This is a genomic window from Streptomyces sp. NBC_01306 (genome assembly GCF_026340465.1).
Taxonomy (GTDB): Bacteria; Actinomycetota; Actinomycetes; order Streptomycetales; family Streptomycetaceae; genus Streptomyces.
In genome coordinates, this window is the sequence record NZ_JAPEPC010000001.1 from 4,712,672 (window position 1) to 4,827,082 (window position 114,411).

Annotated in this window: 102 protein-coding genes, 2 tRNA genes, 3 pseudogenes and 1 riboswitch (1 of these 108 running past the window's edge); of the genes and pseudogenes, 68 read left to right on the forward strand and 39 right to left on the reverse strand. The window is 69.5% G+C overall.

The features are described from left to right. The first annotated feature begins 141 nt into the window (after nt 1-141). A complete protein-coding gene (locus OG385_RS20775; RefSeq protein WP_266856490.1) occupies nt 142-1,167 on the forward strand; it encodes a phosphotransferase family protein in 1,026 nt (341 codons plus the stop codon). Nucleotides 1,168-1,233: 66 nt separating this feature from the next. Here the strand turns inward: OG385_RS20775 and OG385_RS20780 are convergent, their stop codons facing one another. Then, nucleotides 1,234-2,367 (reverse strand): NAD(P)/FAD-dependent oxidoreductase, encoded by a 1,134-nt coding sequence (locus OG385_RS20780; RefSeq protein WP_266856491.1) that lies wholly within the window; start codon nt 2,365-2,367, stop codon nt 1,234-1,236. Nucleotides 2,368-2,589: 222 nt separating this feature from the next. Then, the gene (locus OG385_RS20785; RefSeq protein WP_266856493.1) at nt 2,590-3,966 is read right to left on the reverse strand and encodes an MFS transporter; all 1,377 of its coding nucleotides are present in this window, start codon (nt 3,964-3,966) and stop codon (nt 2,590-2,592) included. An 84-nt stretch (nt 3,967-4,050) separates the two neighbouring features. Between OG385_RS20785 and OG385_RS20790 the strand changes: the two genes are divergently transcribed. From OG385_RS20790 to OG385_RS20835, 10 genes are all read left to right on the forward strand, one after another. Beyond that, a complete protein-coding gene (locus tag OG385_RS20790) occupies nt 4,051-5,043 on the forward strand; it encodes a LysR family transcriptional regulator (protein WP_266856495.1) in 993 nt (330 codons plus the stop codon). Nucleotides 5,044-5,452: 409 nt separating this feature from the next. Continuing rightward, the gene (locus tag OG385_RS20795; protein WP_266861036.1) at nt 5,453-6,115 is read left to right on the forward strand and encodes a hypothetical protein; all 663 of its coding nucleotides are present in this window, start codon (nt 5,453-5,455) and stop codon (nt 6,113-6,115) included. Between the two features lie 147 nt (nt 6,116-6,262). After that, a complete protein-coding gene (locus tag OG385_RS20800) occupies nt 6,263-8,455 on the forward strand; it encodes a glycosyltransferase (protein ID WP_266856497.1) in 2,193 nt (730 codons plus the stop codon). Further along, nucleotides 8,452-9,729, forward strand: a complete 1,278-nt coding sequence (locus OG385_RS20805; protein ID WP_266856499.1) for an acyltransferase — start codon at nt 8,452-8,454, stop codon at nt 9,727-9,729. Before OG385_RS20800 ends, OG385_RS20805 begins: the two co-directional genes overlap by 4 nt. A gap of 174 nt (nt 9,730-9,903) precedes the next feature. Next, on the forward strand, nt 9,904-11,061 hold the full coding sequence (locus OG385_RS20810) for a uroporphyrinogen-III synthase (protein ID WP_266856501.1): 1,158 nt from the start codon (nt 9,904-9,906) through the stop codon (nt 11,059-11,061). A gap of 90 nt (nt 11,062-11,151) precedes the next feature. Further along, nucleotides 11,152-11,691: a GNAT family N-acetyltransferase gene (locus OG385_RS20815; protein ID WP_266856503.1), complete on the forward strand. Its 540-nt coding sequence runs from the start codon at nt 11,152-11,154 to the stop codon at nt 11,689-11,691. Nucleotides 11,692-11,789: 98 nt separating this feature from the next. After that, nucleotides 11,790-12,371, forward strand: coding sequence for a CGNR zinc finger domain-containing protein (locus OG385_RS20820; RefSeq protein WP_266856505.1), 582 nt, complete (start codon nt 11,790-11,792; stop codon nt 12,369-12,371). A 108-nt stretch (nt 12,372-12,479) separates the two neighbouring features. Then, the gene (locus tag OG385_RS20825) at nt 12,480-14,912 is read left to right on the forward strand and encodes a UvrD-helicase domain-containing protein (RefSeq protein WP_266856507.1); all 2,433 of its coding nucleotides are present in this window, start codon (nt 12,480-12,482) and stop codon (nt 14,910-14,912) included. A gap of 505 nt (nt 14,913-15,417) precedes the next feature. After that, complete coding sequence (locus OG385_RS20830) at nt 15,418-16,851, forward strand: NAD-dependent malic enzyme (RefSeq protein ID WP_266856509.1); 1,434 nt, start codon at nt 15,418-15,420, stop codon at nt 16,849-16,851. A gap of 301 nt (nt 16,852-17,152) precedes the next feature. Beyond that, nucleotides 17,153-17,434, forward strand: coding sequence for an HU family DNA-binding protein (locus tag OG385_RS20835; RefSeq protein WP_003968811.1), 282 nt, complete (start codon nt 17,153-17,155; stop codon nt 17,432-17,434). Between the two features lie 118 nt (nt 17,435-17,552). On the opposite strand, the gene OG385_RS20840 is transcribed toward OG385_RS20835, so the two are convergent. Together OG385_RS20840 and OG385_RS20845 are read right to left on the reverse strand one after the other, a co-directional pair. After that, entirely contained in the window at nt 17,553-18,212 is a 660-nt protein-coding gene (locus tag OG385_RS20840) for an HAD family phosphatase (RefSeq protein ID WP_266856511.1), read from the reverse strand. After that, complete coding sequence (locus OG385_RS20845) at nt 18,209-18,967, reverse strand: GntR family transcriptional regulator (RefSeq protein ID WP_266856513.1); 759 nt, start codon at nt 18,965-18,967, stop codon at nt 18,209-18,211. Before OG385_RS20845 ends, OG385_RS20840 begins: the two co-directional genes overlap by 4 nt. 302 nt (nt 18,968-19,269) lie before the next feature. Here OG385_RS20845 and OG385_RS20850 point away from each other — a divergent pair, with 302 nt between their 5' ends. From OG385_RS20850 to OG385_RS20865, 4 genes are read left to right on the forward strand one after another with little or no spacing between them, the layout of a single operon-like run. Next, nucleotides 19,270-20,388, forward strand: coding sequence for an ABC transporter substrate-binding protein (locus OG385_RS20850; RefSeq protein WP_266861037.1), 1,119 nt, complete (start codon nt 19,270-19,272; stop codon nt 20,386-20,388). A gap of 2 nt (nt 20,389-20,390) precedes the next feature. Continuing rightward, the gene (locus OG385_RS20855; RefSeq protein ID WP_266856515.1) at nt 20,391-21,287 is read left to right on the forward strand and encodes an ABC transporter permease subunit; all 897 of its coding nucleotides are present in this window, start codon (nt 20,391-20,393) and stop codon (nt 21,285-21,287) included. Beyond that, a complete protein-coding gene (locus tag OG385_RS20860) occupies nt 21,284-22,102 on the forward strand; it encodes an ABC transporter permease (RefSeq protein ID WP_266856517.1) in 819 nt (272 codons plus the stop codon). The genes OG385_RS20855 and OG385_RS20860 overlap by 4 nt, the downstream gene beginning before the upstream one ends. Continuing rightward, on the forward strand, nt 22,099-23,148 hold the full coding sequence (locus OG385_RS20865; protein ID WP_266856519.1) for an ABC transporter ATP-binding protein: 1,050 nt from the start codon (nt 22,099-22,101) through the stop codon (nt 23,146-23,148). The genes OG385_RS20860 and OG385_RS20865 overlap by 4 nt, the downstream gene beginning before the upstream one ends. Nucleotides 23,149-23,268: 120 nt before the next feature. Here OG385_RS20865 and murA read toward each other — a convergent pair whose 3' ends face one another. After that, nucleotides 23,269-24,615, reverse strand: a complete 1,347-nt coding sequence (gene murA, locus OG385_RS20870) for a UDP-N-acetylglucosamine 1-carboxyvinyltransferase (protein WP_164266016.1) — start codon at nt 24,613-24,615, stop codon at nt 23,269-23,271. A 273-nt stretch (nt 24,616-24,888) separates the two neighbouring features. Between murA and OG385_RS20875 the strand changes: the two genes are divergently transcribed. From OG385_RS20875 to OG385_RS20910, 8 genes are all read left to right on the forward strand, one after another. Next, nucleotides 24,889-25,566, forward strand: coding sequence for a YqgE/AlgH family protein (locus tag OG385_RS20875; protein WP_266856523.1), 678 nt, complete (start codon nt 24,889-24,891; stop codon nt 25,564-25,566). A 30-nt stretch (nt 25,567-25,596) separates the two neighbouring features. Then, nucleotides 25,597-25,890 (forward strand): DUF3039 domain-containing protein, encoded by a 294-nt coding sequence (locus OG385_RS20880; RefSeq protein ID WP_164266014.1) that lies wholly within the window; start codon nt 25,597-25,599, stop codon nt 25,888-25,890. Nucleotides 25,891-26,052: 162 nt separating this feature from the next. Then, a complete protein-coding gene (locus OG385_RS20885; RefSeq protein WP_266856526.1) occupies nt 26,053-27,783 on the forward strand; it encodes a beta-N-acetylhexosaminidase in 1,731 nt (576 codons plus the stop codon). A 288-nt stretch (nt 27,784-28,071) separates the two neighbouring features. After that, entirely contained in the window at nt 28,072-28,968 is an 897-nt protein-coding gene (locus tag OG385_RS20890) for a xanthine dehydrogenase family protein subunit M (RefSeq protein ID WP_266856528.1), read from the forward strand. Then, entirely contained in the window at nt 28,965-30,773 is a 1,809-nt protein-coding gene (locus OG385_RS20895; protein WP_266856530.1) for a 2Fe-2S iron-sulfur cluster-binding protein, read from the forward strand. The genes OG385_RS20890 and OG385_RS20895 overlap by 4 nt, the downstream gene beginning before the upstream one ends. Continuing rightward, nucleotides 30,770-33,085 (forward strand): xanthine dehydrogenase family protein molybdopterin-binding subunit, encoded by a 2,316-nt coding sequence (locus OG385_RS20900; RefSeq protein WP_266856532.1) that lies wholly within the window; start codon nt 30,770-30,772, stop codon nt 33,083-33,085. Before OG385_RS20895 ends, OG385_RS20900 begins: the two co-directional genes overlap by 4 nt. Nucleotides 33,086-33,368: 283 nt before the next feature. After that, complete coding sequence (locus OG385_RS20905) at nt 33,369-35,573, forward strand: terpene synthase family protein (protein ID WP_266856534.1); 2,205 nt, start codon at nt 33,369-33,371, stop codon at nt 35,571-35,573. A 203-nt stretch (nt 35,574-35,776) separates the two neighbouring features. Then, nucleotides 35,777-36,361 carry a DUF1269 domain-containing protein gene (locus tag OG385_RS20910; RefSeq protein WP_266856536.1) on the forward strand — a complete coding sequence of 195 codons (585 nt, stop codon included), beginning with the start codon at nt 35,777-35,779 and terminating at the stop codon, nt 36,359-36,361. Between the two features lie 99 nt (nt 36,362-36,460). Here OG385_RS20910 and OG385_RS20915 read toward each other — a convergent pair. Continuing rightward, nucleotides 36,461-36,532, reverse strand: a tRNA-Cys gene (locus OG385_RS20915). A gap of 201 nt (nt 36,533-36,733) precedes the next feature. Here OG385_RS20915 and OG385_RS20920 point away from each other — a divergent pair. The 4 genes from OG385_RS20920 to OG385_RS20935 all read left to right on the forward strand — a co-directional run bounded on the left by OG385_RS20920 (nt 36,734) and on the right by OG385_RS20935 (nt 40,658). Next, nucleotides 36,734-38,191, forward strand: a complete 1,458-nt coding sequence (locus tag OG385_RS20920) for an MFS transporter (RefSeq protein ID WP_266856538.1) — start codon at nt 36,734-36,736, stop codon at nt 38,189-38,191. Between the two features lie 35 nt (nt 38,192-38,226). Beyond that, nucleotides 38,227-38,424: a hypothetical protein gene (locus OG385_RS20925; protein WP_266856540.1), complete on the forward strand. Its 198-nt coding sequence runs from the start codon at nt 38,227-38,229 to the stop codon at nt 38,422-38,424. After that, nucleotides 38,424-38,795 carry a type II toxin-antitoxin system death-on-curing family toxin gene (locus OG385_RS20930; protein ID WP_266856541.1) on the forward strand — a complete coding sequence of 124 codons (372 nt, stop codon included), beginning with the start codon at nt 38,424-38,426 and terminating at the stop codon, nt 38,793-38,795. Before OG385_RS20925 ends, OG385_RS20930 begins: the two co-directional genes overlap by 1 nt. 81 nt (nt 38,796-38,876) lie before the next feature. Beyond that, nucleotides 38,877-40,658, forward strand: a complete 1,782-nt coding sequence (locus OG385_RS20935) for a DEAD/DEAH box helicase (protein ID WP_266856543.1) — start codon at nt 38,877-38,879, stop codon at nt 40,656-40,658. A gap of 47 nt (nt 40,659-40,705) precedes the next feature. Here the strand turns inward: OG385_RS20935 and OG385_RS20940 are convergent, their stop codons facing one another. The 5 genes from OG385_RS20940 to OG385_RS20960 form a co-directional block, all read right to left on the reverse strand. Then, on the reverse strand, nt 40,706-41,467 hold the full coding sequence (locus OG385_RS20940) for a contact-dependent growth inhibition system immunity protein (RefSeq protein WP_266856545.1): 762 nt from the start codon (nt 41,465-41,467) through the stop codon (nt 40,706-40,708). A 43-nt stretch (nt 41,468-41,510) separates the two neighbouring features. Beyond that, entirely contained in the window at nt 41,511-42,674 is a 1,164-nt protein-coding gene (locus OG385_RS20945; protein ID WP_266856547.1) for an RNase A-like domain-containing protein, read from the reverse strand. Then, nucleotides 42,674-42,997, reverse strand: coding sequence for a hypothetical protein (locus OG385_RS20950; RefSeq protein WP_266856548.1), 324 nt, complete (start codon nt 42,995-42,997; stop codon nt 42,674-42,676). Before OG385_RS20950 ends, OG385_RS20945 begins: the two co-directional genes overlap by 1 nt. Nucleotides 42,998-43,152: 155 nt before the next feature. Next, nucleotides 43,153-43,287: a DUF397 domain-containing protein gene (locus OG385_RS20955; protein ID WP_266856550.1), complete on the reverse strand. Its 135-nt coding sequence runs from the start codon at nt 43,285-43,287 to the stop codon at nt 43,153-43,155. Then, on the reverse strand, nt 43,244-44,161 hold the full coding sequence (locus tag OG385_RS20960; protein WP_266856552.1) for a helix-turn-helix transcriptional regulator: 918 nt from the start codon (nt 44,159-44,161) through the stop codon (nt 43,244-43,246). The genes OG385_RS20955 and OG385_RS20960 overlap by 44 nt, the downstream gene beginning before the upstream one ends. 291 nt (nt 44,162-44,452) lie before the next feature. Between OG385_RS20960 and OG385_RS20965 the strand changes: the two genes are divergently transcribed. The 3 genes from OG385_RS20965 to OG385_RS20975 all read left to right on the forward strand — a co-directional run bounded on the left by OG385_RS20965 (nt 44,453) and on the right by OG385_RS20975 (nt 46,701). Then, nucleotides 44,453-44,848, forward strand: coding sequence for an ATP-binding protein (locus OG385_RS20965; RefSeq protein ID WP_323183942.1), 396 nt, complete (start codon nt 44,453-44,455; stop codon nt 44,846-44,848). 302 nt (nt 44,849-45,150) lie between these two features. Then, nucleotides 45,151-45,792 carry an IclR family transcriptional regulator gene (locus OG385_RS20970; protein ID WP_266856555.1) on the forward strand — a complete coding sequence of 214 codons (642 nt, stop codon included), beginning with the start codon at nt 45,151-45,153 and terminating at the stop codon, nt 45,790-45,792. 120 nt (nt 45,793-45,912) lie between these two features. After that, complete coding sequence (locus tag OG385_RS20975; RefSeq protein ID WP_266856557.1) at nt 45,913-46,701, forward strand: S16 family serine protease; 789 nt, start codon at nt 45,913-45,915, stop codon at nt 46,699-46,701. 69 nt (nt 46,702-46,770) lie between these two features. On the opposite strand, the pseudogene OG385_RS20980 reads toward OG385_RS20975, so the two are convergent. Further along, nucleotides 46,771-46,938 (reverse strand): annotated as a pseudogene (locus OG385_RS20980) (glycine betaine ABC transporter substrate-binding protein); the annotation flags it as partial. 68 nt (nt 46,939-47,006) lie between these two features. Beyond that, complete coding sequence (locus OG385_RS20985) at nt 47,007-47,489, reverse strand: Lrp/AsnC family transcriptional regulator (protein ID WP_266856559.1); 483 nt, start codon at nt 47,487-47,489, stop codon at nt 47,007-47,009. A 214-nt stretch (nt 47,490-47,703) separates the two neighbouring features. Between OG385_RS20985 and hppD the strand changes: the two genes are divergently transcribed. Then, the gene (gene hppD, locus OG385_RS20990; RefSeq protein WP_266856561.1) at nt 47,704-48,849 is read left to right on the forward strand and encodes a 4-hydroxyphenylpyruvate dioxygenase; all 1,146 of its coding nucleotides are present in this window, start codon (nt 47,704-47,706) and stop codon (nt 48,847-48,849) included. 83 nt (nt 48,850-48,932) lie between these two features. Here hppD and OG385_RS20995 read toward each other — a convergent pair whose 3' ends face one another. The 3 genes from OG385_RS20995 to OG385_RS21005 form a co-directional block, all read right to left on the reverse strand. Continuing rightward, nucleotides 48,933-49,916, reverse strand: a complete 984-nt coding sequence (locus tag OG385_RS20995) for an SRPBCC family protein (protein WP_266856562.1) — start codon at nt 49,914-49,916, stop codon at nt 48,933-48,935. Nucleotides 49,917-49,921: 5 nt separating this feature from the next. Next, complete coding sequence (locus tag OG385_RS21000; protein WP_266856564.1) at nt 49,922-50,527, reverse strand: hypothetical protein; 606 nt, start codon at nt 50,525-50,527, stop codon at nt 49,922-49,924. A gap of 160 nt (nt 50,528-50,687) precedes the next feature. After that, on the reverse strand, nt 50,688-51,143 hold the full coding sequence (locus tag OG385_RS21005) for an Asp23/Gls24 family envelope stress response protein (protein ID WP_266856566.1): 456 nt from the start codon (nt 51,141-51,143) through the stop codon (nt 50,688-50,690). A gap of 241 nt (nt 51,144-51,384) precedes the next feature. Between OG385_RS21005 and OG385_RS21010 the strand changes: the two genes are divergently transcribed. The 9 genes and pseudogenes from OG385_RS21010 (at nt 51,385) to OG385_RS21050 (ending at nt 56,529) form a co-directional block, all read left to right on the forward strand. Next, a complete protein-coding gene (locus OG385_RS21010) occupies nt 51,385-51,708 on the forward strand; it encodes a gas vesicle protein (protein ID WP_266856567.1) in 324 nt (107 codons plus the stop codon). A gap of 46 nt (nt 51,709-51,754) precedes the next feature. After that, nucleotides 51,755-52,207 (forward strand): gas vesicle protein GvpJ, encoded by a 453-nt coding sequence (gene gvpJ / locus OG385_RS21015; protein WP_266856569.1) that lies wholly within the window; start codon nt 51,755-51,757, stop codon nt 52,205-52,207. 3 nt (nt 52,208-52,210) lie between these two features. Further along, nucleotides 52,211-52,951: a GvpL/GvpF family gas vesicle protein gene (locus OG385_RS21020; protein ID WP_266856570.1), complete on the forward strand. Its 741-nt coding sequence runs from the start codon at nt 52,211-52,213 to the stop codon at nt 52,949-52,951. Nucleotide 52,952: 1 nt separating this feature from the next. Beyond that, nucleotides 52,953-53,165, forward strand: a pseudogene (locus OG385_RS21025) (gas vesicle protein GvpG); the annotation flags it as partial. A 179-nt stretch (nt 53,166-53,344) separates the two neighbouring features. After that, nucleotides 53,345-53,701, forward strand: coding sequence for a gas vesicle protein (locus OG385_RS21030; RefSeq protein ID WP_266856572.1), 357 nt, complete (start codon nt 53,345-53,347; stop codon nt 53,699-53,701). Next, nucleotides 53,698-54,582, forward strand: a complete 885-nt coding sequence (locus tag OG385_RS21035; protein ID WP_266856574.1) for a GvpL/GvpF family gas vesicle protein — start codon at nt 53,698-53,700, stop codon at nt 54,580-54,582. The genes OG385_RS21030 and OG385_RS21035 overlap by 4 nt, the downstream gene beginning before the upstream one ends. Next, nucleotides 54,566-54,796 (forward strand): gas vesicle protein, encoded by a 231-nt coding sequence (locus OG385_RS21040; protein WP_266856576.1) that lies wholly within the window; start codon nt 54,566-54,568, stop codon nt 54,794-54,796. The genes OG385_RS21035 and OG385_RS21040 overlap by 17 nt, the downstream gene beginning before the upstream one ends. Then, nucleotides 54,793-55,077: a gas vesicle protein K gene (locus OG385_RS21045; RefSeq protein ID WP_266856578.1), complete on the forward strand. Its 285-nt coding sequence runs from the start codon at nt 54,793-54,795 to the stop codon at nt 55,075-55,077. Before OG385_RS21040 ends, OG385_RS21045 begins: the two co-directional genes overlap by 4 nt. 84 nt (nt 55,078-55,161) lie before the next feature. Continuing rightward, on the forward strand, nt 55,162-56,529 hold the full coding sequence (locus OG385_RS21050) for an FAD-binding oxidoreductase (RefSeq protein WP_266856580.1): 1,368 nt from the start codon (nt 55,162-55,164) through the stop codon (nt 56,527-56,529). Between the two features lie 43 nt (nt 56,530-56,572). On the opposite strand, the gene OG385_RS21055 is transcribed toward OG385_RS21050, so the two are convergent. Continuing rightward, nucleotides 56,573-57,049, reverse strand: a complete 477-nt coding sequence (locus OG385_RS21055; RefSeq protein WP_266856582.1) for an SsgA family sporulation/cell division regulator — start codon at nt 57,047-57,049, stop codon at nt 56,573-56,575. A 210-nt stretch (nt 57,050-57,259) separates the two neighbouring features. Here OG385_RS21055 and OG385_RS21060 point away from each other — a divergent pair, with 210 nt between their 5' ends. Both OG385_RS21060 and OG385_RS21065 read left to right on the forward strand, forming a co-directional pair. Beyond that, entirely contained in the window at nt 57,260-58,789 is a 1,530-nt protein-coding gene (locus OG385_RS21060) for an RDD family protein (RefSeq protein ID WP_266856584.1), read from the forward strand. A 64-nt stretch (nt 58,790-58,853) separates the two neighbouring features. Next, nucleotides 58,854-59,549, forward strand: coding sequence for an RDD family protein (locus OG385_RS21065; protein ID WP_266856586.1), 696 nt, complete (start codon nt 58,854-58,856; stop codon nt 59,547-59,549). Between the two features lie 23 nt (nt 59,550-59,572). Here OG385_RS21065 and OG385_RS21070 read toward each other — a convergent pair whose 3' ends face one another. Beyond that, nucleotides 59,573-59,902, reverse strand: a complete 330-nt coding sequence (locus OG385_RS21070) for a hypothetical protein (RefSeq protein WP_266856588.1) — start codon at nt 59,900-59,902, stop codon at nt 59,573-59,575. Nucleotides 59,903-60,328: 426 nt separating this feature from the next. Here OG385_RS21070 and OG385_RS21075 point away from each other — a divergent pair, with 426 nt between their 5' ends. Together OG385_RS21075 and OG385_RS21080 are read left to right on the forward strand one after the other, a co-directional pair. Further along, entirely contained in the window at nt 60,329-62,743 is a 2,415-nt protein-coding gene (locus OG385_RS21075) for an immune inhibitor A domain-containing protein (protein ID WP_266856590.1), read from the forward strand. A 123-nt stretch (nt 62,744-62,866) separates the two neighbouring features. Further along, the gene (locus OG385_RS21080; protein WP_266856592.1) at nt 62,867-63,172 is read left to right on the forward strand and encodes a hypothetical protein; all 306 of its coding nucleotides are present in this window, start codon (nt 62,867-62,869) and stop codon (nt 63,170-63,172) included. Nucleotides 63,173-63,227: 55 nt separating this feature from the next. Here OG385_RS21080 and OG385_RS21085 read toward each other — a convergent pair whose 3' ends face one another. Continuing rightward, nucleotides 63,228-63,812 carry an isochorismatase family protein gene (locus tag OG385_RS21085; RefSeq protein WP_266856594.1) on the reverse strand — a complete coding sequence of 195 codons (585 nt, stop codon included), beginning with the start codon at nt 63,810-63,812 and terminating at the stop codon, nt 63,228-63,230. Nucleotides 63,813-64,021: 209 nt separating this feature from the next. Continuing rightward, complete coding sequence (locus tag OG385_RS21090) at nt 64,022-65,350, reverse strand: nicotinate phosphoribosyltransferase (protein ID WP_266856595.1); 1,329 nt, start codon at nt 65,348-65,350, stop codon at nt 64,022-64,024. Between the two features lie 165 nt (nt 65,351-65,515). On the opposite strand from OG385_RS21090, the gene clpS reads away from it, so the two are divergent. The 6 genes from clpS to OG385_RS21120 all read left to right on the forward strand — a co-directional run bounded on the left by clpS (nt 65,516) and on the right by OG385_RS21120 (nt 70,411). Next, on the forward strand, nt 65,516-65,830 hold the full coding sequence (gene clpS / locus OG385_RS21095) for an ATP-dependent Clp protease adapter ClpS (protein WP_266856596.1): 315 nt from the start codon (nt 65,516-65,518) through the stop codon (nt 65,828-65,830). Further along, a complete protein-coding gene (locus OG385_RS21100; RefSeq protein ID WP_266856598.1) occupies nt 65,830-66,507 on the forward strand; it encodes a DUF2017 domain-containing protein in 678 nt (225 codons plus the stop codon). The genes clpS and OG385_RS21100 overlap by 1 nt, the downstream gene beginning before the upstream one ends. A 332-nt stretch (nt 66,508-66,839) precedes the next feature. Then, nucleotides 66,840-68,276, forward strand: a complete 1,437-nt coding sequence (locus tag OG385_RS21105) for an amino acid permease (RefSeq protein ID WP_266856599.1) — start codon at nt 66,840-66,842, stop codon at nt 68,274-68,276. A gap of 123 nt (nt 68,277-68,399) precedes the next feature. Continuing rightward, nucleotides 68,400-68,816: a M67 family metallopeptidase gene (locus OG385_RS21110; RefSeq protein ID WP_266856600.1), complete on the forward strand. Its 417-nt coding sequence runs from the start codon at nt 68,400-68,402 to the stop codon at nt 68,814-68,816. Between the two features lie 357 nt (nt 68,817-69,173). Beyond that, nucleotides 69,174-69,452, forward strand: coding sequence for a MoaD/ThiS family protein (locus tag OG385_RS21115; RefSeq protein ID WP_266856602.1), 279 nt, complete (start codon nt 69,174-69,176; stop codon nt 69,450-69,452). Nucleotides 69,453-69,460: 8 nt separating this feature from the next. Next, nucleotides 69,461-70,411, forward strand: coding sequence for a PLP-dependent cysteine synthase family protein (locus tag OG385_RS21120; RefSeq protein WP_266856604.1), 951 nt, complete (start codon nt 69,461-69,463; stop codon nt 70,409-70,411). A 116-nt stretch (nt 70,412-70,527) separates the two neighbouring features. Here OG385_RS21120 and OG385_RS21125 read toward each other — a convergent pair whose 3' ends face one another. Continuing rightward, nucleotides 70,528-71,025, reverse strand: coding sequence for a type II toxin-antitoxin system PemK/MazF family toxin (locus OG385_RS21125; protein WP_266856606.1), 498 nt, complete (start codon nt 71,023-71,025; stop codon nt 70,528-70,530). A 222-nt stretch (nt 71,026-71,247) separates the two neighbouring features. Between OG385_RS21125 and OG385_RS21130 the strand changes: the two genes are divergently transcribed. Then, nucleotides 71,248-72,000, forward strand: coding sequence for an MBL fold metallo-hydrolase (locus OG385_RS21130; protein WP_266856608.1), 753 nt, complete (start codon nt 71,248-71,250; stop codon nt 71,998-72,000). Between the two features lie 86 nt (nt 72,001-72,086). Here OG385_RS21130 and OG385_RS21135 read toward each other — a convergent pair whose 3' ends face one another. Further along, complete coding sequence (locus OG385_RS21135) at nt 72,087-73,349, reverse strand: PTS transporter subunit EIIC (RefSeq protein WP_266856609.1); 1,263 nt, start codon at nt 73,347-73,349, stop codon at nt 72,087-72,089. Between the two features lie 187 nt (nt 73,350-73,536). On the opposite strand from OG385_RS21135, the pseudogene OG385_RS21140 reads away from it, so the two are divergent. From OG385_RS21140 to rdgB, 3 genes and pseudogenes are all read left to right on the forward strand, one after another. Next, a pseudogene (locus OG385_RS21140) lies at nt 73,537-73,812 on the forward strand (glucose PTS transporter subunit EIIB); the annotation flags it as partial. A gap of 304 nt (nt 73,813-74,116) precedes the next feature. Continuing rightward, nucleotides 74,117-74,842: a ribonuclease PH gene (gene rph / locus OG385_RS21145; protein WP_266856610.1), complete on the forward strand. Its 726-nt coding sequence runs from the start codon at nt 74,117-74,119 to the stop codon at nt 74,840-74,842. A gap of 92 nt (nt 74,843-74,934) precedes the next feature. Next, complete coding sequence (gene rdgB, locus OG385_RS21150; protein ID WP_266856611.1) at nt 74,935-75,537, forward strand: RdgB/HAM1 family non-canonical purine NTP pyrophosphatase; 603 nt, start codon at nt 74,935-74,937, stop codon at nt 75,535-75,537. Nucleotides 75,538-75,605: 68 nt separating this feature from the next. Here the strand turns inward: rdgB and OG385_RS21155 are convergent. From OG385_RS21155 to bcp, 4 genes are all read right to left on the reverse strand, one after another. Then, nucleotides 75,606-75,691: transfer RNA gene (locus OG385_RS21155), tRNA-Leu, on the reverse strand. Nucleotides 75,692-75,750: 59 nt separating this feature from the next. After that, nucleotides 75,751-76,755 carry an HNH endonuclease gene (locus tag OG385_RS21160; RefSeq protein ID WP_266856613.1) on the reverse strand — a complete coding sequence of 335 codons (1,005 nt, stop codon included), beginning with the start codon at nt 76,753-76,755 and terminating at the stop codon, nt 75,751-75,753. Nucleotides 76,756-76,911: 156 nt separating this feature from the next. Next, nucleotides 76,912-78,408: a glycine betaine/L-proline transporter ProP gene (gene proP / locus OG385_RS21165; protein ID WP_266856615.1), complete on the reverse strand. Its 1,497-nt coding sequence runs from the start codon at nt 78,406-78,408 to the stop codon at nt 76,912-76,914. 159 nt (nt 78,409-78,567) lie between these two features. After that, complete coding sequence (gene bcp, locus OG385_RS21170; protein ID WP_266856617.1) at nt 78,568-79,035, reverse strand: thioredoxin-dependent thiol peroxidase; 468 nt, start codon at nt 79,033-79,035, stop codon at nt 78,568-78,570. 138 nt (nt 79,036-79,173) lie between these two features. Here bcp and OG385_RS21175 point away from each other — a divergent pair, with 138 nt between their 5' ends. The 3 genes from OG385_RS21175 to OG385_RS21185 all read left to right on the forward strand — a co-directional run bounded on the left by OG385_RS21175 (nt 79,174) and on the right by OG385_RS21185 (nt 80,403). Beyond that, nucleotides 79,174-79,503, forward strand: a complete 330-nt coding sequence (locus tag OG385_RS21175; RefSeq protein WP_266856619.1) for a DUF3618 domain-containing protein — start codon at nt 79,174-79,176, stop codon at nt 79,501-79,503. Between the two features lie 89 nt (nt 79,504-79,592). Then, a complete protein-coding gene (locus OG385_RS21180; RefSeq protein ID WP_266856621.1) occupies nt 79,593-79,928 on the forward strand; it encodes a co-chaperone GroES in 336 nt (111 codons plus the stop codon). 57 nt (nt 79,929-79,985) lie between these two features. Then, nucleotides 79,986-80,053: riboswitch (guanidine-III (ykkC-III) riboswitch) on the forward strand. 29 nt (nt 80,054-80,082) lie between these two features. Continuing rightward, nucleotides 80,083-80,403 carry a multidrug efflux SMR transporter gene (locus OG385_RS21185; RefSeq protein WP_266856623.1) on the forward strand — a complete coding sequence of 107 codons (321 nt, stop codon included), beginning with the start codon at nt 80,083-80,085 and terminating at the stop codon, nt 80,401-80,403. An 87-nt stretch (nt 80,404-80,490) separates the two neighbouring features. On the opposite strand, the gene OG385_RS21190 is transcribed toward OG385_RS21185, so the two are convergent. Then, nucleotides 80,491-81,699 carry a GDSL-type esterase/lipase family protein gene (locus OG385_RS21190; protein WP_266856625.1) on the reverse strand — a complete coding sequence of 403 codons (1,209 nt, stop codon included), beginning with the start codon at nt 81,697-81,699 and terminating at the stop codon, nt 80,491-80,493. Between the two features lie 111 nt (nt 81,700-81,810). Further along, nucleotides 81,811-84,075, reverse strand: a complete 2,265-nt coding sequence (locus tag OG385_RS21195; protein WP_266856626.1) for a transglycosylase domain-containing protein — start codon at nt 84,073-84,075, stop codon at nt 81,811-81,813. A gap of 231 nt (nt 84,076-84,306) precedes the next feature. Here OG385_RS21195 and OG385_RS21200 point away from each other — a divergent pair, with 231 nt between their 5' ends. Further along, nucleotides 84,307-85,107 carry an ABC-2 family transporter protein gene (locus tag OG385_RS21200; protein ID WP_266856627.1) on the forward strand — a complete coding sequence of 267 codons (801 nt, stop codon included), beginning with the start codon at nt 84,307-84,309 and terminating at the stop codon, nt 85,105-85,107. After that, entirely contained in the window at nt 85,100-85,903 is an 804-nt protein-coding gene (locus OG385_RS21205) for an ABC transporter permease (protein ID WP_266856629.1), read from the forward strand. The genes OG385_RS21200 and OG385_RS21205 overlap by 8 nt, the downstream gene beginning before the upstream one ends. A 144-nt stretch (nt 85,904-86,047) precedes the next feature. Here the strand turns inward: OG385_RS21205 and OG385_RS21210 are convergent, their stop codons facing one another. Together OG385_RS21210 and OG385_RS21215 are read right to left on the reverse strand one after the other, a co-directional pair. Next, nucleotides 86,048-87,649, reverse strand: a complete 1,602-nt coding sequence (locus OG385_RS21210) for a hypothetical protein (protein WP_266856631.1) — start codon at nt 87,647-87,649, stop codon at nt 86,048-86,050. A gap of 232 nt (nt 87,650-87,881) precedes the next feature. Beyond that, on the reverse strand, nt 87,882-88,622 hold the full coding sequence (locus OG385_RS21215; protein WP_266856633.1) for a class I SAM-dependent methyltransferase: 741 nt from the start codon (nt 88,620-88,622) through the stop codon (nt 87,882-87,884). A gap of 238 nt (nt 88,623-88,860) precedes the next feature. On the opposite strand from OG385_RS21215, the gene OG385_RS21220 reads away from it, so the two are divergent. Further along, the gene (locus tag OG385_RS21220; protein ID WP_266856635.1) at nt 88,861-89,622 is read left to right on the forward strand and encodes a hypothetical protein; all 762 of its coding nucleotides are present in this window, start codon (nt 88,861-88,863) and stop codon (nt 89,620-89,622) included. A 149-nt stretch (nt 89,623-89,771) separates the two neighbouring features. Next, a complete protein-coding gene (locus OG385_RS21225; RefSeq protein WP_266856637.1) occupies nt 89,772-90,737 on the forward strand; it encodes an ATP-binding cassette domain-containing protein in 966 nt (321 codons plus the stop codon). A 68-nt stretch (nt 90,738-90,805) separates the two neighbouring features. Here OG385_RS21225 and OG385_RS21230 read toward each other — a convergent pair whose 3' ends face one another. Next, nucleotides 90,806-92,023: an SGNH/GDSL hydrolase family protein gene (locus tag OG385_RS21230; protein WP_266856639.1), complete on the reverse strand. Its 1,218-nt coding sequence runs from the start codon at nt 92,021-92,023 to the stop codon at nt 90,806-90,808. A gap of 125 nt (nt 92,024-92,148) precedes the next feature. On the opposite strand from OG385_RS21230, the gene OG385_RS21235 reads away from it, so the two are divergent. Further along, a complete protein-coding gene (locus tag OG385_RS21235) occupies nt 92,149-93,489 on the forward strand; it encodes a DUF445 domain-containing protein (protein ID WP_266856640.1) in 1,341 nt (446 codons plus the stop codon). Nucleotides 93,490-93,517: 28 nt separating this feature from the next. Here the strand turns inward: OG385_RS21235 and OG385_RS21240 are convergent, their stop codons facing one another. Next, nucleotides 93,518-93,817, reverse strand: a complete 300-nt coding sequence (locus OG385_RS21240) for a hypothetical protein (RefSeq protein WP_266856642.1) — start codon at nt 93,815-93,817, stop codon at nt 93,518-93,520. Nucleotides 93,818-94,121: 304 nt separating this feature from the next. Between OG385_RS21240 and OG385_RS21245 the strand changes: the two genes are divergently transcribed. Next, nucleotides 94,122-94,826: a DUF4232 domain-containing protein gene (locus OG385_RS21245; protein ID WP_266856643.1), complete on the forward strand. Its 705-nt coding sequence runs from the start codon at nt 94,122-94,124 to the stop codon at nt 94,824-94,826. On the opposite strand, the gene OG385_RS21250 is transcribed toward OG385_RS21245, so the two are convergent. Beyond that, nucleotides 94,804-95,364, reverse strand: a complete 561-nt coding sequence (locus OG385_RS21250; RefSeq protein WP_323183819.1) for a nuclear transport factor 2 family protein — start codon at nt 95,362-95,364, stop codon at nt 94,804-94,806. The two genes, OG385_RS21245 and OG385_RS21250, sit on opposite strands and share 23 nt — an antisense overlap. Nucleotides 95,365-95,522: 158 nt before the next feature. Here OG385_RS21250 and OG385_RS21255 point away from each other — a divergent pair, with 158 nt between their 5' ends. Beyond that, nucleotides 95,523-95,687, forward strand: a complete 165-nt coding sequence (locus tag OG385_RS21255) for a hypothetical protein (protein ID WP_266856644.1) — start codon at nt 95,523-95,525, stop codon at nt 95,685-95,687. Between the two features lie 42 nt (nt 95,688-95,729). Here the strand turns inward: OG385_RS21255 and OG385_RS21260 are convergent, their stop codons facing one another. Then, nucleotides 95,730-96,356 carry a GNAT family N-acetyltransferase gene (locus OG385_RS21260; protein WP_266856645.1) on the reverse strand — a complete coding sequence of 209 codons (627 nt, stop codon included), beginning with the start codon at nt 96,354-96,356 and terminating at the stop codon, nt 95,730-95,732. A gap of 542 nt (nt 96,357-96,898) precedes the next feature. On the opposite strand from OG385_RS21260, the gene OG385_RS21265 reads away from it, so the two are divergent. Beyond that, complete coding sequence (locus OG385_RS21265; protein WP_266856646.1) at nt 96,899-98,191, forward strand: lanthionine synthetase LanC family protein; 1,293 nt, start codon at nt 96,899-96,901, stop codon at nt 98,189-98,191. A gap of 217 nt (nt 98,192-98,408) precedes the next feature. Here the strand turns inward: OG385_RS21265 and drmB are convergent, their stop codons facing one another. The 5 genes from drmB to OG385_RS21290 form a co-directional block, all read right to left on the reverse strand. Further along, entirely contained in the window at nt 98,409-100,241 is a 1,833-nt protein-coding gene (gene drmB, locus OG385_RS21270) for a DUF1998 domain-containing protein (protein WP_266856647.1), read from the reverse strand. Beyond that, complete coding sequence (locus OG385_RS21275) at nt 100,238-103,465, reverse strand: helicase-related protein (protein WP_266856649.1); 3,228 nt, start codon at nt 103,463-103,465, stop codon at nt 100,238-100,240. Before OG385_RS21275 ends, drmB begins: the two co-directional genes overlap by 4 nt. Next, nucleotides 103,462-105,375 carry a UvrD-helicase domain-containing protein gene (locus OG385_RS21280; protein WP_266856650.1) on the reverse strand — a complete coding sequence of 638 codons (1,914 nt, stop codon included), beginning with the start codon at nt 105,373-105,375 and terminating at the stop codon, nt 103,462-103,464. Before OG385_RS21280 ends, OG385_RS21275 begins: the two co-directional genes overlap by 4 nt. Next, nucleotides 105,372-110,144 carry a DEAD/DEAH box helicase gene (locus tag OG385_RS21285; RefSeq protein WP_266856652.1) on the reverse strand — a complete coding sequence of 1,591 codons (4,773 nt, stop codon included), beginning with the start codon at nt 110,142-110,144 and terminating at the stop codon, nt 105,372-105,374. The genes OG385_RS21280 and OG385_RS21285 overlap by 4 nt, the downstream gene beginning before the upstream one ends. A gap of 115 nt (nt 110,145-110,259) precedes the next feature. Beyond that, nucleotides 110,260-110,607 carry a hypothetical protein gene (locus OG385_RS21290; protein ID WP_266856653.1) on the reverse strand — a complete coding sequence of 116 codons (348 nt, stop codon included), beginning with the start codon at nt 110,605-110,607 and terminating at the stop codon, nt 110,260-110,262. 621 nt (nt 110,608-111,228) lie between these two features. Here OG385_RS21290 and OG385_RS21295 point away from each other — a divergent pair. The 3 genes in view from OG385_RS21295 to OG385_RS21305 are tightly spaced (each overlapping or abutting the next) and all read left to right on the forward strand, a layout consistent with a single transcriptional unit that may run on beyond the window. After that, a complete protein-coding gene (locus OG385_RS21295) occupies nt 111,229-113,340 on the forward strand; it encodes a helix-turn-helix domain-containing protein (protein WP_266861038.1) in 2,112 nt (703 codons plus the stop codon). Next, on the forward strand, nt 113,337-114,329 hold the full coding sequence (locus tag OG385_RS21300) for a hypothetical protein (RefSeq protein WP_266856654.1): 993 nt from the start codon (nt 113,337-113,339) through the stop codon (nt 114,327-114,329). The genes OG385_RS21295 and OG385_RS21300 overlap by 4 nt, the downstream gene beginning before the upstream one ends. Continuing rightward, nucleotides 114,326-114,411: the 5' portion of a DUF6339 family protein gene (locus OG385_RS21305; RefSeq protein WP_266856656.1), read on the forward strand. It continues 814 nt past the right edge of the window; the window shows 86 of its 900 coding nt (coding positions 1-86); its start codon is at nt 114,326-114,328; the stop codon falls past the right edge of the window. The genes OG385_RS21300 and OG385_RS21305 overlap by 4 nt, the downstream gene beginning before the upstream one ends.

The window sequence follows — 114,411 nt, forward strand, 5'->3', positions numbered from 1 at the left end:
ATCGATCATCCGAGCCCTGACCGCCTGCGACCACCAAGCCCCTTGAATCGATCATCCAGAGACCGGTTCCAAGAACACGCGGGCGAGCCGGGCACGCTGTCAGAGTGGGTCTGTGCGGGCGAAGAGAGGGGTACGCAGGTCGTGGACGTAACACGCAAGGTGGTCACCCGTGATCACCTGGAAGGTGTCGCGCGCGCGGCTCTGGGGGACGGACGCCGCCTCGCCGGCGTGGCACGGCTCCGCGGTGGCAGCAAGAAGGGCGTGTACCGCCTCACCTTCGACGACGACTTCACTGCGATCGTCTATATCTGGGACGACGCCGAGAACTTCTGGCCCACCACGGATCCCGGTGACGCCGACAGCCACACTGCCGACGACCATACGGACCCGTTTTCGCACGCCTCCGGCATCGATCTGTTCCAGGCTGCCAACAGGCGTCTCGACGCCCTCGGGATCCGCACGCCCCGGATTCTTCTGGCGGATCGGAGCAGGAGCCACTATCCGGCGGACATCGCGGTCGTCGAGGACGTTCCCGGTGAGAACCTTGAGGCGCTCCTCCACCGCGAACCGCACCGTATGGAGGCGACCTTGGCGGCGCTCGCCGAGACGCTCGGCGTGATGCGGCGGCACACAGGGCCGGGGTTCGGCAAGGTCGCCCTGATCGACGGCGGCGGCGTTTCCCGGGGCCGGTCGTGTGAGCAGGGCGTCCTCGACCGCGCGCTCGACGACCTCGCCGAGGCCGCCTCGCGCGACAGCCGGATCGGACGCGTCCGCCGGCACCTGGAGGAAGAGGTTCGCGGGCTGGCCGCCGCCGTGCGTCCACGCTCGGAGTACGGGCTCATCCATGGCGAACTCGGACCTGACCACGTGCTCGTGGACCGGCTCGGGCAGCCCGTCCTCATTGACATCGAGGGCCTGATGTTCTTCGACGTCGAATGGGAGCACGCGTTCCTGCGCATCCGTTTCCGGGAGCACTACCGATGGTTCGACAGCCGGGGTCTCGATGAACAGCGGCTTGCCTTCTACACCTTGGCGATGCGACTGTCACTCGTCGCCGGACCTCTGCGGCTCCTGGACGGGGACTTCCCCGACCGCGACGCGATGATGGGCATCGCCGAGCACAATCTCCAGCAGGCGCTTGCCTTCCTGCCCTCGGGTGACTGCTGAACTTTGCTGTCTGGATGCCTTGTTGCCTGCGAGTCGAGTCCGGGGACGTACGACGGCGGAGTCTGCTCAGTGGTCCTGCTGGTGTTCGGGGTCCAGAGCGAGAAGGCTTTCAGCGACGCCGTCGCCGAACATTTCCTCAAGGTGCAGGGACGTCTCCTCGCCGGCCTGGCTCATGCGGGTGAACATGGCCTGCTCGTATTCGGCGAGGCCGGCCTCTACGTCGTCCGGGTTGGCGGCGAGCGCATTGGCGAGTTCGGCGCCGTCGTACATGGCCCTGTTGGCCCCTTCGCCGTCGGGAGCCAGCAGGTGGGCGGCGTCGCCGACCAGAGTCACTCCGGGCGTCCGGTCCCACTGGTGCCTGTCGGGCAGGGCGTAGTGCGGGCGCAGGACCGGCGGGGTGTCCGTGTCGGTGATCAGTGCGGTGAGCTGGGGCGCCCAGCCGTCGAACTCCGCCGCGACGCGGGTGGCGGCCGCGGCCGGATCGGCGAAGTCGATGCCGTCGAACCACTCCAGCGGCCTGGTGAGCTCCACATAGGCGTGCAGGGTGTCGCCGCGTTCGCGGTGGGCGTGGATCACCTTCCCCGGGGCGGGGGCGAACATCGCGCCGCCGCCGACCGCCTCCGCGACGGCCGGGTGCCGCCTGTCGGCGTCGTACAGGTAGGTCTCGACGAACGACGTGCCGGCGTACTCGGGCATCGACTCCGACAGCAGCGGGCGGACCCGCGACCAGGCGCCGTCCGCGCCGACCAGCAGACTCGTGGTGACGGTGCTCCCGTCGGCGAAGGTCACCTCGTGGCGGCCGCCGCCGAGGTTCCGCGCGCCGGTGACCTTGCGGCCCCACCGGACGGTGCCTTCCGGGAGCGCGTCGAGCAGCATCCGCCGCAGGTCCGCGCGCTGGGCTTCCGGTCGGCCGCCCGTGCCGTCGTCGGCCTTCTCGAACAGGACGGCGCCGTCCTGGCCCAGAGCACGTATCGCCTGGCGGCCCTCCAGGACGATGGCGCGGAACTCCTCCATCAGACCGGCCGCTTCGAGGGCGAGCTGCCCGTTGTAGTCGTGGATGTCGAGCATCCCGCCCTGCGCCCGTGCCTCCGGCGAGGCCTCTGCCTCGTAGACTTCGACCGGGATGTCGTGGGTGTGCAGGACGCGGGCCAGCGTGAGGCCGCCAAGTCCGGCGCCGATGATCGTGACGGGGGTGCGCATGGTGGCTCCTTCGGATCGGGCCGCCCGGTGACTTCCGGCCGGCTGTCTCTGGAACAGTGCCGGACCCCACCGACACGCTTCCGACATCCGGCCGACAGCCCTCGATGCCGCCTGACAGATGGCCGACAGGCCTCGACAGCCCTCGACAGCCCTCGACAGGCCCGGCATGTTCCGACAGCGCAGGTCAGTGCCGGTTCCCGGCGCCCGGGTCGCCTTCTTCAGCTACTCGCCCCCGGATTCCGCGGTCCGGGGCCCGCCCCGGTGCGTGGCCGCGCACAGCAGCAGGGCGATGGCTGCCGCCGATGTGGGGATCGTGTAGCCGGTGGTGGGGCTCAGGCGTTCCACTACCCAGCCCGCCGTTGCCGAGCCCGTTGCTATGCCGCCCAGCAGTGCCGTGACAGTCAGGGTCATTCCTTCGTTCAACTGGCCCTGCGGGGTGATGCGTTGCACCACCGCCATACCGGTGACCATCGTCGGTGCGGTGGCCGCGCCCGCCAGGAGCAGGGCGGCCGACAGGGCGAGCAGCGAGCCGGTCGCCGATGCCGCGATGAGTGGGCCCGTCATCAGTACGGTCATGGCGGCCAGGCAGCCGAGCAGGCGCCGCCTTACGTTGCGTGCCGGGCGCGCCGATCCGTACAGCAGGCCCGTGATGCATGAGCCGGCTGCCTGGAGTGCGAGGACCGCGCCCGCCGCCGAACGGTGGCCCTGCGCGTCGGCGAAGGCGATCGTGGTCACCTCCATCGCGCCGAAGACCACGCCGGCCGCGAGGAAGACCGCGATCAGGGACGGGAATCCGGGGGCACGGAGCGGTGAGCGCGTCGTGGTCGTACGGGGTGCCGGGGGCGGTTCCGTGGCACGTTGGGCGGCGAAGATCAGTACGCCGGTGACCAGGAGTACCGCTCCCACCAGGGTGCCCGCCTCCGGGAAGAGCGACGAGCAGAGGAACGCCGCCACCACCGGGCCGAGCATGAAGCAGAGCTCGTCCACCGCCTGTTCGAAGGAGTTGGCGGTGTGCAGGGTGTCCGGGTCGCCGCGGTGCAGATGCGACCAGCGCGCCCGGGACATCCCGCCGGTGTTGGGGGTGGTGGCGGTGGCCGCGTAGGCGGCGAACAGCGTCCAGTCGGGGGCCTCGTACCGTACGCAGAGCAGCAGGGCCAGCGAGCCGAGCGCCGCGAGCAGCGTGGCGGGTACGGCGATCCTGGCCTGGCCGTAACGGTCGACCAGGCGCGCCGTCCACGGGCCGACGACCGCTGTGGCGGCGAGACCGGTGGCGGTGACGGACCCGGCGAGCCCGTACGAGCCGCGCGACCCGGCGATCATGATCACGGCGCTGACGCTGAACATCCCCATGGGGAGCCGGGCGAGCAGATTGCCCGCGGTGAAGGCGCGGGCGCCGGGGGTGGCCAGCAGCCGGCGGTACGGGGCGAGGGCTCCGCCGCCCGCGGTGCGGGGGGTGGGGGGAGGCTCCGTGGTGGTGGGGCTGGGGCTGTTGCTCATAGTGCTGGTGGTGCTCGTGGTGCTCGTGGTGCTCGTGGTGCTGCTGGTGGTGGGGTTGGGGTTGGCCGTTCGGGGGTCTGCGCGGGTGTGTTCCGGCTCCATGCGTGTCAGGTTCTCGGGCTCGCCCTGATGTGGTCCAACACCTGTTCGGGGCCGATTGACGCAGTTCCGTTGTAAGTTCGGCGGATGCCTCAGCGCCTCCCGGATATCGACCCCCGTCTGCTGCGTGCCTTTGTCGCCGTCGCGGAGGATCTGCATTTCACCCGCGCTGCCGCCCGTCTCTATGTGGCGCAGCAGGCGCTGAGCCGGGATGTGCGGCGGGTGGAGCGGGAGTTGGGGGCCGAGCTGTTCGTACGGACCACCCGGCAGGTCTCGCTCACGGCTGACGGCGTGCGGCTGCTGCCGTACGCCCGGCGGGTGCTCGCCGCGTACGACGAGCTGGCGGCGGCCTGGACGCATGACGAGCGCCCCCTGCTGGTGGATGTGGGATCCCCGGTCAGCACGGCCTCGCGGTTGCTGGCGCGGGCCCGGGAGATCGCGCCCGATGTCGAGTTCGTGGCGCGGTTCCACAGTGGTCTGACGGGGGGAGCGGCGGAGATCGTGGCGGGCCGCCTCGATGTCTCGGCCGGCCGGATCGCCGGGCTCGCTCCCGAGGTGCTCGATCTGCTCGGCCATCGACCGGTCCGGTTCGAACGGATGGCCGTCCTGCTGCCCGAAGAGCACCGTCTCGCCGGCCTCGACGAGGTTCCGCTGGACGCGCTGGCGGGGGAGACGCTCTATGCCGCGGCGGGAAATCCAGCCACCGCGGAGTGGACCGATCTGGCAGCACGGTTGTTCGCCGGGCGGGGGATCGCGCTGGCGGAGTCCTTCCCGGAGATCGACGGGGAGGAGGAGTTCGCGCGTGTGATTCGCAAACGCCGCTGGTCGGTGCTGGCGAGCACGGTGTTCATCGGGGTTCCCGGCATGGTGCTGCGTCCTCTGGTCGAGCCCGTACCGCTGTCACCGATCTCGCTCGTATGGCGAAAATCCTTGCGACACCCGGGACTCAGTGCACTTCATCAGGCGATCGACGAGGGTGTGGCCTCTCATGGCTGGCTGGACATGCCTGCTGGGGCCTGGCTCCCTGCCGTGGACATGGCGATGTGCGGGCAGATCAGGGGCCGATATGAGCAACTGTGAACAAGCGTCCTGAAGTGGCTTGAAGCTGCGCTAGATTCGCCCACCGGACGAGCAGCGTAGGGGGCGCTCGGGCCTGGGTGGGGACTCGGCCCGGCGGTATCCGTCCGGTCAATGACGCGCAGTGAATCGACCTTGGGGGGATGTGTGGACAGCGGTGGAAAAATGGCGAGAAGGCGCCCGTTTCGGGCGGATGCATGAACCGCATGATGTGACGGTTCAACTCGATGGGCTGGGGCGGGAGTTGCCCGGACCCGGACCCGGACCCGGACCCGGCGCCGGTCCCGGGCCCGGCGCCGGTGACCGCAGCTCGGGCTCCGGGCCCGGCGCCGACCTCGTCCCCGTCCCCGTCCCCGTTCCTGGTCCGCCGACCCGCGTCGGTCAGGGGCGTGAGGTGCGTGAGGTGCGCCAGGTGCCTGAGACGGGTGGAGTGTCTGAAGCGGGCGAGGTGCGTGCGGTGCCGGACGGTGGGGACGTGCCCTCGGTCACCGACAGTCCCGTCTTCGTGGACGCCAGTGGCCGCCGGGGCCGTAAGTACCGCCGTATCGGCTGGTTTCTCGCCTTCGCCTGTGCCTCCTACGCGGTGCTGCTGGTGTTCGCCGTCGTCGGCGGGGATTCCGCCGCCCCCTGGCTGCTGATCCCCGGGCCCTCCGCCGGGAAGAAGGCGGACACCGTCAGGATCCCGGCCGGATCTGTGGCATCCCCGGCGCCGGGGCAGGGCGGTCCGGGCGTGACGCCCGCACCCGTACCGGTGGACGTGGCGTCCACCGGGGCGCCAAAACCGGTCACCGTCGTCGCCCACGGGGTACGGGTCACGCCCACGCCCCCCGGTGCCCGAAGCGCCCCGCCCAACAAGGGCGCCAAGTCAGGAAAGTCGGGTAAGTCAGGCAAGTCCGGCAAGCCTGCGCCACCCGTCCGGGGCCCCGGGGGCGGCTCCACGGATCCGGCGCCCGTGGTGTCCGGTCCGCCGTCCGGTGGCGGTCACACGTCGTCGCCGTCCGCACCGGCCCCTTCGGGCAGCGCGACCGCGCCGACCGGATCCGAGCAGTCCGCATCCCCAGAGAGCGCACCGTAAGCAATGAGAACAGCCCGAGGACCGAGGGCCGTACAAGCCAAGAGGCCCACCCGGCCGACGAAGCCAGCCCCCGCCTCCGTCTCCACCTCCGCCCCCGCCTCCGTCTCCACGCCCGCCAAGCGGACCGTCCGCCGGCGCAGGCCGCCCATGCGGTACCTCCTGCCGCTGCTCCTGCTCGTCGCGCTCTTCGGGATGCTGGTGATGCGCGGCTACGTCCACAGCGAGATCGTCGCCGACCACCGGGTCCGGCCACCGGCGCCGACCGGCGACGTCCCCGACCACATCCTCAACGGCGGCCCGGTCATCGACGCCCGGGGCAAGGGCGAGCCCACCAGCCTGCGCATCCCCGACCACCGGATCGTCCTGACCTTCGACGACGGGCCCGACCCGGAGTGGACCCCGAAGGTCCTCGACGAGCTGAAGAAGTACCACGCGCACGCCGTCTTCTTCGTCACCGGCACCATGGCCTCCCGCTACCCCGCCCTGGTCAGGCGCATGGTCGACGAGGGTCACGAGGTCGGCGTGCACACCTTCAACCACCCCGACCTCTCGTACCAGTCGAAGAGCCGTATCGACCGGGAACTCTCACAGACCCAGCTGGCCCTCGCCGGCGCCGCCGGTATCCGGTCCTCGCTCTTCCGGCCGCCCTACTCGTCGTTCGCCGACGCGCTGGACGACAAGAACTGGCCGGTCGTGAAGTACATCGGCAGCCGCGGCTACATCACCGTGCTCGACTCCATCGACAGCGAGGACTGGCAGCGCCCCGGCGTCCCCACCATCCTGCGCAACGCCACCCCCCAGGGCGGCCGGGGCGCGATCGTCCTCATGCACGACTCGGGCGGCAACCGGGCCCAGACCGTCGCCGCGCTCGGCCGCTATCTTCCCGAACTCCAGCGCGAGGGCTACCAGTTCGCCAGCCTCACCGACGCGCTGGGCGCGCCTTCCGCGCAGACCCCGGTGAGCGGGGCCGAACTGTGGCGCGGCAAGGCGTTCGTCTTCGCGGTCGGGCTCTCCGACGATGTCTCCGGCGTACTGATCGGCTGCCTCGCCGTCGTCGGCGTGCTGGTGTTCGCCCGCTTCGGACTGATGCTGGTGCTCTCCTTCGTCCACGCCCGCAAGGTCCGCGCACCGGACTTCCGCTGGGGGCCACCGGTCACCGAACCCGTATCGGTGCTGGTCCCCGCGTACAACGAACGTGCCTGCATCGTCAGTACGGTCCGCTCGCTCGCCGAGAGCGACCACCCCGTCGAGGTCGTCGTCATCGACGACGGCTCGTCGGACGGTACGGCGGACCTCGTGGAAGCGCTGCGGCTGCCCGGCGTCCGGGTCGTGCGCCAGCGCAACGCGGGCAAGGCCACAGCCCTCAACAACGGCATCGCGCACGCCCGGCACGACCTCGTCGTGATGATGGACGGCGACACCGTCTTCGAAGCGGCCACCGTGCGCGAACTGGTGCAGCCCTTCGGCGACCCGGCGGTCGGCGCGGTCGCCGGGAACGCCAAGGTCGGCAACAGGGACAGCCTCATCGGCGCCTGGCAGCACATCGAGTACGTGATGGGCTTCAACCTGGACCGCCGGATGTACGACGTCCTGGGCTGTATGCCCACCATCCCCGGAGCCGTCGGCGCCTTCCGCCGCACCGCCCTGGACCGCGTCGGCGGGTTGAGCGAGGACACCCTCGCCGAGGACACCGACATCACCATGGCCCTGCACCGCGACGGCTGGCGCGTGGTCTACGCGGAGAACGCCCGCGCCTGGACCGAGGCCCCCGAGAGCGTCCAGCAGCTCTGGTCGCAGCGCTACCGCTGGTCGTACGGCACCATGCAGGCGATCTGGAAGCACCGCCGCGCCCTGGTCGAGCGCGGGACTTCCGGGCGGTTCGGCCGGGTCGGCCTGCCGCTGGTCGCGCTCTTCATGGTGCTGGCACCGCTGCTGGCCCCGCTCATCGACGTCTTCCTGCTGTACGGGCTGATCTTCGGCCCGACGGAGAAGACGGTGCTCGCGTGGCTCGCCGTGCTCTCCATCCAGGCCGTGTGCGCCGCGTACGCGTTCCGGCTCGACCGCGAACGGATGCGCCATCTCGTCTCGCTGCCGCTCCAGCAGATCCTGTACCGGCAGTTGATGTACGTGGTGCTGCTCCAGTCATGGATCACTGCTCTCACCGGCGGCCGGCTGCGGTGGCAGAAGCTGCGCCGTACGGGAGTGGTCGCGGCGAGCACCAGCAGTGACAGCCGCCCGAGTGACAGCCGCTCCAGCGAGAACCACCCAAGTGAGCACCGTCCCAGCGAGAACCACCTCAGCGGGAACCACCCCAGCGAGAACCCGAGGCCTGTCGTATGAGCGCCACCACACCGGCGTCCGTCCCCGCTGCTGCCGACCCTGGTCCCGCCCCCGCTGCTGCCGGCCCCGCTGCTGCCGGCCCCGTACGGGCTTTTCAGCCGACCAGTCCGGCCCCTGAATCCGCACCCGCCTCCGGCTCCGGCCCTCACCCCGGCCTTCCCTCGGGCCGCGACCGCTACCTCGATCTGCTCCGGACCACCGCCCTGGTCCGTGTCGTCTTCTACCACCTGTTCGGCTGGGCCTGGCTGTCGATCGTCTTCCCCTCCATGGGCGTCATGTTCGCCCTCGCGGGCTCCCTGATGGCACGCTCCCTGAGCCGTCCCGCCCTGGGAGTGATCCGCGGCCGGGTCCGCCGGCTGCTGCCGCCGATGTGGGCGTTCGGCGCGCTGATGGTCGGGATGATGGCGTACGCCGGGTGGCGGCCCTCCGTCACGAAGGTGCTGCTCTACCTCGTGCCGGTCGGCGCCCCGCCCTACCCCGACTCGCTCGGCTCCGCGTCCGGCTGGCTGGACCAGGACTGGCCCGACCAGGCGGTGGGTCCGCTCTGGTATCTGCGGGCCTACCTCTGGTTCGTGCTGCTGTCGCCGCTGCTGCTGAGGGCCTTCCGCAGACTGCCCTGGCCGACGCTGCTCGCGCCGCTCGCGCTGACCGCGGTCGTCGGCACCGGACTGGTGACCGTGCCCGGTGAACCGGGCCTCGCCCTCACCGACTTCGCCGTCTACGGCTCCTGCTGGATCCTGGGCTTCGCCCACCAGGACGGGCTGCTCAAGAAGGTGCCGCGCTACTTCCTGGTGTCCTGCGCCGTCCCCGTCATGGCGTTCGGCCTCTGGTGGGCGCACGGCCACCTCGGGCCCGACGGCTGGGACCTCAACGACATCCCGCTCGCCCAGGCCACCTGGTCGTTCGGGGCCTGCGCGCTGCTCCTCGCGTACGCGCCGTCCTGGCGCCAACTGCCGCCCCGGCTGGCCCGGTTCGACCAGGTGATCACGCTCACCAACAACCGCGCGGTGACCATCTACCTCTGGCACAACGCGCTCATCATGGCCACCGTGCCGGTCGTCGACCAGCTGTACAACGTGCCGTTCATCGAGGGCCGGTTCGACTCCGCGCTGACCGCTACGTACAACGTGTGGATGTTCCTCGCGGTGTGGCCGCTGATCGGGCTGACCGTGCTGGCCGTCGGCTGGATCGAGGACCTGGCGGCCGGCCGCAGCCCGCGGCTCTGGCCGGACGGCGCGCGGCGCGCACGCGCTCGGGAGCAGCCGGCGGGCTGAACTGCCCGCCTGCCCGCCTGCCCGCCTGCCCGCCTGCCCGCCTGCCCGCCTGCCCGCCTGCCCGCCTGTCTGGTCTGGCCCCACGCCTCGGACTGCTGCGTCGCTTGTTCCGACGTGGCCCCGGCGGTATACCGTCGCCAGGCCCGTCACGCGCTCCTGGGAGGCCCACGCACCATGCACGACACCGCACCGCCCGAGCAGGGCCCACTCGCCGGGTTCACCGTCGGCGTCACCGCCGCCCGGCGTGCGGAGGAGTTCATCGCGCTGCTCCAGCGGCGTGGTGCCCTGGTCCTGCACGCGCCCGCCCTGCGCATCGTGCCGCTCGCCGACGACAGTGAACTCCGCTCCGCCACGGACGAGTTGATCGGCGTCGCGCCGGACATCGTGATCGCGACCACCGCGGTCGGCTTCCGTGGCTGGGTCGAGGCCGCTGACGGCTGGGGCCTCGGCGAGGCGCTGGCCGGGCGGCTGCGCGGGGCGGAGATCCTCGCGCGCGGGCCCAAGGTCAAGGGCGCGATCCGGGCAGCCGGACTGCGCGAGGACTGGTCGCCCGCCTCCGAGTCGATGGCCGAAGTGCTCGACCGGCTGCTCGCGCAGGGTGTCGCGGGCCGCCGGATCGCGGTGCAGCTGCACGGCGACCCGCTGACCGGCTTCGTGGAGGCGCTGCGGGGTGCGGGCGCGGAGGTGGTCGGCGTACCGGTGTACCGGTGGATGCCGCCCGAGGACATCGCCCCGCTCGACCGGCTGCTCGACGCGACGCTCGCCGGGGCGGTCGACGCCCTGACCTTCACCAGTGCGCCCGCAGCCACCTCGCTGCTGGCCCGCGCGGAGGCACGCGGGCTGCGGGCCGACCTGCTCGCCGCGCTCGGCCACGACGTGCCGGCGGTCTGCGTCGGTCCGGTCACGGCGCTGCCCCTCCAGGCGCAGGGCATCGACACGCTCCAGCCGGAACGCTTCCGGCTCGGGCCGCTGGTCCAGGTCCTCTGCGAGGAACTTCCCGCCCGGGCGGCCAAGTTGTCCGTCGCGGGCCACCGGATCGAGGTCCGGGGCCAGGCGGTCCTGGTGGACGGTGCGCTGCACCCCGTACCCCCGGAGGGGATGGCGCTGCTGCGCGCGCTCGCGAGCGACCCCGGCTCGGTGGTGTCCCGCGCGGACCTGCTGGCGGCGCTCCCGGGCGCGGGCCGCGACGAGCATGCCGTGGAGGCGGCGATGGGCCCGCTGCGGACGGCACTGGGACCGGCGGATCCGATCCGGACCGTGGCCGAGCGCGGCTACCGCCTGGCCATCGACCCGGCGGCGGACATGACGTACGGCGATGGCGACGGCGGCTGAGGGGCGGCAGGGCGTGGTCCGGGGCCACGGGGTGCCCCCCGGGGCCGACCCGGCGGCCGTGCGGAGGGCCCTCGGCGTTACCGTGCCGGAATGATGACCGAAGGAATCCGGCTGCGCCCGGTCGAGCTCTCCGATGCCGAAGCCCTCGCCACCGTCCTGAACCGCAACCGTGAGCACATGCGCCCCTGGGACCCGGCCAGGCCCGAGTCCTTCTACACCGCCGACGGACAGCTGGAGCGCCTCCGGGTCTCGCTGGCCGACCGCGACGCCGGGCGGGCGATGCCGTGGGTGCTGGAGGAGACCGGCACCGGGAACATCGTGGGGAGCATCACCCTCAACAACATCATCATGGGACCGCTCTGCAGCGGGGTCGTCGGCTACTGGGTCGACGCCGGCTGGACCGGCCGGGGCGTGGCGTCCGGCGCGGTCGAGGAGGTCTGCCGGATCGCCCGCGACGAGCTCGGGCTGCACCGCGTCGAGGCCGGGACGGTGCTCGACAACGTTGCCTCGCAACGGGTGCTCGTCAAGTGCGGCTTCGAGACCTACGGGGTGGTGCCCCGCTATCTGCACATCAACGGCGAGTGGCGCGACCACCGGCTCTTCCAGCGCATCCTGCACGACCGGAACTGAAGCCGGTCCCCGGCCAGGCGTATCCGATCAGGAGTACGCGTCAAGCGCGCCGGCGGCGGGGGTTACGGGGCGGCACGTCGCCGGGCACTGTAAGAGGTATGGGTTCGCACGCGTACGAGCTGCGGTTCGACTCCGGGCGCATCTGCCTGGACCTGGTGGCGACAGGGACGGATTCCGTTGAACAACTCGACTGCGGGCGGCGGCTCGCCGCCTGGCTGACCGGCGCCGGGCTCGTCCCGGCCGGCACCGCGCTCCCGGCGCTCGGCGCCGACTGGCTGCACGCCTTCACCGAACTCCGTTCGTACCTGACCGAGTTGATAAGGGCCGAGGTCGCGGGCCGCCCGGCGGAACGGGCACTGGGCGAGGTCAACGCCCGGGCGGCAGGCCCGCCTCCGGGACTGCGGGCGGTACGCGATGAGGGCGGCCGGCTCGTCAGGGAGCTGGCGGCCGCCCCCGAGCGCGACGCCCTGCTCGCCGTCGTCGCCCGCGACGCCGTCGAACTGCTCACCGACCCCGGGGCCCGCGCGCTGCTGCGCCAGTGCGCGGGCGACAACTGCCGGCGGCTGTATCTCGACACCTCCCGTGGGCACCGCCGCCGCTGGTGCTCCAGCGAGGTGTGCGGCAACCGCGAGCGGGTCGCCAGGCACCGCCGCAGAGCGGCCGTCGCGGCCCGCACCTGAGGGAAAGCCGCAGCACGCCCCGGGAACGCCGACGGAACGGCGCCTGACATACGCTCCCCGTTCGCATAAGGTTGACGGTCGCCCAATGCATGCAAGAAGGGGGCCTCAGTGGCCGCGCAGGACGCCGCTGTCGACTCGGTCAGAGACCGCGAGATCGCGACCGAGCAGGAGCACCTCGATCAGGTGTACCGACGCCTTGAGGAGAAGATCCACGAGGCTGAATTCCTCATGAACGACGCCGCCCAGCGCGGCCAGGTCGGCACGCCCGGCGCACTCGCCGAGCGGGACGCCCAGGTCTTCCGGGCCGGAATCCACCTCAACCGCCTCAACAACGAGTTCGAGGACTTCCTCTTCGGACGTATCGACCTGCTCCAGGGCAAGGACGGCAAGAAGGGCCCGGACGGCGCGTACACCGCCGTCGAGCCGGCCGACGACGCCGTACGCCCCGACGACACCGCCGATGTCGCCGAGACCCTGCACATCGGCCGGATCGGGGTCCTGGACTCCGACTACTCGCCGCTGGTCATCGACTGGCGGGCGCCGGCTGCCGCACCCTTCTACCGCTCGACCCCGGTCGACCCCGGCCGGGTCGTACGCCGCCGGGTCATCCGCTCCAAGGGCCGCAAGGTCCTCGGGGTCGAGGACGACCTGATGCGCCCCGAGCTGACCGCGGCGCTGGACGGCGCCCCGCTGGCCGTCGTCGGGGACGGCGCGCTGATGGCCGCGCTCGGGCAGGCCCGCAGTCACACCATGCGCGACATCGTCTCGTCCATCCAGGCCGAGCAGGACCTCGTGATCCGGGCACCGGCCGCATCCGTCACCGAGGTCGCGGGCGGCCCCGGCACCGGCAAGACAGCTGTGGCGCTGCACCGTGCCGCGTACCTGCTCTACCAGGACCGCCGCAAGTACGCGGGCGGCATCCTGATCGTCTCGCCGACGCCGCTGCTCGTGGCGTACACCGAGGGCGTGCTGCCCTCGCTCGGCGAGGAGGGCCAGGTCGCGATCCGCGCGGTCGGCTCGCTGGTGGACGGCGCGGAGGCGACGGCGTACGACGATCCGGCCGTCGCCCGCATCAAGGGCTCGTCGCGGATGCTCCAGGTGCTGCGCAAGGCGGCGCGCGGGGCGCTGGAGAACCCGGCACAGCGTCCGGGACGGCAGCGGACCCGGGGCGGTTCCGGCGGCCAGGGGAGAGACGGGCAGCTGTCCTTCGGCGACGCGGAAGGGCCGGAGGAGCAGGGCCCGGACCGGAGGGACACGGAGACGACAGCGGCTCCCGTCACTCCGGACCGGCTGCGGGTGGTCGCCTTCGGCGGCCGGCTCGAACTCGAATCCGACGAGCTCCAGCGCATCCGCCACAACGTCCTCGGCGGCACCGCGCCCGTCAACCTGCTGCGCCCGCGCGCCCGGCGGCTGCTGCTCGACGCGCTGTGGGCCAAGTCGGGCGGCCGGGCCAGGGGTGCGTCCTCGTACCAGGGTGACCCGGAACTGGCCGCCGAGCTGCGTTCGTCCTTCGACGACGACGTGTCGAACGAGGACAGCTTCACCGACTTCCTGGACGCCTGGTGGCCCGAGCTGACCCCGCGCGGGGTGCTCTCCGCGATGGCCGACGAGCGCAGGCTCGGCCGCTGGGCCCGCCGGGTGCTCAACCAGGGCGAGGTGCGCAAGCTGGCGCGGTCGCTCCGGCGCGAGGCGCTGTCGGTGCACGACGTGGCGCTCCTGGACGAGCTCCAGGCGCTGCTGGGCGCCCCGCACCGGCCCAGGAAGAAGCGCGAGTACGACCCGCTGGACCAGCTCACCGGTCTGGAGGAGCTGATGCCGCACCGCGAGGAGACCCAGTGGGAACGGGCCGAGCGGCTGGCCCAGGAGCGCACCGAGTACGCCCATGTCATCGTCGACGAGGCGCAGGACCTGACGCCCATGCAGTGGCGGATGGTCGGCCGCCGCGGCCGCCAGGCGACATGGACGGTCGTGGGCGACGCGGCCCAGTCGTCGTGGTCGGCCCCGGACGAGGCGGCCGAGGCTCGCGACGAGGCGCTCGGCGCCCGCCCGCGCCGCCGTTTCACCCTGACCGTCAACTACCGGAACCCGGCGGAGATCGCCCAGCTGGCGGCGAAGGTTCTCGCACTGGCCATGCCGGGCATGGAGTCGCCGTCAGCGGTCCGCTCCACCGGGGTCGAGCCGCGCTTCGCGGTCGTGCCGGACGGGGATCTGGCGGGCACGGTGCGGGAGGAGGCACGGCTGCTGCTGGACCGGGTCGACGGCACGGTCGGTGTGGTGGTCGCCATGAACCGGCGTGACCAGGCCAGGAAGTGGCTGGCCGGCCTCGGGGACCGGGTGGTGGCGCTGGGCAGCCTGGAGGCGAAGGGACTTGAGTACGACGCGACGGTCGTGGTGTCGCCCGCGGAGATCGCGGACGAGTCACCGGCCGGGCTGCGGGTGCTGTACGTGGCGCTGACCCGTGCCACCCAGCAGCTCACCGTGGTCTCGGCGGCGGGCGACGCGCCCGACGCCGACGGCGTACCGGATCTGCTGCGGGACTGATTTCCCCGCCCCTTGCCTGCTGCTTCCTTGCTCCTTCCCCGCTCCGTGCGGGGCCCTGCGACAGGTCAGGAGTCAATGTGCCGCAGGGGAATCACTTTCCCGGGTGGTTTGTTAACCTGGTCGTGACACCGGCTCGATCCAAGCCCCCGGGCCCAACCTTCGTCGCTTCGAGCGACCACTTGCCGCGAGGCGAGCATGGCGGGCCGGTGTCACTCAGTTGAAGAAGGTCCGTACCGCCCCCGGGTGGTGCGGACCTTTTCTGTTGGGTGATCCGTACGGTCCGGAGATATGACGCGCCGTGACCACCTGATGTGACGCTTCGTGATCACCCCGGATGCATCTTTCCGCGAACGAGGGTCCGCCGGGGCTTCCCCGACCAGGCGCTTTCTCGTATGGTGGAAAACACTTTCCGAATCGGAGGTCCCATTACCAGCTACTGGCTGGTAGGTGCGACCATCGGATGCGTTTTACTGAACAGCCAGGGAAAAAGCAAAGGAAGTCGGCCATGGCAACGGCGCCCAGCGTCTCGTACTCGATCACGGCGCGTCTGGAGGTTCCCGCGAGCGGGACCGCGGTCAGCCAGCTCACCACGGCCGTCGAGTCCTCCGGTGGCTCGGTCACCGGTCTCGACGTCACCGCTTCCGGCCACGAGAAGCTGCGGATCGACGTCACCATCGCCGCCTCCTCCACCGACCACGCCGACCAGATCGTGCAGCAGCTCAAGGGCATCGAGGGGGTCGAGCTCGGGAAGGTCTCCGACCGTACCTTCCTGATGCACCTCGGCGGCAAGATCGAGATGGCGTCCAAGCACCCCATCCGCAACCGTGACGACCTGTCGATGATCTACACCCCGGGTGTGGCCCGCGTCTGCATGGCGATCGCGGACAACCCCGAGGACGCCCGCCGGCTCACCATCAAGCGCAACTCCGTTGCAGTGGTGACGGACGGGTCCGCGGTGCTGGGGCTCGGCAACATCGGTCCGATGGCCGCGCTGCCGGTCATGGAGGGCAAGGCGGCCCTCTTCAAGCGCTTCGCCGGGATCGACGCCTGGCCGATCTGCCTCGACACCCAGGACTCCGACGCGATCGTGGAGATCGTCAAAGCCATCGCGCCCGGCTTCGCCGGCATCAACCTGGAGGACATCTCGGCGCCCCGCTGCTTCGAGATCGAGGCCCGGCTGCGCGAGGCCCTGGACATCCCGGTCTTCCACGACGACCAGCACGGCACCGCCATCGTCGTGCTCGCCGCGCTGACCAACGCGCTGCGCGTGGTGGACAAGGAGTTCAGTGAGGTCCGGGTGGTCATGTCCGGCGCCGGAGCGGCCGGTACGGCCATTCTGAAGCTGCTCCTGGCCGCGGGCGTCAAGCACGCCGTCGTCGCCGACATCCACGGTGTGGTGCACGCCGGCCGCACGGACCTGGTCGACGCCAAGCCCGAGTCGCCGCTGCGCTGGATCGCCGACAACACCAACCCCGAAGGCGTGACGGGCACGTTGAAGGAGGCCGTGGTCGGCGCCGACATCTTCATCGGCGTCTCGGCCCCGGACGTGCTGGACGGCGACGACGTCGCGGCCATGGCGGACGGCGCGATCGTGTTCGCGCTCGCGAACCCCGACCCCGAGGTCGACCCGGCGATCGCCCGTCAGACGGCGGCAGTTGTGGCCACCGGCCGGTCGGACTTCCCGAACCAGATCAACAACGTGCTGGTCTTCCCGGGTGTCTTCCGCGGTCTGCTGGACGCCCAGTCCCGTACGGTCAACACCGAGATGATGCTGGCCGCCGCGGGCGCGCTCGCGGACGTCGTCGGCGCGGACGAGCTGAACGCGAACTACATCATCCCCTCCGTCTTCAACGACAAGGTCGCCGGGGCTGTCGCGGACGCGGTCAGGTCGGCCGCGAAGTCGGCCGCTGTGACTGTGTCGGGGCCCACGTCCGCCTGACGCTCGGCGCGTCGCGGGACTCGCGGCCCCAAACGCCCCTCTAGGGTGGCGGGAAATGAGCCCCTGGGCGCCCACAGCCGGGTTTCACGGAGTCGACGGAGCGTCACCATCCCGGAACAGTGACGCGTTCGTGTGACTCCGGTGAGTGCCGGATTGGCTTTCCCGCCGTTGGTGGGGGCAGGATGCATATTCGGGCGCGAGGGTCTGACGTCAGACCCGGGTCCGGGGACTGTCCTAGGGCCCTGGCAGCATCGGCTTCGATCTCACGCCTTACAGGCAAGAAGAACACGGGAGTAACAACATGAACCGCAGTGAGCTGGTGGCCGCCCTGGCCGATCGTGCCGAGGTGACTCGTAAGGACGCCGACGCCGTTCTGGCCGCTCTCGCCGAGACGGTCGGCGAGATCGTCGCCAAGGGCGACGAGAAGGTCACCATCCCCGGCTTCCTGACCTTCGAGCGCACCCACCGTGCCGCTCGCACCGCGCGTAACCCGCAGACCGGCGACCCGATCAACATCCCCGCCGGCTACAGCGTGAAGGTCTCCGCGGGCTCGAAGCTCAAGGAAGCCGCCAAGGGCAAGTAGTCCCCAAGCGCAGAGCACAGAACGGAGGGCGGCCACCCGGCAGGGTGGGCCGCCCTCCGGCATGTCCGGACCGCGCCGGCAGCCTGTCCGCAGCTCTGTCGGCCGCGCCGGCAGCCTCTCAGCAGCTCTGGCCGCCGTCCTCGCGGAACGCCAGCAGGTCCACGGCCGTCAGGGACGCGACGAGGGTGGTGCGCGGCCCCTCGGCGATGCCCGGGACCGTGGGGACCGCCAGCAGGCGGCACCCGGCGGCCAGCGCCGCCGCTGCCCCCGTCGGGGTGTCCTCCACGGCCAGACAGCGCGCCGGATCCGCGCCCAGCGCTGCCGCCGCCGTCAGATACGGGTCCGGATGGGGCTTTCCGCGCGCCGATTCGCCCGAGGCCACGGACGTCGCGAACCGGTGCGCGCCCAGCGCTTCCAGCACCATGTCCGCCACATGCCGCTCCGAAGCGGTGACCAGGGCCACCGCGATGCCCAGCGCCGCCGCCTGGTCGAGCAGCCGCAGTGCGCCCGGCTGGACGGTGACACCGGAGGCCACACCGGCCGTGAAGTCCCGGTCGAGGCGGGCGGCGGCGTCGGCCACGGTCAGCCCGATGCCGTGCTCGTGGACCGCGCGTTCCGCGGCGTCGGCCACCGCGGCGCCCGCATAAGCGGCCAGGACCCCGGGCCCGGCGGGCACACCCTGCGCGCTGAGCAGCCGGGCGACGGTCTGCAACCAGGCGTGCTCGGTGTCGACCAGGGTGCCGTCCATGTCGCACAGCAGCGCCGCGGGGAGCGTCATGAGGGCTCGCTTTTCTGTTCCGGTGCGGTACGGGCCAGGGGGTTGGCCTGTGTGGAGTTGCGTACGGTGAAGACGACCGAGCCGGGGCGGTAGCGGTCGTCCGAGGTCTCGACGGGCCGCCCGTCGGCGGTGAGCGTGGTGCGCCGCACCCGCAGCAGCGGGCTGCCGCGGCGTACCCGCAGTTCACGGGCGTCGACGGTGCCCGCAGCGACGGCGTCCAGATGGTGCTCGCCGTGCGCGAAGACCAGCCCGGTGTCGTCGAGCAGCCGCTGGGTGACGGACTCGCAGTCGGCGGGCAGGGCTTCGACGGCGTCGGCAGTCCAGCCCGCGTAGACCGTCCGCTCCAGCAGGACCGGGGCGCCGTCCAGGGTGCGCAGCCGCAGCACGCGCAGCACGCCGTCGCCCGGTGCCAGTTGGAGCAGCGCGGCCTCCTCGGCGCTCGCACCGCCGCGTACGGAGTCCAGGACGAGCCCGCCCGGGAGGTGCCCGCCGGCCCGCGCCCACTGCGCGAAACTGCGCAGTTCGCTGAAACTCTGACTGGGTGTGGTGCTCAGCACAGTGTGGCGCGTGCCCTGCCGGGAGCCGAGCAGCCCTTCGGCGAGCAGCGTCGACAGGGCCTGCCGTACGGTGCCGCGCGAAACGCCGTGCACCGCGGCCAGTTCGGTCTCCGACGGCAGCGCGGAACCGACCGGAAACCGGCCTTCCGCGAGGTCACGGCGGAGAGTGTCGGCGATCTCCTGATGCCGTCGCGTCACGTCACTCCTCCTGGTGGGCCCGGGGTTCCGGGGCGGCGGCTGATCATGTCATCTGTACACACCGTCAGGCATTCCACGGAGGTTCGAGGTATGTGTCTCACCGATCCGAGCCATCTTAAACCAAAACTTATATAACGCTTCTGACCTGCACTTTTTGAGGTCGTTCGGGCTTGTTCGACGGCCTTCTTGCTGTTAGCTTGCCCAGGCTTACTGACTGATGGCTTGTCCAGACAAGTGGCTGGCCTAGAACCACAGGCCTTGAATCGCAGGAGTACAACGTGAACCCATCCCGACCGGCCCGCATCGCATCCCTCGCGGCAGCCGTGCTCGCGACCGCGACGGTGGTCAGCGGCTGTGGGGCCGCCCCCACCGCCGACGCCGCCGACAGCAAGGCGGCGAAGGCGGAATCGGCAGCGGACCTCGGCGGGATGGCGGCCCTCGCCAAGGCGGCCAAGAAGGAAGGCACGCTGAACGTCTACGCGCTCGCCCCCGACTGGGCGAACTACGGCGAGATGATCTCGGCCTTCGAGAAGAAGTACGGCATCAAGGTCAACAACGAGAACCCCGGCGGCAGCAGCCAGCAGGCCCTCAACGCGGCGGCCAAGCGCAAGGGCCAGGACCGGGCCGTCGACGCGCTGGACCTCGGCACCGCGTACATGCAGCAGGCCAAGGCGCAGAAGCTGCTCGCCCCGTACAAGGTCACCGGCTGGAACGGCATACCCGCCGCCCAGAAGCAGGCCGACGGCTCGTATCTGAACAACTACGGCGGTTACATCTCGATCGGCTGCGATGCCAAGGCCGTCACGCACTGCCCGAAGACGTTCAAGGACCTGCTGAAGCCCGAGTACAAGGACAAGGTCGCCCTCAACGGCAACCCGGGCGAGTCCAGTTCGGCGCTGGCCGCCGTCTTCGCCGCCTCGCTGGCCAACGGCGGCTCCCTCGACGACGTACAGCCCGGCCTCGACTTCTTCAAGGAGCTGAAGAAGAAGGGCAACTACGTCCCCGCCGAGTCGACCCTCGCCACCATCCAGAAGGGCGAGACGCCCATCTCGATCGACTGGGACTACCTCAACCTCGGGTACGCCGCGAAGCTGAAGGCCAAGGGCGTCGACTGGAAGGTCACGGCCCCGGCCGACGGCGAGTACTCCAACTACTACAACCAGGGCGTCAACAAGTACGCCCCGCACCCGGCGGCCGCCCGGCTGTGGATGGAGTTCCTCTACAGCACCGAGGGCCAGAACATCTGGCTGCGCGGCTTCTCCCGGCCCGCCCTGCTCGACGTGATGGAGAAGAACGGCACCGCCGACAAGGCCGCCAAGGCGCTTCCGCACGTGGAGGGCACCGCGAAGACCGCGAGCCCCGCCCAGGAGGCCAAGGCCAAGGAGGCCATCGTGCAGGGCTGGGCCAAGGCGGTCAGCTGACGATGGCCGATCAAGCCGTTGACGCGGCCGTCGTCGCCGAAGCGAAACCGGCCGTACGCCGCCGGGGCCGCCACCGCTGGCCCGTCGTCCTCCCGTACTTCGTCTTCCTCGCCCTCTGCTTCGGGCTGCCCGCGGGGACCATGGCGTACAACGCCTTCATGGTCACCGACCCGAGCGGCGCCGCCCGGTTCGGCACCGACAACGTCAGCAACTCGCTCTCCGGTGCGTACGCGACAGGGCTCACCGGAAGCGTCGAACTCTCCGTCGTCAGCGCCCTGCTGGCCACCCTCTTCGGTGCGCTGATCGCTCAGGCCGTCGCCTCGTCGGGACGCCCCGCGCTCCGCAAGGCGGTCGTCGCGGCCTCCGGGGTCTTCGCCAACTTCAGCGGAGCGCCGCTCGCCTTCGCCTTCATCGCCACCCTCGGCACCACCGGCACGCTCACCAAGCTGCTGTCGCTTCACTCCACCGGCTTCAGCCTCTACAGCTTCACCGGTCTGGTGCTCGCCTACCTCTACTTCATGATCCCGCTGATGGTGGTGACCGTACTGCCCGCGCTCGACGGGCTGCGCACCCAGTGGCAGGAGGCCGCCGCGTCCTGCGGAGCCACCCGACGGCAGTTCTGGCTGCACATCGGCATCCCGGTGCTGACGCCCTCGCTGCTCGGCGGCGCGGTCCTGATGTTCGGCACCGCCTTCGCCTCGCAGGCCACCGCGGCGGTGATGACGGGGAGTTCGGTGCCGCTGATCACCCTCCAGATCTCCAACGCCCTCAACGGCAACGTGCTGGCCGGCCAGGAGAACCTGGCGCTCGCCATGAGCCTCAACATGGTCGTGATCGCGCTGCTCGTGATGGCCGTACAGATCCCGCTGCAGCGACGGAGTGCCCGATGGCTCGGATGACGACAGCAGGCACGGCCGGGCGTACCCGCGTCCCGGTGCTCGTGCTGGCCGCGCTCTACTTCCTGGTGCCGGTCCTGGCCTCGCTCTGGTTCACGGTCGACAACGCCGACGGGATCAGCTTCGACCCGTACACCAAGGGCCTGGGCTCCGACGGGATGACCAGCAGTCTGCTGCTCTCGCTGGGGCTCGGACTCGCCACCGTCGTCCTCGGACTCGCCCTGATGGTGCCGACGACGGTCGCGGTCGCCCTGTACTTCCCCGGGCTCCGGCGCACGGTCGAGATCCTCTCCATGATGCCGCTGGTGGTGCCCCCGATCGCCCTGGTCGCGGGCGTCAGCACCGTCCTGTCCTGGCAGCAGGACCTCGCCACGACCCCGCTCTACGGGACCTTCCAGGCCCTGCAGAACAAGGACTTCCCGCTGATCCTCGTCCTGGTCTACACGGTGATGTCGCTGCCGTTCCTGTACCGCTCGCTGGACGCGGGACTGCGCGCCGTCGACCTCCGTACGCTCGTCGAGGCGTCCCGGAGCCTGGGCGCCTCGCGCACCCAGACCCTGCTGCGGGTCGTCGTACCGAACCTGCGCTCCGCGGTGATCGGCGGGGCCGTGCTCAGCCTGGCCATGGTGCTCGGCGAGTACACCGTCGCCTCCGTGCTGGGCTTCGCACCGTTCGCCGTGTGGATGGTGCAGGTCGGCGACAGTGAAGCCCAACTCTCCGTAGCCGCCGCGATGTTGAGTCTTCTGATCAGCTGGGGGCTGCTGCTCCTGCTCACCACCCTGGCCGGCGGCCGCAACCGAAGGAAGGCCACACGATGAGTGTTCCCGTACAACTCAGGAACCTGCGGAGGGACTTCGGTCCCACGGTGGCACTCGCCGGTCTCGACCTGGACATCGGTCCCGGCGAACTGGTGGCCCTGCTCGGGCCCTCCGGCTGCGGGAAGACCACCGCGCTGCGCATCATCGCGGGCTTCGAGTCCGCGGACAGCGGCGAACTGCTGATGGACGGGCGCGACGTCACCTCCGTCCCCGCCCACCGGCGCGACATCGGCATGGTGTTCCAGTCGTACAGCCTCTTCCCGAACATGACCGCCGCCGAGAACGTGGCGTACGGGCTGCGGGTGCGCGGGAAGGCCGCCGCCGAGCGGCGTACGCGCTCCGCCGAACTCCTCGAACTGGTCGGCCTCCCCGGCCGCGGGGACCACTACCCGCACCAGCTCTCCGGCGGCCAGCAGCAGCGCGTGGCACTGGCCCGCGCGCTCGCCGTCCAGCCGAAGGTGCTGCTCCTCGACGAGCCGCTGTCGGCGCTGGACGCCAAGGTGCGGCTCACGCTGCGCGAGGAGATCCGCCGCATCCAGCTGGAGCTGGCGATCACCACGGTCTTCGTCACGCACGACCAGGAGGAGGCGCTGTCCATGGCGGACCGCGTCGCCGTGATGAAGGACGGCAGGCTTGAGCAGTGCGCGGCCCCGTCCGAGCTGTACGAACGCCCGGCGACGCCGTTCGTGGCCGAGTTCGTGGGCACGATGAACCGGCTGCCCGGCACGGTGCGGGACGGGGGAGTGGTGGAGCTCTTCGGCCGCCGGCTCCCCATCCACGGGGCCGCGCCGGCCACCGGCCAGGAGGTCGATGTCCTGCTGCGGCCGGAAGGGCTCGCGGTCGGCGCGGCGGACGCGGACGGGGGGACCGGGGCGACCGTACGGGTGGCGACCTTCCTGGGGCCCACCACTCGGCTGCACCTCACCACGGATGGCGGGATCGCGCTCAAGGCCGATCTGCCGAGCTGGGAGGCGGGGAAGCTCACGGTGGGGGCCCGGTGCACGCTTTCGCCGCACGAGAATCCGGTGCTTGTGGCTGAGCGGTGAGGTGGCGGTGTGGAGCGGCGCCGAAGGGTGCGGGTGTATCGCGCAGCCTTCGGCGCGCTCGTCCTCAAACTCCCCCAGCTACCGCTGGGAGGTGCCCCCAGGACGGGCTTGTTCTGCCCGTCAGACCAGTGCCGCGCCCGGCAGTTCCACCTTTGCGCCCAGTTCGATCAGCTTGTCGAGGAAGTTCTCGTAGCCGCGGTTGATCAGGTCGATGCCGTGCACCCGTGACGTGCCCTGGGCCGCCAGTGCGGCGATCAGGTACGAGAAGCCGCCGCGCAGGTCGGGGATGACCAGGTCGGCGCCCTGCAGCTTGGTGGGGCCGCTGACGACCGCCGAGTGCAGGAAGTTGCGCTGGCCGAACCGGCAGTCCGAACCGCCCAGGCACTCGCGGTAGAGCTGGATGTGCGCGCCCATCTGGTTCAGCGCGGACGTGAAGCCGAGCCGGGACTCGTACACCGTCTCGTGGACGATGGAGAGGCCGCTCGCCTGGGTCAGCGCCACCACCAGCGGCTGCTGCCAGTCGGTCTGGAAACCGGGGTGGACGTCGGTCTCCAGCGCGATGGCGTTGAGCGGGCCGCCCGGGTGCCAGAAGCGGATGCCCTCGTCGTCGATCTCGAAGGCGCCGCCGACCCGGCGGAACGTGTTGAGGAACGTCATCATCGAGCGCTGCTGGGCGCCGCGTACATAGATGTTGCCCTCGGTCGCCAGCGCGGCCGACGCCCAGGACGCGGCCTCCAGACGGTCCGGCAGCGCCCGGTGGTTATAGCCGCCGAGCTGGTCGACACCGGTGATCCGGATCGTCCGGTCGGTGTCCATCGAGATGATCGCGCCCATCTTCTGCAGCACGCAGATGAGGTCCTCGATCTCCGGCTCCACGGCGGCGTTCGACAGCTCGGTGACGCCCTCGGCGAGCACCGCCGTCAGCAGCACCTGCTCGGTCGAGCCGACCGACGGGTACGGCAGCCGGATCTTGCAGCCGCGCAGCCGCTGCGGGGCCTCCAGGTACTGGCCGTCCGCCCGCTTCTCGATCGTCGCGCCGAACTGGCGCAGCACCTCGAAGTGGAAGTCGATCGGCCGGCCGCCGATGTCGCAGCCGCCGAGACCGGGGATGAACGCGTGACCCAGCCGGTGCAGCAGCGGGCCGCAGAAGAGGATCGGGATGCGGGAGGAGCCCGCGTGGGCGTCGATGTCCGCGACGTTGGCGCTCTCGACGTGCGACGGGTCGAGGATCAGCTCGCCCGGTTCCTCACCGGGGCGGACGGTCACACCGTGCAGCTGGAGCAGCCCGCGCACGACGCGTACGTCCCGGATGTCGGGCACATTGCGCAGTCTGCTCGGACCGCTGCCGAGCAGCGCGGCGACCATCGCCTTGGGCACGAGGTTCTTCGCGCCGCGAACGCGGATCTCGCCCTCAAGCGGGTTACCGCCGTGGACGAGCAGGACATCGTCGGTGCCAGTGCCGGTCATGAATCTCGCGTTCCGGTGGAGGAGGGGTGGACAGAGGGGCAGTCTCACAGAGTAAGGGGCGAAGACCCCCCTTCCATAAGGCAACGGGGGGCTGTCGTGCGTCATGACTTCGCTACAACACGTTCCGTACGGAATCGGTCACGGCGTGCCGCCGCGCGTCACTCCGTACGGAGCCGCCCCGGCTGCCCGCGTGGCCGAGCTTCTTCCGCGCTGAGCTGCGGCCGGGTAAGTGTTCCCGGCCCCGGGCCCCACGGAGCGCGATTGTGCGGGATCATGTGTGCCATGACGGAGGTGTCCTCGCTCACAGGGCGGCTGCTCGTGGCCACTCCCGCCCTGGCGGACCCGAATTTCGACCGTGCCGTGGTGCTCGTCCTCGACCATGACGGGGAGGGCTCACTCGGGGTGGTCCTGAACCGCCCGACCCCGGTCGGTGTCGGTGACATCCTGGCGGGCTGGGAGCAGCTCACGGGGGAGCCCGGCGTCGTCTTCCAGGGCGGCCCGGTCTCGCTGGACTCGGCGCTGGGCATCGCGGTGATCCCGGGCGGCGCGAGGAGCGGGGGCGGTGCGTTCGAGTTTCCGGGCATCGACGAGCCCACCCCCCGGCGCAGGCCGTGGGGGGACGCGGCCACGGGGCTGCGGCGCCGCGCCGACCGGGACGACCCCATCGGCTGGCGGCGGGTGTACGGCGCGATCGGCCTGGTCGATCTGGAGACCCCGCCCGAACTGCTCGCGGCGGCGCTCGGCTCGCTGCGGATCTTCGCCGGATACGCGGGCTGGGGCCCGGGACAGCTGGCCGCGGAGGTGACGGAGGGGGCCTGGTACGTGGTGGATTCGGAGCCCGGCGACGTGTCGTCACCCGACCCGGACGGGCTGTGGCGGTCGGTGCTGAGGCGCCAGCGGAGCGGACTGGCGATGATCGCCACCTATCCGGAGGACCCTTCGCTGAACTGAAGGCGGAATGAGTCAGTACCCTTGGCCCCCATGAGCACTCTTGAGCCCGAGCGCGGGGCAGGTACGGGGACCCTCGTAGAGCCGACACCCCAGGTGTCGAACGGCGACGGCGACCACGAGCGCTTCGCCCACTATGTCCAGAAGGACAAGATCATGGCGAGCGCGCTGGAAGGCACGCCTGTTGTCGCACTCTGCGGCAAGGTCTGGGTGCCGGGCCGCGACCCGAAGAAGTATCCGGTCTGCCCCATGTGCAAGGAGATCTACGAGTCTATGGGCGCCGGCGGCGACAAGGACAAGGGCGGCAAGGACGGCGGCAAGAAGTAGCGCCCCGCTCCACCCGTCCCGCTCCACCCCGTCCCGCTCCTCCGCAGGCGCACGGACCGGCCGCGGCCTCCCCCGGGAGGCCGGCCGGCGGTGCGCCTGTACGTCTGTGCTGCCCGGTGAATTGGTCTATGCCACTTGCCGTGGGTCCGGCAGGATGGGCGCATGGATCTGATTCCCGCGCCCCTCGGCGCACAGGAGACGCAGGACGGCGGCGCGTTCACCCTGGACGCCGGCACGGTCATCGATGCCGGACCCGGCACCGAGGGGGTCGCCCGGTGGCTGCGGCAGGTGCTCGGCGACGCGACCGGACTGCCCCTGGGCGCCGGTCCCGTGAGCGATTCGGGTTCTGATTCGAGTACTGATTCGGGTCCGAGTTCTGATTCCGGTTCTGATTCCGGTTCCGCGGAGGGAGCGGGCTCCGCCGGCGGGACCGTCCGGCTCCGGATCGCCCCCGTACCCGGCGCAGGACCCGAGGCGTACACGCTGTCCGTCGGCAGCGACGGCGTCCGTCTGGACGGCGGCAGCGCGGCCGGTGTTTTCTGGGGAGCGCAGACACTCCGTCAGCTGCTCGGTCCCGGCGCCTTCCGGCGGGCGCCGCTGCGGGCCGGCGCCCCGTGGCGGATCCCCGCCTGCGCCATCGAGGACAGCCCCCGGTTCGCCTGGCGCGGCATGATGCTCGACGTGGCACGGCACTTCATGCCCAAGGACGGTGTCCTGCGCTATCTCGACCTCCTCGCTGCCCACAAGCTGAACGTCTTCCACTTCCACCTCACCGACGACCAGGGCTGGCGCATCGAGATCAAGCGCTACCCGCGGCTGACCGAGGTCGGCGCCTGGCGCTCCCGTACGAAGTGGGGCCACCGCGCGTCACCGCTCTGGGACGAGAAGCCGCACGGCGGTTACTACACCCAGGACGACATCCGCGAGATCGTCGCGTACGCCGCCGAGCGGCACATCACCGTCGTCCCCGAGATCGACGTCCCGGGCCACTCGCAGGCCGCCATCGCCGCCTATCCGGAGCTCGGCAACACGGATGTCATCGACACGGCCGCCCTCACCGTCTGGGACACCTGGGGCGTCAACCCCAATGTGCTCGCCCCGGCGGAGAGTTCGCTGCGCTTCTACGAAGGCGTACTGGAGGAGGTCCTCGCCCTCTTCCCCTCCACCTTCATCCACCTCGGCGGCGACGAGTGCCCCAAGGAGCAGTGGAAGGAGTCGGCGGCCGCCCAGGCGAAGATCGAGGAGCTGGGCCTCGGCGACGAGGACGAGCTCCAGTCGTGGTTCATCCTGCACTTCGACCGCTGGCTCGCCGACCGCGGCCGCCGTCTCATCGGCTGGGACGAGATCCTGGAGGGCGGTCTCGCACCCGGTGCGGCCGTCTCGTCCTGGCGCGGTTACGCGGGCGGGATCGCCGCGGCCGAGGCGGGGCACGACGTCGTCATGTGCCCCGAGCAGCAGGTGTATCTGAACTTCCGGGAGGACGGCGGCGAGGACGAGCCGATGCCCATCGGGTACGTCCGCACCCTGGAGGACGTCTACCGCTTCGAGCCCGTACCGCCCCAGCTGAGCCCCGAGGCCGCCGCACACGTCCTCGGCACCCAGGCCAACGTCTGGACCGAGGTGACGGAGAACCAGAGCCGGGTGGACTACCAGGTGTTCCCGAGGCTCGCGGCCTTCGCGGAGGTCGCCTGGTCGGAGCTGCCGGAACCGGCGGCCCGCGACTTCGCGGACTTCGGCCGGCGGATGGCCGCGCACTACGCCCGACTTGACGCGCTCGGTGTCCAGTACCGCCCGCCGGGCGGCCCGTTGCCCTCGCAGCGGCGGCCCGCCCCCGCGGGGATGACGTCCGCGGTTCTCGGACGCCCGATCGAGGGGGCGCCCCCAAACGTGTGAGCGTGCGGGCAAGGTGTGTACGGGGTTCTCGCCTCTCCGCCACCATGTACCGCCGGGCCGAACAACTCAGGCAACAAGTGCAGAAGAGCGGTAATCGGCACTTCGCGGCAATCATGTGTGAATGCGGACGTTCAGTCTGGGAAGGGATGGATCTGCCCTTCGCGGACCCTCCCGTCGGGCAGTCCGGAAGATGTGCCAGAGTTGCCACGTCCGGGCTATGAGCACGTACCGTACGGCGCAACAGGCGGGACAGCCGGGACACCGGGACACCGGGAAGGGGCAGCTGGGTTGACCACGCACGCACCGCAGGCGGCGCAGTCCGTGACGCTGCCGACGTCGCTCGACGAGGCTGTGGCGGCACTGACGGCCATGCCTGCCGCCGTCCCCGTCGCGGGTGGCACCGATCTGATGGCGGCCGTGAACTCGGGGCTGCTGCGGCCCACGGGACTTGTCGGACTCGGCAGGATCAGCGAGATCCGCGGCTGGCACTACCAGGACGGCCACGCACTGCTCGGCGCCGGCCTCACGCACGCCCGGATGGGGCGGCCCGACTTCGCCGCGCTCATCCCCGCGCTGGCCGCCGCAGCGCGCGCCGCGGGGCCGCCGCAGATCCGTAACGCGGGCACGCTCGGCGGCAACATCGTCACCGCGGCACCGACCGGCGACGCGCTGCCCGTGCTGGCCGCGCTGGAGGCCACGCTCGTCATCGCGGGGCCGGGCGGCTCCCGCCGCGAGACCCCGGTGTCGCATCTGCTCGCGGGCCGGGACATGCTCCAGCCCGCCGAACTCGTGGGCTTCGTACGGGTACCGCTGCTGCACGCGCCCCAGGTCTTCCTCAAGGCCACCGGGCGTACCGGCCCCGGCCGCGCCACCGCTTCGGTCGCGGTGGTCCTCGACCCGGCCAGGCGCGGCGTGCGCTGCGCGGTGGGAGCCGTCGCCCCGATGCCGCTGCGGCCGATGGAGGCCGAGCAGTGGATCGCCTCGCTCATCGACTGGGACGGAGAACGCGGGCTGGCGCAGGAGGCGCTCACCGCCTTCGGCGAGTACGTCGCCGCCGCCTGCATCCCCGACGCGGCACCGCCCCCCGGAGGGGGAGAGGCGCAGCCGCTGCCCCCGGCCGTACTGCACTTGCGGCGGACCGTAGCCGCACTGGCCCGGCGAGCACTGGGGAGGGCACTGTCGTGACCACCAACGACGACCGGGGCGGCTGGCAGCCGGTCCCGCAGGGCGGCGAGTACGACGCCGAGGCCACGGCGTTCGTACAGCTCCCGGAGGGCATGGACCCGTCCGGCGCCCCGCTGGCCGCGCCCGGCCACGGGTACGTGCCGCCGATGATCCTGCCGCTGACCCCGGCAGCGGGCACGGACCCGGCCGCCACCGGGCAGTGGACGGTGCCGCAGGCGGACCCGTCTCATCACCAGCCGTATCAGACGCACCAGTCCGACCAGTCCGACCAGCCCTACCCGTCGGATCAGCCCTACCTGTCGGACCAGTCCGACCAGCCCTACCCTTCCGGCCAGTCCCACCAGACCTATCCGTCCCCGCACGCGCCGGAGACGCCGTACTGGCCGGAGCCCGCGCAGGATCCGCACTCCGGTCCGGGGTACCCGCAGGCGCCGATGGCCACCGGTCAGTGGACGTTCGGGGACGCGCAGGACTCACCCGTCCCCGAACAGCCGCACCAGCAGCAGCATCAGCCACAGCAGCAGCACGGCGGGGACCTCACCGGACAGTGGACGATCCCGGTCGCTGAGGGAGACGTCCCCGAGGAGTCCGGTGAGTACGCCGCCTCCTCGCTGGCACGCCCGGCCACGCTGCCCGGTGGTGCGCGCGCGCCGTGGGCCGTACCGGCGGAGCCCGAACCGGACCACGGGACTCCGGCCGATGGCACCCCCGTACCGCAGGACGAGCACGAGACGGGCGCCGAGCCGCCCGCCGGGGAAGGACACGGAACAGCGGCCGACGAGGCGGACGTTCCGGCGGCCGGTTACGGAACCGGCCCCGATCCGGACCCCGACCCGGATCCCGATCCCGACCACGCCGGATCTGCCGTACCCGGCGGTGAGCGTGACGCGCACGACCCGCGGGAGCCGCACGACACCGCCCAGACCCCGCGTCCCGTACCGGACGCGCATGGCGTTCCGGCCCCGCGCGCGGCCGAGTTCGACGCGGCGTCCGGGGCGGCAGGCCCGGAGACCGCTCATCCCGCAGCCGGTCCCGCCGGCACGCACCCCGATGCGGCGAACCCCGATGCGGCGCACCCCGAGCCCGCCCCCTCCGGTGCCGGGCACCCCGGCACCGGCGCGGAAGACCCCGGTGCCGAAGACCCCCGCGCGGAGCTCCCCGGTGCGGAAGTCCCCGGTGCACAGCCCGCGTCCGACGACGCGGCCCCCGCCGTCGCCTGGAGCGAGCACACACCCGCCTCGTACGTCCTGCGGGTGAACGGCACCGACCGCCCCGTCACCGACGCCTGGATCGGCGAGTCGCTGCTCTACGTACTGCGCGAGCGCCTCGGTCTCGCGGGCGCCAAGGACGGCTGCTCGCAGGGCGAGTGCGGCGCCTGCAACGTTCAGGTGGACGGCCGGCTCGTCGCCTCCTGCCTGGTCCCCGCTGCCACCGCGGCCGGCTCCGAGGTACGTACGGTCGAGGGCCTCGCCGTCAACGGCGAACCCTCCGACGTGCAGCGCGCGCTCGCCGAGTGCGGAGCCGTCCAGTGCGGTTTCTGCATCCCGGGCATGGCCATGACGGTCCATGACCTCCTGGAGGGCAACCACGCCCCCACCGAACTCGAAACCAGACAGGCTCTGTGCGGCAACCTCTGCCGCTGCTCCGGCTACCGGGGTGTGCTGGACGCGGTCAGCGAGGTGGTCGCCGGTCGCGCGGAGGCGGGCGCCGCGTCCGAAGAGGCCCGTATCCCGCACCAGGCAGCACCCGGCTCCGGCAGCATGCAGCCGGACAACCCGCAGCAGCATGACGGAGGCATGGCGTGAGCAGCGACGCGGCCACCGCGGCCACCGCGAAGTCCCCTGAGGCGGACGGCCCGGAGGAGGAGCCGCCCGCGCACGGGCTCGGCGCGTCCCTCCCGCCGGCCGACACCCGCGCGAAGACCGAGGGCACCTTCCCCTACGCGTCCGACCTGTGGGCCGAGGGCCTCCTCTGGGCCGCCGTGCTGCGCTCCGCGCACCCGCACGCGCGGATCCTCTCCATCGACACCTCGGAAGCGTCCGCGATGCCCGGCGTCCGCGCGGTGGTCACGCACGCCGACATCCCCGGCGACGCAGCACACGGCCGCGCGGTCGCCGACCGTCCGGTCTTCGCGTCCGAACTGGTCCGCCACCACGGCGAGGCCATCGCCGCGGTCGCCGCCGACCACCCGGACACCGCCCGGCTCGCCGTGGCCGCCATCGCGGTCGAGTACGAGGTGCTGGAGCCGGTCACCGACCCGGAGAAGGCCTTCGAGGCCGAACCGCTGCACCCCGACGGCAATCTGATCCGCCACATCCCGCTGCGGTTCGGCGACCCGGACATCACCGGCGAGGTCATCGTCGAGGGCCTCTACCGGATCGGCCGCCAGGACCCGGCACCCATCGGCGCCGAGGCCGGGCTCGCCGTGCCCCGGCCCGACGGCGGTGTCGAGATCTACACCGCGTCCACCGACCCGCACACCGACCGCGACCTGGCCGCCGCCTGCTTCGGCCTGGAGCCCGACCGGGTCAAGGTCGTGGTGACCGGAGTGCCCGGCGCCACCGGCGACCGCGAGGACACCAGCTTCCAGCTCCCGCTCGGCCTGCTCGCGCTGAAGACCGGCTGCCCGGTCAAGCTGGCCGCGACCCGCGAGGAGTCCTTCCTCGGCCACGCCCACCGCCACCCGACCCTGCTGCGCTACCGCCACCACGCGGACGCCGAAGGGCGCCTGGTGAAGGTCGAGGCGCAGATCCTGCTGGACGCGGGCGCGTACGCCGACGCCTCGTCCGAATCGCTGGCGGCGGCGGTCTCGTTCGCCTGCGGCCCCTATGTCGTCCCGCACGCCTTCATCGAGGGCTGGGCGGTCCGTACGAACAACCCGCCGTCCGGCCATGTCCGCGGCGAGGGCGCGCTCCAGGTCTGCGCCGCGTACGAGGGCCAGATGGACAAGCTCGCGGCCAGGCTCTCCATGGATCCGGCCGAACTGCGGCTGCGCAACGTCCTGGCCACCGGCGATCTGCTGCCCACCGGACAGTCCATCACCTGCCCGGCGCCGGTCGCTGAACTCCTGCGCTCCGTCAAGGACTTCCCGCTGCCCGCCCTGCCCAAGGACACCCCCGAGGGCGACTGGCTGCTGCCCGGCGGGCCGGAGGGCGCGGGCGAGCCGGGCGCGGTGCGCCGCGGGGTCGGCTACGCGCTGGGCATGGTCCACATGCTCGGCGCCGAGGGCGCCGACGAGGTCTCCACGGCCACGGTCAAGGTTCACGACGGGGTCGCCACGGTCATCTGCGCCGCCGTCGAGACCGGCCAGGGCTTCTCCACGCTGGCCCGGCAGATCGTGCAGGACACCCTCGGCATCGAGGAGGTCCATGTCGCATCGGTCGACACCGACCAGCCCCCGGCCGGGCCCGCCACGCACGGCAGGCACACCTGGGTGTCCGGCGGCGCCGTGGAGCGGGCGGCGAAGATGGTCCGCACCCAGCTGCTCCAGCCGCTGGCCCACCAGTTCGGGATGTCCACCGAGCTGCTCCAGATCGCCGACGGCAAGATCACCTCGTACGACGGAGTGCTCTCCACGACCGTCACCGAGGCCATGGACGGCAAGGAGCTCTGGGCGACGGCCCAGTGCCGTCCGCATCCGACCGAGCCGCTCGACGAGTCGGGCCAGGGCGATGCCTTCGTCGGGCTCGCTTTCTGCGCGATCCGCGCGGTGGTGGACGTCGACATCGAACTGGGCTCGGTCCGGGTCGTGGAGATGGCTGTCGCCCAGGACGTCGGCCGGATCCTCAACCCGCGGCTGCTGACCTCCCGTATCGAGGCGGGCGTCACCCAGGGCGTCGGCGCGGCCCTCACCGAGAACCTCCGTACGACGCGGGGCGTGGTCCGCCACCCGGACCTGACCGGTTACGCGCTCCCCACGTCCCTGGACACGCCGGACATCCGCATCGTGAAGCTCATCGAGGAGCGCGACGTGGTGGCCCCGTTCGGCGCGAAGGCGGCGAGCGCGGTGCCGGTGGTCACTTCGCCGGCCGCGGTGGCGGCGGCGGTACGGGCGGCGACCGGCCGGCCGGTGAGCCGGCTCCCGATCAGGCCGCAGGCCGCGGTGGTCACTGGCTGAGCAGGACCAAGCCCTCTAAGGCAGTTGAGGGCGGGCGGCTTCGCAGGTGGTTGCGGACGGGCGGCTTCGCAAGTGGTTGCGGGCGGGCGGCTTCGTCAGCAGTTGCGGACGGGCAGCTGTTCAGGCAGTTGAGCTGCCCTTCGCAGCACATCTGCCCCCGTCCCGCTCCCGGTTCGCGCCCGCGTCACACATATGGGCATAGTGGCATCTCCCGGAGGATGCCGTTCCCGTGCAGGGGTAGTGCTGCTCTGATCAGCGACCTCATGGGAAAGGCCGAACGTCAGTGTCAAAGCCTTTTGAATTGCCGGAGTTCTACCTGCCGCATCCGGCCAGGCTGAATCCCCATCTCGAAGAGGCCAGAGCCCACACCAAACAGTGGGCCAGGGACATGGGCATGCTGGAGGGGTCGGGGGTCTGGGACGAGCACGACCTCGACTCCCACGACTACGCCCTCCTCTGCGCCTACACCCACCCGGACTGCGGCGGACCCGAACTGTCGCTCGTGACCGACTGGTATGTGTGGGTGTTCTTCTTCGACGACCACTTCCTGGAGTTGTTCAAGCGGTCGTCGAAGGACCGGCAGGGCGGCAAGGCGTATCTGGACCGGCTGCCCGCCTTCATGCCGATGGATCTGGCCGACGGGTTCCCCGAGCCGCAGAACCAGGTGGAAGCGGGCCTGGCCGACCTCTGGGCGCGCACCGTCCCAGGGATGTCCATGGAGTGGCGGGAACGTTTCGCCGTGAGCACCGAGAATCTGCTCAACGAATCCCTCTGGGAACTCTCCAACATCAACGCGGGACGCGTCTCCAACCCCGTCGAGTACATCGAGATGCGGCGCAAGGTCGGCGGAGCGCCCTGGTCGGCCGGGCTCATCGAGTACGCGACGGGTGCGGAGGTGCCCGCGGTCATTGCGGGATCGCGTCCGCTGCGCGTACTGAAGGACACGTTCTCCGACGGGGTGCATCTGCGCAACGACCTCTTCTCGTACGAGCGGGAGATCCAGGAGGAGGGCGAACTCAGCAACGGCGTCCTGGTCCTTGAGACCTTCCTCGGCTGCACCACCCAGGAGGCGGCGGAGGCGGTCAACGATCTGCTCACCGCGCGGCTCCATCAGTTCGAGAACACCTTCTTCACCGAACTCGGCCCGCTCTTCGCGGAGTTCGGTGTGGATCCGAAGGGCGTGGCCGACACGCTCACCTATGTGAAGGGGCTCCAGGACTGGCAGTCCGGCGGCCATGAGTGGCACCTGCGCTCCAGCCGCTATATGAACGACGGCGGTGTGGTGGCGGAGGCGGCACCGGGACTTCCGCTCGCGCCGCGGGGGCTCGGCACGTCCGCCGCGGACATCAAGCAGCTCATGGGGAGGACGGGCGCGGCCCGGCTGCGCAACCATCTGCACGTGCCGCACCAGCACGTCGGACCGTCCCGGCTCCCGGACTTCGACATGCCGTTCGAGCTCTCGCTCTCGCCGCATCTGGAGACCGCACGACGCCATCTCGTCGCGTGGGCGTACCGGATGCGGATGCTCGACGACATCTGGGACGAGCGGCTGCTCACCGGGTACGACTTCCCGGTCTGCGCGGCGGGCATCGACCCGGACGCCACCGCGGACGAACTGGACCTTTCCTCGGGCTGGTTGGCCTGGGGGACGTACGCCGACGACTACTTCCCCATGGTGTACGGGCGGACCCGCGACCTCGCGGGCGCGAAGGCGCAGAACGAGCGGTTCTCGCTCTTCATGCCGCTGGAGGGGGAGGCGCCCCCGCCGTTGAACGCCATGGAGCGTGCGCTGGCCGATCTGTGGGCGCGCACGGCGGCCCCGATGGACGGCGCCGCGCGCCGCACTTTCCGTACGGCGGTCGAGAACATGACGGCCAGCTGGCTCTGGGAACTCGCCAACCAGGCGCAGCACCGCATCCCGGAACCGGTCGACTACATCGAGATGCGCCGGATGACCTTCGGCTCCGATCTGACGATGGCGCTGGCCAGGCTCGGCCACGGGCACCGGATCCCGGACGAGGTCTTCCGCAGCGGTCCGGTGAAGTCGCTGGAGAGTTCGGCCGCGGACTACGCCTGCCTGATGAACGACGTCTTCTCGTACCAGAAGGAGATCGAGTTCGAGGGGGAGGTGCACAACGCCGTCCTGGTCGTCCAGGCCTTCTTCAACATCGACTACCCGACCGCGCTGGCCATGGTCGATGACCTGATGGTGTCGCGTATGCGGCAGTTCCGGCATGTGGCCGAGCACGAGATCCCGGTCGTCTGCGAGGACTTCGGGCTCGACGACGCGACCCGCGAGGCGCTGGGGGCCTATGTGCGGGAGCTGGAGGACTGGATGGCGGCCATCCTGAACTGGCACCGCAAGACCCGCAGGTACGCGGAGGCCGACCTGCTCGCGGGCGGACCGGGCTCCCGCTTTCTGCCGCGTGCCCGGTCGGGATTCGGTATGGCGGCGCTGGGGCTGGCGGAGCTGGTCAACCGGGGGTGAGGGGGCTGGGCCCCGGGGCGGCTCGGCGTCCGGGGCGGGTGTCTGGAGGGGGTGGGTCCCGGTGGGTGCCCGCAGGGGTGGCTACCGGTGGCTACCCCTCCGGGCCTGCCCGGTACTTCCCCGGACGCCACTGCCATATGTCGCCTTTGCGGCATATTTCCTATAGTGGGCTGAGTCCTGCACCCCGATGAGGAGTCAGCCGCATGAGCAATCTGTTTGTCATCGCCTACGACGACGTGGCCACCGCCAACCAGGTCCGCGACAAGGTCGTGACGCTGAGCCGTCAGCACCTCATCGACCTGGAGGACGTGGTCGTGGTCGAGCGCCGCGAGGCCGACGGCAAGATCAAGCTGCACCAGGCCGTCAACCTCACCGCGGCAGGAGCGACCGGGGGTGCGCTCTGGGGCGGGGTCATCGGGCTGCTGTTCCTTGCGCCACTGCTCGGCGCGGCCGTCGGAGCCGCGGCGGGCGCGGCAGGCGGAGCGGCCAGGGACGTCGGGGTGAACGACGACTTCATGCGCGAGGTCAGCTCGAACCTCCGCCCGGGGGCCGCGGCGCTCTTCGCCCTGGCCAAGTCGGAGGCGGTCGACAAGGTCGTGGCCGAGCTGGCGCCGTTCGGCGGCCAGTTGGTCCAGACGTCGCTCTCGTCGGAGGACGAGGAACACTTGAAGGCGATGGTCCAGGCGGCCAGGGCCGGCGAAAAGGAGCAGCCGACGACGAGGCCGGAGGCATCCGGGGCACGGCCCGGGGGCACGGAGCAGCAGCCGACGACGAGGCCGGACTCCTGAGGGGGCTTACGTTGGGGGCGCCCCCGGCCCGGACAACGGGGGGCGACCTCTGTGCCCCCGGCCCGAACGACGGGGGCACGGGGGCGTCCTCGTACACAGAGGCCGTGGCGGGAATCGAACCCACGTAACTCGCTTTGCAGGCGAGCCCCTAAACCACTCGGGCACACGGCCAAGCCACCGGAACCGCTCCGTTCGTGCGTTCGGAACCGATCCAGTACGCCGACCGTAGGTCCCCCGCGCCCCCGCCTCAAGACCGCGGGCCGTCCCGCAACGTGACTGCCACACCCCGTTCATGGTCGTACGACCAACGGACCAGTCCGGCCCGTCCCTCCGACAGGGTTCATCCGGCCATTCGCCCCTTACTGTGGTCTCATGACCGCCCTGGAATCCCGCGACGCCGAGGTCGCATCCCCCGACCTGCCCGACGGCACTTCCGCCCCCGTGACCGGCGGGATTCTCGGCAGCGCGCACCGGGCGCTCAGTATCGGCATCGTCACCGTCGTCCTGCTCATCGCCTTCGAGGCGACCGCCGTCGGCACCGCGATGCCCGTCGCCGCGCGGGAGCTGCACGGCGTCGCGCTCTACGCCTTCGCGTTCTCCGCGTACTTCACCACCTCGCTCTTCGCGATGGTCCTCTCCGGCCAGTGGGCCGACCGGAACGGGCCGTTGCGGCCCCTCGCCACCGGGATCGCCGCCTTCGCGGCCGGACTGCTGCTCTCCGGTACCGCGTCCTCGATGTGGATCTTCGTGGCCGGGCGCGCGGTGCAGGGGCTCGGCGGCGGGCTCGTCATCGTCGCGCTGTACGTCGTCGTCAGCCGCGCCTACTCCGAGCGGCTGCGGCCCTCGATCATGGCCGCCTTCGCCGCGAGCTGGGTGATCCCCTCCGTCGTCGGACCCCTCGCGGCCGGCACGGTCACCGAACACCTCGGCTGGCGCTGGGTCTTCATCGCCATCCCGGTCCTGGTGGTGCCGCCGCTCGCCCTCGCGCTGCCCGCGATCCGCCGGACGGCCGCGGGCCCGGCCGACCCCTCCGTACCGCCGCCCGGCTTCGACCGGCGGCGCATCCGCCTCGCGCTCGGGATCTCGGTGGGGGCCGGTCTGCTCCAGTACGCGGGCGAGGACCTGCGGTGGCTTTCGCTGATCCCGGCGGTGGCGGGCGCGGCGCTGCTGGTCCCCGCGGTGCTCGGACTGCTGCCGCGCGGCACCTGCCGGGCTGCGCGCGGGCTGCCTTCCGTGGTGCTGCTGCGCGGGATCGCCGCGGGATCGTTCATCGCGGCCGAGAGTTTCGTACCGCTGATGCTGGTCACCCAGCGGGGACTCTCGCCGACGCTGGCAGGACTCTCGCTGGCGGCCGGCGGCGGCACCTGGGCGCTCGGCTCGTTCGTACAGTCCCGGCCGCGCATGGAGCCGTACCGGCAGCGGCTGATCGTCATCGGGATGATCCTCGTGGCGGCGGCCATCCTGACCGCGCCGAGTGTCCTGATCCACTCCGTCCCGGCCTGGACGGTCGCGGTGGCGTGGGCGTTCGGCTGCTACGGCATGGGCACGGTCATCGCGTCGACGAGCGTGATGATGCTGAAGCTGTCGGCCCCGGAGGAGGCGGGCGCGAACTCTGCCGCCCTGCAGATGTCCGACGGTCTCTCGAACGTCCTGATGCTCGCGGCGGGCGGCGCGGCCTTCGCGGCGCTGGGCGGGGGAGCGGTCGGCGTCCTGCACGACGGGGCCTCCGCCCCGCACCCGGCGGCGTTCGCGGCGGTGTTCCTGCCGATGGCGGCGGTGGCGCTGGCGGGGGCTTGGGTGGCGACGCGGCTGCGAGTGGCCGAAGCCTGATGGCACTACGTGGTACCGCGTAGTACCATCAGGTCATGGCTGGACTGAATCTGCGATTCACGGACGAAGAACTCGACATGCTGCGGGAGCGTGCGGCAGCAGAAGGCCGCAGCATGCAGGTCTTCGCGCACGATGCCGTCATCACTGCCATGAACGAGCATTCCCGGCTCTTCAATGAGGCAGCTGACCATGTCCTCGCGGCCAGCGCGGAGCTCAACCGCAGGCTCGCTTGATGTACTACCTGACTCTCCCCGAGCTGTTGAACCTCGCGAAGCGGCTGGGAGCGGACGAGGTGCGCGACTACGGTCTGCTCGACTCCGCCCTGGCGCGCCCGCAGTCGAGCGTGTTCGGGCAGGACGCGTACCCCGATGTCTGGCACAAGGGTGCCGCGCTGATGGAGTCGTTGGCCCGCAATCACGCACTTGTCGATGGCAACAAGCGAATTGCGTGGTACGCGACCTGGGTTTTCCTGCACATCAACGGGCACCCGCTGGAGGCCGCATTTGATGTGGACGAGGCCGAGCAGTTCGTGCTGGACGTCTGCCAGGGCATGCTCGACGTCCCCAAGATCGCCGGTCAGCTGCCCAGGTTTGCTGCGCATTGAGTCAAGCCACGGTCGTCCCCCGGTAGGGTGGCCCGGTTGTCGTACCGCCGCCCCGTGCACCTCTGAGAACCGACGGAGACCGTGACTACTACCGCCTCCCACCACCTCTCACCCGCCTTCCCCGGCCGCGCCCCCTGGGGCACCGCGAGCAAGCTGCGTGCCTGGCAGGAAGGCGCCCTGGAGCGCTACCTCCATGAGCAGCCCCGTGACTTCCTCGCGGTCGCGACCCCCGGCGCCGGGAAGACCACCTTCGCGCTGACCCTCGCGTCCTGGCTGCTGCACCACCACGTCGTGCAGCAGATCACTGTCGTTGCGCCGACGGAGCATCTGAAGAAGCAGTGGGCGGAGGCCGCGGCCCGGATAGGGATCAAGCTCGACCCGGACTACAGCGCGGGCCCCCTGAGCAAGGACTACGACGGCGTCGCCGTCACCTACGCCGGTGTCGGCGTGCGCCCGATGCTGCACCGCAACCGCTGCGAGCAGCGCAAGACCCTCGTGATCCTGGACGAGATCCACCACGCGGGCGACAGCAAGTCCTGGGGCGAGGCGTGCCAGGAGGCGTTCGACCCGGCGACCCGGCGGCTCGCGCTGACCGGTACGCCGTTCCGCTCGGACACCAACCCGATCCCCTTCGTCACGTACGAGGAGGGCAACGACGGTATCCGGCGCTCCTCCGCCGACTACACGTACGGCTACGGCAATGCGCTTGCCGACGGCGTCGTCCGCCCCGTGATCTTCCTCAGCTACAGCGGCAACATGCGCTGGCGCACCAAGGCCGGCGACGAGATCGCCGCCCGGCTCGGCGAACCGATGACCAAGGACGCGATCGGCCAGGCCTGGCGCACCGCGCTCGCGCCGACCGGTGAGTGGATCCCGAACGTGCTGCGCGCCGCCGACCAGCGGCTCACCGAGGTCCGCAAGGGCATCCCGGACGCCGGCGGTCTTGTCATCGCCTCCGACCAGGACACCGCCCGCGAGTACGCCAAGATCCTCCGGAAGATCACCGGTGACCGGCCCGCCGTCGTGCTCTCCGACGAGAAGGCGGCGTCGAAGAAGATCGACCAGTTCGCCGCCGACGAGTCCCGGTGGATGGTCGCGGTCCGGATGGTGTCGGAAGGCGTCGACGTACCGCGCCTCGCCGTCGGCGTGTACGCCACCACCATCTCGACACCGCTCTTCTTCGCCCAGGCCGTGGGCCGTTTCGTACGCTCCCGCAGGCGCGGCGAGACCGCGTCCGTCTTCGTGCCGACGATCCCGATGCTCCTCGACTTCGCGAACGAGATGGAGGTCGAACGGGACCACGTACTCGACAAGCCCAAGAAGGGCAGTGACGAGGAGAACCCGTTCGCGGAGGAGGACAAGCTCCTCGCCGACGCGGAGAAGCTGGAGGACGAGGAGACCGAGGAGCAACTGCCCTTCGAGGCACTCGAATCCGACGCGGTCTTCGACCGGGTGCTGTACGACGGCGCCGAATTCGGGATGCAGGCCCACCCGGGCAGCGAGGAGGAGCAGGACTACCTCGGCATCCCCGGCCTGCTGGAACCGGACCAGGTCCAGCTGCTCCTCCAGAAGCGGCAGACCCGGCAGATCGCACACAGCCGCCAGAAGCCGGCCGAGGAGGCCGACCTGCTGGAGAAGGCCGCCGAAGCGCGCCCGGTCGTCACGCACAAGCAACTGCTCGAACTGCGCAAGCAGCTCAACACGATGGTCTCGGCCTACACCCACCAGAGCGGCAAACCGCACGGCGTGATCCACACGGAGCTGCGCCGCACCTGCGGGGGCCCGCCGAGCGCGGAGGCGACCGCAGGCCAGCTGAAGGAGCGCATCGCGAAGGTCCAGGAGTGGGCGACGCGGATGCGGTGAGGGCCGGGTGCGCCGAGACTCCGCTCTTGTGCGCCCGCATCCGGCGCCTATTGGTGGATGGCTGCGCGTTTGTCGTGTGGTGGGTATGCCGGGTTCAGGCCTACTGGGGGTTGGTAATTCACTTCCTTCAGATGGTTGTTGAGCCTCTCGGCCATGTGTTCCATCCACTGTGTGTAGGTCTGGCCATCAGGTGGCATGAGGTCGCAACCGAGGGCCTCAACTGCCGCTTCCACGGTGTCCTCGTCGGGGCAGATGGTGAGCAGCTCGGCGATCTCATGGGCGGCCGCCGCAGTCTCATGATCGCCTTCGCTGCTTCCTGCATTGGCGTATTCGTCGAGTACAACATCGTATGGATCCTCGATATCCCGGTGAAAGGATCCGCCGAGGAGGCTGGAGAGGTTCGGCAGACGCTGTCGCCACTCCCAGTTCGTTTCGGGGACTGCGGGCTCTGCTACTTCGCCGCCTTCGGTGAAGGCTGCCAGGTGCGGAAGCATGGCGATGAGGCACTCTTCGCGGGTGCGGCCGGGCGGGGTGATCATGGGTGGCATGGAAGCCAGATTGGATGCCACATCGGCTTCGTCGAGGCCGTACTTGAGTACGTCCAGGATCTCGCGGGATACCCGGAATGCTCGGCCGGGGTAGTACGTGGCCATCCGTAGATAGCTTCGCATCGCCTTTGACGGGGCTTCATCGGTATCTGTGTAGGCGTTTTCGTATCTCACGGACGAGTACGCAAAAAGAATGAGCCGCAGTTCTGGCAGCCACTCTGCCCACGGTGCGTCATCATCGAAAATATCGGGTTGAGTCATTGAGCTTTCCCTTCAGTTGCCGCTGCTCTGCATGGATGCCCGGTCAGGGTATGGGGAAGGTGGTGAGGATGTAATATCCACCGGGCGCACTCGGATCGGCCTTCAGGACGACACGTGCGCTGCGAACCTCCCTGGATCCCTTGCCATCCTGCCAGTCCTTGCGGGACAGTGACCGGCCGGTGACCTCGCCAGTGTCCTCGATATCGAAATGCTCCGGTTTTGTTATTTTATCTTTCTTCAGCCAATTGCTGATTTCTTGTTTGTTGGAATCGATAGCCCGCTGAGCGAACCTTTGTGCATCGGCAGTGTTTTTGTACGTCGACACATTCTTGATCTTCTTCTTTTCCTCTCCGAATCGATCTCGCATTTGCTTTTCGCTGCGACCTACATGCTTGGTGACCCCATGGCCCCCGTACCCTTCGTCCTCAAGTGGGTCGGCTTCCCGGGGCTGGGGTGGCTTTGGCCCCTTGCGGCTGGCGCGATTCCAGGCGTTGTAGTCACCCTCGGACATCGCCGTGATGAAGTCGTCGAAGCCCTTGTAGGTCAGAGCGCCGCCGCCCGTGATGGCTGCGCCGCTGACGACATTCACGGGGACGCCGGCAAGAGCGCCTACTCCGGTGGCATCGAGGGCTGCGCCACCGAACTCTCCGCCAACGCCAACAGACATCAACCAGATGCCGGTTGCAGTTTCGAAGACGCCGGTGAGGGAATCAGGGCTGAAGGCCACCTGCATGACGTTGGCGACTTCGGTGCCGGTGTCTTCGAGAGGGTCGACCACCCACTTCTTCCACCAGGAGCGCTTCTTCGGCTTCGGTTCCGGCTTGGCGCGCGTGGTGATTCCGTTGAAGGCGTCAACCGGGGAAATTCCGTCGCCGAAGCCGTGGGGGCCTTTTGCTTCGTCGAACGTGCGCAGGCGCAGCTTGATCTCTGCGGACATGATGTGCAGCTCCGCGCCGAGTGAGCCGGGCAAGCCCGCGAAAGTCGAGACCGGTGCGGTCGGTAGGAGTACCCCGCTGCCGGCAGAGGTCTCTTGAACGCGCTGCAGATTCGGGTTGTGAGTAGCCTGTTGTCCGGGGTCGAGCGCTTCCTGCGCGTCGGTCAGAATCGAGCCGATGCTGCGGTGCAGCGAACTCGCACCGGCGCTCGCCTTCTCCAGATCCGCCGCGAGCTTCGCTACTTCTCCCTCATCGAACCCTCTGAATCCCATCAGTGGCCGCTCTTGTGCTTTGCGGCGTGATTGGCGCGCTCGTCGAGATTTCGTGCTTCGCTGTCCCAGCGCCGGGCGTCGGCGACGAGGTCACTGGCCATGGTGTGGAGCGTGCGACTGTGCGCTTGCAGCTTCGCAGTGGTGAGTTCCGCGTAGGGTCCTTTCCATATCGCTATTCGGTCCTTTCCGCTGCCTGCAGCCTGCTTCACCTCGTTGTCGAGATAGCTACCAAGGCCATGTGCGGCGGTACGCGCACGCCGTGCTGCTGAACGGAGTGTCTCGGCGCGCTTCTTCAACTCGGCTGCCGTTTCTGGTTCCCCCATGCCGTCTCCCTGCGTATCAGCGGGTCCGTATCGCGTGCGATCTTGAAGGCTCAATCTCGGGACATTGCCCCTTGAACAAGTCGTGCGCGGCAGAGACCTTTTGCTGTCTCTGCCGCGCACGGGTGTTGCGTTGGCTGGTGCGGCGGGCCGGGTCGCTAGCGGTGGTTGTTCGTCTTCAGGCCGGTTATGAATGCGGTCCAGGAGGTGGTGGGAAACGCCATGGCAGGGCCGTCCGGGTTCTTGCTGTCACGGACGGGGACGACGCCGGGGAATCCGTCCGCCACTTCCACGCAGTCGCCGCCCTCCTGATTGCTGTAGCTGCTCCTGCGCCAGGCGGCGACGGTCAGATCGAGACGGGACACTCGCTTCACGGTGGTTGCCCTCCATGACGGATCGGATCATGTCCAGTGACATGAGCGGGGGCAGTGCCACTGCCCGCAGTTGATCGTAGGTCACCGCAAAGCGCCCGACTTCCTCCGGTTCCTCGATCAGCTGGCCGTAGTGGGCGCCCTCCGTGTACGCGACTTCGGTGCCGTCCGGCAGCCCGAGAATCGTGAGGGAGCCACCCATCACGTCGTGCTCTCCCTGGTCGAACGGCAGTACCTGCACGGTGATATGAGGTTGTCCTTCGGCCATCTCCAATAGCCGGTTCAGCTGTGCCCGCATGACAACGGGGCCACCGACAGGACGTCGTAGGACCGACTCGTCGAGAATCGCCCACAGGTCAGGGGCATCGGGCCCGGCGAGGCGTTCCTGGCGTTCCATTCGGGCCGTGAGCCGTTCCTCCAAATGTTCCTCGCTCTTGAGGGACCGGCCGACGCTCAGTAGTGCTCGGGCATATTCCTGAGTCTGTAACAGGCCGGGCACCACATGGGCTGCGTACTGGCTGATCAGCCTGGCGCGAGCCGCGTGCCCCATGAATGCCCGCGACCAGTTGGGAAACGCCTCCCGGTACACGTACGGCCACAAGTCGATCAGCAAGTTGTCCGCCACCAGGGCGGTGTCCAGTGCCTGTGTCAGCTCCCATGTGGGTTTCGCACCGGACGCGCGCTCGATCTGGGTGATGCGGGTGCTGACCACGTGCGTCATATCGCCCAGTTCGACTTGAGTCAGTCCCGCCGCCGTACGGAGCTTGCGTACCCGTGAGCCGAAGAGTGCGGCCATCGACGTCTGGGGGTCAATTGGTCTGGCCAAGAAGGGACTTCCGTTCTTTACGACCTGGAAGGTAAGGCTTCGTCACCTTTCGAGCGTAGGGCCAACGGCCGATTCTTGAGTACGGAACGTCACGACTCCCGCACTCTGCGGGACGTGCAGGGAATCGACCGTCTGGAGAGCCGCACCATGCTGAAAGCAGTGACCGTGCCGGAGGAGGGCCCGAAGAGGGGGACGGAAGGGGCCGCGCAGTCGCACGGACCGGATTCGGCTGCCCCGGATCCTGAACTGCGGGTGCTCTCCATGCAGTTCACGTCGTCGCCCCGAGGTGCCCGGCTTGCCCGGCGGGCCGCCGTGAGGCGTCTGGGCGAGTGGGGGTTCCCGCCGATGTCGGATGCGTCGTGCACCGTCGCCCTGCTGGTCGCGGAGCTTGCCGCGAACGCCGTACAGCACGGCCGGGTGCCCGGCCGCGACTTCCATCTGCTCGTCGCTTTTGACGGGCGGGCGAGCCGGTTCCGTATCGAGGTTTCGGACGCATGCGCGGATCGGTCGCCGGTCCACCCTGTCGCCCCTGCGGCTGAGGAGGAATCGGGCCGCGGTCTGCTCCTTGTCGATGTCCTCGCCGTCCGCTGGGGCTGGGTGCCTCGCGTACCCGTCGGGAAGACCGTGTGGGCGGACGTGGTGGCGGCCGGGAGTTGAAGGTAAAAGGTCGGCATAAAGAGATTGAAGGTAAAGGAAGGTGATCCGGTCGCGAACTGCGACCCTTTCGTCATGAACGGGGCAAACCGTGCACCGACTGCCCGGATTCTGGACTTACCCTTCCGCTGAGCGGACCAGCTCGCTACTGTCCCGGCAACGCATACGCCCCGTGGCAGAGCCGCCGCGGAGCGCAGCCGGTGCCCTGGCCTGCCGGCGGCCGCTGCGCGCGCGTCGCCGAACGGGAACCGGCGTCGTGACGTTCGTGGGGAGCCGCCGCGACTACCACGTAAGGAGTGGGCGTCGTGACCGCCGAGACTTCTCAGACGCTCGACAGGGGACTCCGCGTCCTCAAACTGCTTGCAGACACCGACCACGGCCTGACCGTCACCGAATTGTCCAACAAACTCGGGGTCAACCGGACCGTGGTCTACCGACTGCTCGCCACATTGGAACAGCACACCCTGGTCCGCCGCGACCTGGGGGGCCGTGCCCGGGTCGGGCTCGGTGTGCTGCGCCTGGGCCGCCAGGTGCACCCCCTCGTCAGGGAAGCGGCGCTGCCCGCGCTCCGCTCGCTCGCCGAGGACATCGGCGCGACGGCGCACCTCACCCTGGTCGACGGTTCGGACGCGCTCGCCGTCGCGGTGGTCGAACCGACGTGGACGGATTACCACGTGGCGTACCGGGCGGGCTTCCGCCACCCGCTGGACCGGGGCGCGGCCGGGCGCGCGATCCTCGCGTCCCGGCAGGGGCTGCCCGACGGGCCCGGCTACACGCTCACCCACGGCGAACTGGAGGCGGGCGCGAGTGGCGCCGCCGCGCCGCTGGTCGGAGTGACCGGGGTGGAGGGGAGCGTGGGTGTGGTGATGCTCGCCGACTCCATACCGGAGCGGGTGGGGCCGCGCGTGGTCGACGCGGCGCGGGAGGTCGCGGAAGCGCTGCGGTGACGTGGGCGGCGCGGGAGGTCGCGGAAGCGCTGCGGTGACGTGGGCGGCACGGTGCTGCTGTGGGCGGCGCGGTGAGGTGGCAGGGCGGGTCCGGTTTGCCGCGCCCGATAGATTGGCTCCGTGCTCCTCCGTAACCCGCGCTCCCGTGTCCTCGCCGTCTGTGCCGTTCTGGTGCTTGCCCTCCTCGGTACGGCCGCCTTCGCGCCGCTGCCGTTCTCGGTGGCGCAGCCGGGGCTGACCGCCAATGTGCTGGGTGACAACAAGGGGCAGCCCGTGATCAGCATCACAGGCGCGGCCGTACGGAAGACGTCCGGCCAGTTGCGGATGGTGACCATCGAGGCGACCGGGCCGTCCACCGACGTGGATCTGGGGCAGGCGATCGACGGCTGGTTCCGTACCGACCGGGCGGTCATGCCGCGCGACGCCGTCTACCCGGGCGGCGGCAGCGACGCCCAGATCGAGAAGCACAACCTCGCCGAGATGAAGGGCTCGCAGGACGACGCGACCGAGGCCGCGCTGAACTACCTCGGCGACAGCTCCGACAAGGTCAAGGTGACCCTGCACCTCGCGGACGTCGGCGGCCCCAGCGCCGGGCTGCTCTTCTCGCTCGGCATCGTCGACAAGCTGGACGGCGACGGTGCGGGCGCCGACCTCACCGGCGGCCGGACCATCGCCGGTACGGGGACGATCGACGCCTCGGGGAAGGTCGGCGCGGTCGGGGGAGTGGCGCTGAAGACGCAGTCCGCCGCCCGGGACGGGGCCAGCGTCTTCCTCGTGCCGAAGGCCGAGTGCTCCGACGCCAAGTCCGGGCTTCCGCACGGGCTGCGACTGATCCCGGTCACCACGCTCAAGGGCACGGTGGCGGTCCTGCAGACGCTGAAGAAGGGCGGCTCGGTCCCCAGCTGCTGACCGGCCCGGGTTCTGATGCGTCCCGGCCCCGGACCCCGGCCCCGGCCCGGCCCGGACCCCGGCCCCGCTTCACCCGTTCTTGATGAAGCCCTCCTTGATCAGCCACTCCTTCGCCACCTCGTGCGGGTCCTGACCCGCCACGTCCACCTTCGCGTTCAGCTGCTGCGCGATCTGCGTCGTCAGCCTCTTCGCGATCGGGGTACGGCGGTTGAGCACGTCCGCCATGGCCAGGTGCTTGGTGCTCCCCAGCCGGCCCGCGTCCGCCAGTAACTGCTGGTAGCGGTTGCCGAGGTAATCCCGGAAATTCATCCCTCGGGGCCCTTTCCTCGGCTCGCCTGCTCCACCAAGGGGATGATCCGCAGAGGAACGGGGTTTTCCATGACGATCGCCGTGGAGGCGCGCACGATGCCATCGAAACCCACCACCAGGTCGATCACCCGTTGGAGATCCGCGTTCGACCGGGCCACCAGACGGCACAGCATGTCGCCGTGGCCGGTCGTGGTGTGCAGTTCGAGCACCTCGGGCACGCCGTTCAAGTGCGCTCGTACATCGGCCCCTTGGCCCTGTTTGATCTCCAGCGTCGCGAAGGCGGTCACCGGGTAGCCGAGGGCGGCCGGGTCGACATCGGGGCCGAATCCCCGGATTACTCCATGCGACTGGAGCCGGTCGAGCCGGGCCTGTACGGTCCCGCGCGCCACGCCGAGCCGCCGTGACGCCTCCAGCACCCCGATCCGGGGCTCACGGGCCAGCAGCACGATCAGCCGGCCGTCCAGTGCGTCGATACCCACGCTTCACTCCCGCCGCTCACAGATGCCACCGCTCGGATGTCACCGCTCCGACCCCACCGTTCCGGGCTCATCCTGCTGTGGTCGTCCTTCTGTGGTCATCTTTCTGTGGTCACCCTGTACAGATGGACTGCCCATCCTGGTCCCGTACTGCGCAGATTGCCCAGTGAAACCGCAAACTATTGCGCACCTTGCGATACGGCGGGACGCTTCCCCCATGACTGAGACCACCCAGCACACCCCGGACACCGCGCGTGAGGCCGACCCCTTCCCGGTGAAGGGAATGGACGCGGTCGTCTTCGCCGTCGGCAACGCCAAGCAGGCCGCGCACTACTACGCGACCGCCTTCGGCATGAAGCTCGTCGCCTACTCCGGACCGGAGAACGGCAGCCGCGAGACCGCCAGTTACGTCCTGACGAACGGCTCCGCCCGCTTCGTGTTCACCTCCGTCATCAAGCCCGCGACCGACCACGGCCGCTTCCTCGCCGGCCATGTCGCCGAACACGGCGACGGCGTCGTGGACCTCGCCATCGAGGTGCCGGACGCCCGCGCCGCGTACGCCTACGCGACCACGCACGGCGCCACCGGCCTCCAGGAGCCGTACGAGGTCAAGGACGACCACGGAACGGTGGTCCTGGCGGCCATCGCCACGTACGGCACCACCCGCCACACCCTGGTCGAGCGCACCGGGTACGACGGCCCGTACCTGCCCGGGTACGCCGCCGCCGACCCGATCGTCGAGCCGCCTGCCCGGCGCACGTTCCAGGCCATCGACCACTGCGTCGGCAACGTCGAACTCGGCAAGATGAACGAGTGGGTCGCCTTCTACAACAAGGTCATGGGCTTCACCAACATGAAGGAGTTCGTGGGCGACGACATTGCCACCGAGTACTCCGCCCTGATGTCGAAGGTCGTCGCCGACGGCACGCTGAAGGTGAAGTTCCCGATCAACGAGCCCGCGGTCGCGAAGAAGAAGTCGCAGATCGACGAGTACCTGGAGTTCTACGGCGGCGCGGGCGTCCAGCACATCGCGCTCGCGACGAACGACATCGTCGGCTCGGTCCGCGCCATGCGGGCGGCGGGCGTCCAGTTCCTGGACACGCCCGACTCGTACTACGACACGCTGGGGGAGTGGGCGGGCGAGACCCGCGTCCCCGTCGAGACCCTCCGCCAGGAGAAGATCCTCGTCGACCGCGACGAGGACGGCTATCTGCTGCAGATCTTCACGAAGCCGGTCCAGGACCGGCCGACGGTCTTCTTCGAGATGATCGAGCGGCACGGATCGATGGGCTTCGGCAAGGGGAACTTCAAGGCGCTGTTCGAGGCGATCGAGCGGGAGCAGGAGCGGCGCGGGAACCTGTAGGCGTCGTGTAGGGGTGCGGGCGCGGAAATCTGAAGGGCGGTGGGCGGGAACAGCGGCGCTGTTCCCGCCCACCGCCGGCCGCGTCAACGATCGTCTTCGTCCTCGTCCTCTTCTTCCTCGGCGTCTTCGTATCCCTCTTCTTCGCCCTCCTCGCCGTCTTCGTCCTCGTACTCCTCGTCGCCCTCCTCCTCGTCCTCTTCCTCGTCCTCTTCTTCGTCCGTGCCGTCGCCCTGGTCCTCGTCGTCCTCCAGACCTTCTTCGTGGCTGCGGACGACCTCCCCTTCGCGGATCTCACCGCGCCAGCCTTCTACTTCATCGTCGTCCCCGGTGAGGGTCACGTACCGCTGGAAGTGCTTGAGGTCCAGCCGCAGCCGGCGTCCCTGGGCGCGCCAGATGTTGCCCGTCTTCTCGAAGAAGCCGGAGGGCGTGTACTCGACGACAGCGACGATGCGGGTCAGGCGCGGAGCCAGTTCATGGAAGGTGATGGAACCGCGGGTCGTCCCCCTGGCACCCTCGGATGTCCAGACGATGCGCTCGTCGGGCACCTGCTCCTGCACGGTGGCCTTCCAGCTCCGGTTGGAGAAGGCGACTTTGAGCTTCCAGTCGCTCTCGATTTCGTCCGACTGCTTCACGCTGGTGACGCCCTTGGTGAATGAGCTGAATTCCTCGATCTCGGTCCATCGGTCATAGACGGTGCGCAGTGGCTTTCCGACGTCGATCATCTCGATGATGTTCGTTGCCTTCTGACTCCCGGCCTTGCTGCCGCCGTCACCGCCCCCGAAGGCGTTCTTGACCGAGTCCACCGCCTTGTCCTTCATGGATCCGGCCTTCTCGCCCACGAATGCCTTGACGGGGTTCTCGCCGCCCATGACGCGTTTCCCGACGTCGAGGAGGCCGCCGCCATCGCCATCGGAATCCCCCAGGCCCTCGGCCAGATCCGAGATCTTGCCCGAGGCGGAATCCACCAACCGCTGCCCCTGGGCGCCGATATAGGCGGACAGCTCGTCCTTGACCTTGTCGAGGGCGGACATTCCCTTGTCCGCAGATGTGTCCTCCTGCTTGGCCATGAGAGCTACCTCCTCCGGCTGTTACGGCTCGAAGCCTTCTTGGCGGCAGCCTTCTTCGGCGCTGTCTTCTTGGCAGCTGTTTTCTTGGCCGCTGTCTTCTTCGGCGCTGCCTTTTTGGCAGGCTTCTTCTTGGCAGGGGACGCGGTCTTCTTGGCCGCAGGACGCTTCGCGGGACGACGACGCGGTGGCTCTTCCTCCTCGCCCTCGTCCACCTCGTCGTCCTCCTCAGGCTCGTCCTCGTCCTCTTCCGCTGCGTATTCCTCTTCCTCTTCTCCGTCCTCGTCCTCTTCGCCCGGGGGTTCCAGCAGGGCACTTGTCCGCTGCTGGAGGGCGTCGGCGACGGATTCGAGGCGCCGGTTCGCCTGCGCCGACAGGGCGGTACGTCCGGCCGTCAGCACCTCACCCCGTACCTGCTCGATCAAGGGAGCGACCTGAGGGTTCTCCGCCAGTTTGCGGGCGGCCATGCTGATCATGTCCCGCGGACTGAGCGGCAGTTGCTGGCCGACCACCAGGGAAGCGAGGCCGATGGCCAGCTTCCCCTTCTTCGTCCGGCCAAGGACATAGCCCGCTGCCACAGCGGCTGCGAGGGAAACCTTCGTGCTGTCTTCCATGAGTGCCCCTATCGATCAGAGCTGGATCACCTTGGGCCTCCCGGGCATGGCACCGTGGCGCGGAGGCGGAGCGAGGTGCACAGAGGCGCCCACCGGGTGGGCCTGCCTCGCTGCCGCTCTCCGCACCCCCGTCGGCTGCCTGGAGACGGGAGGTCTTCCTCTACCGGACCCGCCCGCTCGGCTCGCTGTCCTCGTCCTCGTCGTCGTCCGGTCCTGCCAGGTGCACGTCGGACACCTTGATGTTGATCTCGACGACTTCGAGGCCCGTCATCGTCTCGACCGCGTCCGTCACCCGGTTACGGATCTCCTTCGCGGCGTCCGCGATGGGCTCGCCGTACTCCACGATGACGTCCACGTCGATGGCGGCCTGGGTCTCGCCGACCTCGACCTTGATGCCCCTGCTGGGGGTGGGAGTCTTCGAGACCCTGTCGCGGACCGACCCGATGGCCCGGGAGGCGCTGCCGCCCACGGCGTACACACCGTCGGTCTCGCGGACCGCGATACCCGCGATGGTCGCGACGACCGTGTCCGCGATGGTGGTCGTACCCCGGGTGCCACCGCTGTCGCCGCCCAGAGTGGTCGAGTGGGTGCTGCCTGTGGTGTCGTTACTGGCCATGGGAAATCCTCCAGCGTGAAGAGAGCCGGGCGTCTGGGAGGGCGACGGAATGCGCCCGGCCCAAGCCGGCCCACATCGCCGTGCGCGCCTCTCCTTCCAATGTCCTCTGGCCTTCGGTAAGCCGCCATTCGTGTAGATCCTGATTGAGCGTGCCGAAGACTGGTAAAAGGCGCAGAACCGCTTCCAGCCTTTCGGTCCACCCCGCATGCGGGGTGCCGGAGCGGTCCACAGAATGACGGACATGGCAGAACAGCGTGCCCGTAAATCCGGGACCTCCCGATCCGCATCCTCCGCCGCGGACAAAAAGCACGTGAAGGGCGCGGAGGAGGCGGCCGAACGCGCATGTCTGAGTCTGAAGAAGCTGATCAGTCACAGGACCGAGGGCGTCTCCGCCGTATCGCGGACCGATGACGGCTGGCACGTGGACGTGGATGTGCTGGAACTCCCCCGCATTCCCGATACGACCAGCCTGCTGGCCACCTACGAAGTGGACCTCGACGAACAGGGCTCACTTCTGGAGTACCGCAGGGTCCGGCGCTACCGCCGTGGCCAGGCGGACGAATGAGCCCCGACGCCCGAGACCAGCGCCAATCCGGAAAGAGGGTTCTCCCTTGAGCACATACAGCGAGGAGGTTGTCCGCGTTCCCCGCGCCGGCAGCCTCTACGACGTCCTGGAACTCATCCTCGACCGCGGCATGGTCATCGACATCTTCATCCGGGTGTCGCTGGTCGGCATCGAGATCCTGAAGATCGACGCGCGCATAGTCGTGGCCAGCGTCGACACCTACCTGCGGTTCGCCGAAGCCTGCAACCGGCTCGATCTGGAAAACGATTCGACGAGCAGGACCGTGCCCGAGCTCTTCGGCGGCGGTATGGCCAAGAGCGCCGGGAAGGCCGGTGCGAAGAAGGCCGCGCACTCCGTGGGCGACAAGGTCAAGAAGGCCGTCGGAGCCGGCGGTGACGACGATGACGACGAGCGGGAGGAAGCCCGCCCGCGCCGGAGCAAGTCGTCGCATTCCCGGAGCAGTGGCGGACGTACCCGCCGTCATGAGGAGGAGAGCTGACCGATGGCCGCATCAGGCATCTATGTGTACGGCATCGTGGGCGGCTCCCGCCAACTCCCTGTCGGTGCCAGGGGCGTCGGTGAACCGCCCGCCGATATCCGGCTCCTGCCGGCAGGTGACCTTGCCGTCGTGATCAGCGCGGCACCACCGGGGCTCAGGGCGCGGCGCCGCGACCTCATGGCGCACCAGGGTCTGCTGCTGACGCTGGCCGAAGCGGGGCCGGTGCTGCCGATGCGCTTCGGGGTGGTCGCACCGGACGAGGCCACGGTGCTGGGCGATGTCGCCGCGCGCCGCAGCGAGCACGCCGCGGTCCTGGAACGGCTCGACGGCCATGCCGAGATGAACGTCAAGGTCATGCCGGTGCAGGACGACCTGGAAGGACTGATCCGGGAGGACCCCGTGGTCCGCAGGATCCGTGAGGAGACCCGCCGCAGGCCCGGTTACGAGGCCAACATCCGGCTGGGAGAGGCGGTGGCGGCCGGTCTCCGGCGCAGAGCCGCGGTGGCCGCGGCCCGGCTGCCGGTCGAGTTCGCGGAGATCGCCGGTGAAATGCGGCCGGGCCCTGACGTCGAGGGCTGTGTGCTGAACGCTTCGTTCCTCGTCCCACGGGGCAGCGAAGCACTCTTCCGCGACGTCGCCGAGCAATGGGCCGCACACCACCGGGACCGGCTGGAACTGCGGCTGACCGGACCGCTGCCCTGCTACAGCTTCGTAGCCCCGGAATCCGCCCCGGCCAGGGTCTGACGTGGGGCTGATCTCCGGCGTCCTGCTCCTTCCGCTGGCACCGGTACGCGGCGTGATCTGGATCTCCGACCGGCTCATCGACGCGGCGGAGCAGGAACTCCACGACCCCGGGGTGATCCGGGCCCGGCTCGCCGAGCTGAACCGTTCCCTGGACGACGGTGAGATCGGCCTGGCGCAGTTCGAACGCGAGGAGGAGCGGTTGCTCGACCTGCTCGACCGGAGACCGCCGAAACCGGAACCTCTCCGCGGTACGCACGGAACCCGCGGTACGCACGGAACCCGCGCTGCGCAGCACGGTACGCACGGAGCCAGCGGTACGCAGGGGGCCCGCAGTACGCACAGGCAGGCCACCGAACAGCCGCCGCGGACGGCATCGAGACCTGGGAGCACCCCGTGACAGAAGTGGACAGCTGGGACTCCGCGCCCACGACGCACGCACCTTCGACGGCCAACCTGGCCGAGATCCTCGAACGCGTGCTGGACAAGGGCATCGTCATCGCGGGCGACATCAAGATCGACCTGCTCGACATCGAACTCCTGACCATCCGGCTGCGCCTGTTCATCTCGTCCGTGGAGACGGCGAAGAAGGCCGGCATCGACTGGTGGGAGACCGACCCCGCCCTCTCCTCCCGCGCCGCGCACGACGCCCTGGCCGAGGAGAACAAGCAACTGCGTGAACGCCTCGAAGTGCTGGAGGGCGACGACGACGGGCAGCAGTCCGGGCGGCCGAGGGAGGTGCGCCGCCGATGACGGTGACTCCGCAGTACCAGCCCGGCCCGGCCGACCGCACCGGCGCCCCGGCCACGTACGTCTTCGCTGTCTGCGGGCCGGACCGCCCCGCGCGGATGGACCCCGCCCACGGACATCCCGGGGGCGGGCCGCTGCGCTTCCTGGCCGTGGGCCCGCTGCGGGCCGTGGTCCAGGACGTACCGGCGGAAGCCTTCTCGGAAGCCGCCCTGCGCGAGCGGCTCACCGATCCCGCCGAACTCGAACGCTGCGCGCGGACCCACCACGACGTCGTCACCGCCGCCGCCACCGGAGGCCCCACAGTGCCGCTTCCCCTGGCGACGCTCTATCTCGGGGACGAACGCGCCGCCGCCGCACTCGGCGCCGAGCAGGACCGCTTCAGGGCGGCGCTCGACCGCATCGCGGGGCGGGCCGAATGGGCCGTCAAGGTCTATCTGACCCAGCCCGGGACCGGGAACGGGAACGGGAACGGGGCGCCCGGCAACGGGGCGGCACCGTCCGAGACGCCCCCGCCGGACGCGCCGTCCGGGACGGGACAGGGCGCGGGCCGTGCCTATCTGAACCGGCTGCGTGGCGCCCGGCAGCAGCGGGAGCAGTGTCAGGAGCGGGCACTGGCCGCAGCCGAGCAGGTGGACAGCGCCGTACGCGAACTGGCCGCGGGCTCGGTCAGGCGCCGTCCGCACGGCCCCGAGGCCACGGGCCAGGGCCGCACGCAGGTCATGAACGCGGCCTATCTGATCGCCGAGGAGAGAGGCGGCCAGCTGGCGAGGACGGTCGGGCGGCTCCGCTCCACCCCGGGTTTCGACGGCATCGAGATCGAGGTCTCGGGGCCGTGGGCCCCCTACTCGTTCACGGACGGAGGCGTTCATGCAGGACACCCGTAATCCCGTCCCCTGGCAGGGCCCGGAGGCCGTGGCCCCCATCGGGGTCCCTCTGGTCGATCTCCTCGACCGAGTGCTCGGCACCGGCGTCGTCATCAGCGGAGACCTGGTGATCGCCATCGCGGACGTCCCGCTGGTCAGGCTCTCCCTGCACGCGCTGCTGGCATCCGTCAGTGAACGGGTTCCCGCGCCGTGGGCCGACAGCGGGCCGCTGTGACCGACACCCGCGTGGACATCGACCCGCACAGCGCGGGCCGCGATCTGGCGTCGCTCGTCCTCACCGTGGTCGAACTGCTCAGACAGCTCATGGAGCGGCAGGCGATCCGCCGGTTCGACAGCGGAGAGCTCACCGAGGAGCAGGAAGAACGGGTGGGGACCACACTGATGCTCCTCGACGAGCGGATGACGGAACTCTGCGCACAACACGGTCTGCGCCGCGAGGACCTCAACCTGGATCTCGGCCCGCTCGGCACCCTGCTCTCCCACGAGTCCCGCTGACCGGTCACCCCCGGCACGGCCCTCTCCGCACCCGCTGAGGTCCGCCCCTTCCCAGCAGCCGTCCGCCGGTGCCAGGGTGGGATCATGAATGATCTGCTCGAACGACTGCGCACCGGACTCCCGGCAGAAGCCCTGATCAGCGACCCGGACGTGATGGCCTCGTACGCCAGGGACACCGCCGGTTTCTGCGACGCCGGGGCCCCCGCCGCCGTCGTCCTGCCGCGCACCACCGAGCAGGTCCAGCACGTCATGCGCACGGCGACAGCCCTCCGTACGCCCGTCGTCCCGCAGGGCGCTCGCACCGGCCTCTCCGGCGCGGCCAACGCCGTCGACGGCTGCATCGTGCTGTCCCTCACCAAGATGGACCGGATCCTGGAGATCAGCCCCGTCGACCGGATCGCCGTCGTCGAACCGGGCGTCGTCAACGCCGTGCTCTCCCGGGCCGCCGCCGACCAGGGCCTGTACTACCCGCCGGACCCCTCCAGCTGGGAGACCTGCACCATCGGCGGGAACATCGGCACGGCCGCGGGCGGCCTGTGCTGTGTGAAGTACGGGGTGACCGCCGAGTACGTACTCGGCCTGGAGGTCGTCCTCGCCGACGGGCGGCTCCTGACCACCGGACGCCGCACCGCCAAGGGCGTCGCCGGATACGACCTGACCCGGCTCTTCGTCGGCTCCGAAGGCAGCCTCGGGGTGGTCGTGAAAGCCGTTCTCGCACTGAAGCCCGCCCCGCCGCGCCAGCTCGCCCTGGCCGCCGAGTTCTCATCGGCCGCTGCCGCCTGCGACGCGATCTGCGCGATCATGGAGCGCGGTCACACACCCTCACTCCTCGAACTCATGGACCGTACAACGATCCGCGCGGTCAACTCGATGGCGCAGATGGGCCTCCCGGAAACCACGGAGGCCCTGCTGCTCGCCGCGTTCGACACCGCGGACCCCGCGGCCGACCTGGCCGCCGTCGGCGAGCTCTGTGCGGCTGCCGGTGCCACCGAGATCGTGCCCGCCGAGGACGAGGCCGAGTCCGAACTGCTCCTCCAGGCCCGCAGGCTGTCCCTCACCGCGCTGGAGACCGTCAAGCCCGCGACGATGATCGACGATGTGTGCGTACCGCGTTCGAAGCTCGGCGCCATGCTCGAAGGCACCGCGGTCATCGCCGAGAAGCACGACCTCACCATCGGCGTCTGCGCCCACGCCGGCGACGGCAACACGCACCCCGTCGTCTGCTTCGACCACGCCGACCCCGATGAGTCGCGGCGGGCGCGTGAGTCCTTCGACGAGATCATGGCGCTCGGCCTTGAGCTGGGCGGCACGATCACCGGCGAACACGGTGTGGGCGTACTGAAGAAGGAGTGGCTGGCGCGCGAACTGGGGCCGGTGGGCGTCGAGATGCAGCGCGGAGTCAAGCAGGCTTTCGACCCGTTGGGCCTGCTCAACCCGGGCAAACTCTTCTGAGATCCTCCCGCCCCGGTACGCCCTGTGGGCGCCGTCGTCGCGGTCACCGGCCGTCGTCGTCGGACTCGTCCCCGGGCCACGGGTCGCGCATCCACAGATCGTCCGCGGGCAGCGGGGTGAGCAGCGCGGCCAGGCCGTCGTCGATGCCCAGATGCGTGCTCTCCGAGCCGGGCGGCACGGCCCGCAGGGTCCGCTCCAGCCAGGCGGAGACCTGAGCGGTCGGCGCCTCCAGGAGGGCGTTCCCGTCGGGCGAGGAGAGCGCGATACAGACGACGCTCTTCGAGTTCACCTTGGTGGGCCAGATCCGTACGTCGCCGTGGCCGCAGGGCCTGAACACCCCCTCGACCATCAGTTCACGGGCGAACGACCAGTTCACGGGGGTGTCCGAGCAGATATGGAAGCTGACGTGCACGGCATAGGGGTCGGCCGTGCTGTAGGAAAGCCTGGCAGGGACAGGGATGCTGCGCTCGGGCGACAGCACCAGCTTGAGCTCCAGTTCACGTTCCACCACGGTGTTCATGGCGAGCGGTTCCTCTCCTTGTACGTACGCCCAACGGCGGGCCGTACAGGGTGAGAGCACCCTGCCCGGCATTCATTACGCGGGTTTCGAGGATGATTTGGCGATGACCGGAAAGTGGTCGATGCGACAGGACCGGTCCGTGGGCCCACGGCGGTCTGATAGATGTGGAGCCTTGAATTGCGGCTCTCAAGGAGATACGGGACCACGGTGATGAGCGCCCCAACCCCGGCAACCGGCGACGGCAGCCCCACGCCTGGCTACTACCCAGATCCATCGATTCCCGGATATGTGCGGTATTGGAACGGTGCTTCGTGGGTACCGGGCACGAGCCGCCCGGCCCCCGCCGACGGCAGCCAGGCCCTGCCGGTACCTCCGGGCGGTGCGGCAGCCTCGCCCGCCGCACCGCTGCCCGCCGTGCGCAGACCGGCCGAGGCGTCCGAGGTGCCGCAGGCCGAGGAGACCGGGCCGGTCTTCTTCGACGAGGAGCCGGAGTACGACACCCGGCAGGAACCCGCCTCCGTCTGGCAGGCCGACACCTCCCGTCAGGGCGGCTTCGGCGGCGAGCGCGACCGCCGGGTCTCCTGGGGCGGCCCGGACCCCCGAACACCGGCCGAGGCCCCGGCCCGGCCCGCCGACGCCGCGCAGCCCGAGCCCGGCCCGCCGGTCCCCGAGCCGCGCCGCGCCGAGCTGCCCGCAGGGCAGGAGGCCTCCCGGCCCGCCCTCCCCGCCGGGCGCCGGACCCCGCCGCAGGACGGCACGGTCACCCTGCGCGCACTGCGCCCCGGAAACGGCACGGGAAGCGGTCCCGGCGCCGATGCGGGCACTGGTGCGGGTGGCAGCGCGGGCGGCGACGCGGCCCGTACGAGCAGGACGGACGGCACCATGTCCATCCGCGCCGTTCGCCCGCAGCCGCAGCAGTCCGCACCGCCGCAACAGCCGGTGCAGCCTCAGCAGTTGCAGCAGCCCGTACCGCCGCAACAGCTGGTTCAGCCCCAGCAGCCCCAGCCGCAGTTCCAGCCCCCGCCACACGTCCCGCACCAGGACCAGCCCGTACCGTCGCAACAGCCGGTTCAGCCCCAGCAGCCCCACCCGCACCAGCCGTACCCGGCGGAAGCGGGTAGTCCGCAGGCGCCTTCCTGGCCGCAGCAGGTGCAGCAGCTCGCCCGGTCCGGCGAAGGGGCCGACCAGGAGCGGCTGCCGCCGTGGAAGCCTCCGGTCGAGGACCCGTTCCAGGCTGCCGCCCGCGCCCAGGCATCCGCCCGTCCGGCGGCCATCGGCAAGCGGTTCGCCGCCCGGCTGATCGACACCGTCGTGCTGGGCGCGGTGGCCGGTGCGGTCGCCGCGCCGTTCCTGACGAAGGCCGTCGACCACATCAACAGCAAGATCGACGAGGCCAAGCTCTCCGGGACCACCGTCACGGTCTGGCTGCTCGACGGGACCACGGCCGGCTGTCTGGCCGCCGCCATCGGGGCGTTCCTGGTCCTGGGGCTGCTGTACGAGGCCCTGCCGACCGCCAAGTGGGGCCGCACCCTCGGCAAGAAGCTCTGCCGGGTCCAGGTCCGCGACATGGAGTCCTACGAGCCGCCGTCCTTCCGCGGTGCGGCTGTCCGCTGGCTGCTGTACGGGGTCCTCGGGATGCTGGTCGTGGGCGTCGTCAACGTCCTCTGGTGTCTCTTCGACCGGCCCTGGCGGCAGTGTCTGCACGACAAGGCCGCACGGACGTTCGTGGCAGCGGGCTGACAGGGCCTCACTCGTACGGTCCTGACCGGATGCGGGGCCCCGCCGGGCGCGGTCGACTCGGGCCATGAGCACCGATCAGCCGCCGCCCGGACAGCCCCCCGAGGACGATCCCTTCCTCAAGAAGCCGCAGGGCGGCTCCCCGCCGCCCCCGCAGGGCGGCGGCAGCCCGTACGACAGCGCGCCGCCCCCGCCGCCACCCCCGCCCCCGGGTGGCGGCGATCCGTACGGTGGCAGCACACCACCCCCGCCGTACGATCCGAACGCCTATGGCAGCGGCAGCGCGTACGGCGGTGACCAGCCGCTCGCCGGGATGCCGCCCCTCGCGCCCAGCGGGAAGCGGGTGCTGGCCCGCATCATCGACATCCTGATCGTCGCCGTGGTCGTCTGGCTGGTCTCACTGATCTTCGGCGGGCTGAGATACAACACGGACCACATGAACTACGGCCGGTCGCTCGGGCAGAGCGTGATCGCGGCGATCCTCTACATCGGCTACGACACGCTCATGACGGTCAAGCGCAACGGGCAGACCGTGGGCAAGGGGCTGTTCCGGCTGCGGGCCGCCAATCTGAACGACGGCACCACGCCGACCACGCAGGCGGCTCTCGTCCGGGCGGCCGTGCTGTGGCTGCCCGCGGTGTTCTGCTGCGCCTGTGTGTGGACCGCGATCTGCGGCGGCTGGAGCTTCTTCGACAGGCCGTACAAGCAGGGGCTGCACGACAAGGCGGCGAAGACCGTGGTGGTGGTCGTCACGACCCCGTAGACCGGTGGTGGCCGCGAGACCGCTCAGCCGCGCAGTGAGTGGCCGCCGACCCGTTCGGCAGTGGCGGCCGGGGTGTGCGGAGCGGATGCCCGCAGGTCCGGTGGGGTGGCCGTGGCGTCGGTGGCGGCGGTACGGGCCGCACCGGATTCCTCGGCTCCGGTCAGGCCGGCCCGGCGGGCCGATTTCGGCATGGGGACGGTCACCGCGACCAGGAGACCGAGGACCAGCGCCGCCACGACGATGACCGCGACTCCGACACCCGATGAGGTGCGCGAGAGCAGCAGCATCGCGAGGGTCGAGAAGACGACGGTGGCCGAACCATACGAGAGCTGTGCGGCAGTCGGACGCGTCATGGCGATATCCGTCCTAGGGACAGCGGTGGGTGGCCGACTCGGCGGAGCATGCCGGTACATACGTCGAGCGGCACGTACGTCGAGCGCGACTCTAATCCGACGGATGCCCGAGCGGAACCATTAGTAAGCGTCGCCTAACCCACAGTGCCGGTGCATGGGGGGCGCACGGAGTCACGCCCGCAACCCGTCGGCCGGGCCGACGCGCCCGCTGACCCTCCGTGAGGTCCTCCGGAGGGCATCCGTCGGACATCCGGCTCGACCGGGCGGACGCCGGGCGGCTGCTGTGCGGACGCTGTGAGCCGTCCGCATACCGGAAACGGTGCTCTGCATAATGCAATTGGTGTGTTCAAGTCAAGATCTGTCTTTTCTGCCGCACCTCCGGTCGAATGTCGTCACTTGCGACGCGTTCGGGGAGGACAGCACCAAGTGAATATCAAGAGACGGGCAACGACCCGGGTGGCCGCAGTGCTCGTGGCCATCGCCGCGACCACCGCCACCGCTTCGGCGTACGCCACCGCCCAGGCCGACACCAAGGCCCCTGCGGGCAGCGCGACTTCGAAGAAGATCGACCGCCGTGACCCGGCGACGCAGCTCAAGGGCCAGAAACACAATCTGGACGGCCCGTTCAGCAAGCAGCAGAACAAGGAACGCCAGTCGGCGCTGCAACAGGTCATATCCGGCCACAAGAAGGTGCAGTCGCACGGCGGTTCCAAGGTGGTGCGCCTCGACGACAAGAAGTACGTCGAGCTCGGCCGCGAGAAGACCGACAAGATATTCACGATCCTGGTGCAGTTCGGCGACACGGTCGACAACACCACCATGTACGACCCGGACGGCCCCGACGGGCCGAAGCCGCCCGTGAAGAAGTACGGCGGCACGCCCGGTCCGGCGCACAACAAGATCGCTCAGCCGGACCGCAAGAAGGACAACAGCACCGCCTGGCAGGCGGACTACAACCGCCAGCACTTCCAGGACCTCTACTTCGGTACCGGCAAGGGCAAGGACTCGCTCAAGTCGTACTACGAGAAGACCTCGTCCGGCCGCTACTCCGTCGACGGCGAGGTCGCCGACTGGGTCACCGTCCCCTACAACGAGGCCCGTTACGGCTCCAACTACTGCGGCTCCAGTATCTGTGCCAACGCCGGTGACCTGGTCCGCGACGGCGTCACCGCATGGGCCCAGGCCCAGAAGGCGGCCGGGAAGACCGACGCCGAGATCAAGGCGACCCTGGCCAGTTACGACCAGTGGGACCGCTACGACTACGACGGCGACGGCAACTTCAACGAGCCCGACGGCTACATCGACCACTTCCAGATCGTGCACGCCGGCGAGGACGAGTCCGCCGGCGGCGGCGCCGAGGGCGCCGACGCGCTCTGGGCGCACCGCTCCTACGTGTACGGCACGGACACCGGCAAGACGGGCCCGGCCGACAACAAGTCCGGCGGCACGCCGATCGGCGACACCGGCATCTGGGTCGGCGACTACACGATGCAGCCCGAGAACGGCGGCCTCGGTGTCTTCGCCCACGAGTACGCCCACGACCTGGGGCTGCCGGACGAGTACGACACCACCAATACCGCTGAGAACGGCGTGGGTTTCTGGTCGCTGATGTCGGCGGGCTCCTGGCTGAGTACCGGTGACAACGCCATCGGCAACAAGCCGGGGGACATGTCCGCGTGGGACAAGCTCCAACTGGGCTGGCTGGACTACGACACGGCCAAGGCCGCGAAGAAGTCGACCCACAAGCTCGGCGTCTCGGAGTACAACACCAAGAACAAGCAGGCGCTGGTCGTCTCACTGCCGGACAAGCCCGTCACCACGACGATCGCCAAGCCGGCCGAGGGCAGCAAGCAGTGGTGGAGCGGGATGGGTGACAACCTCTCCAACACCCTGACCCGCACGGTCGACCTGACCGGCAAGTCCAAGGCCTCGCTCGACCTTTCGGGCTGGTGGGACATCGAGAAGGACTACGACTTCCTCTACGCCGAGGTCTCGACGGACGGCGGCGCCAACTGGACCGCCATCGACGGCAAGGCCGACGGCGCGCAGATCCCGCGCGACGGCGGCGACAAGCCCGCGCTGACCGGGTCGTCCACCGCGTACAAGACCCTCTCGTACCCGCTGAACGCCTACGCGGGCAAGAAGATCGACCTCCGCTTCCGTTACTCGTCCGACGGCGGTGTCTCGGGCAAGGGCTTCGCGGCCGACAAGATCTCGGTGAACGCCGACGGCGCCCCCCTCTTCACGGACAACGCCGAGACGGACGACGCGGGTTGGACCGCGAAGGGCTTCTCGCGCATCGGTGAGTCCTTCACCAAGAACTACCCGCAGTACTACATCGCGGAGAACCGCCAGTACGTGTCGTACGACCAGACGTTGAAGACGGGCCCGTACAACTTCGGCTTCTCGAAGACCCGTCCGGACTGGGTGGAGTACTACCCGTACCAGCGCGGCCTGATGATCTGGCAGTGGGACACCTCGCAGCCGGACAACAACGTCAGCGCGCACCCGGGCCAGGGTCTGATCCTGCCGGTCGACTCGCACGCCAAGCCGTTGAAGTGGGCGGACGGCACGGTCATGCGGAACAAGATCCAGCCCTTCGACGCGCCGTTCAGCTGGTACCCGACGGCCGGGTTCACGTTGCACAGCGCGGATGTCGCCCAGCGGGTCCAGCCGCAGCTCGGCCGGCCGGTTTTCGATGATCACCAGGGTACGTACTGGTACAAGGACAATGAGACCGGAAGCGTCAAGGTAACTGACACCAACACCCGGATCTCGATCCTCAAGCAGCCCCTGGATGGCTCGACGATCACGGTCCAGGTCGGCGCCTCGCACCGCTGAGTCACATCACCGCAGGTCAGAGCGTGATCGGCCGTCGCCCTCTAGCGGGCGGCGGCCGATCGTGTTTAGGTGCCTCTTGCACGGCTCTTATTGACACAACGTCTCACGGGGGAGATGAACGGTATGCCTGGTGGCGGATTCAGCAGACTTCCGAACGGCAGCGTGGTGGTGGCTCTCACCCTGCCGAGCCCGGACCGGATGACCCATGTCCGGATCCTCGTCCACGCCGCGAACCGGCCGCGCGCCCTGACCCGGGTGCGGAATCTGGGGATGCGGGCGGTGTATCTGCGCGGTAACACGCAGCCACCGACGCCGGACGAGATCACGGCCGTCCTGCACCATCCGGACGGACTGCTGTGGCGCGCGGCGCCGCAGGAGGAGGCGGAGCTCTGGCATCCGATCAGAGCGCTGCTCGGCGAAGGCGTCTGATGCGGGGGATGCAGGCGGTACGGCGGATGCGGGGGACGCAGGCGGTGCGGGGGCCTTACGCCCCCGGCTTGCCGGTCAGCTCGACGCCGGCCGCCCGCATCTCCTCCAGCGCCCGGTCCGTCGTCGCCTCGGCCACCCCGGCCGTCAGGTCCAGCAGCACATGCGTCCCGAACCCGGCCCGCACCGCGTCGAGCGCCGTCGCCCGTACGCAGTGGTCCGTGGCGATGCCGACCACATCGACCGCTTCGACCTCGCGGGCCCGCAGCCAGTCGGCCAGTGGTACGCCGTTCTCGTCGGCGCCCTCGAAACCGCTGTACGCCGCCGCGTAGGCGCCCTTGTCGAAGACGGCACTGATCGCACCGGATGCCACGGCAGGTGCGAAGTTCGGGTGGAACCCCACCCCCTCCGTACCGGCGACGCAGTGCGGCGGCCAGGAGTGGACGAAGTCCGGGTTCCGGGAGAAGTGGTTGCCCGGGTTCACATGGTGGTCACGGGTGGCCACCACGTGCCGGTAGCAGGCGGTGGACTGGCCGATCAGGTCGGTGACGGCGGCGGCGACATCGGCGCCCCCTGCGACGGCGAGGCTTCCGCCTTCGCAGAAGTCGTTCTGCACATCGACGACGATCAGGGCGCGGTGCATGGCGGGATCCTTGTCCTGGGGGGAGAAGGGGTGGCGGAAGGGCGGCGTGCGCCGGTGCGCGAGGGCGTCCCGGCAGCCGTTGCATTCCCGCTCACCTGTGGTTCATGCGTACGGGGCGGGTCCGTGCGTACGAGGCGCGTCGATGCGTACGGGCCGGGTCCGTGCGTACGGGACGGCCCGTACCGGCCTGCTCACATGTGCCCGGCGGCTCACATGTACTCGGTGGGGATGACCGGCTCGCCCCGGGAGAGCTGGAAGGCCGACATGGGCAGGGTGGCACGGACAGCGAGATGGCGCTCGCGCACCGTGTCCAGCGATTCACGCTCGACGACCTCGCCGCCCTTGATCAGCTTCACCAGCAGCTCCCGGCCCCGGAGCTCCGGCGGCACCTGGCCGGTGCCGATCACCTCGGCCTCGGCGATCCCGTCGGCGTCGGTCCTGCGCGCCGCCCACTTGCGGCCGCCGCGCGACGTCTTGGCGCCCATCGACTTCTTCGCCACCGGCTGGAGCGGGGCCTGCGGGTCGGCGGACGTGGCGCGGGCCACCAGCTTGTAGACCATGGAGCAGGTGGGGTGCCCGCTGCCGGTGACGAGCTGGGTGCCGACCCCGTACGCGTCGACGGGCGCCGCCGCCAGCGAGGCGATGGCGTACTCGTCCAGGTCGGACGTGACCACGATCTTGGTCTGGGTGGCGCCCATGGCGTCCAGCTGCTGGCGGACCTTGTGCGCGACGAGGAGCAGGTCCCCGGAGTCGATGCGGACCGCGCCCAGCTCGGGCCCGGCCACCTCCACGGCGGTACGGACCGCCTCCGCCACGTCGTAGGTGTCGACCAGCAGGGTGGTGCCCCCGCCCAGCGAGGCGACCTGGGCGGTGAACGCCTGCCGCTCGTCGTCGTGGAGCAGGGTGAAGGCGTGGGCGCTGGTGCCGACGGTGGGGATGCCGTACCGGAATCCGGCCGCCAGGTCCGACGTGGTGGCGAAACCGCCGACGTACGCGGCGCGGGCCGACGCGACGGCCGCCAGCTCGTGGGTGCGCCGGGCACCCATCTCGATCAGCGGCCGGCCGCCGGCCGCCGCGTTCATCCGGGAGGCCGCCGCCGCGATGGCCGAGTCGTGGTTGAGGATCGAAAGGATCACGGTCTCCAGGAGCACGCACTCCGCGAAGGAGCCCTCGACCCGCAGGACGGGGGAGCCCGGGAAGTACACCTCGCCCTCCGGATAGCCCCAGATGTCGCCGCTGAAGCGGTAGGAGGCGAGCCATTCGGCGGTGGGCCCGTCGACGATCTTCTGCTCGCGCAGGAACCGGAGCTGGTCCTCGTCGAAGCGGAAGTTCTCGACGGCGTCGAGGACGCGCCCGGTGCCCGCCACGACGCCGTACCGGCGCCCCTCGGGCAGCCGCCGGGTGAAGACCTCGAAGACCGACCTGCGGTCGGCGGTGCCCGCCTTCAGGGCTGCCTGGAGCATGGTGAGCTCGTACTGGTCCGTGAAGAGCGCTGTCGACGGCACATGTACCGGCAGGCCAAGGTCCGCAACGTTCACAACGGTCAACCTCGCACTTTCGTCCGGGCCGGTCCGGCTCCGCCGGCCGGGTCTCCCGGGGCTGTCCCCCGTTCGATGGGGCGTGCGAATGATGCTACCCCCTATTTCGTCAGAGTGACGAGATCTATGGGCCGGTGTGTGCGCCGCCACTCCGCGGGTGGCAGCATGGGTGGCGTGAGTGTCGCCCCTGTAGAGATCGAACGTCCCGAATCGGCCGAGGAGACCTTCGCGGTCCCCGAGCCCGACGTGCCGTGGGTGACGCTCGTCCACAACGACCCGGTCAATCTGATGAGCTATGTCGCCTATGTCTTCCAGAGCTACTTCGGCTACTCGAAGGCGAAGGCGCACAAGCTGATGCTCGATGTGCACCAGAAGGGGCGGGCCGTGGTCTCCAGCGGCAGCCGCGAGGAAATGGAACGCGACGTGCAGGCGATGCATGGTTACGGCCTGTGGGCCACCCTCACCCAGGACCGCAACTGATGGCCGGACAGTTCGAGGCGGTCCCCGGCGGTGGCGCCACCGTCGCACTCGACGAGGTCGAGATGTCCATCCTGCGCTCGCTCGCCGTGCAGCTCCTGGAGCTGGTCGGTCCCGGTGAGGAGCCGGTCGACGGCGAGGATCCGCTGGCCTCGCTGTTCTCCGAGGGGCCGAGCAAGCCGCCGGACGACCCGGCACTGGCCCGCCTCTTCCCCGACGCGTACGGGGACGAGGAGCCCGACTTCTCGTCGGAGTTCCGCCGCTTCACCGAGAACGACCTGCGCGCCCGCAAGCGCGAGGACGCGCTGGCGCTCGTACGGACCCTCGATCAAGTGGGTGCGGCGGGCGATGCCGGCGCCGACGGTGCCCACGACGAGCCCGGCGCACCCGGTGAGTCCCGCGGGGGCACCCGCAGGGGCCGCCGCAAGCGCGCCCTTCCCGAGGGCGCCGTGCAGCTCACGCTCTCGGCCGACGACTCGCGCCACTGGCTGGGTGCGCTCAACGACCTCCGGCTGACCATCGGCACGCGCCTCGATGTTTCTGATGAGGGCGGGCCCGATGACGACGCTGTCGGCGGGCTGTACCGGCTCCCGGACGACGACCCCCGCAAGCCGATGGTGATGGCCTACCTCTGGCTCGGCGCCCTCCAGGAAACCCTCGTCGAGACCCTGATGCCGTAAGGCGCCTTCGCCGGGCTCCGACCGGATCACCGTCCGCTCAAAGGACGCTCAAATCCGGATAACGATGACGTCACCGTGGCGGGCTATTTTGCTCCGCCCGGTGTTTTTCGTCCGGTTCTTCCAGTGGCGTGAGTCACATTTGGCCGGGATGATCTCTGATGCCGCCGTGATAAATCTTCACGACCGCCCGGGAACACCACCCCCGTTCCCGGGGCCGCCAGTCAGGCCGACCGCCGACAGCACTCCACCATCCGCGGGTTCTGCCCTCCAGGATCGTCACAGTCGATCCGAGCCTCGTCAGGCCGGATCGGCATGGAGAAAGGCGCAACACCATGACCTCAGTGCAGGTCGACAAGGAATACGACGGCAGTGAGGCCGAGGACTCCGAATCGGGCGAGGGATACAAGCGAGGCCTGGGAGCCCGCCAGATCCAGATGATCGCGATCGGCGGCGCCATCGGCACCGGTCTCTTCCTCGGCGCGGGCAAGGCCATCTCGAAGGCCGGGCCGAGTCTCATACTCGCCTACGCCATCGCGGGCCTGGTCATCTTCTTCATCATGCGGGCCCTGGGCGAGCTGCTCATGTACCGCCCGGTCTCCGGCTCCTTCTCCGAATACGCGCGAGAATTCATCGGCCCCTTCGCCGGGTATGTCACCGGCTGGACGTACTGGCTCTTCTGGGTCGTCACCGGGATTACCGAAGTCACCGCAGCAGCCACCTATATGACCTACTGGTGGAATATCCCGCAATGGCTCTCCGCGCTGATCTTCACGATCATCCTCTACGGCGTGAACCTGATCTCCGTGAAGCTCTTCGGTGAGCTGGAGTTCTGGTTCTCGACGGTGAAGGTCACCGCGATCATCGGCATGATCCTGATCTGCGCCGGAATCCTCACCCTCGGCTTCTCCGACGCCGGCGACACCGCGAGCGTCACCCACCTCTGGGACCAGGGCGGCTTCTTCCCCAAGGGGATCACCGGCACCCTGATGACCTTGCAGATCGTGATGTTCGCCTTCCTCGCCGTGGAACTGGTCGGCGTCACCGCGGGGGAGTCCAAGAACCCCAGGAAGGTCCTGCCCAAGGCGATCAACACCGTGCCCTGGCGCATCGCGGTCTTCTACATCGGCGCGCTGATCATGATCCTCTCGGTCGTCCCGTGGACCGAGTTCCACCCCGGCATCAGCCCCTTCGTCGCCGCCTTCCAGAAGATGGGCCTGGGCGTCGGCGCGGGCATCGTCAACTTCGTCGTGCTGACCGCGGCCCTTTCCTCCTGCAACTCCGGCATGTACTCCACCGGCCGGATGCTGCGCGACCTGGCTCTCAACGGCCAGGGCCCGAAGGCGTTCACCTCCCTGACGAAGAACGGCACCCCGCTGCTGGGCACCACGGTCTCCGCCGCACTGATGCTCGTCGGTGTCTGGATCAACTACCAGTGGCCGGGCCAGGCGTTCAACTACGTCGTCTCCTTCGCCACCATCTCCGGTATGTGGGCCTGGATCGTGATCCTCATCTGCCAGATCCGCTACCGCGCCAAGTCGGACCGCGGCGAGCTCCCGGAGTCCACCTTCCGGGCCCCCGGCGCCCCCTGGACCAGCTGGTTCTCGCTCGCCTTCATAGCCCTGGTCATCGTGATGATGGGCATCGACAAGGACACCCGCGTCTCGCTGTACGCGGCCCCCTTCTGGGCCGCGCTCCTCGGCGTCACGTACCTGGTGCTGAGGGCCCGTAACCCGGAAGGCGCGGCCTTCGCCAAGCGGAACAAGAGCTGAGCAAGGCTCCGCCAAGCGCTGATCCGGGAGCGATCCCCGCAGATTCCCGGTGCATTCTCAGCATGTGGGCCGGCCCGTACCGCACTCCGGTACGGACCGGCCCCTCTGCTTATCCTGAACGGCATGCTGACCCTTACCCAGGCCCTGTACGACCAGATCGTGGCGCACGCCCGCGCCGACCACCCCGACGAGGCGTGCGGAATAGTGGCGGGCCCGGAGGGCTCCGGCCGCCCCGAGCGGTTCATCCCGATGCTCAACGCCGCGCGCTCGCCCACGTTCTACGAGTTCGACTCGGCGGACCTGCTGAAGCTCTACCGGGACCTGGACGACCGCGACGAGGAACCGGTGATCGTCTACCACTCGCACACCGCGACCGAGGCGTACCCGTCGCGTACGGACATCACCTATGCGAACGAGCCCGGCGCGCACTACGTCCTCGTCTCCACCGCCGACACCGACGAGGCTGGACCCTTCCAGTTCCGCTCGTACCGCATCGCCGACGGCGTGGTCACCGAGGAGGAAGTGACCGTCGTTCCGTAGCCGGCCCACCCGACTGTCCGGCAGTCGGACACATTGATCCCGGATACCGAGACTGCCTCTCGGTTCGCGGGGTGGGAATCGATACGATGAGCCCATGGTTTCCCATGACGTGAGCGAAAAGACGCCGGGCGCGACGCCCGTCACGCTGCGCTCCGCGTCCACGCTCTTGCTGGGAGCCTTTGGATGTGGAGCCGCCCGGCTGCACGTCGACCTGTGCCGCCTCGACAGCGCAATCTGTCCGCGCCGCGCTGCCGTCTGAGCCGCGGCCCCGCGTAAGCACCCCGCACCACCACCGGCATTACCGGCACCACGCGCGCTGCCGCGCCCTCCGCCTCACCATCCGACAGGAGCCCAGCCATGGCCATCGAGGTCCGCATCCCGACCATCCTCCGCACCTACACCGACGGCGCCAAGGCCGTCGAAGGCAGCGGTGACACCCTCGCCGCCCTGCTCGCCGACCTCGAAACCCGGCACAACGGCATCCGCGAGCGCATCGTCGACGGCGAGCAGCTCCGCCGCTTCGTCAACGTCTACCTCAACGACGAGGACGTCCGCTTCCTCGACGGCATCTCCACCAAGCTGGCCGACGGCGACAGCGTCACGATCCTTCCGGCCGTGGCCGGCGGCATGGTCTGAGCCCCCTGATGCGATACGACTCCCCGCTCGCGGCGGTGGGCAACACCCCGCTCGTACGGCTCCCGCGCCTGTCCCCGTCGGACGACGTCCGGATCTGGGCCAAGCTGGAGGACCGCAACCCGACCGGATCGATCAAGGACCGCCCCGCGCTCCACATGGTCGAACAGGCCGAGAAGGACGGCCGGTTGACCCCCGGCTGCACCATCCTGGAGCCCACGTCCGGCAACACCGGCATCTCGCTCGCCATGGCGGCCAGGCTCAAGGGCTACCGCATCGTCTGCGTCATGCCGGAGAACACCTCGCAGGAACGCCGTGACCTGCTCACCATGTGGGGCGCGGAGATCATCTCCTCACCGGCGGCCGGCGGATCCAACACGGCGGTACGCGTCGCCAAGGAGCTCGCAGCCGAGCACCCCGACTGGGTGATGCTCTACCAGTACGGAAACCCGGACAACGCGGGCGCGCACTACGCGACCACCGGCCCGGAGATCCTCGCCGACCTGCCGTCCATCACCCACTTCGTGGCAGGCCTCGGCACCACCGGCACCCTCATGGGCGTCGGCCGCTATCTGCGCGAGAACGTCCAGGACATCAGCATCGTCGCCGCCGAACCGCGCTACGACGACCTGGTCTACGGCCTGCGGAACCTGGACGAGGGCTTCGTCCCCGAGCTGTACGACGCAACAGTGCTCACCACCCGCTTCTCGGTGGGCAGCGCGGACGCGGTGACCCGCACCCGTGAACTGCTCCAGCAGGAGGGCATCTTCGCGGGCGTCTCGACCGGCGCGGCGCTCCACGCGGCGATCGGCGTCGGGAAGAAGGCCGTCAAGGCGGGAACCCCGGCGGACATCGTCTTCGTCGTGGCGGACGGCGGCTGGAAGTACCTGTCGACCGGCGTCTACACCGCCCCCACAACGGAAGCGGCCATCGAAACGCTCCAGGGCCAGCTCTGGGCGTAGCAACAGACCGGCTCCGGGCGTAGCACCAGGGCCGGCTCCCGGCGCAGGAGACACGAGGGCGGCGGCCCGGACCGGGGAGGTCCGGGCCGCCGCCCGCCGCTCACTGTCCACCACGCCTACCCCGCCAGATGCCGCACCCGGTCCCACACCGCCGGGTCCACATCGCCCGCCCACCGGCGGAACTCCCGCACCCGGACATCCCGCAGCTCGTCCGTCTCCAGAAAGCTCTGCCGGTCCCGCGCATCGCCCACAGCCCCCGCCGGCAGCGCGATCACCCCGGGCCGCTCCTCATGGTGCTTACTGGTGATCTTGGCGACGACGGCCGCGTCACCTCGTACCGAGAGCACCAGACACGGCCGGTCCTTGCCGCCCGGCCCGTCCTCGTACGGCACCAGCGCCCACCAGATCTCGCCCGCCCGCGGCACCCGCCCGGGCCGCCCGGCCCGCTTCCGCGGCCGCCCCGCCGGCGCCCGCGGCTCCCGGCCCCCGGCCCGCCCCGGCGGACGCTGCCGCCCCCGCTGCCGGCGCCCGCCGCGCGCCCGCCCGTCGACGACCGAGGCGACCAGGGCAATCAGCACCACAGCTATCAGCGCCAGCAACCACGTCGTATCCATACCCAGGACCGTACCGGTGCGGCCCCGAGCCCCCTGCGCCCCGCCGCAAGCAGGCCCGCAGAGCCGCCCCGCCCACCCGAACCGGTGACAGCACAGGTGAGTTCCCCCACAACGGCGTCCTGTGAAGGAGCGGCCACCGCTCCCGCGCCTTAGGCTCGACGGACCGCTTCGGCGTCCTGCCGGGCGTGCGGGGCCCGGCCCGTCCACGGAGGTTCCCACTCCATGAAGCTCACCGTCGTCGGCTGCTCGGGGTCGTTCCCATCCGCGGAATCGGCCTGTTCGAGCTACCTCGTAGAGGCCGACGGCTTCCGGCTGCTCCTCGACATGGGCAATGGCGCCCTCGGCGAGCTGCAGCACTACTGCGGTCTCTACGACCTCGACGCCATCTTCCTCAGCCATCTCCACTCGGACCACTGCATCGACATGTGCGCGTACTTCGTCGCGCGCTACTACCGGCACGACGGCGGGCGCTGCCCCGCGATCCCGGTGTACGCGCCCGAGGGCGCGGCGGAACGCCTGACCACGGCGTACGCGGACACACCGTCCTCCTCGTCGATGGGCGAGGTCTTCGACTTCCGCACCCTGAAATCCGCCTCCTTCGACATCGGCCCGTTCTCGGTGCGCACCGAGAAGGTCTGCCACCCGGTCGAGTCCTATGCCATCCGGCTCGAACACGGCGGCGGCTCCCTCACCTACTCCGGGGACACGGGCGTCTGCGACCCGCTGCACGAACTGGCCGTGGGCGCCGACCTGTTCCTCTGCGAGGCGTCCTTCACGCACGGCAAGGAGGACGTCGCCGACGTCCACCTCGACGGCCGCGAGGCCGGCGCACACGCGGCACGCGCCGGGGTGGGCCGCATGGTGCTGACCCACATCCCGCCGTGGACGGACGCCAAACGCAATCTGGCGGACGCGCAGGCGGTGTACGACGGGCCGGTGGAGCTGGCCAGGCCGGGTGCGGTGTACGAGATCTGACCCGCGGCGGGCACGCGGAGCGGGGCCCGGAAGGGGAGCTGGGCCCAGAACCGGGGCTTTTCCGGGACCCGCGGGCGTCCCGCCGGTCACGCCTTGGTGACGTCGTCGACGTCCTCTTCCGGCTCGCGCCCCGGCGTCATCACATTGAACTTGGTGATCACGAACCGGAAGACCACGTAGTACACCACCGCGAAGCACAGGCCGATCGGGATGATCAGCCAGGGCTTCGTATCGAGGTGCCAGTTGATGACGTAGTCGATCAGTCCGGCCGAGAAGCTGAACCCCGCATGGACCCCCAGGGCCCAGGTGATGCCCATCGACGCACCGGTCAGCAGCGCGTGCAGCCCGTACAGCAGCGGCGCGGCGAACATGAACGAGAACTCCAGCGGCTCGGTCACCCCGGTCACGAACGACGTCAGCGCGACCGAGATCATCAGGCCCATGACCTGCTTGCGCCGCTCCGGGCGCGCGCAGTGCGCGATGGCCAGGGCCGCCGCGGGCAGACCGAACATCATGATCGGGAAGAAGCCCGACATGAACTGCCCGGCGGACGGGTCGCCCGCGAAGAAGCGGGTCAGGTCGCCCTGCACCCCGGTGCCGTCGGGCTTGGTGTAACTGCCCGCCTGGAACCAGAAGAACGTGTTCAGGAACTGGTGCATACCGATCGGGATGAGCAGCCGGTTCGCCACACCGAAGATCGCCGCACCCCAGGCGCCCAGATCGATCAGATGCTTGGCGAACCAGGTCAGCGCGTCACCGACCGGCTGCCAGAGCAGCCCGAACACCACACCCAGCACGGCACAGATGAAGGCCATCAGGATCGGTACGAGGCGCCGGCCGTTGAAGAAGCCCAGCCAGTCGACCAGCCGGGTGCGGTGGAACCGCTGCCAGACGATCGCGGTCAGCAGCCCGATGAGGATGCCGCCGAGGACCCCCGGATTCTGTGGCATCCCGGCCGGAAGCGCCTTCGTCACCGTTCCGCCGATCGGGAACGCGCCCAGGACACCGTGGTAGACGAGGAATCCGGCGACCGCGGCCAGCGCCGTCGAGCCGTCCGACTTCTTCGCGAAGCCGATCGCGACACCGATACAGAAAAGGAGCGGCAGACCGAACGCACCGTCAAGGATCGCATTGCCGCCCGCGAGGAAGACCTTGGCCGTCTTGTCCCAGAAGGCGCCGTGCAGATACGCGGTGAAGAGGTTGCCGAGGCTGACGAGCAGACCAGCCGCGGGCAGCACCGCGACGGGCAGCTGCAAACTGCGGCCGACCTTCTGCAGGCCCTGGAAAAGGCCGTTCCACCACTTCTTCGCCGGTGGTGTCTGTGGCACGGCCGCGCTGCTGGTGCTCATTCGGCGTCCTCCTGGCGTCGGCCCTGCTGGTGGTCGCCGTATATGGCTGCGGACCAGCTACGGCGCGATCAGATGCTGTGCCCCGGGCGCTGCACCAGTGATCGCCATCTTCCGAGGCGGCGCGGTGGCACGCCCGTATAAGGGGGCCAATCGTGCGTTACCTTGACGAAACGGACCGGAGCGCCGGGCCGCCAGGAACACTGCCGCCAAGAACACTCAGGAGTCAGGCATGGCCACTAAGGCTGAGAAGATCGTCGCGGGGCTCGGCGGCCTCGACAACATCGAAGAGATCGAGGGCTGCATCACCCGGCTGCGCACCGAGGTGAAGGACGCCTCCCTCGTGGACGAAGCCGCGCTCAAGGCCGCAGGCGCCCACGGCGTGGTCAAGATGGGCACCGCGATCCAGGTCGTCATCGGCACGGACGCCGACCCCATCGCGGCGGACATCGAGGACATGATGTGAACGGCTGAGACGCCGACGCCCGGGACCGGCAACGGGCCCCGCCTTCAACATCCGGCCCCGGGCAATCCTCCCGACCACCGGCCCCGGGTCTCTCTCTCCCTGCCAACGGCCCTGGGCCTCCTCCCGCCACCGGCCCTGGGCCCCCGCCCCGCCACCGGTCCCGGCCCCTCGCCCCATCACCGCCCCCGGCCCCCGCCCCACCACCGGCCCGGGCTCTCTCCCTGCCACCGGCCCCCGGGCCTCCTCCCCCCCCACCGGTCCCGGGCGGGCGTCCCTCCCCACCGTGGCCGATAGGCTCGGCCCCATGTCTCGTATCGACGGCCGCACCCCCGAAGAACTCCGCCCGGTCACCATTGAGCGCGCCTGGAGCAAACACGCCGAGGGCTCCGTCCTCATCTCCTTCGGCGACACCAAAGTCTTCTGCACCGCCTCCTTCACCGAAGGCGTACCGCGCTGGCGCAAGGGCAGCGGGGAGGGCTGGGTCACCGCCGAGTACTCGATGCTCCCCCGCTCCACCAACACCCGGGGCGACCGGGAGTCCGTCCGCGGCAAGATCGGCGGCCGTACGCACGAGATCTCCCGCCTCATCGGCCGCTCGCTGCGCGCGGTCATCGACTACAAGGCGCTCGGCGAGAACACGATCGTGCTCGACTGCGACGTCCTCCAGGCCGACGGTGGCACCCGCACCGCCGCCATCACCGGCGCATACGTCGCCCTGGCCGACGCGGTCACCTGGGCCCAGTCCAAGAAGCTCATCAGGTCCGGTCGCAAGCCCCTCACCGACACGGTCTCCGCGATCAGCGTCGGCATCGTCGACGGAACGCCGCTCCTCGACCTCCGTTACGAGGAGGACGTGCGCGCCGAGACCGACATGAACGTCGTCTGCACCGGCGACGGCCGTTTCGTCGAGGTCCAGGGGACGGCCGAGGCCGAGCCCTTCGACCGCAAGGAGCTCAACGCGCTGCTCGACCTGGCCACCGGCGGCTGCGCCGACCTCACCGCGCTCCAGACCGAGGCGCTCGGCAAGTAGCGGCACGCGCCCCGGCACGGCGCCACCGGCGCGACGAGGGGACGGACGGGGCGGGCGGTCCGCCGCCCTGTCCGCCCCCTGATACTGGACGTATGACCCGTCTGATCCTCGCCACCCGCAACGCCGGGAAAATCACCGAACTCGAAGCGATCCTCGCCGACGCGGGCCTGCCCCACGAACTGGTCGGCACGGACGCGTACCCCGAAGTCCCGGACGTCAAGGAAACGGGTGTCACCTTCGCGGAGAACGCCCTGCTGAAGGCCCACGCCATGGCACAGGCCACCGGCCTGCCCGCGGTGGCCGACGACTCGGGCCTCTGCGTGGACGTACTGAACGGCGCCCCCGGTATCTTCTCGGCCCGCTGGGCGGGCACCCACGGCGACGACGAGGCCAACCTGCGCCTGCTGCTGGCCCAGCTCTCGGACATCGACGACCCGCACCGGGGCGCCCACTTCGCCTGCGCGGCAGCCCTGGCCCTCCCCGACGGCACGGAACGAGTGGTGGAGGGCCGCCTCCTCGGCACCCTCCGCACCACCCCGGCCGGCAGCGGCGGCTTCGGCTACGACCCGATCCTCCAGCCGTCGGGCGACACCCGCACCTGCGCGGAACTCACGGCATCGGAGAAGAACGCGATCAGCCACCGTGGCCAGGCGTTCCGCGCACTGGTTCCTGCGGTGCGGGAGCTGCTGGGCTGAACCAGTGAACAGCTGAGCCGAGAACGCTGGAGGGGCATCCCGCGGTGCGGAATGCCCCTCCAGTCATGTGCGGCCTGTGGGATTCGAACCCACCTAGTCCAAACGGACAAACCGGACCTAAACCGATCGCGTCAACCAACTGCGCCAAGGCCGCAGGATGTCGCTCATGGTACTCGGCCGACAGTCGCACGGGGTATGCCGAACCCTCCGCGACTACGCGCTCGACGGCTGCTTCCGGCGATTCCGGCACCAGGTGTCGGTCAGTGCATGACAGTTCGGGCACAGATACCGGAGATTCTCCCGGCGGTTGTCGAGCCAGTCGCCATTGATGTGGTCGATGTGGAGCGTGATCGGGCGGCCCAGCCATGCGCCGGGGTTGCCGCAGGACGTGCACCGGTAGGCGACACCCACCTCTTGGAGCGCGCGGTGGAGCCTGGACCGGTTCGCGCGCGACGACCCCTGGGGCAGGACGACGAGGGTCTGCGGCGCGCTCGACCGCGGTTCCGCCGCACGCACCGACCCCCAGGTGCGGCGCTTGAAGTGGCCGGTGTCGAGCGTGAGTTGCAGCACTCTGCGACGAACGCGGCGATGGTTGGTGTCGTTCACCTCAAGGGCGAGCGCGCGCATGACGTCGGCGTAACTGGTGGCGTCCGGCACCGCAGCCCGCAGTGCGCCCTCGCTGATCGTCACTCGCGCGTTGCGGAAATGGGAGGTGTCGATGCCGTGCTTCCTGAGCATCGCCCCCAGCGCCGTGCGCGACTTGCTGTCGCCTTCGGCAAGCCCGAGCAGCCGCGCTGCCCCGCGCACGCTGTCGGCCGATGCGGCGGCGTTCCGCAGTTCCGCGACAGTGAAGGCCAGTCGGGGTTCGTTCGGGCGATTGAGGCCGGGCAGGTGACTGACGTCGATGCCGGCCGCGGCGATGCGCCGCCGGATGTGCGACAGCGTGCCGGTCGCGGGCGGAGCGCCGAGCTTCGTCACGACTTCGCGGAGCGTCGAGGACGTGCTGACGGCAGCGGCTATCGCCTCGTCCGTGTACTTGCGAAAGGGGCTGTGATGTTCGAAGTGACTGGTGTCGATACCGAGGGCGGCGGCTCTCTTCCTGAGGACGCGGTGCCGTCCGCCGCTCTTGCGGAGGCCGAGCCTGCGCATCACATCGGTCCAGTTCCTGGACTCGGCCACAGCCCGGGTGAGTGTCTCCCGCTCGTACGGGTCGGTCATGGTGGCTCACTCCGTCCCCGGTCACGCGTTCGTGACCTCGTACGGAGTAACGAACCGCTCGCCGGCCCGTCACGTGCGGGAAGTGGAGCGGCCCGTACCGGCTGGGGGCCGGTACGGGCCGTCGAGGGGAGCCGGGGTGTGGCTCCGGGGGGTGGGTCAGAAGCGGGGTTCCGGGGCCTGGGACTCGACCATCTCCGCCGCCTCCTCCTTCGTCTCCACCGAGGGAGGAGAGCCCTCCAGGGGCTGCTGGGCGGTTTCCTTCATGCAGAGCACCGCGATCACGCCCACCAGCGCGGCCCCCATCGCGTAGAACGCCGGCATCAGGTTCGTGCCGGCCAGGGTGATCAGTGCGGTGATCACGAACGGGGTCGTCCCGCCGAAGAGGGATGTCGAGAGGTTGTAGCCCACCGACAGCGACCCGTACCTGACCTGCGTCGGGAAGAGCGCCGGGAGCGCCGCCGACATCGTGCCCAGCATGCACACCAGCGAGAGGCCCAGCATCGCCATGCCGATGGTGATCGCCGGGATGGAGCCCTGGCGGATCAGCAGGAAGGCCGGGAGCGACAGGACCAGGAAGCCGAGCATGCCCGCCATCAGGAGCGGTTTCCGGCCGAAGCGGTCGTTCAGCCTGCCCACCTGGTTGATGACCAGCATCAGGACGACCATGACGCCCAGCAGGATCAGCAGGCCGTGTGTGTCGCCGTAGCCGAGCTCGTCCGAGAGGTAGGTCGGCATGTACGACAGCAGCATGTAGTCCGTGATGTTGTACGCGCCGACCAGGCAGATGCAGAGGACGAGGGCGCGCCAGTGGTCCGTGAAGATCGCCTTGAGGTCGCCCTTGGCGGTGGTCTCGACGGCGTCGGCCGCCTCCCCGGCGCCCACGTTCTCGCCGGTCAGCCGCTGGAAGGCGGGTGTCTCGTCCAGCCTGAGCCGCAGGTAGAGACCGACCAGGCCCAGGGGGCCCGCGACCAGGAACGGTACGCGCCAGCCCCAGCTGTCCATCCCGCCGGAGCCGACGAGCGTGGTCATCAGGGTGACCAGGCCGGCCGCGCCCACGTATCCCGCGAGCGTGCCGAACTCCAGGAAGCTGCCGAAGTACCCCCGGCGCTTGTCCGGCGCGTACTCCGCGATGAAGGTCGAGGCGCCGCCGTACTCACCGCCGGTGGAGAAGCCCTGCACCAGACGGAAGAAGATCAGCAGAACCGGTGACCAGAAGCCGACCGCCGAGTACGAGGGAAGCACCCCGATCGCAAAGGTCCCGATCGCCATCATGATCATGGTCATGGCGAGGACCTTCTTGCGGCCGATCTTGTCGCCCATCGGGCCGAAGACCATGCCGCCGACCGGCCGGATCAGGAACGCGACCGCGAAGGTGGCGAACGACGCGAGCAGCTGGACCGTGCTGCTTCCCCCGGGGAAGAAGACCCGGCCGATCGTGGCCGCGAGGTAGCTGTAGATGCCGAAGTCGAACCACTCCATGGCATTACCCAGGCTGGCCGCCTTCACCGCCCGCTTGATCGCTGCCTCATCCGTCACCGTGATGTCGGTGCGGCGCAGCCGCGGGTTCCTCCGGCGGTCGATGACGCGGAAGAGATCGCGGTGGCGTTTGACCGCCTCGGGGTCGGCGGCGGGCTGGTGGCCGGTGTCCGCCATGGTTGTCGTCCTCTCTGTGGGCATACAAAAACACGCAGGAGGCTCTTCTGCACAGCGATGGCGATCGCAAACCAGGGCTCCGTAGAAATGGGACCTTGGTCACGTATTTTCAGTGGATACCGGCCACTTCGGCAACTTCTCGGACCTGTTCGAGGCGTCTCAGAGGCCGAGATCCTTGATGATTTTGGCTACGTGGCCGGTCGCCTTGACGTTATAGAAAGCGTGTTCGACCTTCCCGTTCTCGTCGATGACGAGCGTCGACCTGATGACCCCGGTCACCGTTTTGCCGTAGAGCTTCTTCTCTCCGAATGCGCCGTACGCGGCGAGGGTCTCCTTGGACGGGTCGCCGACCAGCGTGACCTTGAGGGACTCCTTCTCGCGGAATTTCGCGAGCTTCTCCGGCTTGTCCGGCGAGACGCCGATGACGTCGTATCCGGCGCCGGCCAGGAAGTCCAGATTATCCGTGAAGTCGCAGGCCTGCTTGGTGCATCCAGGGGTGAGTGCCGCCGGGTAGAAGTACACGATGACTTTGCGGCCACGGTGTGCGGCGAGTGAGATCTCGTTGCCGTCCGCGTCGGGCAGGGCGAAGTCGGGGGCGGTGTCGCCGGGCTGCAGTCGCTCGCTCATCAGGCTCTCCTCGGGAGGGTCGGTGACCGTGAGGTACGGATGGGGCAGAGCGTAATAGGGGTGCCGCGGGGTGCGTTCCCGCTGGAGCTGACAGACTGTCGAGCAACGACTACCGGACACGACCACGGAGGCAGCGCAGTGTCGGATGCCACGGATGCCAGGACCCCGGCGCAGATCGAGGCGGACATCGAGACCCGGCGCGCGGATCTCGCGGACACGCTGGACGAGATCGGCGTGCGGCTGCACCCCAGCACGATCGTGGGAGACGCCAGGGCCAAGGTCACATCGGCCGTCGACCAGACCGCGGGGCGCGCGTTCGTCGCGCTGAACCGGGCGGCGAACGGCGTGCGGGCGCAGTTCGTGACGGAGGACGGCGCGCCTCGGCTGGAGCGCGTGATTCCGGTGGCGCTGCTCACGGTGGGCGTGGTGGGTCTCTGCGTAACGGCGAAGCGGCGGCGGAGCTGCTGACCCGCCCCGTCCGGCCCGGTGGCCGGCCGGTGGCCCGGGTGCGGACCCTTCGGTGAACTCCGCGCCCCGGGCCAGGTAGGTTCGAGCCTGTGAGCGAGAACACCCACGACGACAAGCTGCCCATCCGGATGCTGCACGACCGCGTGCTGGTCAAGTCCGACAGCCCGGAGGGCGAGCGCCGCTCCGGCGGCGGCATCCTGATCCCGGCCACCGCCGCCGTCGGCAAGCGGCTGGCCTGGGCCGAGGTGGTGGCGGTCGGGCAGAACGTCCGGACCGTGGTGCCGGGGGACCGGGTGCTGTACGACCCGGAGGACCGGGCCGAGGTGGAGGTCCGGGGTGTGGCGTACGTCCTGATGCGGGAGCGCGATCTGCACGCGGTGGCTTCGGAGCGGGTGTCCGAGGACTCCACCGGTCTGTATCTGTAGCTCAGCCTGCTGCTCCTGCTCCTCCTGCTGCTGACTGCTGCCCGCTGGGCACGGTTTTGCTATCGTGGGACGGACCCCGACGAGACGCGCCGTACCGGGCAGATCGACTGTAAAGACGACGCACCCTGCTGATCCGTCTCGCGGAGGTGCCGTCATGGCCTGGATTCTGCTCGTCGTCGCCGGTCTGCTCGAAGTGGCCTGGTCGATCGGGATGAAGTACACCGAAGGTTTTACGAGGCTGTGGCCCAGCCTCTTCACCGGCGCGGGCATTGTCGCGTCCATGCTGCTGCTGTCGCAGGCGGCCAAAACCCTGCCGATCGGTACGGCGTACGGCGTCTGGGTGGGGATCGGCGCGGCCGGTGCGGCGGTGCTCGGCATGGTCGTCCTGGGGGAGCCGGCCACCGCCGCCCGGATCTTCTTCGTCTGCCTGCTGCTGGTCGCGGTCGTCGGCCTGAAGGCGACGTCCGGGCATTAGGCCGTGCATGACGTCCGGGCGTTATGCCGTGCATGAGGTGCGGTCACGGGCGCCGGACCTGGTTGCGCAGGGCCGGCGCCCGGTGCCTCAGGTCGGGCGGGCCGTGAACGGTCCGCCCGTGCCGAAGGCCAGTGCGGCGAAGCGTTCGCCGATGCGACGGTGGGTCTCGGCGTCCGGGTGGAGCTGGTCGGGCAGCGGCAGTTCGGCGGAGTCCGCCTCGCCGTAGAGCTCGTTGCCGTCGAGGTAGTGCAGATGGGGGTCGTCGGCCGCCCGCTGCTCCACGATGCGGGAGAGTTCCGCACGGATGATGGTGAGCGTCAGCTTCCCGGCGGCGCGCTCGGCCGGGTCGCCGATGGCCCGGAACTCCACCGTCCCCCTGCTGAAGTCCGGGGCGCAGGGGCCCGGGGTGTCCTCATGGATGGGGCAGTGGATCGGCGAGACGACCAGCAGCGGTGTGGTGGGGTGCCCCTCGCGGATCGTGTCGAGGAAGCCGTGCACGGCCGGGGCGAAGGCGCGCAGCCGCATCAGGTCGGCGTTGACGATGTTGATGCCGATCTTGATGCTGATCAGGTCCGCCGGGGTGTCCCGCAGGGCGCGGGCCGTGAACGGGTCGAGCAGGGCGCTGCCGCCCAGCCCGATGTTGATGAGCTCCGCGTCGCCGAGCGAGGCGGCCAGCGCCGGCCATGTCGTGGTGGAACTCTCGGCGTTGGAGCCGTGGCTGATCGAACTGCCGTGGTGCAGCCACACCTTGCGGCCGCTGTCCGGCACGGGCTCGACGGGGGCGTCGGTGCGCAGCGCGACCAGTTCGGTGACCTCGTTGTACGGCAGCCAGATCTCGATGTCCTTGAGCCCGGCGGCCAGACCGGTGAACCGGACGGTGCCGACCGGGCCGGGCCGCGTCTCCGCGGAACCGGTGGCCAAGTCCACCAGCTGTACGTTGCCGCCCGTCCCGCTCGCCCGGTCGGTCAGGCGGCCGTCGACGAGCAGGTCGTACAGCCCGTCGGGGCGGGGCGGGGCGCCCTGGTAGGCCATCTTGGTGCGGAGCGTGTCCAGTTCGACGGTGGTGGCCCGGGTACGGATGGCCAGTCGCACGCCGGACGGCTGGGCCTCCGCCATGGCCAGCTGCCCGTCGGAGCACTGAGCGCGGGCCCGGGCGGGCAGCCGGTGCGGCAGGAGGCCGTGCTCGGTGCGTTCCAGGTCGAGGGCGCCCTTCATCAGGTCCGCGGTGATGGGCGTGCTGATCGGGGCGGTGTCGCTGTGCCGGTCGTTGGGCGCGTCGGGGTGCGGGGAGTTCATGATCCCAGCCTGTCAACCGGATTACTGATCCGCACACCCTTTTCCGCGCGCCTTTTCAGCCGTCGGTCTGAGCTGCCCGCCGGCGGTTCAGCCATCCGTGGTGCCGGTCGTTCAGCCACCGGTGGTGCCGCCCCCCGTGCCGCCGCCGGTGTCCGTGCCTTCGTCCGTCAGCCCGCCGATCACGCCGGGGCTCTCGCTGCTGGGGGTCTCCGACGGCTCCGGGGCCGTCGGAGAGGGCTCGGTGCTCGGCGGTGCGGACGACGGTCCGGTCGGTGCCTCGCTCGGCGATGAGGGCGAAGCCGATGCCGAGGGGGATGCGGAGCTCTTGGCCGGGGTGGGCAGCGGTTCCTGGCGCGCACCCGACTGGAGGTCGAGGTGGAAGGGGGTGCGCGGGGTGCCCGCGAGTGCGGCCCCCGTGTACTGGCCCCAGATCTGCGCGGGTGCGCCGCCGCCGTTGATGCGGGGCAGACCGAGTGCCCCGTACAGCGGCTTCTGTACCCCGGTGGTCGGGTCCTGGCCCATCACGGAGATGACGGTCGACAGGTCGGGGGTGTACCCGGCGAACCAGGCGGCCTTGTCGTTCTCCGCGGTGCCGGTCTTGCCCGCCGCGGGCCGCCCGGCGGACTTGGCCGCGGTGCCGGTGCCGCTCGCGACGACGCTCTTCAGGATCGATGTGGTGGTGTCCGCGGCCTGGCGGCTGACGCCCTGGACGGTGGTCTTCTTCGGCAGCGCGAGCTTCTCGCCGTTCTTGGTGACCTTCTCGATGAGGGTGTACGTCCCGTGCTTGCCGTGGCCCGCGAGTGTCGCGTACGCCTCGCTCATGTCCAGCACGCTGGCGGTGGCGGGGCCGAGTGCGATGGAGGGGTACGGGTTGAGGTCGGGGGTGTTCTTCGGGATGCCGAGGTCGATCGCGGTCTGCTCGACCTTGGACGGGCCGACGTCCTCGGCCATCTGCGCGTACACCGCGTTGACGGACTTGTCGGTGGCGGTGGAGACGGTGATGCGGCCGTACGACACGTCGTCCTCGTTGCCCGGCGCGTAGCCGGTCGATCCGTTCGGGCCCTGCACCGTGCGGTGGTTGGTGCCGTCGTAGATGGTGCTCGGGGTGATCCTGCGCCCGTCCTGGGTGGTCGAGCGGTTCTCCACGGCCGAGGCGAAAACGTACGGCTTGAAGGTGGAACCGACCTGGTAGTCCCGGCGGGTGGCGTTGTTGACGTACTGCTTCGTGTAGTCGACGCCGCCGTACATCGCGACGACCTTGCCCGTGTCGGGTTCCACCGATGCGCCGCCGACGCGGACGTTGCGGTCGGCGCTGCGGCTCTTGCTGAGCTTGCTGTTCACCTGGTCGTTCACCGCGGTGGTGAGCGCGTGCTGCTTGCTGCGCTGGAGGGTGGTGGTGATGCGGTAGCCGCCGGTGGCGAGCGTGTCCTCGTCGATGATCTTGTTGCTGGTGAGGTCGTCCTTGACGGCCTGGACGAGGTACCCGCGCTGTCCGGAGAGGCCGGACGAGGGCCTGACCTTTCCGGGCACAGGGAACTTCTCCTTGGCGCGAGCCCCGGGGCTGAGCCACTTCTTCTTGACCATGCCGTCGAGTACGTAGTTCCAGCGGGCCTCGGCCCGGCCCTTGTTCCCGGGGTGCACCACGACGTCGTACGCGCTGGGGGCATTGAGCAGGGACGCGAGGTAGGCGCCCTGGGCGATGTCGATGTCCTGGATGTTCTTGCCGTAGTACGCCTGGGCGGCGGCCTGGATGCCGTAGGCGTTGCGTCCGAAGTAACTGGTGTTCAGATAGCCCGCGAGGATGTCGTTCTTGCTCTCCTCGCGGTCGAGCTTGATCGAGATGAAGAACTCCTTGACCTTGCGGCTGATGGTCTGTTCCTGGCCGAGGTAGTAGTTCTTGACGTACTGCTGGGTGATGGTCGAGCCGCCCTGGGTGCCCTTGCCGGTCACGGTGTTCCAGGCGGCGCGGACCATCGCCTCGGGGTCGATGGCGCTCTCGGAGTAGAAGTTGCGGTCCTCGGCGGAGAGCGCGGCGTGCTGGACGCCGATGGGGATCTGGGAGAGCTGCACGCTCTCGCGGTTGACCTGGCCGTCGCGGGCCAGTTCGGTGCCGTCGGAGTAGAGGTAGACGTTGCTCTGCGCGGTGGCCGCGGTGTTGGCGGTGGGGATGTCGACGAGGTTGTAGCCGGCGATGAGCCCCCCGATGATCAGTACGAGGATCACCAGGACGGTGCCCAGGACCATCCGCCAGGTGGGGATCAGCCGCCGCCAGCCCTTGCGTTGGGGGCGCTTGCGCTTCTTGGCCGCTTGCTCGTCGCTCACTGTCTCTCCAGCGTCCGGCACAAAGGTGTCGTCAGGGGCGTCATCGGGCGTCATGGGGGGGCGTCGTGGGGGATATCGCGAAAGGGGTCGTAAACGGTGCTGTATGGGGTGAATCGTGTTGTACGCCCATAAAACACTGTTGGGGCGCCCGGTTCGAACTGGACGGATTATTCGGTCGCGGCGTGTGCTCCCCCTGGACTAGGCTCGTGCGCTTTGGTGCTTGCACGGGGGGAGCGGCCCGGGGCGGGCCGGACAGGGCGGAACAAACCGGGGGAGGAGGCTCGTATGCGGCTGTACGCGGTCGTGGCCGCAGGGGGGTTCCGGCGCTTCGCCACCTACCGGGTGGCCACGGCGGCGGGGGTGTTCACCAACACCGTCTTCGGCTTCATCATGGCGTACACATACATCGCGCTCTGGGACGAACGCCCGCACCTGGGCGGCTACGACCAGCCGCAGGCCCTCACCTATGTGTGGCTCGGCCAGGCGATGCTGACGACGATGGCGTTCATGGGCGGCGGCCTGGAGGACGAGCTCATCGAGCGTATCCGCACGGGCGACATCGCGATCGACCTCTACCGCCCCGCCGACCTGCAACTCTGGTGGATGGCAAGCGACTTGGGGCGGGCCGGGTTCCAGCTCATCGGGCGCGGGGTGGCGCCCATGGCGCTGGGGGCGCTCGCGTTCCACCTCGCGCTGCCGGCCGACCCTTTCGTGTGGCTCGCGTTCCTGGTCGCGCTCCTCTTCGGGGTGATTGTCAGCTTCGCGATCCGCTATCTCGTGGCGCTCTCCGCGTTCTGGCTGATGGACGGGGCGGGCGTCGCCCAGATCGCGGGGATCGCCGGGATGTTCTTCTCCGGGATGCTGCTGCCGCTGAACCTCTTCCCCGGGGTGCTGGGCGAGGTGGCCCGGCTGCTGCCCTGGTCGGTGCTGCTCCAGGTGCCGGCCGACATCATCCTGGGCCGGCGGACCGGCTGGGACCTGGTGTCGGCGTACGCCTTCCAGCTCGGCTGGGCCGTGGTGCTGCTCGGCGCCGGGCGGCTGCTCCAGTCCGCCGCGACGCGGAGGGTGGTGGTGCAGGGTGGCTGAGGGGCTGCGCGCGTACTGGCTGATCGCCGGGATGTGGATCCGCTCGACGATGGCGTACCGGGCGTCGTTCGTGATGACGGCTCTCGGCAACTTCGCGGCGACCGGGCTCGACTTCGCCGCGATCCTGCTGATGTTCTCGCACGTCAACCGGCTCGGCGGCTACTCGCTGGGCGAGATCGCCTTTCTGTACGGGACCGCTTCGAGCGCGTTCGGCTTCTCCGACCTGGTGATGGGCTCGATGGACCGGCTGGGCCGCCGGGTGCGCGACGGGACGCTGGACACCCTCCTGGTGCGCCCCGTCCCGGTGATCGCCCAGATCGCCGCGGACCGCTTCGCCCTGCGCAGGCTGGGCCGGATCACCCAGGGGCTGCTGGTTCTCGGATACGCCCTGGCGGTCGTCGACGTCCACTGGACGCCGCTGAAGGTCCTGATGGTGCCGGTGATGGTGATCAGCGGCGCGGTGGTCTTCTCCGCGGTGTTCGTGACGGGGGCGGCGTTCCAGTTCTGGGCGCAGGACGCGTCGGAGGTGCAGAACTCCTTCACCTACGGAGGGGCGACGCTGCTTCAGTACCCGCCGACGGTCTTCGCGAAGGACCTGCTGCGCGGGGTGACCTTCGTCATCCCGCTGGCCTTCGTCAACTGGCTGCCCGCGCTGTATGTGCTGGGGCGGCCGTACCCGCTGGACCTGCCGGAGTGGCTGGCGTTCCTGCCGCCGCTGGTGGCGGGGGTGTGCTGTGCGGCGGCAGGAGTGGCGTGGCGGGCGGGGCTCAGGTCGTACCGGAGTACGGGGAGTTAGAACTCCCCGGAGCTTGCCGGTCATCAACGTGTCGTCGTGATCCTGTTGTTGGCCCCGTCCGGAATCGCGTACCACAACGGCGAGCCCTGGAACGGAGAGCAACAGCTTGATTCCCGGCAAGCCCTCGCATGCCCTCGCAAGCCCTCAGCTCGACGCGAGCTGGTTGGCGATCTCCTTCTGCCACTTCTCGGCATCGGCGGAGTCGTTCAGGGACTGCGTCCACTGCTCCGTCGTCATGTGCAGGTTTGCGGGGCCTGCCTTCAGCGCGACGAGCAGTTCCCGGGCCGAGGCACGATACTCCGGCGAGGTCTGCCGACCGGCGGAGGTCTCGGGGCCCGCGGCGAGACCGTAGAGGGTGCGCGCCATGGCATCGCGCTTGCTGTGCTCGGCCTTCTTCCAGAACTTCAGCGCTTCCTTGAGCGCGTCCTGGCGGGAGGCGGGCTCGGAGGCGGCCGGGCCACCCTCTTCCGTGGGCGGGGCCCAGCGGTCGGGGTGACGGGCGCCCTCGTAGCGCTTCTTGCCGGCGCGCCCGGCCTTGTACGCGGTGACCGAGAGCAGCAGCCCTGCCGCTGTTGCGGCCAGGCCCCAGCCGGCCGGGTTGGTCGCCAGCGCCCCCGTGGCAGCCGCTGCGATCGTCACCGCGCCGCCTGCCGACCTCGCGCCGTCTCCGACCGCGCCGACGCCCTGCTTCCAGAGCTTGTTGCGCTGCTTCGCCAGGGCGTAGTCCCGGGTGGTGTTGAGGACGTTGGTGTCCTCCGCGTTCTTGAGGTCCCCGGCGGCCTTCTCGATGGTCGAGAAGGCGCCACTGGCACGGTCCAGGGCGGCGCCCAGCCGGTCCGAGAGGCCGTCCTCGTCGCCGTCGTGGGCGCGCTCCAACGCGACATAGGCCTGCGCGAGCGCCCAGTGGCTCTCCACCTCCGCCTCGCGGAGCCGATTGAGCTCGGGGTCGTCCACCTTCGGGGGCACCTCGATCTTCTTGACGGCCCGGTACTTGCGCGTCGTCAGCCCGAACCGACGCGTCGCACGGACGCTCTTGACGCCCGCGACGGCGCCGATCACCCCGCCACCGGCCTCAGCGACACCCGCTGCCGTCACGACGGCCTCCGCGGCCAGGGAGTTCTTGGCGACGCCGATGACGTCGGAGCTGTAAGTAGCCAGGTTCTGGATCGCGTCGAGCGTCTTGGAGCGGAACTTCTTGTGTGGGGCGTGGGAGGAGGCGCCCGCCGGGTTCTCCTTGGATTCCTTGTACGCCTTGCGTGCGTCGATGACGTTGTTGACCGCCGTGACGCCGTCGGTGACGCCCATCTCGGCGCCGGCCGCGGCCGAGGACGCGCCGACCTGCTCCGACAGATGCGTGTCGGCGGCCTGGGACGCGTGCAGGTTCATCTCCGCGTTGGCCGGGACCAGGCCGCGCAGGACGAAGGTGTCGAGGACGTCGAGGTGCTTGTTGGCCCGCTCCAGCGCACTGGCGATCCGCTCCCGGATGTTCAGCCCGGTACGGGACGTCTTCGCCTGCGGCTTGCCCGTCGTCCCGTCACCGGCGGCCTTCGCCGCGCTGTCCTCCGCGAGACGCTGGACAACGGCGGACGCGGCCCTGTTGCCGGCGAGCGCCTGTATCGACCCCATCATCGGTCCGACGCCGTGAAGGTGGGGCGCCCCCGCCAGGTTCTCCGGGCCGCGTGAGACAGGCCGGGGCCGTCGAACGGCCGACTGCCGGGTGCGGTAGTCGAAAGCAGTGTTACCCACCGGTATCCTTCCGTGCTCGTGCTGTCGCCGGGTGCGTGGCAAGACGTGGCAAGACGGGGCCTCCGGCGGGTCCTTGCTTTCTTCACAGTATTGACTGCCTGCCGACTCCCGCGGAAGGGTTTCTCGTCTCACATCGGTTCTATAAGCCGGTTCGTGGCCGTCGGACCGCCGATCAGGCCGTGTGGCGCTGGTGCCGGTGCCGGCACGTCGGTGGTGGCAGCGTCATCCGTTCTCAGGCCGGCTTGCGCCACACGGAGATGTGCTTCGTGGAGTCCTGGGTGAACGGCGCCCCGTCCCAGTCCGCGACGCGACGATCCAGTTCGAGCCCGGCGATCCGTGCCATCAGGTCGAGCTCGGCCGGCCAGGCGTACCGGTGCCGGGAGGTGCCGCGACGGTAGCGGCCGTCGTCGCCGTCCCGGGTGAAGTGGTGTGAGACGAGCATCTGTTGGACCAGGTCGAAGGTGTCGAAGCCGAGATGCCGCTCAGAGACGTCGAACGGCACCGCGACCTGGCCGGGCGGCAGGAACCGCAGCGGTGGTACGCCCAGCTCGATGACGAACCGGCCGCCGGGCGCCAGATGACGTGCGGCGTTACGGAAGCACTCGACCTGCTCGTCCTGCGTGAGCAGGTTCGTGATGGTGTTGTAGACGAGATAGACCAGAGTGAACTCGCCGGGGACGACGGTGGTAGCCATGTCCCCGATCGTTACGGGGAGGGTGTTCTCGTCGATCTTGCGCCGGAGCACCGCTGCCATGTGCTCGGACAGTTCGATGCCCACTACCGGCACGCCGCGTTCCCGGAGCGGGACGCCCACTCGGCCGGTCCCGATGGCGAACTCCAGGGCCCGGCCATCTCCGGCGAGTTCGGCGAGGAAGGCGAGAGCCGGTCCGAGAACGGCGGCCGAAGACGTCTCGTTCTCCTGGGCGTCGTAGCGGTCGGCGGTCGCGCGGGTCCACAGTTCGCTGCTCGTCACGGGCGGCCACTTTGCCGGGTGTTGAGGGCGCTGTCGACGTATTTACCCCCATGCATTTACCTTCCGCGTAGTTACCTTCCACCGGCTCCGGCCACACAGTTCAGGGCGGGCCGGTAGGGACGTTCCGGGGGCACTCTCTGGAGCACCACACCCTGACGTGAGGTCAGGCGCGCCTCAGGGTAAGGCGGGGGGCTTCCCCCATGGTGGCCCGGCGGGACGCGGCGGCAGGCTGGGAAACATGCAGACCACTGTGAAGCGCCCCTCGACCGTCCGCCGCGGGGCCGCCGGGCTCGCCTTCGCCGCCGCCCTCGCGGCCATGGCCACCGGTGCGGCGAGCGCCCCCGCCGTCGCTGCCGACGCGCCTCCCGCCCCCGCGTACGACTTCAGCGACTGCCCGGACATCCCGGCGGGTGTCGAAGCGGCCGACTGGAAGTGCGAAGTCCTCACCGCCACCGGCTCGTTGACCCTCGGCAGTCGCAGCATTCCGGAGCTGGCGCCGATGACCATCACCCATGCCGAGGGCCCGCTGCCCGACGGGAGCGCCGGGCAGGTCTGGGGTGCCCTGCGCAGCGCACCGTCCGCTGTCCCCGGCGGGCTTTCCGGCCACGCCTCCAGCCGTAACCCGCTGCTCTCGCTGTCCCTCCGACCGGAGTACGGCGGCCGGTCCGACTTCTACTCCGTCGGGAACAGCCTGGGCCTGTTCACCCTGCGCTTCCGCGTCCTCAGCCCCCTGCTGGCGCACAGCTGCGTCATCGGCGCCGACAACCCCGTCGAACTGCACCTGAAGCGAGCCGGTGACTCCCAGTGGGTCTCGAAGAACCCTCCGGTCATCACGTTCGACGCGTACGACGACGCCTTCACCGTCCCTGCTGCCGACGGCTGCGGGCCGCTGGGCAGGCTCGTCAACGACCGGCTGGGCCTCTCGGCGGCGTCCGGGAACGCGATCACCTTGTCCGCGCAGTACACCTTCAAGACGTACGACCAGCTTCCGCCGCGCTGACGCCACCCGTTCCCGGCCGCCCGGCGCCCGGCGATATCCGCTCGCTGCGCGAGGGCGGCCGTTGGTACGCTCGCCGACTCATGGAATGGAAGTGAACGCAATGCGGCGCCGAAGCCACCTGACCTCCGGACCAGGGGAGTCGGCCTGCCATGGATGATGACTTCATCGAACTCGAAGCCCTGGAAAAGGTCTTCGACGTACGCCGCAAGTCCGGCTTCCTGCGCAGGGAGAAACACCAGGTCCGCGCCGTCGACGGCATCAGCTTCCGGGTACCCCGGGGCGAGATGGTCGGCTACATCGGTCCGAACGGCGCGGGCAAGTCCACCACCATCAAGATGCTCACCGGCATCCTCACCCCCAGCGCCGGACGCATCCGCGTCGCCGGCCTCGACCCCTCCCGCGAGCGGACGAAGCTCGCGCAGCGCATCGGTGTGGTCTTCGGCCAGCGCACCACCCTCTGGTGGGACCTGCCGCTGCGCGACTCGTACCGGCTGGCCCACCGGATGTACCGCATCCCCGACGACCGGTTCCGCGAGAACATGGACCGCTGTGTCGAACTGCTCGACCTCGCGGAGCTGCTGGAGGTCCCGGTACGACAGCTCTCGCTCGGCCAGCGGATGCGCGGCGACATCGCGGCGGCCCTGCTGCACGATCCGGAGGTCCTCTATCTGGACGAGCCGACGATCGGCCTCGATGTCATATCCAAGGCCAAGGTCCGCGGCTTCCTGCGGGACCTGAACGCCGAGCTCGGCACCACCGTCCTGCTCACCACGCACGACCTGACCGACATTGAGCAGCTCTGCAAGCGGGTGATGGTGATCGACCACGGCCGGCTGATGTACGACGGTGCGCTGGCGGGGCTGCACGAGGTGGGCGAGAGCGAGCGGACCCTGGTGGTGGATCTGGAGCAGGAGCTGCCGCCGATCGACATTCCGTCGGCCCGCACTGTCCGGGTGGAGGGGCCCCGGCAGTGGCTGGCGTTCCCGGCGTCGGCCTCGGCCGCCCCGCTCGTCGCGGCCGTCGCCGCCGCGTATCCGCTGGTCGACCTCGCGGTACGGGAGCCGGACATCGAGGCCGTCATCGCGAAGATGTACGCGGACCGGGACTTCCGGTAGCCGCCCGCCCGCGGGAAGGAGCTGCCCGCGGTGGGTGCTGTCGGTGGGACGCTGCCGGGGGCAGACCCTCAGGCGCTGGCAGGCGCGGACGTGGTCAGGGTGTCCAGGTCCACGGTCATCGCCATCCTGCGGTACCCGGCGTCGCTCGGGTGCAGGTGGTCGCCGGAGTCGTAGCCGGGCCGGAGCCTGCTCGGGGCGTACGGGTCGCGCAGGGCCTTGTCGAAGTCGACCACCGAGTCGTAGACACCGCCCGCCCTGATGGTCGCGTTGACCTGCTGGCGTACGGCCTCCAGCCGCGGAGTCACCCCGAGGTGGCCGCCGAACGGCATCAGCGTCGCTCCGACCACATGCAGCCCCCGCGCCCGCGCTTCCTGGGCCAGCTTGCGCAGCCCGTCGGTGATCTGCCGTGCGGTCACGTTGCGCGGCAGCCGCAGGACGTCGTTGATGCCGAGTTCGAAGACGACCGACTTCACACCGGAGCGCCCGAGCACATCACGGTCGAAGCGGTCGAGGCCGCTCTGCCCCTTGCCGGCGAGCAGGACGCGGTTGCCGCTGATGCCCTCGTTCAGTACCCCGTAGTGGCCGGCGAGCCGGGTGGCGAGTACGTCCGTCCAGCGCTGGTTGGTGTCCGCGGTGGAGGTGATGCCGTCGGTGATCGAGTCGCCGAAGACCACGACCGAGCCGCGGGCCTCGTGGGTGAGGACGTCCACGGCGGTGAGGTAGCGCCAGTAGGGCGTCTCGACGGTGTGGCCGCCGAGGCTGGCGTACGAGATCTGCCGGGCGTGCGGGTGGTACGTGACCGGGCCGCTCGGCGCCGGGGTGGTGAAGGAGACCGTCACATTGCCGTTGCTGGGGATCTGGATGCGGGCCGCGTCGCTGATGGTCTGGCCGCCGGCCGGGATCGTGACGTAGTGGCGCCCGTCGAACGTCACCGCCTGGATCGAGCCGTCGGCCGAGACGGACGCCTCGGTGATCTTCAGCGGCTGGGTGCCGAAGAGGTTGGAGAGGGTGATCCGGGTCAGCGAGCCGCCGATGCTGGTGTGCACGACGTTACGGATGGTGCTCCCGGGGAGGCCGTTCGGTGTACCGGGCTCGGGCCCGACGGGCGCCGCGGACCAGGTGCCCGTCCAGTTGCCGGACGCGGGCACCCCCGACGACACCCGCGACGGGGTTCCGGCGGAGACCGTGGTGGCCGGGGATTTCACCATGGCGAAGATGCCAACGGAAACGAGCGTCACCACTGCCGCAAGCGTGGCGAGCAGGGCGTAACCACGGCTCCTGGTCATGAGCGGTCGGTCTCCTCGGGAACTCGGCGTGCGTCCCAGGAGTAGCTGAGGCAGGGACAATACGCACGGGGGCGGTACAGGTGCAGGAACGGAAACGGGCGGAACGGGCGGAGCAGGCGGAGCTGATGGAACGTACTGGCAGGGAAACGGAAGTCGGAGCCGGACCTGGGACGGAAGGCGTCACAGGCACCGCGCCACTGGGCTCCGTTGCCTACAGCGCGGCCGATGAGGAGAAGCGCCGTGGGGTCCGCCGTATGAAGACGACGGCCACCGGACTTCTCCTTCTGGTCGCTCTCATTTTCGTACTCGCCACTTGGGCTTCGCACACCGGGGCAGGGTCGTGGGCCGGGTATGTCGCCGCGGCGGCTGAGGCGGGCATGGTGGGTGCGCTGGCCGACTGGTTCGCCGTGACGGCACTGTTCCGCCGGCCACTTGGCCTCCCCATCCCTCATACCGCAATCATCCCCAACAAGAAAGACCAGCTTGGGGAGTCACTTGGTTCCTTTGTTGGGGAAAATTTTCTGTCGGAATCTGTCGTACGGGCAAGATTGCGGGCCGTCGGCATCGGCGGACGGCTCGGATCCTGGCTCGCGGAACCGGAACACGCCGACCGGGTGACGGCGGAGCTGTCGACGGCGCTGCGCGGCGCGCTGACTGTGCTGCGCGACTCGGACGTCCAGGCGGTGGTCGGTGAGGCGATCACCCGCCGTGCGGAGGCCGCCGAGGTCGCACCCGGTCTCGGGAAGATGCTGGAGAAGGTCGTCGCCGACGGGGGCCACCGGCGGGTCGTCGACCTGGTCTGCATGCGGGCCCACGACTGGCTCACCGTCCATTCCGACTCGGTGATGGACGCGGTGCAGGGCGGGGCGCCGGGGTGGACGCCGCGGTTCGTCGACAAGAGGATCGGCGACCGCGTCTACAAGGAGCTGCTGCGCTTCATCACCGAGATGCGCGACATGCCCGAGCATCCGGCGCGCGGCGCCCTCGACCGCTTCCTGGCGGACTTCGCGTCCGACCTCCAGTCCGACACCGACACCCGGGCGCGGGTGGAGCGCCTCAAGTCGGAGCTGGTGGGCCGCTCGGAGGTGCAGGACGTCATCGCCTCGGCGTGGGCCTCGGTACGCACCATGATCATCTCGGCGGCGGAGGACGAGCAGAGCGAACTGCGGTTGCGGGCCCGCGCCTCGCTGCTGTCCCTGGGCGCCCGGCTGGCGACCGACGCCCGCCTCCAGCAGAAGCTGGAGGGGTGGCTGGAGGACGCGGCGGTGTACGTGGTGACGACGTACCGCGGCGAGATCACGTCCCTGATCTCGGACACGGTGGCGGGCTGGGACGGCGAGCAGACGTCCCGCAAGATCGAGGCACACATCGGCCGTGACCTGCAGTTCATCAGGATCAACGGCACGGTCGTCGGTGCGCTGGCCGGCCTGGCGATCTACGCGGTGTCGCACGCCCTGGGGGCGTAGCCCGCCGGCCTGCCCCAGGCGCAAGGCGCTAGGCGCGGCGGGCGACCACCGTCGAGGCCACGGCGACAGCACCGGCCACCGAGAACACGGCGGGCCAGGCGCCGATCTTCTTCGCGAGCGGGTGGGACCCGCCGAACGCGGCGAGGTAGACACCGGTGAGGGCGGCGGCCTTGGCCGTACCGGCCTCCTGCTGCCACTGCCGGGCGGCGACCGCACCGGCGGCGGCGAGCGCCACGCCCCCGAGGGGACGCTTCCTGGTCCAGCGGGCCACGGCGAAACCGCCGACGAGACCGGTGGCTGCTACGGCTGCTGCGGGAATCTTTGCCATGAGGACGAGGCTAATGGCGCGGATTCGGAGGCCGGTGGCGGGGTGGGGATCGGGGGTCGAGAGCCGAGAGCCGAGGGGAGGGGGGAGGGGGCGGGCACGGTCGGCGTACGTGTGGGTGCAGAAAGGGGGCGAGGACAGGCGGCCGGTCGAGCTGCGGCGGTGGGTGGATGGCTGTTACAGCTTCCGGACAATTTCCGTCCCGGGCTCCGTGAACTCCCCCTGGAGGGCACACATCTCACTTCCTGTAAGGCGCACTGGACACGGGGAGCGCCGGACGGAGATCCGGCGCCGGAGAAGAGGAACCATGACCGCCAAGCTCACTCGCGCAGTCCGTTGCACCGCCGCCGTGCTGGCGGTCATCGCGGTCGGCGCGGGCGCCACCGCGTGCGACTCGTCATCCGGGTCGACCTCTTCCAAGGCCGGCGGGTGGTCCGGCCTCCAGGGTGGGTCGCAGGAGAAGGCGCAGGCGGCCGGGGACAGCATGAAGAACGTGAAGAAGATGGCCGAGAAGGGCTCACGCACCGACGCGGTGAACCTCGCCTCCACCGCCTCCACCACGGGCGCGGAGAGCAAGCGCTGCCACACCGGCGAACTGACCTTCAACTGGGGCGGCCCGCACGGAGGAGCCCCGGACATGCAGGCCGACTACCAGCAGATGGCCACGGTCCGGCTCGCCAACAGCGGCAACCGCACCTGCACCCTGCACGGCTTCCCCGGCGTCCGCCTGATCAGCACGACCGGCGAGACCTGGGACCTGCCCCGCTCCTCGGACAAGCCCAGCACCATGACCCTGAGCCCCGGCGACGACACCTCCATGGTCTCCATGAACATCCTGCCGCTCCCCAACGCCATGAAGGGACCCAAGCCGTTCAAGGTGAGCCAGGTCCTGATCACGCCGCCCGACGAGACCACCCACGTCACCCTCAAGTGGCCCTACGGCGGTGCCGTCCTGGACCAGTCCGGAGCCACCCGCCCCGGCACCTTCGTCAACCCGATCGGCATCGACTGAACCCACGGCGCCACCACGCCACGGCGGCGGGGCGAGGCGTCAAGCTGTGCACTGACAGGCGGGCAGGGTCAGTTGGCCCGCGCCGCCGCCCACCCGCATGTCTCCGCGATGGCCGCCGTGTCCCAGTAGAACGGCCCCGGACCTTGCTGATCCGACCGCCCCGTACCGCGACCGTCTGAAGGATCGGAAAGGCGATCTCCCGGCCGGTGGCGCGGGAGCGCGCCTCGATGCGGTGGAGCACCACGAGGGTCTCGCCGGTGGCGAGGATCTCCTGCCCGGCCATCCGGAAGGACTCCCAAGTCCGGCTCATCGCACGGAAGAAGCGGGCCATGCCGTCGTGCCCGTGCCAGGTCCCGCCGTACGGAAGCCCGGCCGCCTGATGCAGTACGACATCGGGGGCGAAGAACGGCGCCAGGATGTCGAAGCCGACCGCGTCCGGGCCGCCGGCGGCGAGATAGCGGGCCTCGGCCGCGTACATGCTCTGGAGCACGGCCAGCGGTTCACGTGCGGCTGCTGTCGCTGATGGGGTCTCTGTCATGCACCCGAGCCTGGCGGCGGCGGGCGCGCGGTGCTGGCGGCCATCGGACGTCACGTCGGCCGGATGGCGATCATCCAGTTGCCGGGGGCCGCACCGGCCTCGTTGCTGCTCACCGGAATCGGCGGCGGCACCGCCCAGGCCTCCGGCCCGTGTCGGGCTTGGACGCCCCGCACGAACTCACCGTCGAACCGGGCCCGTACCGTCTGGGCGTCCGGTGCCGGGGCCGCTCGGCGGCCCGTGCCGCTGAACTCGAAGCGATCGAGGCGGGGACGCTGCCGCAAGGGGTGGAGCGCCGGCTGGCGCGGTTGTGGCCGGACCGGTAGGAGGTACCGGGGATTTCCCGGGTGGTTTCTGCCGGTCCGGAGCTACCGGGGCGCGTCCCGGGCCGGCGCGGCGACGGCACTGTACGTACGCCCACCCGCGACGAAGTCACCGAGCGGACACATGCCGAAACCGTCCACGTGGACGCGCCATGACGCCTGGTTCTCGGCCTCGATGAAGGCGACCACGGCATCGGCCCGGCCCCCGGCGGCCTCGACCGCCAGCTCGAACAGCCCCCTGGCCACGCCGCGCCCCCGGAAGGCGGCGTCGACCACGACCGGCCCGTACATCAGCCAGCGCGACGCGCTCAGCGGCTGACCCTGCCAGCGCAGGGAGTCCTGGGCGTCGAGCAGCGCGCGTACGGGCGGCGGCGGGCTGGACAGCCGCTCGGCCGAGGACAGAGCAAGAAGCCCCACTACGCGGCCGGCGCGACCGCGAGCATCCGGATCACCCGTGCTGTCCTGGCCGTCCGCGCCACCTTGTTCACCTGCGTCATCAGCGACGAGGAGACTTCCGTCCCGGACCATCGCACGCAGGGCGGCAGCGTCAAAGTTGCCCTGCACGAATCCCTGCTCGGAGCGTTGCTGCTCGGTGAGGGCATCGCGACGGTTGGCGGCGAAGAGCTCCGCCATGGCGGGCACATCGGCCTCAGTGGCATACCGGTACTGCATGGTGCCGATGCTCCCACGGCCGGAACCGCGACGAGAAAGAGGCGGCGACGTTTCACTGACGCGTCGGCCCGCCCCAGCACACTCAGCCGTTCGGTTGTTCCGGCGGCTCGGGCCGAGGCTCGGTCTGCGGATACGGGACGAACATGCTCAGGCGATAGGTGGTCGGCGGCTCCGCACGACCGGGACCGGGATCGGGGTCGGGGTCGGAGTTGGGACCGGGATCGGGGTCGGGGTCGGGACCGGGACCGGGATCGGAGTTGGGACCCGGTTGGGACCGCGCAGCGTGTCCACGCGAAGCATCGACGCATCAGTCAGCCCGAGCTCACTCCGGATCCGCGGCACCGAACTCTGCCATTCCGCCGCGTCCTGGGTCTCGAAAACGACTTCCCACCGCCCCGCTCCGGCACCCCGCAACGGGCCGCCCCGCTGCTGATTCCTCCGCTTACGCTGCTGTCCTGGCACGGGGCCAGCATGTCCTCCGGCCCGCCCGGCAGGCAAGAAAGCTCATTGTCGGCCCGGTACGGCCGTGGGACGCTGGGCCGATGATCACAGAGCTCACCGAGGGAGATCTGCCGGCTGCCGCCGAGGCCCTGGGCAGGGGAGGTCTGGACTGGCTCGTCGGCTCGGCGCGGGACACCGGAAACGGCCTGGCCTGGACGGAGACCACGACCGACGAGGAACTGGACCCCACCCTCTACAGCGGGACTGCCGGGATCGTGCTGGCGCTGCTCGAAGGCCGGGAGCACTTCGGCGACGACCGGTACGGCGATGCCGCAGCGCGGGGCGCACTGACCCTCGCGGCAGCCGCGGAGGAGTGGGACGTCAGCTCCCTGTACACGGGCCTGACCGGAATGGCCGTAGCCCTGCGCGCGGTGCACGGACTGCTGGGGGACACGGCCGCAGGCGCGGCCGCGGACCGGGCGATGGAGCGGGTGCGGTCCCGGTTCGACGGAACGCGCTGGGACGACAGATGGTTCGACCTGCTGATCGGCAACGCGGGCATCGCTCTGGGCGCACTGGCCGTGGGAGACGACGAGTTGGCCGTACGCGCGGTGACGCCCTACCTCCGTACCGCGGAACGGACAGCGGGCGGCGTGCAGTGGGAGTCGCTGTCCGGGGCACCGGCCCGATTCCACCATCTCTCGCACGGCACGCTGGGCATCGCGCACGCACTGGCCGCCGTGGGCCGGCAGGCCGGGCGCCCCGACCTGACCGAACTGGCAGTGGCCGGCGCCTCGGACGTGGCCGCCCGCAACGAGGCAGGCCCGGCGGGCTTCCTGGTCCCGCACTCCGACCCGCAGCACGTCCCGGACCGCATCGAGCGCTACAGCTACGGCTGGTGCCACGGCCCGACGGGCGACGCCCAGGCGTTCCGGCTGCTGGCGGCGACCCTCCAGGACCCGTCCTGGTCGGCACTGGCGGACGGGTGCTGGCACACGGTCACCCACTCCGGCCTCCCACAGCGGCTGCGCCCCGGCTTCTGGGACAACAACGGCCGGTGCTGCGGGACGGCAGGGGTACTGGCGCTGGCGTGCGACCGGCACGTCGAACACGCCGACGGCCTGGACTTCGCGAACATCCTCGTCACGGACCTCGCCTCCCGGGCGATCGAGGACACGGCGGGAGCGCGCTGGTCGAACCTCGAACACCGAGCCACCCCGAGCGAACTCACACCCCACACAGGCTGGGGCATGGGCAACGCCGGCATCGTCCGCGAACTGCTCCGCTATGCCCGGCTCACGACAGGCCAGCCGACGGAGTACGCCGTCGACTGGCCGGACCACCCGGCTGCGGATGCGGATCCTGCTTCGAGTGCGGGGCCCGGGCCGGCGTGAGCGGGGGCCCGGGGCACCGGGTCCCCGGTTTGCCGAGTCCCTGGAGAAGAGCGTGGGCACGACAGCGACCGGCAACTGAGCTGCCCATTTGGTGAGGGGCCCGTGCCACACGGGATCCAAGGATCCGACCCAGGACGCCCGATGTGACGGTAGGGCAGCGACCGTTCGGCCTCTTGTCGAGTCGGTCAGCCCTTCTCGGTGCGCCGTGCCTCCGTGGTCAGGGCATCACTGCTCCGTTGAAGAACCCGACCGACGGATCCTCGGGCGTTCCGATCAGCAGGGCCCGATCGAGGAGTCCGTTGTTGTGTTCGCAACTCGTCTCGGGCAGCAGCACACAGGCGTGGCAGGCAGCGAGGTTGATGCCACCCACCCCGCTGCCTTCGGACTCGACGCAGAGCGGGTCCGCCGAGCACCACTTGGCCCGGGTCAAGGCCGAGTGCAGGGACGGCTCCAGGCGGACCGGTTCCCCCTGGGCGACCAGCCCTCCGAGGCTGCCCGCGGAATCACTGGTCGCCGTGGAGATGAGCAGACCCGCCATGGTGTCGTCCACGTACAGCCGCTCGCGGAGGGAGGCGGCCGGGTAGCCGCCGTCCAGGCTCCACTCGTTGATCAGTGCGTGCGCAAGGGTGTGCAGCAGGACCATGCGGGGACCGGCCGGCGAGTCCGGCACGGTGTGATCCTCCCCGGCACGGTCCCGCAGCATGCGCAGATGATTGGTGCGGATCCTCTCGGCTCGGGCCGCCACCGCCGCGCTTCGGGCCCAGGCATCGAGACGCGTCTCGTCGAGCCGGAGGAAGACACCCTCGCCCCGCACCTCCATGGCGGGCAGCCACCCCGTGGACGTCAGCGAGAGCGCCGCCTCGTGCACCTCGTCATGTGTGTCAGGAGTGTCCACCCGGGAGAAGGCCTTCAGCGCCCGGACCTCCCGAAGGCGCTTGACCAGCATGGGGCCACTTACCCCGTAAGGACGCAGGGGTGCCGTGGACGATCGAGGGGGCTCGCAGATGAACTCCTCCTCGCGGTCCGTCTCGCTCTCGAGACGGCCTGCGACCAGCCGCTCGTACTCCTGCTTCCGCAGGGCGGCGTAGGCATGGCCCCTGGGCTGGTCCTGATCCGGCGCCAGATCCTCCTGGTTCTCCGCTTCGAGTAGCGCGACGACCTTGTCGGTGGAGAATTCGTACTTCTCCTGCATGGTGAGGGCCTTGAGATAGATCTCGATCTCGACCCGTGTCATCGCGCGGAGGTTCTCCCAGTGATCACCGAGGCGGGCTGCGAGACCATCGCTCCACGGCGGAATCGACAACGCGGTTTTCACCAGAGGCTGCCAGGCAACGGACGAACCGCGCTGCAGGGTGCGGGGCGTTTCCGCGCAGTGTTCGGTCGGTGCGTCCTTGAGCCAGGGGCGTCGTCCGCTGCAGAACACTTTCAACCCGGACAAGGAACTGCGGCGGAAAGCTCCCTCCATGGAGACTTCAGGAATCCCGCAGGTGCAGGAGATCAGGACGGAGCGCAGGGATGCGGTCTTCCCGCTGGTCCGCAGCCGCATCTCGCCACCGCAGTGTCCCGATTCCTGCCCCTGTCGATTGTTGCGATGCGCCCATTTCCAGTACGGGAAATCGTCGATGTGACCCTTCGCGCAGGCCATGACGAAGCGCGACGGCACCAACTCCTCGTCGCAATCGCCGCAATCGTTCTTTCCCGGAGGGGAGTTGAACCCACGGACGTGCTGCAATGCGTCGCAGTTCGGGCAGGAATGCCACAGGGGGAAACGACGGACCCGGATGCCGTCCCTACTGGTGTCGTCGGAGGCCGGTGGAAGCCGGAACGACTTCACTCCCAGCACCCGTGCGAGCCGGTGCTCGTAAATGGTCGGGGCCTGTGTGACGTTCCACGAGTCGGTTCCCATCACGATGAACGACTCATTGTCGACCGCGACCAACGAGCCGACGCCGTAAGTGGTGATCACCTGCGAACGCCGTACCGCGCCGCGGCGCGGGTAGCTGCGCTCAGGCGTACCACCGCGACGGCGCCGGGAAGGGGGAGGGGTCATCGGGTTGCCTCCATGAACAGGGCCGACTCGGCATCGACGTCACGCAAACTCCACAGGGTCGACCAGGCACCCTCGTTCGGTTCGTCGTCGAAGGAGCGGAGCAGCGAAGGGGATTTCTTCCCGCGTACGGGTTCGTACGTGAGGCCGCCGTGGATCCTGGCCTCTTCCGACCACCAATCCACGAACTCGTCGAACGCGTCTGCCGTGGCCTCGTGCTCCTCCTTGTCCACCTTGTCCGCCCGAGCCAGGAGCGCCGTTCTGACGACGCGCTCCAGCTCGTCCCGGAACTCATCGATCCGGCCGGCGCCGTCGTTGGGGCGTGCTGCGGGGATCAGGATGCGGGCCAGTGCGACGACCACGGCGTGCAGTCCCCGCTCGCGAGAGCGGGAGGAGAACGGCGTCACGCTTGTCGACTCCACCTCGCGGTACAGGGCCGAGTGGAAGTGCTGAAAGCTCTCGTAGTGCGAACGGTCGCGGGACCGAGATGAGTTGAGCATGACGGCCACGAGACCGGGGTGGCGTCGTCCCACGCGACTCGTCGCCTGGATGTACTCCGCGGTGGTCTGAGGTTGCCCCATGACTGCCATCAGGCCGAGTCGGTCCACATCCACACCGACGGAGATCATATTGGTAGCAAGCAGGACATCTACGACATCGGCGTGAGGTAGACGCAGTTCCAGCTGCTTGAGTCGTGCGGGTACCTCACTGGAATTCGCCCGGCTGGTCAGTTCCGTCAGCTCATGGATCTTGCGTTGCTCAGCGCCGTCGCGTTCGGCCAGATAGGAGAGGTACGCGTCGACGTCATCGTGGACCTGAAGTTCCGCCGCGGCCAGAAGTCGAAGACTGTTGAAGTACCCGACGAGTGTCCAGTAGGCATCGCGCACCTCCGGGCTCGTGTCGGCGCGCATCGCCTGATGGAGCAGGTTCGCGTACGTGCGGATGAGCAACGTCGACTGGCTCGTGCTCGGAGTCAGCAGACCGATGTACTGGCGGGTCGCCTTGCGCTCGCGTGGGGTCTCCACGGCGAACCAGGAGTCACGGGCATCCAGTCCCGCGGGCGGGAACTGGGAGACCTCACGGGCGAACAGTGCCCTGCCCTGGTCCGAGGCGCGGCGGATCGTAGCGGTGGACGCGATGACCTTCGGCCGGTCCGCGAGCAGATCCACAGCCGTCTCGTACAGGCCCGTGAGGGTCCCGAGCGGGCCGGAGATCAGGTGCAGTTCGTCCTGCACGATCAGTTCGGGCGGCGGTGTGTCGTCCGAACTGTCCCGGTTGAAGAGGGCAGCTGTCTTCTCGCGCCAGGGCATGGCCGCGAACTTGTCCACGGTGGCGATCACCAGAGTCGGCCGGGCGTCGTACACGGCCTCGTCGACCAGATGGACGGGAAGCCCGTCACGGAAGTCGCACGAGGCGTCCGGGCAACGGACGTACATCCGCTTCGCGTCCTCGTCCACCTCGTACTGGTACGCGTCGAGACGAGCGCCGCACCACGGACAGGCATGGAGCTGGACCGGGTTCTTCTCCTGCAGGTCCTTGCCCTTGCGCAGTTCGGTCAGGCTCTCCTCGGCCACGGAGAGCTTGTTCGGTGTAGCGGACTGGCCGACCCACATACCGATGGAGATGGGTTCGGCGCCCAGGACAGCCGGGCTGTCCAGGCGGATCCGTTCCATGGCGCAGATCAGGGCGGCGGCCCGCTCGAACTGCTGCAGTGTCAGGAGGCGCAAGGTGTAGCGCATGAGGACGGTGACGCCTGCTCCATGCTCCTTGCGGCGCAGGCGACGCAGAAAAGTCGTGAAGGCGATCAGGCCGAGGTAGGCCTCCGTCTTGCCACCGCCGGTCGGGAACCAGAGAAGGTCCGCCACGTCCCGGTCCTTGTGTTCCGGGCTCACGATCCCTTCCAGACACAGCAACAGGAAAGCGATCTGGAACGGACGCCAACGTCCTTCGGTCTCGTCGGGAGCGCCTTGACGTCCGTTCTTCACCCACTCACCGCGGGAGCGCTGTTGGGCCATGGCCCGATTGGTCAGTCGGAACGCTTTCATGGCTTCCGGATCGGTGCCGAGCACCCTGATCCCATGGCGCATCCGGGCCAGCGCGGCGGAGCACTGCTTGATCTGTTCCGCTGCCGGGCCCTCGTGGGTGGTACCGGAGAAGCCCCGGGCCTCGAACTTCTTGCGCTCCAGCCACTCCGCGTAACCGGCCATCAGGTCGGTGAGTGCCGTGAGCACCTCCATCTCGGGTCGCGTCGCCAGGCTGTGCATGGCGAGCGCCGAGTCGTCGATGTCCGGGTTGGAGTCGGTCAGCAGGACCTCATGCGTGGGGACGAACTCGGTCCGTACGGAACTGATGGAAGCGACTCGGGTGTTCGGTTCACCGACAGCCGGCGGCGTCCAGTCCCAGTTGGCTGCGCAGCCGTGCCCCATGGCGAAGGTGGGGGCATGCCGGTGCAGGAGTCGGCCGGCGGCCACATCCACGTCGTCCACGCCACGCCCCGCGGGACGCTCGACGAATGCTGCGGCGTCGGACGGTGTGGATACCGTGAGACGCGGCTGGAACAGGCAGAAGGCGTCCTGCAGTTCCCGCTCGCCCACGCGCTGATCGTTGATCAGCGTGACGGTGACGGTGACAGTCCCACTCGGTCGGGACGGAGGGCGCACAAGAACTCTGAGCTTCGTCCCGCCCCCGAGATCGTCGGGGCGGCGGGGGCTCGAATCCCGGACATCGATCGTCACGGGCGGCAGATTCAGGCTGCGACGCCGCCAATGCTCGTCCCGGTCCGCTGTGCTGCGGGCCTCCGCACGCGTGGCTGTGATGGGCCGACCATCAGCGTCAATGGGGTCGTAGACCGCTGCCTCGGCATGTACGACGATGCTCGACGAGATGTCCGGGTCGACAGCGAAGGTGAGCCCCATGGACGAAGGACGCCTGTCACCCGCGAGAGGGGCACCGACGTCGGGAAGGGCATCCTCGATGTCCCTGCTGCCCCGGAGCACCGGCGTGTCATCGAGCCCTTCGTCCTCGGCGGTGTCCGCGTCGAGTTCTTCGCAGGCCCGGTCGTCCCGGGGGCGCGGAAACAGCACTCCGATCGGGTACGTGGTCATCGGCGGGTCCTGCGTCAGGATCTCGTCCGGGGCACCCGGGCCGAGCAGGTCCCGGCGCAGTTGAGCCACGAGGCCCTCGCGTACTGCGTAGTGGGCCGCATGCGTGCTTGCTTCGTTCTTCATCTGCCCACATCCTCAGGGGAGTTCCTCGCGGCGTGCCGGTACCGACCCAGCCCCGACATTCGGGGCACCATCCACATTCCGTGATCGCCCAGGCCGGCACGGGCGGCGGAAGCCGTGCTACCGGCGACGCTCTCCAGACAGTCCACCCTGAAGCCGCCGATCTCCACCGGCCAATGGATCTCCCAGTTCTTGCCGATCTTCAGCGACGAATGGAGATCGCGGCGGAAGTGCTGCGACACGACACCGACCGGTCGATCCCGGTGGAGGACGGTGTAGGGCGGGCTCTGGTCCGTCCCCATCGGCATTTTGTGCTGGAGACGGAGGACCAACTCGTCACCGGGAGAAACCGACTCGGCGAGATAGTCCTGTACAGCACCCGCCTCCTCCGTGAACCCGTCGGTTCCCGGCGGGTGCTCGCGGCACACGTCCTGTTCCGAGGCTGCGATCCCGTCGCGGACGTATGACTTCCAACCGCCGATGTACCAGCGGTCGGAGGACCTGTCCCTACGAATGAGTGCCGTGTCCGGGGAAGCGATACGGAACAGATCGTCACGGGGGCGAGTCATCGCGACATAGAGGGCGCGGGCCTCCGCCGCCGGGTCGACATAGGTGTGTTGCTTGCGAAGCTCTGCCATCGACGCGGGTTCGACCACGATCACTCGGTCGAACTCCAACCCCTTCGCCCGGTGCACCGTCGACACCACCAGGCCGGCCGGTTCGGCTGCGGCCAGGTCGTCCGGGAAGCGTCCCTCGGTGACGAGACGGCGTACGGCGGAAACATCCAGCAGGCCGCGCGGGGCGCGGGCCGCGCGCCGCAGAGAGCGCCAGATCCTTGCGCGATCACCGACGGGCGGGACGGGTGTCTCGGACAGCAGAAGTTGGAAGCGTTCCTCGTTCAATGTGCCGGCGGCTGTCCGGCGCAGGACGGACGCGACCCACGCAGGGACCGGCCGATCCTGCAGGGCTCGCTGCATCCGATGCCCCACTCCGAGGGAGAAGAGCGCGTCCGAGAGGACGAGAGCCTGCCTGTTGTCCCGGCAGAGAATCGCACATGTGCCGGGGAAATCCTGGAGGGACCCGAGCGTGAACGGGTCACCGAGTGAACCGAAGTCGGGGCATGAGCGGAGCAGGTCGGTCAGCCTGCGGTGGAGCTCCTCTCCTGCGGTGGCCGACCGGTCCGATTCCGAGGGCAGACGTTGCAACGAGGTGCCGAGGCCCAGCGCGGTGCGGGCCTCCTCCGTGCGGGCCCGGAAGTTCCCGGACAGATGCAGTTCGACGAGGTCGTCCAGGTACGACGTTCGCAGCCAGTCGAAGAAATAGTTGGTCTCCGCTGCACGCGCGTCTTCGTCCGACACCTGAAACCCGAAGATCGCCTGGGCTCCGTCACCCACCACGGTGAAACCACAGCTGTCCTGAAAGCGGTCGAGGAGCGTCTCCACCATGTCTCGTCGGTCGCCGACCAGATCCTGCACCTCATCGATCACTACATGAGCCGGTGCGCCCTGTTCCCCGGCTTCGACAGCCCCCCTGAGGATGGCATCGGTGGTCTCCCTGATTCGCTCGTCGAAACGGAGACTGCCCCATTCGTGGTCCGGCTGTTCATTTCTGAGGATCGAGTACGCCCAGGAGTCGAACGTCTGGACCCTGACCCGACGGGCCCGGTGGGCGTGTGTCGCGATCCGCTCGCGCAGTTCCCGAACGGCGGCCCTGGAGAAGCTCAGGACGAGGATCTCGCGTGCTTCGAGGGCCTCCTCCTCGCTGCTCATGAGTGCGTCGAGCCGACGCACGAGCGTATGTGTCTTGCCCGCACCTGCCCCGGCGGTCACCAGCAGTCGGGCGTCCCAGGGCTGGTCCACGACTGCTTGTTGCTCATCGGAGAGCGACGGGCCGGACGAGTACGCCTCGCTCACTTCGCCCTCCAGAGGTGCTCGAACTGGGTGAAGGCCAGAGACTTGCCGTAGTTGGTGATGTTGTCGCGTACGTTGAGGATCAGGCACGTCTCCTTGCCGCCGTTGCCGGGGCCGCGCAGACCGCGCCCGATCATCTGCTGGTAGACATTCGGGCTGTACGTGGGCCGGGCGACGACCACGGCCCTGGTGGCCGGGGCATCGAAACCCTGGGTCAGAACCCCGTAGTTGGTGAGGACTCTGGTCCGACCACTCCGGAAGTCGTCGATGCTCCTTCTGCGCTCGCCCGTCGGGGTGGCCGAGTCCACCGAAGCGGCTCTGATGTCACGGTCCTTGAGTTTCGCGGCGAGGAACTTGGCGTGCGTGACCGATGTGGCGAAGACGAGCACCGGCCAGTCGGACGGCATCGCGGCGATCTCCTCCAGGATGCGACTGTTCCGGTCCTGGTCCTCGGCGAGTCGCTGCTCGGCGGCCTTCGACAGCAGGCTCATCTGATCGGCCCGCTCCTTTTCGTCGCTGGTCAACTCGATCGTGCCACCGCGGAGTTCCCGATGCGTGACCTCGGCCAACATGCCGAGTTCCTGAAGCTCCGCATACGCGTCGCCCGAGGGGAAGATCCCGTCGTCGAGTCGTTGGGCACCAAATCTCTGGACCAGACGCCGGGTCTCCTCGTCGTTGGTATTGCGGAACGGAGTGGCGGTGAGGCCGAGCAGATGACGTCGGGTCTCACGCGCTGTCAGTCCCAGGTGAGCGAGGATCTCGGTGTACTGGGGTGAGATGGCGACATGGGCCTCGTCGACGATGACGAGGGAGGCAGCTCGGAGCCATGCGTACCCGTCGGTTCCCAGGCAGTTGCGGAGCTTCGCGTCGGTCGCGACCACCAGGTGAGGACGGCCGCTGATCGGGCCCGCCTCGTTGGTCGTCCAGAGCCTGCTGATCGTCAGTGGAGTCTCGGCGCCCACCTTCGTCCAGACGAAACTCCAGCTCTGGACGGCCTGTTCGCACAGTTCCTCGGTCTGGGCGATCCAGAGAATGGGGCCGTCCAGGTCTCGCACCTGTTTGATCCATCGGATCACGGCTTCCGCCGCGACACGTGTCTTGCCGGCGCCGGTGGGGAGGGAGAGCATTCCGCGCTGCGGAGCGAACCGGTCGAGCATCGCGAAGACCTTCGCCGCCAGCTTCTCCTGGTAGTCGTGCAGGCGAGGAAACTCGCTGGGACCGGGAACATCGACCCTCGGCGGCAGCGAGGGGGTCCTCGTGCCGGCGAACGCATCGGGGAAGCCGAACTCGGAGACGAACTTGACCGCAGGGGAGGAGCCGCTGAAGGACGAGGGGGCGTGACTCGGGTAGGCCGCCACGAGATCTCGCGAATGGACCTGGAGAACGCTGTCCCCGTGTGCGTTGTACGCCATGCGTGCGACACGAGCACCGGAGGGCTCCGCACCGTTGAGATCGGCGCGTTCGCTCTCCAACAGGCCGGGAGGCAGTCCGGCACGGAGCGCCGTGGCACCGATCAACAATTCCAGTTTCTCCTCCACGCTCCCGGCTTCTCGGACCGCGCGCAGGGACTGCTGAAGCTGTTGGTCGGCCTCCTGCCGATCCTGGGCATCGAGCACCGCTCGGCAACCGGTCTCGTGGAGTCCCCAGCGGAGCTCACGATCGGCGGCCACCAGAGCTTCCAGCCGGGACGTCGGTTCCAGGACGAGGACCGTCTTGCCGAGCAAGGCGCTGGACAGCTGCGTCGGCCATGTGCCCAACGGGGTGCGCTTCAACTCCTCCAACTCCGAGCAGCGGAGCAGGCTGTAGTCGTTGATGGCGTTACCCAGCCGCTGCCGGAGAGCGGGGTACTCGTCCCGGAGAAGGACCGGCTCGCCTTCCCCCACGTGTCGGGTCTCCTTGGTGATCACGTCGGAGTAGCGGAGCATTCCCCACGTCTTGGTCAGCAGCTCCGCGTCCTCCGGGCTCCCGGCGAGCAGCGCCGGAAGTTGCTCCGCACGAAGCGTCCGGTATTCCTCCGCTGTCCCGGCGACCGCGATTTCGCCGTCCTCCCGGGTGGTCCATTCGGAACCGACGCGGCAACGGGTGAGTGAGTTCTCGGGAAAATCCACCTCCAGCCGGGTCATCATCACGTATGTGCGCCCGACGAAGGCGTCGTCCTCGCTCTGCTCCAGTTGGGCCATCAGCTTCTGCCACTGATGCGGGGGGACGTCGGTGACGACAGCCGGAAGGCGCAGTTTGCGGGCCTTCTCAGGGCTGATGTCCGCGACACGGAGGACATCCGCGTACGCGCGCAACTGGGGTCCCACCGCCTCGGAGAGCGGGACCACACCTTGCGAGGTCGGAACCCTCCCGTAACGGCTCAACATCCAACGCAGCGGTGAGTAGATGTTCTTGCGTGTCGCCGCCTGTGCACCGATCTGCAGGGTCCAGGCGTCGATGACGCTGTCGTCCGGGAGTGCCTTGACGAACGCGGCCCTGCCCTCGTCCGACAGCTGCTGCAGGAGATGGAGCGGACCCCCGGTCGAGGAGCCCTCCAGCCGGAGGCGACCGATCGACGGGCGGGTGGCGCTGCTGCTGAGGGTTTTGCAGTAGCTGTCGTACATGGCGGTCCGGTACTCCTCGAACCAGGGAGCGCTTTCCGGTTCGTGGCCGCGTGTCGGTCGATCTCTGAGGCCGAACTCGCGGAACACGGCCATGTCGTCCGAGTGGAAGGTCATGTCGACGGCGACCGAGGTGTCCCGCGACCTGTCACCGGGGACAACGGCGCCCGGAAGGAGGCAGTCGTCCATACGGTGGAAGCGTCCGTCCACGGTGCGCACGAACAGCGTCCTCAACGGTTCGGCGACCCGGGACTTCACCTCGCCGCTCACATGGCTGCCGCCGGCGCTGTGGAACAGCTCCCAGAACCGGGTCCAGGCCTGTGGACTGTAGCCGTCGAATCCCTGGTCCAGGACCCCCACGAAACGACCACGGGCGTCGGCGTCCCTGATCCCGAGGTCGCCGAGCGCCCCGGCCAGGTCCGAATCGTCGGACAACTGGGCGTCCACGTAGACGAGATCGTCCTTGAGGCCGTCCTGCACCGTCCTGCGGAACACCTTGCCCGCGACCGGGGCGACCATGCCGTGGCCCTCGGTCAGGACAATGCGTGCCGTACGGGCTTCGGCGGCGAAGGGCGAGGACTCACGGATCATTTCGGCAAGAATGCGAATGGCGACCGCAGAGGCCTCGGCAGTCTCGTCGCCGACCAGGGCCTCCAGCCATTCGCGCACGGTGGCTCTGACCTGCTTCGTCTCCTTGAGGACATGGTCGACCTTGCCCGCGCGGATACCGACAGCCTCCACGGACGGGTGGATCCAGTCGGTGGGACGTCCGGGATAGGCGCTCCACGCCTCCAGCCAGCGCAGTTCGAGGCTTCCGCGCTCACCGAGAGTGGGGTGCAACCGCAAGTTGCGGGGGATCTGCAGGACCCCGTCCTGATCAGGGAGCGACGGGCGCTGCGCCGCCAACTTCCAGATCTGTTCGGTGAGGTATTTGTCTGCCCAGTTCAGCGTCTCGGACTCCCTGGGCCTGCCGGGGAGCAGGGGGAGATAGGCGCCGGGATCCGCGGCGGGAGCGAGCTGGGGCAGGGAATCGACGACCAGTCGGGCGGCGACCTGGATGATCTCCTGATTGAAAGGGCTGGCGTCCAGAAGGTTCTGGCGGTCCTCATTCGTCTTCCATGCACCGTTGAGTGCACCACTCAGGGTCATGGGGTACTTGGTCGGGAAGAACGACCAGAATTCGCCGCGGCCCCTCGGCGCGGTGAGCACCGTGTCGCCCGTGTAGTCCGGCACGGCCCACGCGATGTCGATCGTCCCCCGATCGTGCATTTCGCCGGCGCTCCGGCGGGCCGCCTCGGTGGGGGTGTGGGCGTGCGTGAACACCTTCCACGTGGTCTTCTGCGCCTGCCGGCCCGTCCGTGTCTCGTGGATCGTGTGCTGGGCCCCCTCGTGAGTGACGGTGATCTCACGGCTGACCAGAGGCATCGATCGGCGGTCCTCCAGGACCACGGTCCCCACATGGTGCGAGAAGAGCTGGAAGCGGGACGGAAACTCCCCCGACTGGTCCTCCTTCTGTGTGCCTCCGTGCATGTCCCGACCCAATGCCTCCGCCGCATTCGGGAGAAGGGGCAACCGGACCACTGTTGTCGCCCAGCCGAGCAACTGGTCGAGGACCGGGTCGGCCAGCCGTTCCTTGTCGGCGTCCAGAGGACGTGCCATACGGAGGACCGGAGCTTCGAAGTCGCCGCCCGAACCCGCGGCCCCCCGGACCTTTCGGATCTCCGCGTACGACCACGTCCTGTCGAATCCGAATGAACCGGATGTGCTGAAGAACTGGGGAGTGTCCGTGACCGCCAGGACCGATTTCACGCCAACTCCGAAGCGGCCGATCTGGCCACCGCGCTTCTTCGAGACGCTCATACGGAGAATGGTCTCCGCACCCTCCGGTGTGACCGCCGTGCCCTCGTTCGCGCAGTAGAGATGCGTTTCCGTGAGGATCACATGGACCTTACCGCCCGGCTGTTCGGCGATCTCGTCCGCAGCATTCTGGACGAGTTCGAACAACTGGCGGTCCCCATAACCACCTTGAGTGATACGTCGCTCGCCGTTCGCATGCTCCAGGATCAGGCCCGGGTCCACGCGATAGGTTTCCAGCACACGCGTCGACTGGTCGATGATCTTCTGGATGACGGGCAAGGAGCCCGAACTGCCCGTCGCTTCGGTGTGGTTCAAAGTGCTTCCGTCTCCTGACCATGGCTGAGCACGCGAGTCGTCAACGGCCGGCCGTTGCGGGGGTACGGCCGGCCGCCAAATGAACGATAGACGTGGTAGCTGACGCTACGTCGGTTCAATCGAACTTGAGGATGAGGACGATCACGACGGCCGGACGCGTACGCCGGTACCGCCGAAGTGCGTAACTCCTGTTCGGGGGGCGGGTGTTCGCGGTCACCCGGGGGCGGCGGGGCCCGCGCGGCGGGCGGCTGCTCCGCGGGGCCGCGCCGTCCGGAGGGGGCGTGGTGGGCCTGTTGTTCTCAGGAGGAGTCGGAGCCGCCTCCGCCGTCCTGCGGGCGGAGGCGCGCCTGCGCCGGAGGCTGTTGATGACGGGGCGCGTCAGACCGACCGTGTCGAGGAGGTCGGACTTCTGCCCCGGGTCGTCGATGGAGTCGTACTGGTCGACGATGTCGAACTCGGACATGGGTATTGCACCCCTGCTCTCGTGTGTTTGTGCATGTCGAATCGGGCGGTACCGAAAATGGCGCACGTACAGAAGGGCCGAATGCACACGAGATGGATGGTGTGAATTCTGCAGGAGGTCGGAAAAAGACGTCAGAATTATTTCCCGATATTGGAGCGGGAGTCGAATGGGTGAGTAAATGAAACCCTATTCCGCCGAATCGAGCAAGGGTGTTTGCGAATTCAGCGGGAAGGATGCGAGGAACGTGATTGTGGGCGTTCGGGCACGCGGAACCAGGGGCCGTTTTCAGCGGTGCTGCTGGAAGGGGATTACTTCTCGGCGGTTCGGACGCTACAGGCTCGGCGCCGCGCATTGCAAGGCCGTTCGTCCCGTCTTTGTCGTGCAAGTTCACAGGCGCATACCCGGTCGAACCGTATTTTTTGGCACAGGGGTACGCATTCTTCTCATGCCTCTCTTGCGGGGAGGATCGGGATATTCGATCAATAGCTTCAAGGGTTGCCCTGGGGCCCCCGACTTCCCGTCAATCAAAATTGTCGCTCCGCCGCCTGCGTCAAATTTCGGGGTGTACGGTTGACCTCTGAGCAGTGCGGCAGCTGAGGAGTGGTGACGTTGGACAGCGGCATGGATTTCGGGCCCTGGCTCGCGCGACAGCTGAAACAGTCGCGCATGAGTCAGGCCGATCTGGCTCAGCAGATCGGCATGACACGAGCCGCTGTCTCGGCCTGGATCACCGGACGCGCGACCCCGCGTGAAGAGACCATCGGGAAGATCGCCGACGCCCTCGGCACGGACACCGGGACCATCCACACCCGTACCGCGGACACCCTCGCCGGCCTGCCCGTTTCGTGGTACCACCGCCCTGCCTACGAGGACGGCGGCCGAGACTTCGGCAATGCCGCGGCCTTCGCCTTCGAAGCGGATGTCGAGGTGTTGGCCCGGGAAGCCACTCAGAACAGTCTCGACGAACGGCTGCCCGGGCCCCGTCCGGTCCGTGTTCGCTACACGTTGCACGAGCTGACGGGAGAAGCGCTCGCCCGCTTCCGGGAGGCGATCTGTTGGGACGATCTCCTCCCGCACTACGAGGCGGCGGCGGACGTCGATCAGAAGGTCGGCCGGGTCATCGCTTCAGGATTGCGTGAGATGCACGAGCGCGACCGGTTGGTCCTCTTGCGGGTCGACGACTACAACGCCTCCGGGCTGACCGGCGACGACTACGAGACCGGCCGGTTCGCCGCCGTCGTACGACGCCAGCTCGACAGCCAGAAGTCCATGACCGGCGCCGGTGGTTCTTACGGTCTGGGCAAGGCGACGCTCTGGGCCACCAGTCGACTCGGTCTCGTGATCATGAACTCCACTCTGTCCGAGCCCCACGAAGGGCGCACCGAGCGACGGCTCATCGGTCGACTCGACCTGCCGTGGCGTGAGGTCGACGGCAGAGCCTGGGCCGGGCCCGCCTGGCTGGGGCGGCCGGACCCCGATTCGGCCAATGTGAATGTGGCCCGTTCGTGGTGGGCGGACCCGGAGAGTGTCGAGCGGCTGCACCTCACTCGGGAGAGCCCGGAACCGGGCACGTCCTTCCTCATCGTCGGAGCTCATGACGTGGCGACACTCGCGGAGGCCGCCCCGGGGACGGAGGGTGAGGAGAGCGAGGACGACGACAGCGTGTATCGCATGCACAAGCGTCTCCTCCAGGCCCTCGGACGCAACTTCTGGGCTGCGATGACGATGGGCGAGAAAACACAGCCGCTGCTGGAGGCGTCCGTCCGAACGCTCCGCAACGGGGTGGAGATCATCGAGGAGGAGCGGGTCGATCCCCGTGTCACCCAGCCCTCACGTACCCGTGCTCTCCAGGCATTCCTGGACGGTACAACCGTGGACCGCCTGACCGAATCCGGGCAGGTGGCCATGGCGACGGTGCCGTTGAACGTGCCCGCTCCCGCGGGTCTGGGCAGCGGGAGCGAGCACCGCGCGGTCGTCCTGGTGACGGAGGCCGACGATCGGGACGACGGTAAACCGAACTCCGTGGTGACGATGCGAGGCAACCGGATGACCGTCAGGACCGCGCGAGTTCCCGAACTCGCTCTGGGGACAAACCCGTTCCAGGCGGTGCTGCTGGCCGGGCACGCCGCAGGTGACGACGCGCCGTTCGCCGACGAGGCCGAAGAGTTCCTCCGGACATCCGAGCCACCCGAGCACAACAAGTGGGGGCAGACGGAAGAGCTGCGGATGCGCTACTCGGCCTCCGCGTATCGCCGGATCGCCACGCTGACCCGCGACACGAACAAGGCGGTTCGTGAACTGGTCGCGGTCCCGAAGGCCAAACGGCGCGAAGGCACCGATCGGCTGCGCAAGCGACTCGCGGTGGGCGGCAAGAAGGTGACGAGGCCCACGGGAGCAGCCGGTCTGCCGACACTGGACGAGCTCGAGGCCCGGATCGACGACCATGGCGCCTGGTGCGTGACGGCCCAGGTGAAGGTTCCGGTCGGAGGCGACACCTGGCACTCGACTCCGGTGGCCAAGCTGGATGTGCGATCGGGTCCACGGCCCCTGCTGAAATGGGCAGAACTGGGCGCTGTGCACAACTGCGAACTGATCGACGGCGTACTGCACTTCACACCGGGCGCCCGGAACGCCACCTTCCGCGGAGTCACCGATGTGTCCACACATCCCGTACGGGCCGCGCTCACCGGCCTTGTCGTGGAGCTCCGCACGGACAAGGGGGGCAGGGCATGAAGGCCTTCCCGTACAAGCGCCTTCCCGGGGCGGTGTCGCTGCGCGTGACAGCGGTCGGTCTGAGAGGGCCGGGGGAGAACCGAGAGCCTCTGGACACCAAGGCGTTCTCGGTCGTCGAGCAAGTGGTCGCCCTGGGAATGACCGAGCGCGACGACTGGGAGAGCGCGCGGCTGAAGTTGTCGGCCACGGTTCCGGCCAGGGCGACCGAGTCGGACGGCTACTGGTCGGACGTGTCGGTCGTCGCTGTGTTGATCGACAAGGTCACCAATACACGGACTGTCGTCCGCCTCAAGCAGGACACGGAGGGCGGCCGGGAGTGGGGCGGGCATCTGGAACTGTGGCGGGCCGATCATCTCGACCGGGCCACTCTGTCCGTCAGTGTGGTCGCGACCGTCGACGGTGTACCGGGGCGAGTGATCGCCACATCGGAGAAGGACTGGATCGTCGACCTGACGGCCCGAGCCCCGTTGCGCGACCGCGAACTCGATGTGGTCGAGATCGGTTTCCGGGAAGGGCCCGAGTGGCTGCGGCCCTTCCGGGATGTCCCCTGGATCGTGGACACTTCCGGAGAGTTGCCCGCCGTGCATCTGAACACCGACTTCGAGGGCATCACCGATCTCGTCGGCGCCAACGGGTCCTCGGTCGAGAGCCTCGTCCGCGATCTGCTGCTGGCCCAGATGTGCACGGACGTGTGGACCGCTGTGTTCCACACAGCCATTGGGGACCTGGAGATGGAGGAGGACGGTACGCCGCTCTTCCCCCATGACTGGCGGGGTGAAGTACTGCGCGAGATGCTCCCGGACGTCGTGCCCGGCCGATCTCCGGAGGACGCTCTGAGGGATGTCCACCGGCGACGCACCGGAACATCCGGATGGACCGACCTCCAACCCCGTATCCATTTCGCAGCCACTCGCCGGGCCGAGGTCCCCAAAGCCCTGTCGACGACCATTCGCGGCCTGGACCGACTCCACCGGGAGAGCGACGTATGACCGACAAGCCGGCCTACCTGCCCCAGCGCCTGGCACTGCTCTCCGACCTGAACGCCGCCCAGTACCTCACGGAGGGGTTGCT

Bases quoted from the DNA above. Each gene is read 5' to 3' on its own strand.
- OG385_RS20820 (WP_266856505.1), top strand. From the start codon at position 11,790: ATGGGTTCGCACGCGTACGAGCTGCGGTTCGACTCCGGGCGCATCTGC.
- OG385_RS21260 (WP_266856645.1), bottom strand. From the start codon at position 96,356: ATGCAGTACCGGTATGCCACTGAGGCCGATGTGCCCGCCATGGCGGAG.
- OG385_RS21065 (WP_266856586.1), top strand. From the start codon at position 58,854: ATGAGCACCGATCAGCCGCCGCCCGGACAGCCCCCCGAGGACGATCCC.
- OG385_RS21220 (WP_266856635.1), top strand. From the start codon at position 88,861: ATGCAGACCACTGTGAAGCGCCCCTCGACCGTCCGCCGCGGGGCCGCC.
- OG385_RS21020 (WP_266856570.1), top strand. From the start codon at position 52,211: ATGGCCGCATCAGGCATCTATGTGTACGGCATCGTGGGCGGCTCCCGC.
- OG385_RS21010 (WP_266856567.1), top strand. From the start codon at position 51,385: ATGGCAGAACAGCGTGCCCGTAAATCCGGGACCTCCCGATCCGCATCC.
- OG385_RS21080 (WP_266856592.1), top strand. From the start codon at position 62,867: ATGCCTGGTGGCGGATTCAGCAGACTTCCGAACGGCAGCGTGGTGGTG.
- OG385_RS20880 (WP_164266014.1), top strand. From the start codon at position 25,597: ATGAGCACTCTTGAGCCCGAGCGCGGGGCAGGTACGGGGACCCTCGTA.
- OG385_RS20930 (WP_266856541.1), top strand. From the start codon at position 38,424: ATGTACTACCTGACTCTCCCCGAGCTGTTGAACCTCGCGAAGCGGCTG.
- proP (WP_266856615.1), bottom strand. From the start codon at position 78,408: ATGGCGGACACCGGCCACCAGCCCGCCGCCGACCCCGAGGCGGTCAAA.
- OG385_RS21185 (WP_266856623.1), top strand. From the start codon at position 80,083: ATGGCCTGGATTCTGCTCGTCGTCGCCGGTCTGCTCGAAGTGGCCTGG.
- OG385_RS20815 (WP_266856503.1), top strand. From the start codon at position 11,152: ATGATGACCGAAGGAATCCGGCTGCGCCCGGTCGAGCTCTCCGATGCC.
- OG385_RS20945 (WP_266856547.1), bottom strand. From the start codon at position 42,674: ATGGGATTCAGAGGGTTCGATGAGGGAGAAGTAGCGAAGCTCGCGGCG.
- drmB (WP_266856647.1), bottom strand. From the start codon at position 100,241: ATGACCCCTCCCCCTTCCCGGCGCCGTCGCGGTGGTACGCCTGAGCGC.
- OG385_RS21245 (WP_266856643.1), top strand. From the start codon at position 94,122: ATGACCGCCAAGCTCACTCGCGCAGTCCGTTGCACCGCCGCCGTGCTG.
- OG385_RS20780 (WP_266856491.1), bottom strand. From the start codon at position 2,367: ATGCGCACCCCCGTCACGATCATCGGCGCCGGACTTGGCGGCCTCACG.
- OG385_RS20995 (WP_266856562.1), bottom strand. From the start codon at position 49,916: ATGGCCAAGCAGGAGGACACATCTGCGGACAAGGGAATGTCCGCCCTC.
- OG385_RS21035 (WP_266856574.1), top strand. From the start codon at position 53,698: ATGACGGTGACTCCGCAGTACCAGCCCGGCCCGGCCGACCGCACCGGC.
- OG385_RS20925 (WP_266856540.1), top strand. From the start codon at position 38,227: ATGGCTGGACTGAATCTGCGATTCACGGACGAAGAACTCGACATGCTG.
- OG385_RS21120 (WP_266856604.1), top strand. From the start codon at position 69,461: ATGCGATACGACTCCCCGCTCGCGGCGGTGGGCAACACCCCGCTCGTA.
- OG385_RS21250 (WP_323183819.1), bottom strand. From the start codon at position 95,364: ATGACAGAGACCCCATCAGCGACAGCAGCCGCACGTGAACCGCTGGCC.
- OG385_RS20835 (WP_003968811.1), top strand. From the start codon at position 17,153: ATGAACCGCAGTGAGCTGGTGGCCGCCCTGGCCGATCGTGCCGAGGTG.
- OG385_RS21005 (WP_266856566.1), bottom strand. From the start codon at position 51,143: ATGGCCAGTAACGACACCACAGGCAGCACCCACTCGACCACTCTGGGC.
- OG385_RS21100 (WP_266856598.1), top strand. From the start codon at position 65,830: ATGGCCGGACAGTTCGAGGCGGTCCCCGGCGGTGGCGCCACCGTCGCA.
- OG385_RS21240 (WP_266856642.1), bottom strand. From the start codon at position 93,817: ATGGCAAAGATTCCCGCAGCAGCCGTAGCAGCCACCGGTCTCGTCGGC.
- OG385_RS20965 (WP_323183942.1), top strand. From the start codon at position 44,453: ATGCAGTTCACGTCGTCGCCCCGAGGTGCCCGGCTTGCCCGGCGGGCC.
- OG385_RS21160 (WP_266856613.1), bottom strand. From the start codon at position 76,755: ATGACCGACCCGTACGAGCGGGAGACACTCACCCGGGCTGTGGCCGAG.
- murA (WP_164266016.1), bottom strand. From the start codon at position 24,615: ATGACCGGCACTGGCACCGACGATGTCCTGCTCGTCCACGGCGGTAAC.
- OG385_RS21190 (WP_266856625.1), bottom strand. From the start codon at position 81,699: ATGAACTCCCCGCACCCCGACGCGCCCAACGACCGGCACAGCGACACC.
- OG385_RS20885 (WP_266856526.1), top strand. From the start codon at position 26,053: ATGGATCTGATTCCCGCGCCCCTCGGCGCACAGGAGACGCAGGACGGC.
- OG385_RS21130 (WP_266856608.1), top strand. From the start codon at position 71,248: ATGAAGCTCACCGTCGTCGGCTGCTCGGGGTCGTTCCCATCCGCGGAA.
- OG385_RS21195 (WP_266856626.1), bottom strand. From the start codon at position 84,075: ATGACGCCCGATGACGCCCCTGACGACACCTTTGTGCCGGACGCTGGA.
- bcp (WP_266856617.1), bottom strand. From the start codon at position 79,035: ATGAGCGAGCGACTGCAGCCCGGCGACACCGCCCCCGACTTCGCCCTG.
- OG385_RS21225 (WP_266856637.1), top strand. From the start codon at position 89,772: ATGGATGATGACTTCATCGAACTCGAAGCCCTGGAAAAGGTCTTCGAC.
- OG385_RS21290 (WP_266856653.1), bottom strand. From the start codon at position 110,607: ATGTCCGAGTTCGACATCGTCGACCAGTACGACTCCATCGACGACCCG.
- OG385_RS20910 (WP_266856536.1), top strand. From the start codon at position 35,777: ATGAGCAATCTGTTTGTCATCGCCTACGACGACGTGGCCACCGCCAAC.
- OG385_RS21070 (WP_266856588.1), bottom strand. From the start codon at position 59,902: ATGACGCGTCCGACTGCCGCACAGCTCTCGTATGGTTCGGCCACCGTC.
- OG385_RS21265 (WP_266856646.1), top strand. From the start codon at position 96,899: ATGATCACAGAGCTCACCGAGGGAGATCTGCCGGCTGCCGCCGAGGCC.
- OG385_RS20860 (WP_266856517.1), top strand. From the start codon at position 21,284: ATGACGACAGCAGGCACGGCCGGGCGTACCCGCGTCCCGGTGCTCGTG.
- OG385_RS20805 (WP_266856499.1), top strand. From the start codon at position 8,452: ATGAGCGCCACCACACCGGCGTCCGTCCCCGCTGCTGCCGACCCTGGT.
- rdgB (WP_266856611.1), top strand. From the start codon at position 74,935: ATGACCCGTCTGATCCTCGCCACCCGCAACGCCGGGAAAATCACCGAA.
- OG385_RS21200 (WP_266856627.1), top strand. From the start codon at position 84,307: ATGCGGCTGTACGCGGTCGTGGCCGCAGGGGGGTTCCGGCGCTTCGCC.
- OG385_RS21000 (WP_266856564.1), bottom strand. From the start codon at position 50,527: ATGGAAGACAGCACGAAGGTTTCCCTCGCAGCCGCTGTGGCAGCGGGC.
- OG385_RS21230 (WP_266856639.1), bottom strand. From the start codon at position 92,023: ATGACCAGGAGCCGTGGTTACGCCCTGCTCGCCACGCTTGCGGCAGTG.
- OG385_RS21125 (WP_266856606.1), bottom strand. From the start codon at position 71,025: ATGGATACGACGTGGTTGCTGGCGCTGATAGCTGTGGTGCTGATTGCC.
- OG385_RS20840 (WP_266856511.1), bottom strand. From the start codon at position 18,212: ATGACGCTCCCCGCGGCGCTGCTGTGCGACATGGACGGCACCCTGGTC.
- OG385_RS21275 (WP_266856649.1), bottom strand. From the start codon at position 103,465: ATGAAGAACGAAGCAAGCACGCATGCGGCCCACTACGCAGTACGCGAG.
- OG385_RS21115 (WP_266856602.1), top strand. From the start codon at position 69,174: ATGGCCATCGAGGTCCGCATCCCGACCATCCTCCGCACCTACACCGAC.
- OG385_RS21295 (WP_266861038.1), top strand. From the start codon at position 111,229: ATGGATTTCGGGCCCTGGCTCGCGCGACAGCTGAAACAGTCGCGCATG.
- OG385_RS20800 (WP_266856497.1), top strand. From the start codon at position 6,263: ATGCGGTACCTCCTGCCGCTGCTCCTGCTCGTCGCGCTCTTCGGGATG.
- OG385_RS20960 (WP_266856552.1), bottom strand. From the start codon at position 44,161: ATGGCCGCACTCTTCGGCTCACGGGTACGCAAGCTCCGTACGGCGGCG.
- OG385_RS21060 (WP_266856584.1), top strand. From the start codon at position 57,260: ATGAGCGCCCCAACCCCGGCAACCGGCGACGGCAGCCCCACGCCTGGC.
- OG385_RS21135 (WP_266856609.1), bottom strand. From the start codon at position 73,349: ATGAGCACCAGCAGCGCGGCCGTGCCACAGACACCACCGGCGAAGAAG.
- OG385_RS20950 (WP_266856548.1), bottom strand. From the start codon at position 42,997: ATGGGGGAACCAGAAACGGCAGCCGAGTTGAAGAAGCGCGCCGAGACA.
- clpS (WP_266856596.1), top strand. From the start codon at position 65,516: ATGGGTGGCGTGAGTGTCGCCCCTGTAGAGATCGAACGTCCCGAATCG.
- OG385_RS20785 (WP_266856493.1), bottom strand. From the start codon at position 3,966: ATGGAGCCGGAACACACCCGCGCAGACCCCCGAACGGCCAACCCCAAC.
- OG385_RS21300 (WP_266856654.1), top strand. From the start codon at position 113,337: ATGAAGGCCTTCCCGTACAAGCGCCTTCCCGGGGCGGTGTCGCTGCGC.
- rph (WP_266856610.1), top strand. From the start codon at position 74,117: ATGTCTCGTATCGACGGCCGCACCCCCGAAGAACTCCGCCCGGTCACC.
- OG385_RS20830 (WP_266856509.1), top strand. From the start codon at position 15,418: ATGGCAACGGCGCCCAGCGTCTCGTACTCGATCACGGCGCGTCTGGAG.
- OG385_RS20855 (WP_266856515.1), top strand. From the start codon at position 20,391: ATGGCCGATCAAGCCGTTGACGCGGCCGTCGTCGCCGAAGCGAAACCG.
- OG385_RS21235 (WP_266856640.1), top strand. From the start codon at position 92,149: ATGGAACGTACTGGCAGGGAAACGGAAGTCGGAGCCGGACCTGGGACG.
- OG385_RS21085 (WP_266856594.1), bottom strand. From the start codon at position 63,812: ATGCACCGCGCCCTGATCGTCGTCGATGTGCAGAACGACTTCTGCGAA.
- OG385_RS20940 (WP_266856545.1), bottom strand. From the start codon at position 41,467: ATGACTCAACCCGATATTTTCGATGATGACGCACCGTGGGCAGAGTGG.
- OG385_RS20790 (WP_266856495.1), top strand. From the start codon at position 4,051: ATGCCTCAGCGCCTCCCGGATATCGACCCCCGTCTGCTGCGTGCCTTT.
- OG385_RS21110 (WP_266856600.1), top strand. From the start codon at position 68,400: ATGCTGACCCTTACCCAGGCCCTGTACGACCAGATCGTGGCGCACGCC.
- hppD (WP_266856561.1), top strand. From the start codon at position 47,704: ATGACTGAGACCACCCAGCACACCCCGGACACCGCGCGTGAGGCCGAC.
- OG385_RS21040 (WP_266856576.1), top strand. From the start codon at position 54,566: ATGCAGGACACCCGTAATCCCGTCCCCTGGCAGGGCCCGGAGGCCGTG.
- OG385_RS20865 (WP_266856519.1), top strand. From the start codon at position 22,099: ATGAGTGTTCCCGTACAACTCAGGAACCTGCGGAGGGACTTCGGTCCC.
- OG385_RS20875 (WP_266856523.1), top strand. From the start codon at position 24,889: ATGTGTGCCATGACGGAGGTGTCCTCGCTCACAGGGCGGCTGCTCGTG.
- OG385_RS21055 (WP_266856582.1), bottom strand. From the start codon at position 57,049: ATGAACACCGTGGTGGAACGTGAACTGGAGCTCAAGCTGGTGCTGTCG.
- OG385_RS21050 (WP_266856580.1), top strand. From the start codon at position 55,162: ATGAATGATCTGCTCGAACGACTGCGCACCGGACTCCCGGCAGAAGCC.
- OG385_RS20920 (WP_266856538.1), top strand. From the start codon at position 36,734: ATGACCGCCCTGGAATCCCGCGACGCCGAGGTCGCATCCCCCGACCTG.
- OG385_RS20810 (WP_266856501.1), top strand. From the start codon at position 9,904: ATGCACGACACCGCACCGCCCGAGCAGGGCCCACTCGCCGGGTTCACC.
- OG385_RS21105 (WP_266856599.1), top strand. From the start codon at position 66,840: ATGACCTCAGTGCAGGTCGACAAGGAATACGACGGCAGTGAGGCCGAG.